We start from the raw sequence: 111,775 nt of genomic DNA, 5'->3' as shown, positions 1-111,775 counted from the left end.
CGGTGGTGCCGCGGCGGATCACGGTGACCGTGTCGGCGATCGCGCGCACCTCGTCGAGCTTGTGCGAGATGAAGATGAAGGTGAAGCCGTCCTTCTGCATGGCGCGGACGGTCTCGAACAGCGCGTCGACCTCCTGCGGCACGAGCACCGCGGTGGGCTCGTCGAGGATGATGATCCGCGCGCCGCGGTAGAGCACCTTGACGATCTCCACGCGCTGGCGGTCGGCGACGCCGAGCTCTTCCAGCAGCGCGTCCGGGCGGGCGCGCAGGCCGACGCGGCCGGCGAGTTCCGCCAGCTTCGCCCTCGCCGCGCGGCCGATGCCGTGCAGGTTCTCCGCGCCGAGGAAGACGTTCTCCCCGACGGTCAGGTTGTCGGCCAGCATGAAGTGCTGGTGGACCATCCCGATCCCGGTCTTGATGGCGTCCTGCGGGTTGCGCAGTTTCACCGGCTGACCGTTGATCGCGATGTCGCCCTCGTCCGGCTGCTGCATGCCGTAGAGGATCTTCATCAGGGTCGATTTGCCCGCGCCGTTCTCGCCGCAGACGGCGTGCACCTCGCCCTTGGTGACGGTGAGGTTGACGTCGGAGTTGGCCACGACACCGGGGAATCGCTTCGTGATCCCGGTCAGCTGCACGGCCGGTTCACCCCGGTCGGGGGCGTCGGTGACCTCGGCCTGGGGAGCGCTCATGAAAAAGCCATCCAGTTCTGGGGGTAAACAGGTGGGGGCTCGGAAGGGGTTACCCTCCCGAGCCCCGCTGCCAGACGAACCTTACTTCTGCGGCTTGTCCGAGACGGTGATCGCCCCGGAGACGATCTGCGCCTTGTAGCCGTCGAGGACGTCCTTGATGTCGTCGACCTTGCCGCCGGAGGTGGCGTAGCCGATGCCGTCGACCTTGAGGTCGAACCGCTTCGGCAGCGACGTCAGGTCGCCCTTCGCCAGCGCGCGCAGGTAGTCGAACACCGCCACGTCGACGCGCTTGAGCATCGAGGTGATGATGACGTCCTTCGACGCCTCGACCGTCTTCTGGTTGTACTGGTCGGAGTCGACGCCGATGGCCATGGCGTTGTTGGACTTGGCCGCCTCGAAAACGCCCTTACCGGAGGCACCGGCGGCGTGGTAGACGACGTCCGCGCCCTTGGCGATCTGGGCGGCGGCCTTCACGTTGCCCTTCGCCGGGTCCTGGAACCCGGAGAAGTCACCGGCCGGGGTGAGGTACTCGTCCTCGATCTTGGCCTTGCTCGACGCGGCCTTCACACCCTGCAGGAAGCCGGCCTCGAACTTCTGGATCAGCGGCGTGTTCACGCCACCGACGAAGCCCACGTGGCACTTCTTCGACTTGTAGGCGGCGGCGACACCGGCCAGGAACGAGCCCTGCTCCTCGGCGAACACCAGCGGGGTGACGTTCGGCGCCTTGACGGAGTCGTCGTCGACGATCGCGAACTGGGTGTTCGGGTACTTCGGCGCGATGGCGCCGACGGCCTTGGCGTAGGCGAAGCCGACCGCGATGACCGGGCTGAAGCCCTGCGAAGCGAGCTGGTCGAGACGCTGCGACTTCGCGGCCTCGTCCTCGGTCGCGGCGGCGGTGCTTTCGGTCACCGAGGTGACACCGAGCTCGCTCTTCGCCTTGTCGGTACCGGCGGCGGCGGAGTCGTTGAACGACGCGTCGCCACGGCCGCCGACGTCGAAGGCCAGCGCGACCTTGAGCTTGCTGCCGTCGACCTTCTCACCCGACTGCGCGGAGCTGCTCGACGCGGCCGGCGCGGCGGGCGGCTTCGGCGCCGTCACGCAGCTGGCGGACTGGTCCCCCGTGCTCGCGTTGTTGTTGTTCCCCGCACCCGAATCCTTCGCGCACCCGGCCAGTACCAGTGCACCGGCCATGGCGGCGGCGGCCAGCGCGGTTCCACGCATGCGACGCAACGTGTGTCTCCCTCCCCGCTGATCCAGCGGATGGTCCGAAGAAAGCGACCCGGCGACACTGCCGGGTTCGACCGAGGAACGGTACCTAACGGCCGCTTTGCTGCCATAGGAAAGGCACGCTACGTAACACAAACGTTTACTCATGAGTCGCGAGCGCGACGAACGGAGTACTCACGGTGATCGGAATGGAGTAATCGCAGGCAGTGCTCGGCCCCCGAGCCGCGTGACGCGCCCAAGATCGTCACGCACCGTTCAGACCCCTCCGGCGGGACCGCCCGCGCGTCCACAGTGGACGAACCGGTGAGTTACCGGCCCTCGTCACTCGATCGTGCGAGGGTCCCGATGTCTGGTCCATCACACAGAGGAACCCGGAGGTGAGCCCACCGTGAGGTGCGGGTCTAGCATCCTTTTCATCCACGCTCGATGACCATGATCTCGGCACCGTCGCCGGAGCCGTCCCCAGGTGGACGTCCCGGCGGCAGGCGCGGAAACCAGCGGTCAGCGGGCCCAAGCCATGACGTTGGAGGCCGTTCACCGATGTCCACCACGGCTAGCACCGCCACTGAGGCGGCCGCGAGCGATCGGGCGGGTGCCTCACGCCGGCAAGGGACGTTCTACCGGGGAGACCCCGGTATGTGGTCCTGGGTGCTGCACCGCATCACCGGCGTGCTGACATTCTTCTTCCTCTTCGTGCACGTGCTCGACACCGCGCTCGTGCGCGTGTCGCCCGACACGTACAACGAGGTCATCGAGACCTACAAGACCCCGCTGGTCAACCTCCTCGAGGTCGGCCTGGTCGGCGCGGTGCTGTTCCACGCGCTCAACGGCATCCGGGTCATGCTGGTCGACTTCTGGGAGAAGGGACCGAAGTTCCAGAAGCCGATGCTCTGGACCATCCTGGCCATCTGGGTCGTGGTGATGATTCCGGGCGCGTTCTTCATGATGAAGCGCACCGTCGAGACGCTCTTCGGGGGTAACTGACCATGGCATCCGAAGTCCTCACCCTCGACAAGCCGCGCTCGCCGAAGCGCCCCGCCGCCCGCCGCAGCAACTTCGAGCTCTACAGCTGGCTGTTCATGCGCATCTCGGGCCTCGCCCTGATCGTGCTGGTGCTCGGCCACCTGTTCATCATGAACATCCTCGACGGCGGCGTGCACCGCATCAACTGGGGCTTCGTCGCCGGCCGCTGGGCCTCGCCGTTCTGGCAGTTCTGGGACCTGTCGATGCTGTGGCTCGCCGAGATCCACGGCGGCAACGGCCTGCGGACGATCATCGACGACTACGCCCGCAAGGACAGCACCCGGTTCTGGCTGAAGATCGTGCTCTACGTCTCGATGGTGCTGATCCTCGCCGTCGGCACGATGGTGATCTTCACCTTCGATCCCGGCATCTCGGCCAACTGACGCCCCACCACACGTTCAAAGCGGAGTCCTCATGCAGTTCCACAAGTACGACGTGGTGATCGTCGGCGCCGGTGGCGCCGGCATGCGCGCGGCCATCGAATCCGGCCAGCGTGCCCGCACCGCGGTCCTCACCAAGCTCTACCCGACGCGTTCGCACACCGGCGCCGCGCAGGGCGGCATGTGCGCCGCGCTCGCGAACGTCGAAGAGGACAACTGGGAGTGGCACACCTTCGACACGATCAAGGGCGGCGACTACCTGGTCGACCAGGACGCCGCCGAGATCATGGCGAAGGAAGCCATCGACGCGGTCCTCGACCTCGAGAAGATGGGCCTGCCGTTCAACCGGACGCCCGAAGGCAAGATCGACCAGCGCCGCTTCGGCGGGCACACCCGTGACCACGGCAAGGCCGCGGTGCGCCGCGCCTGCTACGCCGCGGACCGCACCGGGCACATGATCCTGCAGACGCTGTATCAAAACTGCGTCAAGCACGGCACCGAGTTCTTCAACGAGTTCTACGTGCTCGACCTGGTGCTGACCCCGGACGAGAACGGCAACCCGGCCGCTTCCGGCGTCGTCGCCTACGAGCTGGCGACCGGCGAGCTGCACGTCTTCCAGGCGAAGTCGATCGTGTTCGCCACCGGCGGCGCGGGCAAGATCTTCAAGACGACGTCGAACGCGCACACCCTCACCGGTGACGGCCTCGGCATCATCTTCCGCAAGGGCCTGCCGCTGGAGGACATGGAGTTCTTCCAGTTCCACCCGACAGGTCTGGCCGGGCTCGGCATCCTCATCTCCGAGGCCGTGCGCGGCGAGGGCGGCATCCTCCGCAACGCCGACGGCGAGCGGTTCATGGAGCGCTACGCCCCCACCATCAAGGACCTCGCGCCGCGGGACATCGTCGCCCGGTCGATGGTGCAGGAAGTGCTGCAGGGCCGCGGTTGCGGGCCGAACAAGGACTACGTCGTCCTCGACGTCACGCACATCCCGGAAGAGACGCTGAACGCGAAACTCCCGGACATCATGGAGTTCTCGCGGACGTACCTGGGCGTCGACCCGGTCACCGAGCCGGTGCCGGTGTTCCCGACCTGCCACTACGTGATGGGCGGCATCCCGACCAACATCCACGGCGAGGCGTTGCGGGACAACGAAAACGTCATCCCCGGCCTGTACGCCGCGGGCGAGGTCGCGTGCGTGTCCGTGCACGGCTCGAACCGGCTCGGCACGAACTCGCTGCTCGACATCAACGTGTTCGGCCGTCGCGCCGGCATCGCGGCCGCCGAGTACGCGCTGGCGCACGAGCACATCGAGCTGCCGGAGAACCCGACCAAGGTGGTGGAAGACCAGCTCGCGCTGCTGCTTTCGGAGCACGGTGACGAGCGCGTCGCCGACATCCGCACCGAGCTGCAGCGGACGATGGACTCGCACGCTTCGGTGTACCGCACCGAGGACACGCTGAAGCAGGCGCTGACCGACGTGCAGGCGCTGAAGGAGCGGTACAGCCGGATCACCGTGTCGGACAAGGGGAAGCGGTACAACACCGACGTCCTCGAGGCCGTCGAGCTGGGCTTCCTGCTCGAACTCGCCGAGGTCCTCGTCGTCGGCGCCCTGGCGCGCAAGGAATCCCGCGGCGGGCACGCGCGCGAGGACTACCCGAACCGCGACGACACGAACTTCATGCGGCACACCATGGCCTACAAGGAGGGCGAAGGTCTCACCGCCGACGTCCGCCTGGACTACAAGCCGGTGACCTTCACCCGCTACGAACCGATGGAGCGGAAGTACTGATGACCACGGCAACCCCCGAGAAGTCGGAGGCCGTGTCCTCCGACCACACGCCGATCACCGTCACGCTGAAGATCCTCCGGTTCAACCCCGAGATCGACAACGAGCCGCACTGGGAGTCCTACGACGTCCCGGCGCAGCGCACCGACCGGCTGCTGAACCTGCTCTTCTACGTGAAGGACTACATCGACGGGACGTTCTCGTTCCGGCGCTCGTGCGCGCACGGCGTCTGTGGTTCCGACGCGATGCAGATCAACGGCATCAACCGGCTGGCGTGCAAGGTCCTGATGAAGGACCTGCTGTCGCAGGACGGCAAGAAGACGACGATCACCATCGCGCCGATCAAGGGCCTGACGACGCTCAAGGACCTTTACGTCGACATGGACCCGTTCTTCGAGGCGTACAAGGCCGTGAAGCCGTACCTGATCGCCTACGGGAACGAGCCCACGCGCGAGCGGATCCAGTCGCAGGCCGACCGCGACCGGTTCGACGACACGACCAAGTGCATCCTGTGCGCCTGCTGCACGTCCTCGTGCCCGGTGTACTGGAACGACGGCTCGTACTTCGGCCCGGCCGCGATCGTCAACGCGCACCGGTTCATCTTCGACTCGCGTGACGAAGGCGCCGAAGAGCGTCTCGACATCCTGAACGACTCCGAGGGTGTCTGGCGCTGCCGGACGACGTTCAACTGCACCGACGCCTGCCCGCGCGGTATCCAGGTGACGAAGGCGATTCAGGAAGTGAAGCGCGCTTTGCTCTTCAAGCGCGTCTGACGCTTCTGGACCAAGTACATGAAGGCCCCCTTCCTTGCGCCAGACGCAAGGAAGGGGGCCTTCATGTACTTGGAGCTGAGTTATCCACAACGGAACACTTATCCACAGGCCGGCGAATCGGCTCTGGCGACGCCGGCGTTCCTGCCGTCACGCTGATCACATGACCAAACGGGGGAGATGGGCCCAGCATCCCGAACTGCTGCAAGAACGAAGTCGCGACGGCGTGATCCGGGCTTCCGACCTGGAATGCCTCGAAATGAGCAGCCGGACGATCTACACCCGATGCCTGCCCGGCGGTCCATGGCAACGCCTGCTGCCGGGCATAATCCTGTTGCACAACAACGAGCCCACGAGCGAGCAGCTCGTTACCGCAGGGCTACTGCACGGCGGGGCGGACGCGGTTCTCACCGGAATCGAAGCCTGTCGGCGGCACGGACTGCGTCCGACGGCGATGCCACCGGACATGGGGCTGCATCTGCTGATCCCGCACGACCGGAAGATCCGTAGCACCGGCTTCGTGACGATGGAACGGACGATCCACTTGCCGACGCCGATCATCCGACACGGTTTTCCCTTGGCGCCGCTGATCCGGGCGACGACGGATACGGCGCGGCGGTTCGGGGACGCGGAGCAGGTCGAGGCGATCTTGATCGAAGCGGTCCAGAAAGGCGGATGCCATCCGAAGGCTCTGCTTCGCGAACTCGATCGCGGCTCTCTTCGTGGTAGCGCTGTACCTAGACGTCTGCTGACGAACTGGGTAGACCTTCGGTCCATGGCGGAATCGCGGGCCAGGATTCTCAGCCAGCGCATGCCGGTCCCGCCGAGCCACTGGAACGCGGCGATCCACGACCGGCGAGGACGCTACATCGGACGCCCCGATGCGTTGTGGGACGACGTCGGTCTCGTTTGGGAAATCGACTCCTTCGAGTTTCATTTCCGCAAGTCGGACTATGCGCGAACCGTCGAGCGCAACACACGGTATGCGGCGGCGGGCCTGGTCGTGGTGCAAACTCTGCCCTTCCGCCTGCGAGACGACCCCGATGGCGTCCTCGCCGACCTCACGGCCGCGCACGACGTAGCCTCGGCCAGGCCCCGACCCGATATCCACCTCTCAACAGCCGCCTGAAGTACATGAAGGCCCCCTTCCTTGCGCCTAGGTACAGGAAGGGGGCCATCATGTACTTCCTCGGACTGAGGAGCTACTCCAGGATGCGGGCAGCGGCGGCCGAGTCGGCAGTGCCGGGAAGCAGGTCGAAGGCCTCCGGATCGATGCGGTCCACAGCGCCCGTGCTCACATCCCGCAGCATGTTGTACAGCCCCGCCATCACCGCGCGCGTGAAGTGCTCCCGGTGCTGCTGCCCGAGCGTCTGCGTCTGCCCGCGCACTTCGAACAGCACCGTCCCCGTCCCGTTCAACGCGAACGAACACCGCGCCTGCCCCGGCAGATCACGATCCGCGCCATGCGGATACCGCGCCCCGACGAACCCACGCGACGTCATCCCGTTGAAGCCACTGATCGCCAGCTGCCGCGATTCGTCCTTTGTGTACACGTCGCGGTACTTCGCGTATTTCTGGCCGGGCTCGAAGAACTTGTCCGGCAGCGGCGGGTAGTCGATGCCGACGTCGAGGAGCCGGTTGCTGCCTTCCTGGCGGACGCACGCGCCTTGATGGTGCAGATCGACGTAGACGTCGGGCACCTTCCCGCGCCGGGCTGTCAGCTCCATGTACACAGACCGCAAAGCCCGCGCCTCGGGCGTGATGAACCAGCCCGGCTGATCCGGTGCGCCCGGGAAGTCCTCCGCGCGCGGGACGTAGTTCAGGTCCGGATTGAAGTCGCGGTTGACGTCGAACCCGGGCCGCTTCCGGTAGTCGTCGCCCTGGAGGACGTCGCTGAGATAGTTCCAGGCGGGCGGGCGGTCCTTCAGCTGGGGGAACTTCCGCTGCACCTCGGCCCACGAGAGGTCGTTGCCCCGCCGGTCGAGTTCGGCGCCGTCCGGGTTCAGTTTCGGCACCGCGACGAAGGTGATGGTCTTCCGCAGCCGCTCGGCGTCCCGCGACTCGGAGGTGCCCAGGTAGTCCAGGATCCGGAGCAGGGCGCCGGTGCCGGTCTTCTCGTTCCCGTGGATCTCACTGGAGACCACGAAGACCTTCGGGCCGGTCCCGACGGTCGCTTGATGGATCACCCGGCCGCGGTTGGACCGCCCGACCTCCTTGACCGCCACGCGCCCCTTGCTCACGCGCTCGAGCCTGCCGAGTTCCCGCACCATCTCGCGGTAGTCGGTGAACTCGTTGATGGGCAGCTCCCGCGGTTCCTCGCTGCAAGGCGCCACCGGAGCCGCCACCGCGGGCGTGCTGACCAGCGGGAGCATCGCCAGCCCGACCACCACGGGAACCAACCGACCGAACACCGACATCGTGAACTCCCCACTGTCGAAGGTGTTCACAACGTAGCGAGAACGCACCGATCGCGAATCCGGCGAAAGTGCCGAGACCCGGCGAACGCGTGATCGAGCTAGCCTGATGGGTCATCGGCTGGTCGATCCGAGGGGATCCCATGGAAACGACGACCGAACTGCGCAAGACCCTGTCCCGCCGGCTCCTGCCGCTGCTGTCGGACCTCGAAGACCTCGTATACCGCCACGGCTACCTCCGGGTGGTCGCCGGAGCCGTCGCCATGTTGGGCACCATCGGGTTGCTCGGCCAAGTCCTCGGGCTCGCCTGGTTGCGCACGATCTTCGCGACAGCGGCCGCTCTTCTGTTCTTGACCGCCGCACTCATTTCGTTCTCCGCGACCCGAAGGCTGCGAGATCGCTTGACTCAGACCGAGCAGCTCCTTCACTCCTACTTACCGGACTTACCCAAGACAGACCCAGTCGGCATTCGTCGCTGGAAGCAGGAAACGTCGATCGAGGAAAACGGCGACGCCTGGATACGTCGCGAGGTGACGATGGCTGAGGCCAAGGACCGCCACCTTCGATACCTCACCTTCACGACGACTTGTTACAGCCAAAACAAGCTCACGAATCGCGACAAGCGGAAAGTCACGTACGACTTCGTCCGCGCCACGGCTTCGGCACCAGGATCCGGAGTACGGGTTCCCACGACTTCAAGGTGGTCAGAGACGGAACGGGGCCATTCGAGCCTGACGATCTACGTTCACCTCGGCCGTACGGTGGAAGAAGGAGACGTGGTCACCGCTGAATGGCATTGGCCGAAACACTCGGCTGAACTCATGAAGGGAATCCGCCCCGAGGCGTTCGACACCTCCTTCACCACCACGGTCGCCGAGTTCGCTTTCCAGGTGAAATTCCGGAATCTCGAAGACGACACCGCATTGAAGGTGAAACCCCTGCCTACGACGCAAGTGGAACGTTCGCGCGATGGCCAGGACGCGATACTCCGGCTTTCGGGAACATCACCGCGGCGCGGCGACCGCTTCGGGTTCGTCGCCGACGTACGACGGCCCGCATGACCGGAGGCCGGCCCGAATCACCCGGGCCGGCCTCCGAAAAGCGGAAATCCTTTTACTTCACCGCGTCCAGGGCGTTGACGCGGCCGTGCCCGTAGTACGAGTTGTCCTTCGCCGGGCCTTCACAGACCGGCGCCGCGGTTCCGCAGGGAACCTCGTCCGCCTGGTGCTCCAGCAGCCAGGTCAGCAGCCGCGGCGGAGCGTGGCGGTAGCGGGAAGCCAGCAGCGCGGCGACACCGGCGGCGTGCGGGGACGCCATCGAGGTACCGCACTTGGCGCCGTAGCCGCCGTTGAAGATCGTCGACAGCGGGCAACCGACACCCTGGCCGGCGGGCGGCAGCTGGGCGCGGTCGCCACCGGGCGCGGTGACCGAAACGTCGTCGCCGTAGTTGCTGTACGACGACTTCGTGCCCGCGTAGCCGATGGCCGAGACGTTGACGACGCCGTCGATGGCCTTGGGCAGAATGCCGCAGCTCTCGTCGACCGGGTGCGGGCGGTTCGGGTCGGTGGTCTGCTCGTCCGGGTCGAAGCCGCTGTTGCCGGCGGCGGCGACGTTCAGCACGCCACGGCCCGTCGAGTAGGTCACCGCGCGGCGGACGGCCTCGAACGCGGCCGCGTCGCCCGGCTCCTTCGCGCAGTAGAACATGCCCGGGTCGATGTAGTAGCTGTTGTTCGTGACCGGGAAGCGGTGCTTCGCCGCCCACATGAACCCGCACACCGCGGCCTCGGGGAGGATCAGGCCGTCGTCGTTCACGACCTTCACCGACGCGAGCTTGACGCCGGGCGCGACACCCGTGAAGCCGCGCGACGCGTCCTTGCCCGCGATCGTGCCGGCGACGTGCGTGCCGTGGTCGGAGTTCGTGGGCGCCCAGGCGGCGGGCGTGGTGTCGGGCGCGCCGCTGTTGCAGCCTGCCGACACGTTCGGGTCGAGGGCCGCCTTCAGCGCGGGGTGGGTGGGCTCGATGCCCGAGTCCAGCACGCCGACGGTCACCGAGCTGCTGCCACCGGAGATCTTGTTCGCCTCGGGAGCCTGGATCGCCCGCATGTCCCACTGCTGGGCCGACAGGTCCTCTTCGACCGCGACGCTGGTGGTCTCTTCGTTCTCCTTGGTGTCGACCACGGCGGAGCGGGTCGCGCGGGCGGTGGCCGCCGGCGGGAACGCGACGTCACGGCCGCCCGAGTAGGCGCGGAAGACGCCGATCTTCGCCTGGAAGTCGGCGTTGCGCGAGGTCGCCACCGCGACCCCGATCTCCGGGTAGTACGCGACCTTCTCGCCGCACTTGGCGCGCAGCTCGCTGTCGACCTTGCGCTCCGGGGTACGCGGGTTGTAGAGCACCACGTAGTTGAACGGCGCGCTCGCGGTGTCGCACTGCGGCGCGGGCGCGGCGCTCGCCGACGGGGCCGCGAACACGCTTCCCGCCGCCGCCGCGACGAGCGCGGGGACGAGCAGGCGTCTGATCCGGGACATTCCACCTCCATGATTCGGTGGAGTGAACCTAAGCGAGCCGAAGGCGGGCCACCACCGTCAAAAGGACGACAAACCGGATCAGGCGTCAGCCTTTTCCGCGTCCCGTGACTTGGCGCCACGAAGCGTGCGCAGACCGATGACGCCGATGATGGTGCCGAGCACGAACGAGACCACCGTCAGCACCGCGTGCACGATGAAGTAGGCGGTGGGCGAGCCGTCCGCGGCCCAGGCGCGGTCACTGTCCCAGAGGTTCTTGGCGAACGTGATCCAGATGATCCACGACCAGACGCCGAAACCCAGCAGGAACATCGAAGTACCTCGCGAAATGCGCATGCCCCTGAGTATGCAGCGGGCCCGGCGACGCTACATTGCTCGGGTGCACAGCGCTATCTCCCGGTCGCTCCTGGTCCTCGTTTCCGGTGTGCTCGCCCTCGCGGTGACGCCGGTGGCCACAGCCGCCCCGAAGCCACCAGCCCAGGCGCAGCCGTGCGCGAACAAGACGACGCCTCCCCCGCCCATCGACACCTCCGAGAAGCCGCGTCCCGGTGAGGCCGCGCCGGCGCCGTTGCCGGTCCCACCGGTCCCGGTGGGCGGCGACCGGATGGCCGAATGCGGGCTCGTGCTCCCGAAGCGCGCGCTGAACCCGCCCGAGGGGAACACCTCCGCGTCGTGGGTGCTGCAGGATCTCGACAACGGCGACATCATCGCGGCGAAGGACCCGCACGCGCGCCAACGGCCGGCGTCGCTGATCAAGGTGCTGCTCGGGCTGGTCGTGGTCACCGAGCTCCCGCCGAACAAGAGCATCGTGCCGACCAAGGAGGACGCCGAGCAGGAGTGCACCTGCATGGGCATCGCCGCGGGCGGTCAGTACACAGTGGACCAGCTGTTGCACGGGCTGCTGATGCATTCGGGCAACGACGCGGCGCACGCGCTCTCCACTGTGCTCGGCGGGGTGGACGCGACCGTCGCGAAGATGAACGCGCTGGCCACCCGCATCGGCGCCACGGACACCCGGGCCGCGACGCCGTCCGGGCTCGACGGCCCCGGTATGTCGACCTCGGCCTACGACATGAGCCTGATCTTCCACTACGCGATGAAGAAGCCCGAATTCGCCAAGGTGGTCAAGACCAAGAGCTTCGAAATCCCGCCCACCGCGGGAAAGCCGCTCATCACGATCTACAACGACAACAAACTCCTCGGCAGCTACCCCGGGTTCACCGGCGGGAAGACCGGTTTCACCGACGACGCGCGCCACACCTACGCGGGCAGCGCGGTCCAGAACGGGCACCGGATCGGGGTCGTGATGCTGCGCGCCGAGCAGCGCCCGACGCGGGTCGTCGAGCAGGCGGCGAAACTCCTCGACTACGGCATCGCGCTGCGCGAGGCCAAGGCCGAATCGGTGGGGCGTATCGAATACCGGTCACCGGAGACCGCGAACGCGGACCCGGCCAACGCCACACCGAACGGGGACGGAGCGTCGAACAGCGGCGCCGCGGCCGCGGCCGAAGACCCGTTCGGCGTGACGGGCTGGATCATCACGCTGGTCGTGTTCCTGATCATCGTGGCGTCGTTCGTCGTCGGTCACCAGCGGAAAAAGGCCATGGCGGGCGAGTAGACCGCGGAAAACGAAATCGGCGGACAGCGACGGCGATTTCAAGTACTCATTTCCGAGGTGCCTTCTCCATACGGAGACACGCGTTCTTGTTCGTCCTACTCGGTTTCGGCCCGGTCGCGCCGACCTACACCGACCGTCGGTTCATCCTGCTGATGTGAGCCGAGGACTACCATCCGCACCAAGAAGGCCGCGCAGGCACAGGCGGCTCCGGTCACGCAGGAGCCCGGCCGGTAGGTCAGGACTTCCGGCGGCCGAACCAGCCCAACAGGGCACCGGTCGCGAAAGCCCCGCCGACGGCGCCGAGCCCCGGCCCCTGCTGCACGGTCACCCTCGGGTGGATCAGCACCGGGGCCGGCGGCTCGACGACCGTCTGCTGGTTCTCCTTCGCCGTCGCCGTCCAGGCGGTGACGAACAGCAGGAACCGCGACACGAGGTTCGCGAACACGAGCAGACCGATCACCGGGCCGAACAGCGTGAACGCCGGTGATTTCGTGACGCTGCCGAGGTAAACGGTCGCGGCCTGCTGGAGCACGATGAACCCGACGGCGGCGAAGATCGCGCCCTTGACCGCGCTGCGCAGCGCGACGTGCTCACGAGGCAGCCTCGCGATGACCCACAGGAACACCAGGGTGTTCGCGAGGAGGCCGAGCAGGATCGTCGCGACCTTCAGCAGGAACACGGCCCAGCCCTGGTTCTCGAGGCCGACCAGTTCGAGCAGGAACCGCCCGACGCCGCTGCCCGCCGCGGTGAGGCCGAACGAGACCACCAGCGCGAGGCCGAGCCCGACGAGGGACAGCAGATCCTTGATGGTGGTCGAAACCAGCGGAAGCTTCTGCTTTTCCTGCCCCCATTGGGCGGTCAGCGCGTCGCGCAGGTTCGACATCCAGCCGACGCCCGAGTAGAGGGCGAGCAGCAGACCGAACACCCCGATGCCACCACCGGATTTCAGCGCCGCGCCGATGATCTCGCCGACGAGACCCCGTAGCCCGTCCGGTACGGACTTCGTGATGCCGTCGACGAGCTGGTTCGTCACCGCGGTGTCGCCCTTGAGCACGATCCCGACGATCGCGAAGGCGACCATCAAGATCGGGATCACCGAAAGCACGCTGAAGTAGGTGATGGCGGCCGCGTAGTGGTTGCCGTAGCGCTCGGTGAAGGCGTCATTGGCCCGGATGAGGTGATCGAGCCAGCCGTACTTCCGCCTCAGACGCGGTAACAGCTTGTCCTCTTCCGGCTTCGCGCCGTCATCTTTCGCCACCTTGAAACGCTAACCACATGGCCGCGGCCGCGCAGCGCGAATCAGCCTGCCGGGGGAAGGAACCCGATGTTCTCGTAGACGTTCCGCAAGGTCACCGAAGCGACCTCCCTGGCCCGTTCCGCACCGAGCGCCAAGGCCTTGTCGAGTTCGGCGACGTCGTCCAGGTAGGACCGGACGCGCTCCTGCACCGGCGTGACCCACTCGACGAACGCCTCGCCGACGCCCTTCTTCAGGTCGCCGTAGCCCTTGCCCTCGTAGGCGTTCTGGAGTTCGGCGACCGGCTGGTCGGTCAGGGCGGACAGGATCGTCAGCAGGTTCGAGACGCCCGGCTTGTTCTCGGCGTCGAAGACGATCTCGCGGCCGGTGTCGGTGACCGCCGAACGCACCTTCTTCGCCGACTTCTTCGGGTCTTCGAGCAGCTCGATGAGGCCGTTGCCGGTCGACGAGGACTTGCTCATCTTCGCGGTCGGGTCCTGCAGGTCGTAGATCTTCGCAGTGTCCTTGACGATATGCGGCTCCGGCACGGTGAACGTCTTGCCGTAGCGGTTGTTGAACCGCTGCGCGAGGTTGCGCGTCAGCTCCAGGTGCTGCCGCTGGTCCTCGCCGACGGGGACCTCGTTCGCCTGGTACAGCAGGATGTCCGCGGCCTGCAGGACCGGGTACGTGAACAGGCCGACGCTGGCGCGATCCGTGCCCTGCTTCGCGGCCTTGTCCTTGAACTGCGTCATCCGGCTCGCCTCGCCGAACCCGGTCTGGCACTCCAGCACCCAGCTCAGCTGGGCGTGCTCGGGCACCTGGCTCTGGACGAACAGCGCGCTGCGGGCGGGGTCGACCCCGAGGGCCAGCAACTGCGCGGCCGAGCGGCGCGTGCGCTCGCGCAGCACCTTCGGGTCCTGCTCGACGGTGATCGCGTGCAGGTCGACGACCATGTAGAAGGTGTCGTGGGTGTCCTGCAGCCGCACCCACTGCCGCAGCGCACCCAGGTAGTTGCCCAGGTGGAACGAGTCGGCGGTCGGCTGGATCCCGGAGAGCACGCGCGGGCGCTTCTGTTCGTCGGACACGCCCGGATTCTGTCAGGCCACGCCGCGGCGGGTCATCCGGCCTCGGCCCGGCCGAACGGGCTAAACGGTTAAACGCCACATACTTCCGACGGTTCTGGGCGCGGTGTCCGATTCCTAGCGTTCATGGCACCGGATCTTCCGGCCACACCGAAGGAGAACCCAGATGAAGGCACGATCCCTGCTGATGGGCTTGGCCATGGCGGCTGCGGCCGTCTTCTCGCTTTCCGGCGTCGCGGCGGCGGCCGAGCCCACCGGAGGCGTCCAGCCGAACATCGTCGGCGGCGGCAACGCGACCCAGGTCTACTCGTTCATGGTGTCCCAGCAGTCGAGCTCCGGCAGCCACCAGTGTGGTGGCTCACTGATCAGCTCGACCTGGGTGGTCACCGCGGCGCACTGTGGCACGCCGTACCAGGTGCGGGTCGGCACCACGAACCGCACCAGCGGCGGTTCCGTCGCCCGCGTCGCCCAGCGCATCGCCCACCCGAGCGCCGACCTGGCGCTGCTGCGTCTCTCGACGGCGGTGTCGCAGGCGCCGGTCACGATCGCCGCTTCGTCCGGGGCCGTTGGCACCGCGACGCGGATCATCGGCTGGGGCCAGACCTGCCCCGTCCGCGGTGGTTGTGGCGCCCCGATCAACCTCCAGGAGCTGAACACCTCGATCGTCGCCGACACCCGGTGCAGCGGCATCAACGGCGCCAGCGAGATCTGCACCAACAACCCCAACGGCAACTCGGGCGCCTGCTACGGCGACTCGGGCGGCCCGCAGGTGAAGCAGGTCAGCGGTGTCTGGCAGCTGGTCGGCGCCACCAGCCGCGCCGGGAACAACAGCAGCACCTGCGCGACCGGGCCGTCGATCTACGTGGACGTCCCCTACTTCCGCAGCTGGATCCGCACCAACTCCGGCGTCTGACCCGGTCCCCGCGTCGCCCCACCGCCCCCGGGGGCGACGCGGGCCCAGCCGGTTCAGCAAGGAACCGTGCGGTAGTTCGAAGAGCCGCTCCAGCAGCGCGACCGCCTTCAGGGAGTCGCACCGCTCGGGGCGGCTTCTTCCTGTCCGCCAGTAGCTCAAGGTCGCGACACTGATCCGGACTCCCTGCTGGGCGAGCCGGTGCCGGATCCGGTCGAGCCCGAGGCCGCTTTCCGTGATCGCCCGGTCCAGGGCGCGGGGGAAGGGGTCACCGGGCCGGCTGCGACGCCGCGTCACCGTCATGGACCCGAGCGTGGCGATCAGCGGGCGGCGAAACAATCCGGGCGGGACTAGGTGTACCTACCCAAGAAATCCGCCGACCTGCGTTTCGCGGGCTAAACGCGATCCGCCGGGCCCAGGGCACCGACCTGCGTTTCGCGGGCTAAACGCGATCCGAAGCGGGGAAAAGCAGGTCAGGGGCGCTGCTGGCGAGTGAGGGCGTCGTCCGCGAGCACGGCCTCGGCCATCGCGGCCACATGCGGGGCGGCGGGCTGCGGCGGGGCGACGGGAGCGGGGGCGACGGCGGTCGCGCGGGCCTTCCGGCGCTGACGGAACACACCGAAGGCCATGCCGACGATGCCGAGCGCGACGGCGATCAGGCCGACCGGGCCCAGCAGGCCGAACGCCATCTCCGAACGTGACGCCGACTCCGCGGCCGACGCCGGAACGGCGCCCGCGACGAGCAACGCGACCGGGATCGCGATGACCGCCGCGGCCCGGGCCGCGGGCACGGACGATCGCATCAGGAGATGAACTGGGTTCCGCACCGGAGTGCCTCCCGTGACGTGACATTGCCGAACCGGAACGCTAACCCGAACGAGTGAGCATTTCCAGGTTGCTGGTCAAAAAACTACCGAGCGTGTCAAGACCTGTGGGTTCTGATCAACTCGGGGCCCGAGACTAGCCCCTCACAGGGGGGATGTTTCGAGCACCCCTCGCCTCAGAGTTGTCATACGGGGAATCGGTTTCTGACAAAACCGGACAGCGGTTAGGCCATTCGGTTGTCGCACGCGGCCGAACAGGCACGATCCGACTTTCCCCGGTTGGTTTCTTGTGCGCAATGGTCTATACCTGTTGGCCATACCCCTTAAAAGGTATAGACCAATATCTCCCTGCATGGTCCCCTCGTACGAAGGAGCCACCGATGTCTCTTCGACGTATTCTCGCGGCGGTCGCCGCCACCTTCGCCGCCACCACGGTCGCCGTCGTCGTCCCGACCCAGTCCGCCTCCGCCGCGGACTGCGTGGCGCCGTGGAACGCGAGCTCGGTCTACTGGGGCGGCAACACCGCCTCCCACAACGGGCACAACTGGTCCGCGAAGTGGTGGACGCAGAACGAAACCCCAGGTACGGCGCAGGTCTGGGCCGATCAAGGCGCCTGTGGCGGCGGGACGACCAACCCGCCGAACCCGTCCGGCTTCGTGGTCAGCGAGGCGCAGTTCAACCAGATGTTCCCGAGCCGGAACCCCTTCTACACCTACAACGGCCTGGTCACCGCCCTCAGCGCATACCCGGCCTTCGCGGGCACGGGCAGCGACACCGTGAAGAAGCAGGAAGCGGCAGCCTTCCTGGCGAACGTCAGCCACGAGACCGGCGGCCTGGTCCACATCGTCGAGCAGAACGAGGCGAACTACCCGCACTACTGCGACACGAGCCAGTCTTACGGCTGCCCCGCCGGCAACGCCGCGTACTACGGCCGCGGCCCGATCCAGCTCAGCTGGAACTTCAACTACAAGGCCGCCGGCGACGCGCTGGGCCTGCCGCTGCTGACCAACCCGTGGCTGGTGCAGAACGACGCGGCGGTCGCCTGGAAGACCGGCATCTGGTACTGGATGACCCAGAACGGTCCCGGCACGATGACCCCGCACAACGCGATGGTCAACAGCCGCGGCTTCGGCGAGACGATCCGCAGCATCAACGGGAGCATCGAGTGCAACGGCGGCAACCCCGCCCAGGTGCAGAGCCGCGTGAGCAAGTACCAGCAGTTCACGGGCATCCTCGGCGTCGACCCCGGAGGCAACCTGTACTGCTGATCCGCCCAGGGAGCTGAAGGGGCCCTTCGCCGCATGCCACGCGGCGAAGGGCCCCTTCAGTTTTCGTCGAGGGACGCCAGCAGCCGACGCAGCGAAGCGTCGAGGACGCCGAGATCCTCACCCAGCGGCAAAAGCAGCTTCGCGACGTTCGCCGTGTGCTCGGTCATCGCGGCGTCGACGACCTCGAAGCCGCGCTCGGTCAGCGTGACCCGGAAGCTGCGCCGGTCTTCGGGATCGAGCGCCCGCTCGACCAGCCCCGCCGACTCGAGCCTGTCGATCCGGCTGGTCATCCCGGCCCTGGACATCATCAGGGTCGCGGACAGCTCGGACGGGATCAGCGTGTACGGCTTCCCGGAGCGCCTGAGCGCCGCGAGCACGTCGAACTCCCCCTGCTTCAAGCCGTGTTTCGCGAAGACGGCCTCGACCATCGGCGTGGTCAGCATCGTGACGCGGCCGAGGCGGCCGGCGACCCCGATCGCGGTCAAGTCCAGTTCCGGTCGCTCGCGGTGCCAGGCATCGACGACGGCGTCGATCGCGTCCGCGCTTCGTTGATCACTCACGAGCGCAGTCTATTCGACGGGAGATAGTTTGACAGCGAACTATCAGCGGTGGAACTATCGTGTCCATGACACAGCGCATCGAAGCCCGCGAACCTGTCCTCGTCCGCGCCGCCGAAGCCGAGACCGTCGGCGCGGCCCCCACCCTCGTCACGCTGCTCGCCGACGTCTCGACCACAGGCGGAGTCATGAGCAGCGCGAGAACCCGGCTGGGCGTGGGCGCCAACGGCGCGGCGCCGCACTACCACACCGGCTCGTCCGAGATGTTCTTCATGCTCGGCGGAAAGCTGGAAGTCCTTGTGGGAGAAGAGATCGTGACCGTTTCCGAAGGCGACATGCTCGTCGTGCCGCCGCTGACCACACACGCGTTCCGGGCGGCCGTGGACTCGGCGGCGGACGTCCTGATCGTGTTCATCCCCGGCGTGGAACGGTTCGACTACTTCCGGCTACTGGAGAAGGTCGGGCACGGCGAGGCGACCGTCCAGGATCTCTTGGACAGCCAGGAAAAGTTCGACAACCACTTCGTCGAAAGTCCAGTGTGGACGGAGAGCGCGAAGTCCCGTCAGTAACCGCGCGGCGGGTATCCCGGCGGCGGATACTGCGGTGGGTACTGCTGTGGCGGATAGTGCTGCGGCGGGTGTCCCGGATATTGCGGCGGATACGGCGGCTGACCGTATTGCGGCGGGGGCGGGTACTGCGGCGGATACCCGGGGTTCTGCGGCGGGTACGGCTGTTGCGGATGGTAAGGCTGCGGCGGAGGCGGCGCGGCGGGCTGCCCACCGCCGCCGAGGTGGAACGGCAGCAGCGACACCAGTTGCGCGAGCCTCCCGAGCGTGGAGAGCACGTCGTCCGGTTTGGTCCGGCCGAAGGTCGGATTCTCGACGTAGACCAGTTCCGCGCCCACCAGCGACCAGGTGTGCAGTTTCGACGACCGCATCGTGGCGGCGACCTGCGGCGTGAGCACGCCGACCGCGACGTTCGGGTCGGTGTCGATCAGCTTGTACCAGCGGTTGAACTTCCGGTCCGCGGTGGCGGGCTCCGGGTACTGATCGACGTCCCAGGCGGACTCGATACTCGACACGATCTGGAAGTTCGGCATCGGCGCGGGCAGGGTGACGACCCAGACCGTGTCGATCGAGATCGTGTCGAGCTCGTTGACCTTCTTGTTGGTCCACCGCGTGTGCACGCTCGTGACCGTCGGGCGGCGGTGATAGTCGAAGACGCTGAAGCGAAGCCCGTTGTACGCGCCGCTCAGCGCGCCGAAGGCCATCCGCTTGTCGCCGCGCTGGTTGAACGGCAGGACCGTCCAGCGCTCCAGCAGGTTCGGCGCGTCCGGGCTGAACTCCCACCCGTACTGGCCGGACATCGCGTAGCGCTCGGCGTTGGTCGCCTCGACACGCCTGGCTTCGTTCGTCTCCATCGCAACCCCCGGATCTCCTGCGCGCAGGCTATCCGGAGTAGGTCGCCGTCACCGGCGCGTGGTCGGACCAGCGCTGGTCGTAGGCCTCGGCGCGCTCGACCACGACGGAGGTGCACCGCTCGGCCAGGCCGGGGGTGGCGATCTGGCAGTCGATGCGCCAGCCCGTGTCGTTGTCGAACGCCTTCCCGCGGTACGACCACCACGTGTACGGGCCGGGACCTTCCGGATCGAGCTTGCGCTGCACGTCGACGTAGCCTGCCTCGCTGAACACGCGGCCGAGCCATTCCCGCTCCTCCGGCAGGAAGCCCGAACTCTTCTGGTTCCCGCGCCAGTTCTTCAGGTCGATCTTGTCGTACGCGATGTTCCAGTCGCCCACGACGACGACCTCGCGGCCACCGGCCTCGGCCTTGGCGCGCAGGTCGACGAGATACGGCAGGAACGCCGCCATGAAGCGCTCCTTCTCGTCCTGGCGCGGTGTCCCGACGTCGCCGCTGGGCAGGTACAGGCTCGCGACGACGACGTTCGGCAGGTGGATCTCGGCGTAGCGGCCGCTGTCCTCGAATTCGGGCTCGCCGAAACCGATGCGAACCTCTTCCGGTTCCGCCCGGCTGAAGAGCATGACGCCGTTGCGCCCCTTTTGCACCGACGGCGCGTGCACCACGTGCCAGCCTTCGGGCGCGGCGGCACCGGCCGGGAGCTCCTTGAGCTCGGCCCGGACCTCCTGGCAGGCGACGACGTCCGCCTTCGTCGAGCCCAGCCACTCGACGAAGCCCTTTTTCGCGGCGGCACGGAGGCCGTTGACATTCACAGTGGAGACGGTCAGCACCCTTCGCACGCTACCCGGGGGGTCCGACAGAATCGGCACTGGGAGACTGCGCCCATGAGCGAGCTGACCGTGCTGGGCAGCTGCGGCGCCTGGCCCGAACCCGGCCGGGCCTGCGCCGGCTTCCTCCTGGTCCACGAGGGTTTCAAGGTGGTGCTCGACCTCGGCTACGGCGCCGCGTCACGGCTGTTCGAGTACTGCCCGGAAGGCCGGGTCGACGCGGTGGTGGTGACGCACGAGCATCCCGATCACTGCGCCGACGTGAGCGCGCTCGGCCGGGCCCGCGCCTACGGGCTGCCGGACGAGCCGCGGCTCCCGCTGCACTGCACGCCCGGCACGGTGCGACGGCTCGAAGCGATGGAGCCGCGCCCGCATCCGACGACGATCTTCGACGTGCGCGAACTCGGCCCGCCGCGCGAGGTCGGGCCGTTCCGGATGACGACGTTCCTGCTGCCGCACCACGTGCCGAACTACGGGGTGCGGCTGACCGCGCCCGGACTCACTGTCGCCTACACCGGCGACAGCGGGCCGAGCCCGATCCTCGCGGAGCTGGCGCGCGACGCCGACCTGCTCATCGCCGACGCCACGCTCCAGGGGCCCTCCCCCGACGAGACGCCACGCCTGGTGTCGACGGCGGGCGAGGCCGGGTACTGGGCCGAGCGCGGAGGTGCCCGGCGGTTGCTGCTCACCCACTTCTGGCCCGGCTCCGACCGCGAGATCTCGGTGGCCGAAGCGCGGCAGGAGTTCAGCGGGGAGGTCCTGGCGGCCGCGGAAGGCGCCCACCTGCGTTTCGCGGGCTAAACGCGATCCCGCAGGTCAACGCCCACGTCGCCTTTCGCGGGCTAAACGCGAAGCCGCAGGTCACGGGCCACATTTCGACCCTTCGACCGGGGGCGCGAACTCGGCCGAAACCCATTTGCCCTCGGCGATCTTGCGGAAGCCGTTCTCGACCACCGGCTGCGCGTCGATCTTCGCGTCCTTGACGTACTTGCCGACGATCTTCTGCCCACCGGGGGCGTCGCGCGCGTTGAGCACGTCCGCCGTCACCACGACCTGGCAACCGGTCGGGCTCGACGCGCTCGACTCCCTGTCCTGTCCCGAGATGGCGACGACGACGATCAGCGCCAGTCCACCGCCGATGAACAAGACCGGTTTCGAGATGGCCATGATGGTCACTCCTCGAACAAGGGAATCGTTTTCTGTCCGGTCCAGAGTGGCAGAAGCCGGGGCGGCCGCCCAGATCCCGGATCGCCTACCACCCGGAGGCGCCAACCCGGCCGGTCACGGGCTACCCACCGTCACAACGCGAAAAGGCCCCCTTCCGCGAGGGAAGGGGGCCTTCGAGCGCTTACGAGACTCAGCCCTGGGCGATCTTCTTGGCCAGGTTGGCGTCCAGCGTCGCGAGGAACTCCTCGGTGGTCTGGAACGGCTGGTCCTTGCTGATCAGCAGCGCGAGGTCCTTGGTCATCTTGCCGCTCTCGACGGTCTCGATGACGACCTGCTCCAGCTTGTTCGCGAAGCCGATCAGCTCCGGGTTCGAGTCCAGCTTGCCGCGGTGCTCGAGGCCGCGGGTCCACGCGAAGATGGACGCGATTGGGTTCGTCGAGGTCGGCTTGCCCTGCTGGTGCTGGCGGTAGTGCCGGGTCACCGTGCCGTGCGCGGCCTCGGCCTCGACGGTCTTGCCGTCCGGGGTGCGCAGCACCGAGGTCATCAGGCCCAGAGAGCCGAAGCCCTGCGCGACCGTGTCGGACTGCACGTCACCGTCGTAGTTCTTGCAGGCCCAGACGTAGCCGCCCTCCCACTTCATCGCCGCGGCGACCATGTCGTCGATCAGGCGGTGCTCGTAGGAGATGCCCTTGGCGTCGAAGTCGGCCTTGAACTCGGCCTGGTAGATCTCCTCGAACACGTCCTTGAACATGCCGTCGTAGGCCTTCAGGATGGTGTTCTTGGTCGACATGTAGACCGGGTACTCGCGGTCGAGGCCGTACTGCAGCGAGGCGCGCGCGAAGTCCTCGATGGACTTGCGGAAGTTGAACATCCCCATGGCGACGCCGCCGCCCTCGGGGTACTGCGCGACCTGGAACTCCATCGGCTCGGAGCCGTCGGCCGGGGTGTAGGTCATGGTCAGCGTGCCCGGGCCGGGGACCTTGAAGTTGGTCGCCTTGTACTGGTCACCGTGCGCGTGACGGCCGATGATGATCGGCTTGGTCCAGCCCGGTACCAGGCGCGGGATGTTCTGGATGACGATCGGCTCGCGGAAGATCACGCCGCCGAGGATGTTGCGGATCGTCCCGTTGGGCGAGAGCCACATCTTCTTCAGGCCGAACTCTTCGACGCGCGCCTCGTCCGGCGTGATCGTGGCGCACTTGACGCCGACGCCGTGCTTCTTGATCGCGTTGGCGGAGTCGACGGTGATCTGGTCGTCGGTGCGGTCCCGCTCCTCGATGCCCAGGTCGTAGTACTCCAGGTTCACGTCCAGGTACGGGTGGATCAGCCTGTCCTTGATGAACTGCCAAATGATGCGGGTCATCTCATCACCGTCGAGCTCGACGACGGTGCCCTGGACCTTGATCTTGGCCATGAGCAGCGGTGCTCCTTCCGCGGATCTTCGCGTTCTTCTTCAGTCTCTCCGGTAGCGGTACAAGCGTACTGCTTAACGGTCCTGGATGGTTCCAGTAGTGGTCGGTATCAAGTCTCCACGAGGCGGATGTGTCCGACGTCACCCGGTCGTACGACGGCCATCCGGCCCTCACGGGAACGGCGGCGACCGCGTCATCATCGAACCGAACCCGACAATCGGCACGTCGGCCACCGGAAAGGCGGACCTCATGACCACCGACCCCTACGCCGTGCCACCGCACGGGCAGCCGGCGACGCCGGAGCCTTACCTCCAGCCTAGGCAAAGCAGCCGGGCGGTGCCCCGGGTGATCAGTGGGCTCGGCGGTTTCCTGCTCACGCCGGTCGCGTTGAGCGTCACGATCTACGGCGGCTCGCGGCTGCAGCAGGGCTTCTCGCGTGCCTACAGCGTCGCCGAAGACCCGCTCGGCCTGATCCTGCTGATCGTCGGCAGCCTGCTTCTGCTCGGCGTCGCGTTCCTCGGGGCGCTGTCCGGGCTCGGGCCGGTGCTGGGCGGGCTGCTGTGGGGTGTGCTGCCCGGCCTCGCGTTCTTCTTGAGCCCTCACGACATCATGGGCCTCATCTACGACGTCGGGGCCAGGGAACTCGGCACCGGCCTGCTGACCTGGCTGGTGATGGGCGCGCTGGTGGCGGGCGGTTTCCTGTTGATCGGGGCGGGTCTGGTCGGCACCCTCTCGCGGCGTCGTTCAAATCGCGTTTAGCGGGCTAAACGCGCTCCGCGGAGATCAAAGTGAACCGAAGGGGGCCGGCGTCCGTAGTCCGGGGCAAGGGAGGTGACCCGCCCATGTCATCGCACCGGTACGTCGCGGAGTACGACGACGAGGACTACCAGGAGTACGGCGAATACGAGCAACCCGAAAACCCGCGAGACCCCCGGAGACCGTACGAGGACGTCGAGTCGTACGAACCGTACGAGCCGTTCGACGACGACCTTGGCGCCGAAGACCCGCGCGCCGGCCGAGGTGTGCGACGCGTCCTCAGCGGCGCCGGCGGCCTGATCCTGACGCCGGTCGCCCTCGGTCTGCTGGCCTGGGGCGGGCTGCGGCAGCAGATGCTCGTCCAGGCGACGCTCAGCACCCAGCGTGACGTCTTCAGCATCGGCCTGCTCGTGGGCGGCGGGATCCTCCTGCTCGCCGTCGGGCTGCTCGGCGCGCTCTCGGCGACCGGCCCGATCCTCGGCGGTCTCGTCTGGGGCGTCGCACCCGGCGTGGCCACCATCGCCGTCCCGGAGTGGGGTTTCCGGCTGGTGAAGCTGTTGCCGCAGAACGATGTCACCTACGGCGTCACGAGCTGGCTGTTCATCGGCGGCCTGCTCGCGACCGGTTTCCTCCTGATCGGCGCGGGCCTCGCGTCGAGACTCGCCCGGAGGCGCCGCTGAGCGGGCTGGGACCATCGGCGCATGGGTCTGTTCACCGTTCCCGAAGCCCGCGCCGAGCTCGCCCGGCTACGCCCGGTGCTCGACGAGCTCGTCCGTCTCCGCGCCGACGCGGCCGAGCTCGCCGCTTCCCTGCGCCCGGGCGGCCGGGAGACCTCGCTCGGCGGGATGCCGGAGTGGAAGGCCGCGCAGGCCCGGCTGGACGACCTGATGACCACCGTCCAGCGGACGGGTGCGGAGCTGAAGGGGTTCGCCCCGCTCCTGGTCGACTTCCCCGCCGAGCTCGACGGCGTCGACGTCCTGCTGTGCTGGCTCGAAGGCGACCCGGAGCTGTGCTGGTATCACCGCGTCGACCTGGGTTTCGCCGGGCGGCGCCGTCTCCCGGATAGGGTCTCGGTCGTGAGCGAGGAGATCGCGGCCGGGCTGTTCGACGGCATCGCCGCGCACTACGACGAAGACACCTTCCACGGCCTCGTCGCCGACGCGCTCGTCGACGGTCTCGGCAGCACCGCGCCCGAGCGTGTTCTCGACGTCGCGACCGGGACCGGGGTGGCCGCGTTCGCCGCGCTGCGCCTGGATCCGGGCGAAGTGCTGGCGATCGACATCTCGCCGGGCATGATCGCCCGGGCCGAGGCGAAGGCGGCGACCCACGATCCCGGCAAGCGCATCACCTGGCAGGTCGCCTCCGCGGTCCCGTCGCCGGTGGAGGACGAGGGCGCGGACGCGGTGCTGTGCGCGTCCTCGCTGCATTTCCTCGGCGCGGCCGCCCTGCGCGACTGGCTGCGTGCGCTGCGCCCGGGCGGACGGGTCGGTTTCAGCCTGCCGATCGCCTCGGCGTTCCGGCCGTCGGAGGCGTTCGCCGCGATCGTCCCCACCGACCTGAAGCTGCCGGAAACCGAGGACGACGCGGCGGAACTGGCCTCCGAAGCCGGCTTCACCGAGGTGACCGTGAAGCGGCTCGACGTCGAGTCCGACGATCGGGTCCGGTCGGTGTTCGTGGTGCACGCGACCAGGCCCTGAGGTCTACAGCGGCGCGAAGAACGGCACGCATTTCGGCGCGGGTGCGCCTTCCGGGTCGAGCGCCTTGAGGATCAGGCCCGTCACGTTCGGGTCGATCGCCTGGCTGAGGTGCCCGGAAACGTCCACGCCACACCGGTCCTGCAACACGATGTCGGTCGTGCCAGGCTCGCCGAGCACGCCGCTGGTGTACGGCGTGACCACGCGATCGTGCCGGCTCACGATGCTCGTGTACGTCGGCCCGGGCACGCTCACCCCACCGCGGGCGAGGTCGTCGAGGAACGCCGATGGCGCGAGGTATTCGCGGCACGCCCCGCAGACGCCGTCGGCGAGCAGGTCGATCCCTGGCAGCGAAAGCACGGCCTTCGCCAGCTCGGAGAACCCGTTGAGCGACGTGCCCTTGAAGTTCGAGCCGAAGCCGACGAAATGCTTCACCTTCTCCGCGCCTCCCTCGAATTTGAGGTAGTACGCGGGCATCGTCGTCCCCTCGGAATGCCCGACGATGTCGACCTTGTCCGCGCCGGTGCTCGTGCGCACGCGGTCGACGAACGCGCCGAGTTCGGCCGCGCTCTTCCGCATCGAGGCGAGCCCGCCGAACAACTGTCCACCCAGGACGGTGGAGCCGTAGGTCAGCGAATAGACGCAGTAGCCGGCGTCCTTGAGCTTCGGCGCGTGGTAGAACCAGTTGGTCGTCGCGTTGCCGCCGAGGCCGTGCACCAGCACCACCGGCTCGGGATGGCTCGCGCTCGGCTCGCACGACCAGTCGTTCCAACCGCTCGACGGCGCCGCGCTCGCCACCGCCGGGACGGCGATCGTGAACGTCAAGGCCGCGACAAGCGTGGTGAGGATCCGAGCCCGCATCCCTGCCTCCGGTTACTCGTCAGTATGTGATGCGAGTCATCATGCGTCACAAATCGACGAGCGGAACCGGGAGAACGACCAGACTTACACGCCGCCTCTTGTGACAGATCACAAGGGCAGTACCACGCGCCTCTCGATCGGGCTGGACATGACGATCGACGTCGTCGTGGCACCCAATGCGGACAGGTCCTCCAGCAGTTCTTCCAGGTGGCTCGTGTCCCGCACGGCGATCTTCAGGATCCAGCAGTCCTCCCCGACCACATGGTGCAGTTCGAGGATTTCGGGGCGGTCCATGATCTTCCGCGTGCGCGGATGCCGGACGGTGAACCCGCTGTGCGGCGCCATCCGCACGAACGCCCGCAGCCCGAGACCGATCCCGGACGGCGAAACGAGCGCCGCGTAGCCGGTGATCGTGCCGTCGGCTTCGAGGCGTTTGACGCGTTCGCCGACGGCGGCGGGGCTCAGCGAGACACGGCGCCCGAGTTCGCTCAAGGTGATGCGGCCTTCCTCCTGGAGGAGTTCGAGAAGTCGCCGATCGATCACGTCCAGTGAGCTTTCAGCGGATCCCCGATTCGACCGAGGTTCTTTCAGCGATATAGCCGTTTCGCCCATGTTTTCCCCTTCAAACACCTGGATCGCCACCGTAACACTGGTGCCCATGAAGAAAGTGCTCGTTCTCGGTGGAAGCCGGTACTTCGGCCGCGGGGTGGTCGAGCGGCTACGCGATGCCGGGATGGACGTCACCGTCCTGAACCGCGGCTCCACCCCCGCGCCGTCCGGCGTCGCGCAGCTGATCGCCGACCGCGACGACGAAGCCGGGCTCAAGGCCGCGCTGGGTTCCCGTTCGTTCGACGTCGTGCTCGACCAGGTCTGCTACACGCCGGTCCAGGCGGAGATCGCGCGCCGTGTCCTGCGCGCGGACCGCTACGTCATGACATCCACGATCGAGGTCTACGACCAGGTCCGGACCGAGACGCCGATGACCGAATCGCTGGTCGCTCCGGCGACCGTCGATCTACGGCTTTCCGAGTACGACTACGGCGATGGCAAGCGGCAGGCCGAGACGGTCTTCGCCGCGGGAGACACACCGTTCGTCTCGGTACGCGTCGCGCACGTCCTCGGTGGCGAAGACTTCACCGGGCGGCTGCGGCATTACGTCGAACGGCTGGACGCCGGGGACGCCGTGGACATCCACGCGGATCCACGACCCTCGACGTTCATCCATGCGCGTGAGATCGCGGACTTCCTGACCTGGGCCACGCTCGCGGACTTCACCGGTCCGGTCAACGCGGGTTCGCACGGCGAACTGTCGGTGCTCGAGCTCGCCGCCGCGATCAGCGCGGAGCCGGGGTTCCGGGTCGTCGAGCAGGACGCCTCGCCGTTCTCCTTCGACCGCTACGCCGTCCTGGACACTTCGCGCTCAACCGGCCTCGGCTTCTCCTTCTCCACCACCACCGACTGGCTCGGCGAAGCCGTCGAAGAACTCAGAAAGGCTTGACCCGCATGCGTTATCGCAGCATCGGAGACGTCGAAGTGAGCGCGATCGGCCTCGGCGCGATGCCGCTGTCGATCGAAGGCCGGCCGGATCGCGACCGCGCGATCGCCACCATCCACGCCGCGCTCGACGCCGGGGTCACGCTCATCGACACGGCCGACTCCTACCACTGGCACGCGGACGAAATCGGCCACAACGAGGAGCTGATCGCCGCCGCACTGTCAGTCCACAGTGGAGCGGACGCGGTGCTCGTGGCGACCAAGGGCGGCCGTGGCCGCCCCGGTGACGGCTCGTGGACCGTCACCGGGACTCCCGCGCATCTCAAGGCCGCCTGCGAGGGTTCGCTGAACCGGCTCGGCGTCGACGCGATCGGGCTCTACCAGCTGCACAAGCCCGACGAGAACGTGCCGTGGGCGGAGTCCGTCGGCGCGATCAAGGAACTGGCCGACGAAGGCAAGATCCGGCTCGCCGGGATCTCCAACGTGTCCCGGGCGCAGATCCTCGAAGCACGGGAGATCCTCGGCGAGACACTGGTTTCGGTGCAGAACGAGCACGCGCCCGCGCAGCTGGTGCACGAACCGGAGCTGGCACTGTGCACCGAACTCGGGCTCGCGTATCTGCCGTGGGGCCCGCTCCGCGGGATCGGCGCGGAATTCCGTGCCGTGGCGGAGGAACGCGGCGTCAGCGCCCAGCGGGTGTGCCTGGCGTGGCTGCTCGCGAAGTCACCGTCGATGATCGCGATCCCCGGCTCGACGAGGCCCGTCACCATCCGCGATTCGGCGGCCGCGGCCGATCTCGTGCTCACCGCCGAAGAGCTGGCCCGCCTGCCGTGATCAGGCGCCGGCCACCAGCGCCACGCCCAGGCCGATCATCGTCGCGGCGACCAGGCCGTCCAGCACCCGCCACGACGACGGTTTGCGGAAGAACCCGCTGAGCAGCCGCGCGCCGAAACCGAGCGCGAGGAACCAGAGCACGCTGGCCGACACGGCACCGACGCCGAACGCCCATCGGTCGCTGCCGTGCCCGGCCGCGATCGCGCCGAGCAGGAGGAGGGTGTCGAGGTAGACGTGCGGGTTCAGCCACGTGATCGCCAGCGTGGTCAGCACGATGCGGCGCAGCGATCCGCCGGTCTCCGGGCCGCCGGTCTCCAGCGCGGCCGGTTTGAACGCGCGGCGGGCCGCGAGAGCGCCGTAGCAAAGCAGGAAGGCGCCGCCGATCAGGGCGACGACGGTCAGCGCTTCGGGTGACGTCCCCACCAGCGCGCCGACCCCGCCGACGCCGAGGCTGACCAGGATGGCGTCCGAGAAGATGCAGATCAGCACCACCACGAGCACCGCCTCGCGACGGATGCCCTGGCGCAGCACGAACGCGTTCTGGGCGCCGATCGCGACGATGAGGGCCATGGTGGCGCCGAATCCGGCGCCCAGACTGAACAGAACGTCTCCCATACGGACCAGGCTAGGAAGCCGATCGTCAACAGTACAGCTAAAGATTCTTACGTAAGATTAGCGTTCGTGATGACTGATCTGCCGCTCGACCTGGTCCGCACGCTGCTCGTGGTCGCCGACGAAGGCACGTTCGACGCGGCGGCGTCGGCGCTGCACGTGACGCCGTCGGCGATCAGCCAGCGCGTCAAGGCGCTCGAACAGCGCACCGGCCTTGTCCTGCTGATCCGCACGAAACCGGTGCGGCTGACCGAATCCGGGCAGGCGGTGGTGCGGTTCGGCCGTCAGATGGCCCTGCTGGAGGCCGACACCCGGGCCGAACTCGGCCTGACCGCCGGCGACGAACCGGTCCGGCTGCCGATCGCGGTGAACGCGGATTCGCTGGCGACCTGGTTCCTGCCCGCCCTCACGCGGGTGCAGCCCGAGCAGAAGATCTGCTTCGAACTGCATCGCGAGGACCAGGACCACACCACGACCCTGCTGCGGGAGGGCCTGGTGATGGCCGCCGTGACGTCGTCACCCGATCCGGTCGCGGGGTGTTCGGTGCACCGGCTCGGGCACATGCGCTACCTGGCCGTCGTGAGCCCGGCGCTCGGCACGGACCTCGACCTCGCCGAAGCACCCGTCGTCGTCTTCGACCGCCGTGACGACCTTCAGGACCGCTTCGCGCGTGAGCGCGGCACGATCGCGAGCTCGCTGCGGCACTACGTCCCGTCGTCCGAAGGGTTCTTCGACGCCGTCGCGGCCGGCATGGGCTGGGGCATGGTGCCGCTCGCGCAGATCGGCGACCGCCTGCGCGACGGCACCTTCGCCTGCCTCGACCCGGATCACCCGATCGACGTACCGCTGTTCTGGCAGCAGTGGAAACTCGACTCCCCCGCGCTGGCGGCGGTGTCGGACGCCGTCACGACCGCGGCGGCGGACCTGTTGGTGGATCCGCACGGATGAGGACGCGCGCTCCGGCCCGGTCGTGAGATCCTGGGCGCAGGACGCGCGTATCGCGGGTAACCGCCGCGCCACCACTGATCCGGGAAGATGATGTCATGCCGAACGAGCTCCGACTGACCGGCGACGCCGACGCCGACAAGCTGCTCAACGACGATCCGTTCGCCCTGGTGACCGGGCTCCTCCTTGATCAGCAGTACCCCATGGAACACGCCTTCCGGGGACCGAAGAAGATCGCCGACCGGATGGACGGCTTCGACATCCACAAAATCGCCGAAGCCGACACCGAGACGTTCGTCGAACTCTGCGTCACCCCACCCGCCATCCACCGCTACGGCGGCTCCATGGCCCGGCGCGTCCAGACCCTTGCCCGGCACGTCATCGAGCACTACGACGGCGACACCACCGCGATCTGGACGGCAGGCCGCCCCAAACCCAACGGCGAAGAGGTCCTCAAACGCCTCAAAGCACTCCCCGGCTACGGCGAGCAGAAGGCCAAGATCCTCCTCGCGCTCCTCGGCAAACAACTGGGCGTCCAGCCCAAAGGCTGGCGTGCCCTCGCCGGCGCCTACGGCGACCGCGGCTCCCGCCGTTCCATCGCCGACGTCACCAGCCCCGAGACGCTCGCCCAGGTCCGCGCCTTCAAGAAAGCGGCCAAAGAGGCCTCCCGGGCGAGCGCCGAATAAGCACGGATCAAGACGGACGTTTGACGGATTGCTTGTGCCGGAAGATGTCCTTCGGGTCCCATTTGGCCTTGACCTGTTGCAGGCGTGCGTAATTGGACTTGTAGTACAGGTCGTGCCAGGGAACCTTGGAAGAGTTGTACGCGGGGTCCGACAGGTCGGTGTCGGGGTAGTTGACGTAGCAGCCGTCGGTGCGGTCGTTGGGGACGGGCACGCCCCCGGTGGCGCCGTAGAGCTCGGCGTAGAACTTGCGGACCCACGCCAGGTTCTTGGCGTCGTCGCCGGGAGCGGCCCAGAAGGTCTGGCAAAGCGCCTGGAACGCCGAACTCCGGTGTGAGGCGGCGGTCGCGGCCTGGTCCACGGCGTTCACCTTCCCGCCGTACGGAAGCAACAGCAGCATCGCGTTCGGGTTGTCGATCGTGGTGCTCGTGAGGTGCTTGTAGACGACCGCCACGTCCGCGTCGGTGAACGCCTTGCGGTGGTAGGCCGACTTGTGGTCGGCGCGTAGCGTCGGATTCGTCAGCATGGGCGAATTGGTCGCCAGCAGCCGAACCGACTGGAACCAGGGCAGCCGCTGGGCATTGACCAGCTGTGGCATCGCGCTGTATTCGCCCACGTTTCCGCTCAGCGGAAGCATCGTCGCCGACACGCCGTCGCGAATCTCGGTCACGAAATCCTGCAGCAACTGCTCCGCGTTCGGAACGTCGCCGTCGACCTGGACGAACATGCCCACGTTGCCGTTGGACTTGTGATTGAGGGCGAGCGAAGCCGACAATGCCGTACCCGGCGAATCCGGTGCGCTGTTGCGCTCGTGCCATCCGGTGAAGTTCTTCAGCAGCCTGGCGAATTTCGCCTCGGTGAGTTCCGCCCAGGAGAACGACATTCCGTTGACCAGGACGGTCGACGGCGGCTTGGGAAGCGCGTTCGCCGGATCGGCACCGCTCACGCCGGGCGAGCGCAGCCAATAGCGGGTGATCACGCCGAAGTTCCCGCCGCCGCCACCGGTATGCGCCCACCACAGATCACGGTGGGGATCGGCGGGCTCGCGGGTCGCCACGACACTGCGCGCCTTGCCCGTTTGATCGACCACGACGACCTCGACGGCGTACAGATGATCGACGGTGAGCCCGAGGCGCCGGGACAGTGGACCATCGCCGCCGCCGCAGATGTGGCCGCCCGCGCCCACCGAGTAGCACCGTCCACCGGGGAGGGTCACGCCCCAGCCCTTGTACAGGGTGGCGTACAGATTCAGCAGCCGCGCACCGGGTTCGACGGCGAAGGCCTTCATGTTCGGGTCGTAGGAGACCGAGTCCATTTCGGACATGTCGATCACCGTGCGCACGTCGGGATTGCTGACGAAGTCCTCGTAGCAGTGGCCGCCGCTGCGCACGGCGATCCGCCTGCCCGACGTGACCGCCGCTTGGACGGCGTCGACGACCTGCTGGGTCGAACCGACCAGCTGGAAACAGTCGGGAGAACCCACCCAGCGCTGATTGTTGCCGGTGATCAATTCCCCGTAACGAGGGTCGCCCGGCTTGACGGTGAAGGGACCGAACGCGTCGGTCGTACGATCGGTCGCGTTCGCGGTCCCGGAGCCGAGGAACGGGAGCGCGGCGGCGCCGACGGCCAACCCGGCGCTCGCGCTGAGAAATGCCCGCCTGCCCTTTCCACGCGCGGCATCGGCGATTCTTTCTTCCATTGTTTTCCCCACTGAAGTCATGTCGAATACGCGCTGGAGATCCAGGGGCAGAACAAAGACGACGGACGTCGTCATCGAGACGAGCCGTCGGAGAATATGCGCCTTTGCCCCCAACAACACCCCATCCTCGGCGGGCCCCCGTGCCACCAAGTGAGCGCGAGCCTACCAGAGCACTGCGACGATTGGGTGCGCATTCGGAGTAGCCCGTAACAGGTGTCACGGGCAACGCACATGAGTAACGACTGGGCTACTATCGGAGGTGGCCTATGGGGGGTGTCCATGCGGTGAGTTCACGGCGTCCAGCCGGTATACCCGGAGCGGTTTCACGGAGTGAGACGCGCGGGGGCCGTCCATTATCGTTTCATCGACGGCTCCGTCAGGTCGCCCATTGTCTGCTGCGTCGATCCACGCCGTCTGGAATTCATCGCGAGTACACCAAACGACAATGTCCGACCCTTCAGGGGGAACTGTGCCACCAACCAACCGAGATGTTCTCGAGCCGGCGCAAGTAGAACCGAAACCGCAGGTCCGCGCCGACCAGGTGCTGATCTCGCGCCTTGGCCTGCGTATTCCGCCCAGCCTCACCTATGGCGACTGGGAACGAGCGGGACTGCAGCTTTCCCGGATCTTCGATTCATCGGCCTGGTGCCTTGGCGACTGGCTGGTCTGCGGTCAGGAGAACTACGCCGATCGCTATGTCCGGGCGATCGACGCCGCGGGCCTCGACTATCAGACCCTGCGTAACTATGCCTGGGTCACGCGCCGTTTCCAACTGGAGAGACGCCGTGAACTGCTGAGTTTCCAGCATCACGCCGAGGTCGCCGCACTCGACACCAGGGAACAGGATCATTGGCTGGACCGTGCCGAGAAAGAAAGATGGTCGCGCAACGAGCTACGCCGCAGGCTGCGGGGGATCAAAGCGAACAAGAAGACCGGCGCGGAACCGGCCTCGGTGGTGCCGAGGCTCGCCGTTGCCAGGGAACGCGTCGAGCGCTGGCGAGCCGCCGCACAACAGGCGGATGATCATCTGGAGAACTGGATGGTCCTGATACTCGACCGGGCGGCAGAGGATATATTGAGTACGAAATCGACGCGATGACGGTAAATGCCTGTCGGCGACGCGGAGACGCTCACCGAAAGGGATATTACACGTGAACGCGGTTTTCACAGAGCCCGATCGACGGCCGGAGGTTCGTCCCGCTGGCGGGACGAACCTCCGGGGCGGTCGCCTGTTCGGGCCAATGCGGGATTCGATCCAGCACGACTATTGCCGCTGAAGCGGTGGAGGACACCTCTCATGACGACGAAGAAAACACGTGTCGCTGTAGTGACCGGAGCCGGAAGGGGGATCGGCCTCGCGATCGTTCGCGCGCTGGTCGAAGACGGATACACCGTCGTCGCGGGCAGCCGCACCGTCACCGCCGGATTGAAGGAATTGACCGCGGACGCGCTCGAGGCCGATCTCGGCCATCCCGACGAGCCCGCCCGCGTCGTACGGCACGCTCTCGACCAGCATGGCGGAATCGATCTGCTGGTCAACAATGTCGCGGGCACGTCGACGCCGCCCGGCGGATTTCTCCAGCTCGACGACGAGGCGTTCCTGCACACCTTCAATGTGACGTTCATGTCGAATGTCCGTGCGACGCGGGCCGCGCTGCCGAGCCTTCTCGAGCGCCGCGGCGCGGTGATCAACATCAGTTCGGTCAACGCGAAACTGCCCCAGCCGCGGCTGGTCGCGCAATCCGCGGTCAAGGCCGCGGTGTCGAATCTCGGCAAGGCACTCGCCGAGGAGTTCGGCGGACAGGGTCTGCGGGTGAACACCATTTCACCCGGCCCGGTGTGGACCGATCTGTGGACTTCACCCGGCGGTCCCGGCGAAATGATCGCCAAACGAGCCGGTGCCACGCTGGACACCTTCAAGGATCAGCTGCCCGCCACCGTCGGCACCTCGACCGGCGAGTTCGCCGACCCGGAGGAGATCGCGGCGCTCGTGGTGTTCCTCGCCTCCGGCAAGGTGGCCAACATGAGCGGTGCGGATCTGGTGATCGACGGCGGAATGATGAAGACCGTCTGAGCCGATCGACCGAAAAGCCCCTTTCGCCGAAGCGAAAGGGGCTTTTCCGCATTCTGTGGTGTGCGGGGCTTCAACGCCCCGCGGGGGATTTCTCCGCCTGCGCCGTCGAGACTTCCGCGGCGCGGGGCCGTCCCACGAACAGCGCGGACGCCACCAACCCGATCAGCAGGACCAACGCCGGCAGGTACATGGACTGGCTGAGCGCGCTGCTCAGCTTGTGCAGCACCGTTTCGCGCAGTTGGGGTGGCAGGTCGCGCACACTGGTGCCGTCACCGGTTTCGCCGATCGGACCGGCGGGAAGTCCCTGTGCCGCGATGCGCGTCGACAGCAGCGCGCTGATGGCGGCCGAGCCGAGCGTGAATCCCATTTGGCGGGTGGTCAGGAAAACTCCGGAGCCTGCTCCCGCCTGATGCATGGACAGGTTCCGGATCGCGTTGGCCGCGAGCGGCGCCCAGACGAAGGCGTTCGCGATACCGGCGATCGCGCCGAGGACGACGAACAGCGCCAGGGACGAACCCGGCGTCATGACCCAGGTGTAGCCGAACAAGGTCCCGGCGAACAAGGCGAAACCGATGGTCGGGATCATCCGCGGCGGCAGCCGATCGGCGATCTTGCCGACGAAGGGCGCGAGCACGCCGGTGAGGATCGCCATCGGCGCGAAGACCATCGCCGACTTCGTCGGTGACAGGTCACGCACCTGCTGCAGATAGAAGTAGGCGATCACGAACAGGCCGTTCACCGCCGAGGCCATCGATGTGACGGCCACATTGGACAGTGAGAAGTTGCGGTCCTTGAACAGGCTCAGCGGGACCAGCGGTTCCCGCGTGTTGCGGGATTGGTTGACGACGAACAGGATCAGCACGGCGACCCCGGCGACGATCAGCGCCCAGATGACGAGGTCCCAGTTCCTGGCGTTGCCCTCCTGGATACCGAACACCAGCAGGAACATGCCGATCGCGGACAGCGCCATCCCGGTGATGTCGAATTTGTGCTCCCGGGTCTCCAGCGCGGGCACCAGCCAGACCGCCAGTACGAAGGCGAGGATGCCGATGGGCACGTTCACGTAGAAGATCCATTGCCAGCCCTGCCAGTCCACCAGCACGCCGCCCACGATCGGGCCGACCAGCGCCGCCAGCCCGGCCGCGCCACCCCAGAGCCCCATGGCCGCGCCGCGCTTGTCCGGTGGGAAGGTCCGGGTGATGACGGCCATGGTCTGCGGCGTCATCAGGGCCGCGCCCAGTCCCTGCACGACGCGCGCCGCGATCAGCATGTCGATACTGGTGGACGCTCCGCACCAGAGCGAGGCCCCGGTGAACACCACCAAGCCGAGCAGGTAGACGTTCTTGGGGCCGAAGCGGTCGCCGAGCCGTCCGGTGATCAGCAGCGGCACCGCGTAGGCCAGCAGGTACGCGCTGGTGGCCCAGATCGCCTGGGAGATGTCGGCGTGCAGATCCGCCATGATCGCCGGGTTGGCCACCGCGACGATGCTCATGTCCAGCAGGAGCAGGAAGAAACCGACGATGACCGCGTAGAGCGCGGGCCACGGGTTGGATTTCGAGGACATGGCTTCCGTTCTGGTCGTCTCCGCTGTACATGAAGGCCCCCTTCCTGTACCTAGGCGCAAGGAAGGGGTCCTTCATGTACTTCCGCTGGAGCCTTCAGCTCGCGCGCAGCGGCAGGAACACCGCACCGATAGGTACGAATCAGAGGGTTCGCGCTCATTGACCGTCCTTTATGGATGGACTTGACCGGCTTCTGCTGTGGTGGGCCTGATCGGCCCAGTCTCGACTGAACAACCGCGTCATCGCATGCGAAGAAAGTCCCTTCACCCCAGGTGTTCCGGCCTGCGGCGCTTCTCGTTTCCCATGACTGAACGGACGACACGCGTGATCGGGTAGACGACACGCGTGACTGAACGGACGACACGGGCGCGACCGGGTTGCACGGCGAGTCGTCCCCCTGGACACGCGTGTCGTCCATCCCGTCACGCGTGTCGTCCCGCTGATCACGCGACATCGCCACCCATGCACGCCAAGACACCCTCCCCCGAGAACCCGAGACGCCAGCCCAGGGCTCTGGACCTCAGACGCGGCCGGCGCGAAGACCTTCTTCGCGGGCGAGCTCGCGCCCCTTGGCCAGCACCTGCTGGACGAGATGGGCGATCGTCGTGCGGCCGAGCCGTTCTTCCATGGCTTGTTCGGCTTCCCGGAACTCCGCGTCGAGCAGCGCGCGCATATGGCGGCCGACATCGCACGTCGTACTGGGCGGATGGGCATGGCGGGTCAGGATCGGCCCCTGCTCGACCGCGGTGTACGCGTCGTAGAGCGTGATCTCCCCCGGCGGACGCGCCAGCGTCCAACCGCCGCCACGTCCCTCCGTCGACCGCACCAGCCCGGCGTCGCGGAGGCTGCCGAGAATGCGCCGGACCAGCACCGGATTGCTCGCCAGACTGTCCGCGATCTCCGCGGAGGTCAGCGAATCGTCCCAGCGCGCCAGCATCGTCAGCGCGTGAATGGCCGCCGCGCTCCTGCTGCTGAGAGCCACCCGTCCCCCCTTCGAAACTGCAACCAGCATAGTTCCAGTTGAGGCGGGCGTCAAACGACCGGCGACTGCCGGATTCGTCGCCGATAGCGGGCGGGCCGCATTTGTCCCGCTGGCGAGACGGCGGGGAACCGCGGATCTACTCAGGTGCCCGGTGTTCTGATAGATTCGGTGATCGAATCCGCCGCGAAAATTCAGCGGTGTCTGGCGAGTGAATTCGCCGCTCATGCCCAGCGATTAAGTAATGGTCGAACGCCGCCGATCAAGCGATCGAATTCCGGCGAACTCGGCTCATTGGGGGAGGCTCTGGTGCGGAGTGATCTACCGGTGATTTCGGCCGAATCGGCTTTGCAACAGCCGGAATGGCCCGATCACCAGCATGTGCGAATGGTGAGAGAGATACTCGCCGATCGGCCGCCGCTGGTGTACGCGGACGACGTCCACAAGCTGGGTTCTCACCTGTCGAGGGTCGCGGCAGGGGGACTCCTGGTCGTGCAGACGGGCGACTGTGCCGAGGATCCGGCGGAATGCACGCCGGGGTACGTGGCCCGCAAGATCGCCTTGCTGGACATGTTGGCCGGGGCGTTGAAGATGGCCACCGGCAAACCCGTACTGCGAGTGGGGCGGATCGCGGGCCAGTTCGCCAAGCCGCGGTCCCGGCCCGCCGAGCGGGTCGGCGGCGTCGACCTGCCCGTCTATCGCGGGCACCTGGTCAACAGCCCGGAGCCGGATCCCGTGCTTCGCAGGCCGGATCCGGAGCGCCTGCTCGAGTGCTACGACGCGGCGAACGCGGCGATGGAGTACCTGCGCCTGCGCAACGGCGAACGGCCGGAGGCGTCGGTCTGGACCAGCCACGAGGCTTTGCTGCTCGACTACGAGCTGCCGATGCTGCGCCGGACCGAGGCAGGCCGATGGCTCCTCACCTCGACGCATTGGCCATGGATCGGCAACCGCACCAACCAGCCGGACGGTGCCCACGCCGCCCTGCTGGCCACGATCGACAACCCGATCGCCTGCAAGGTGGGGCCGGATATGACGCCGGACGCGCTGGTCGCGCTCTGCGAGCGCCTCGACCCCTTCCGCGTCCCCGGCAGGCTCACCCTCATCTCCCGCATGGGCGCCGGGAAGGCGGCCGAGCGCCTGCCACCACTGGTCGCCGCGGTCCGCGAGGCCGGCCATCGGGCAGGCTGGCTCACCGATCCCATGCACGGCAACACCGTGAGCGGCCCGGACGGGCTGAAGACCCGGTTCGTGGAAACCGTCGTACGGGAGATCCTCGAATTCAGGAGTGCGGTGTCCGAAGGACGGGGAGTGGCCGCCGGGCTGCATTTGGAGACCACTCCCGACGAGGTCACCGAATGTGTCGCCGACGAGTCGATGATCGGCCATGTCGGCGACAAATACACCAGTTTCTGTGATCCGAGGCTCAACCCGAAACAGGCCATCGAAGTGGTTTCCGCCTGGCGCCGGTAGCACCAGGGCTGATTCGGATCCGTATTCCTTTCCTGTCGTCGTATCAGCAGAATCGAGGACTTTGTAATGGGCGGGACAGAGTGGGCGCACTACGTCGAGACGTCGATCGAGGTGGCGGGCGATCCGCTGGAGGTGTCGGCAAGGCTGGCCGAGGCGGGCCCGCACGGCGAATTCGTCATCTACGAGAAGGACGGGCAGTGGTCCTATGCGGGCGGAGTGCTCGCCGAGGTGACGCTCGACCGGGACGGGGCCCGGCTCGGCGGCGTGCGGACCGCGCGACTGCCCTGGAGTGATCGGCCGTTGCGTCAGGTCAAGGAACTGCTCGGGATGGTGCCCGTCCGGGGCTGGCGGGCTTACGGTGCCGCGACGTTCGAGCTGTCCTACGCCAAGGACGGCGACCTGAAGCATGTGGACGACCGGCCCCTGCTGCATCTCGTGGTGCCCAAGAGCGAGGTGCGCATCGGCTCCGGCCGGGCGTGGGTGCGCTCCACCGACCCCGACACCCTCGCCGTCCTCGTCGACCTGCTCGGCCGCCCCGCCGAAGGCCGTGAGAGCGACGCCGTTCCGCTGGACGTCAGGCAGACCGGCCGCGACGAGTACCGCGCCGCGGTCGCGGGCGCCGTGCAGGACATCGCCGACGCACGGCTGCAGAAGGTGATCCTGTCCAGGCTCGTACAGGTGGACGAGGACATCGACCTGGTCGGCACCTATGTGCTCGGCCGCCGCCGGAACACCCCGGCCCGGTCCTTCCTCATCCGGCTGGGCGGCCTGGAAGCCGCCGGGTTCAGCCCGGAGATCGTGGTCAGCGTGACCGAGGACGGCACGGTCGTCAGCCAGCCGCTGGCCGGTACCAGGGCGCTCACCGCGGATGCCGCGACCAACGACCGGCTGCGCGGGGAACTGCTGTCGGACGAGAAGGAGATCTACGAGCACGCGATCTCGGTGAAGGTCGGCAACGACGAACTGCTCACCGTCTGCGAACCGGACTCGGTGGGTGTCCGCAACCTGATGACGCTGGAAGAACGAGGCAGTGTCCAGCACATCGCCTCCCGGGTGACCGGCAAGCTCTCCGCCGGTCACGACGCTTGGGACGCCTTCTCCGCCGTCTTTCCCGCGGTGACCGCGTCCGGGGTGTCGAAAGAGGCCGCTTACGAGGCCATTCGCCGCTATGAGACCGAACGTCGCGGCCTGTACAGCGGCGCCGTGCTGACCGTGGACGAGTCAGGAGCGATGGACGCCGCGCTGGTGCTGCGGACCGTCTACCGCCAGGACGGCCGGACCTGGCTGAGGGCCGGTGCGGGCATCGTCGGCCGGTCGCAGCCGGACCGGGAGTTCGAGGAGACCTGCGAGAAGCTCGACAGCGTCGCGCGTTTCCTGGTCGCCGCCGAAATCAAGGCGGAGGTGCCCGCGTGAGGACGGAGGACGTCTACCTTTCCGGGATCGGCAGCGTCCTGCCGGACCGGGTGAGCACCGAATCCGCGGTGACGCGAGGCTGGTACGACGAGGCGGACCGCGAGGCGTCGGGGATCCTGTCGGTCACGGTCGCCGGGTCGACGCCCGCGCCGGACATGGCGGTCGAGGCCGCGAACGTGGCGATCCGGCGTTCCGGCCGGGCCGCGGACGATTTCGGTGTCCTGTTCCACAGCCACGCCCATCACCAGGGCCCGGACGCCTGGTCGCCCGCGCACTACATCCTGAACAACACCCTGGACCGGCCGATCCCGGCGATCGAGGTCAAACAGGGCTGCCTCGGCGGGCTGGCCGCGCTCGAACTCGCCGCGACCCGGTTGCTGGCCAATCCGAGCCACCCGTCCGCGCTCGTGACCGCAGCGGACAACTTCTCCATCCCGCTGGTGGACCGCTGGCGCACCTCCTCGGCGTTCGTGCTCGCCGACTCCGCCGCGGCGGTGGCCCTGTCCCGCGGCGGCGGATTCGCCCGGCTGCTGGCGATCGGTTCGGTGTCCGACGCCCGGATGGAGGCGCTCGACCGCGGCGGCGACCCGCTGTTCCCGCCGGGGGTGACCGTCGGGGAGCCGTTGGACTTCACCAAGCGGCGGGAGTACATGCGCGAGCAATGGGCGCAGGGGGTCACCCCGCCCATCGGCTACTTCGGCGACAAGATCGTCGCCGTCACCGAGTCGGTGCTCAAGGAAGCAGAGGTCACCTTCGACGAGATCGCGAGGGTCGCGCATCCCGGTTTCGGCTGGGAATCGCTGGAAACGATGTTCCTCGATCCGCTGGGGATCGACGCCGAACGCGGGATCTGGGACTACATCAGGAAAGTCGGGCACGCCGGGGTGACCGAGGTGTTCCTCGGCCTCGAACATCTGTGGACCTCCGGACAGGTCGGTCCCGGTGACCGCGTGCTCCTGGTGTCCTCGGGAGCGGGCGCCTCCATGGGCGCCGCCGTCGTCGAAATCCTCACCGCCCCTCAGCCAGCGACGGAGAACTGACGTGTTGGAAGGATGCACCCCCTGGCCCGCCGATCCGGCGCGGCGCTACCGGGAAGCCCTGCTGTGGCGGGGCGAGACACTCGGCACCCTGCTCCGGACGGCCGCCGCCGAGTACGGCGACGCCACCGCGCTGGTGCACGGCGACCGCCGGATCACCTACGCCGAACTCGACCGCTGGGCGGATCGGATGGCGGCGGGCTTCGCCAGGTACGGCATCTCCCCCGGCGACCGGGTCGTGGTCCAGCTGCCCAATGTGCCGGAGTTCGTCGCGGTGTGTTTCGCCCTGTTCCGGCTCGGCGCCAAACCGGTGTTCGCGCTGACCGCGCACCGCTCGCAGGAGATCGGGCATCTGTGCCGGATCACCGGCGCGGTGGCGTATGTGCTGCCCGGGGTGCACCGCGGGTTCGACCACCGGGTGCTGGCCAAGGAGGTCCGCTCGGGAGCACCCTCGCTCCGGCTGTTGTTCAGCCTCAGCGGCAAGGGCGGCGATGTCATCGATCTGTCCACGGTGGACGCGGAACCGGTCGAGCTCCCCGGGCAGGATCCGTCGGACGCGGCGTTCTTCCTGCTCTCCGGCGGGACGACGGCCTTGCCGAAGGTCATCCCGCGCACCCACGACGATTACGCCTACCAGATCCGCGCCACGTCCGCGGTGCTCGGGATGTCCACTTCGGACGTCTACCTCGCGGTCCTGCCGCTGGAGTTCAATTTCACCTGGGGCTGCCCCGGAGTGCTCGGCACGCTGGTCTCCGGCGGCACGGTGGTGCTCGCCGACGACCCGACGGCCGACGACTGTTTCGCCCTGATCTCACGCGAGCGGGTCACCGTGACCTCGGTGGTGCCGAGCATCGCCCAGCTGTGGCTGGAGGCGGCGGAGTGGTCCGAGGCGGACCTGTCGAGCCTGCGGGTGGTCCAGATCGGCGGTGCCAAACTGCAGCGGTCGGTCGCCGAGCGGATCACCCCGGTCCTCGGCTGCGAGCTCCAGCAGGTCTTCGGCATGGCCGAAGGACTGCTCACCCTCACCAGGCTCGGCGACGCGCCAGAGGTGTTACTGGGTACCCAGGGCAGGCCACTGTCCGAAGAGGACGAAATCCGGATCGTCGGCCCGGACGACCGCGATGTCGCCGACGGCGAGATCGGCGAACTGCTCACCCGCGGCCCCTACACCTTGCGGGGCTACTACCGCGCGCCCGAGCACAACGCGATCGCGTTCACCGAGGACGGCTTCTACCGCAGCGGGGATCTCGCCCGGCTGACCGCCGACGGTGATCTGGTCATCGAAGGCCGGATCAAGGACGTGATCATCCGGGGCGGCGACAAGATCTCCGCGGCCGAGGTGGAAGGGCACCTGCTCGGTTATCCGGGAGTGCTCCGCGCGGCGGTGGTCGGCGTGCCGGACGACCTCCTCGGGGAACGGACCTGCGCCTATCTCGTGGTGGCAGGCGAACGCCCGTCATTGCCCGACCTCAAGCGGGCCCTGCACGACTGCGGGCTGGCCGGCTACAAGCTTCCCGACCGGGTCGAGTTCGTCGACGAACTCCCGGTCACCCCCTTGGGCAAGGTCGACAAGGTGGCGCTGGTGCGGCTCGCCGAGCGATCCCGTCTGTCGGTAACGAACCGGAAAGGCTGACATGGACACCGATTCCCCGTCGAGTACGCAACCACCCGGCGAGCAGGAACTGCGCGAACTCCTGGCCCCGTTGCTGGACACCCGGCCCGAGGACGTTCCCGGCGACGCCAATCTGATCCTGCAGGGCCTGACTTCGATCGACATGATGCGGCTGGTCGGTCGCTGGCGCCGGGCGAAGGTGCCGGTCGTCTTCGAAGAGCTGGCTTCCGCTCCCACGCTGAACGGCTGGCTCGCCCACTTCGACGGACTGCGGAAATGAGCCGCGGCATGGTGGTCGCCGACCTCGACCAGGCGTCGGTGGTCCACGGCGTGCACGGCGCGGACGGCGCCTCCGAATGGAAGGCGTTCGCCCGCCGCCATGACCTGTTCGGCTCGTGGGAAGCGGTCGAATGGGCCGCGCTGCCGCCCGGCGGGATCAGCGGCGAACACGTGCACACCCGGACCGAAGAACTCTATTTCATCATCTCCGGCACGGGGACCATGCTCCTCGACGGTCAGGAGCACCCGGTGCGGGGCGGTGACCTGATCCTGAACGGCATCGGCACCCGGCACGGCCTGATCAACTCGGGCGAAGACCGGCTGACCTGGCTGGTCGTCGAAGTGGTCGGCCCGCTTATGGCCGCCGTTTATTCCGAACACCAGAAACTGACCGAAAACGGGGGAAATCGATGAGCAACGCCGTGGTGATCAATCTTCGTGAAGTACGGGAAATCGACGCGCGTGTCTTCTTGAGCGGGCCGCTCGGCCGGATCCGGCTGCCGCAGTTCGAGCCCGGCCAGCAGGAGACGCTGATCGCCGAGGACCAGGAGCACACCCTGTTCATCGTGCGCGGCAACGGAACCGCGGTGACCGGATCGACGACGGTGCCGCTGCGCGCCGGCGTCGCCCTGACCCTGCCGCTGGGCAGCAGTGTCACGGTGGAAGCGGGCGACGAAGGCCTGGAACTGTTCATCGCCAGCCTCACCACACCGCAGACCGCCGGGGCGGCACGGTGATCGTCACCAACGCCGAGGGACTGAGCCGGAGCCAGGACGGCGGCGCCTGGCGCTGTCTAGCCCGGCGCGGGATGTTGCACAGCGAATGCGAGGCCTTCGACTATCTCCGCCTGACGCCGGGCGGGACGCGGGACGGACGCGGCCGGGAAGGGGTCGACGCGGTCTGGTTCGTGCTCAGCGGTGAAGGGGAATTCAGGCCGGGTACCGAGGATTCCATCCCGCTGCACCCTGGCGACCTGGTGCTCTGGTCGGGCGGAACGCGCGGGTCGCTGCACAACCCGTCCACCGGTCACCTCGAACTGCTTTCCTTCGCGGTGCTGCCCACCGCGGTGACCGACCGGCTCCCCGCCCGGATCCCGGTGGCGCCCGCGCCGTTGACCGGAGCCGACCATGGCTGACCGGCTGACCGTCACGACGCTGGACGAGCTGTCCGAGGTCTACGAAATGCACGGCGGCGAGAAGGTCGCCCGGTGGAAATGCCTTGCCAGGCGGAACAATCTGTTCGGGGCATGGGAAGCGGTGGAGTGTTCCTTCCTGCCCGCGGGCGGGGCCAGCGGCGTGCACCTGCACAGCCGGACCGAGCAATTCGACTACGTGGTCTCCGGCAGCGGTGTGATGACGATCGACGGCGTCGACCATCCGGTCACCGCCGGCGATCTGCTCACCACCTGCCTCGGCACCCGGCACGGTATCCGCAATGTCGGTGACGAAGACCTGATCTGGCTGGTCATCGAGGTTTCCGGCCCGGGAATGGTGCCGGAGGTACCCGCACAGGACACCAGCGGCGACCGCGCCGAGGTGATCAAGCTCCGCGAGGTCCGCGATGTCGACGCGCTGGACTATCTGTCCGGGCCGCTTCGCCGGGCCCGGCTGATCGAACTCGCTCCAGGGCAGGCCGAGACCTTGGTGGCCGACGAGCAGGAGCACGTGCTTTTCACGCTCGGCGGCACCGGATCCGCGAAATCCGGGTCCACCACCGTCCCGTTGCGCTACGGGGTATCGGTCGGGGTGCCGTTCCGCGGTTCCGTCACCGTCGAGGGTGGGCCGGACGGACTGGAGTTCTTCGTGGTCAGCCTGGTCGTCCCGGCTGACGCGGGAGGTGCGGAATGATCGTCTCCGACTCCGGCGACGGACTCACCCGGACCCTCGACGGCGACGCCGGGGAAGCGGTGTGGCGGTGCCTCGGGCGCCGCGGGATGTTGTTCAGTGAATGCGAATCCTTCGATTTCGTCCGCCTCGCACCCGGCGCGGTCCTCGACGGACGTGGCCGGAGTGACATCGAAGAAGCCTGGTTCGTGCTTCGCGGCGAGGCCGAGTTCGTCGAGGACGGCCAAGACCCGCTGCGCGCCCGCGAAGGCGAACTGGTCTTCTGCGCGCACGCGTCGGCCGGTCATTGGCGGAACGTCGGCGACTCCCCGCTGGAAATGCTGTTCCTGGCGTTGATGCCCGCTTCGGTGAGCCTGCGGTTGCCGACCCGGACCCCGTCCGACTGACCAGGGAAAGGAGAGTCCCATGAGTCACCAGCGAATCGAGGTCGACGTTCTCGTCGTCGGTTCCGGGCCGGTGGGCGCGACCTTCGCGCGCACGCTCGTCGAAGGCGGACGCAGCGTCATGATGGTGGACGCCGGTCCGCAGCTCTCCAGCCGTCCTGGCGAGCACCTGAAGAACCACTTCGCCTATCAGCACAGCCACGAGCGCTTCGGCGGTCTGGTCAGCGGGCATCTGCACCCGCTGTCGGTTCCGGCCGCCGAGCCTGCCGACCCCGGCCGGTTGATCAGCCTGGACGCGGGCGTCGCCACGTATGCGGTCGGCGGGATGGCCACCCATTGGACCGGGGTGACCCCACGGCACCACCCGGCGGTCGAACTGTCCGACGCCTTCACCGCCGCCGAGTGGAACCGGCTCTACGACGACGCCGAGGCACTGCTTCGCACCGGAACCGACCTGACCGCGGACGCCGTCTCGCATCGGATCGTCCTGAACGCGCTCGCGTCGGAGTACCGCGAGCTGCCCGAGGCGTACGGGGTCCGGCATCTGCCGATGGCGGCGCGGCGCCGTGCCGACAACCCGCGGCTCGTGCGCTGGACCGGGACGGACACCGTTCTCGGCCCGCTCGCGGACGGCGGGCGGGACGATTTCGTGCTGCGCGAACAGCATCTGTGCCGCCGTCTCGTACCGTCGGCGGACGGTGGGCGGATCGAGTACGCCGAGATCGAGGACCACCGCGACTGGCGGACGCTGCGGGTCGTGGCGGAAACGTACGTCCTCGCCGGTGGCGCCGTGCTCACCCCACAGTTGTTGTACGCCTCCGGTATCCGCCCGCCGGCGCTCGGCCGCTACCTCACCGAACAGCCGGTCGCCTTCTGCCAGGTCGTGCTCGGCGACGACCTGGTCGCTCGCGTGGCGGCCGATGAGCGCTTCACCGACCGGGTCGCCGCCCACCGGGCGAGCCGTCCCGCCGATCCCCTGCCCATCCCGGTGGACGACGCCGATCCGAACGTCTGGATCCCGGTGTCGGCGGACCGTCCGTGGCACTGCCAGATCCATCGCGACCTGCCCTACGCCGATCTGGTGCCGAACCGGGAAATCGACAAGCGGCTGGTGGTCGACCTGCGCTGGTTCGGGCTCGTCGACCCGCGCCCGGAGAACCGGGTGCGGTTCTCCGACACCGAACAGGATGTCTTCGGCCTGCCGCGACCGGGCTTCGAATTCTCGCTCGGCGAACGGGATCGCGAACGGCAGCATCGGATGATGGCGGACCTCCGGCGGGCCGCGGCCGCGCTCGGGTCGTACCTGCCGGGGTCGGAACCACGGTTCATCGTTCCCACGCTTCCGTTGCACATCGCGGGAACCACCCGGATGGGCACCGACGCGGACACCAGCGTGGTCGACCCCGGTTCGCGGGTCTGGGGCGTCGAAAACCTCTATCTCGGCGGAAACGGCCTCATCCCGACCCCCAACGCGAGCAACCCGACCCTGACCAGCGTCGCGATGGCGTTGCGGGCGGCGCGCGGAATTCTCGGCACTGAACATCCATCCTCGGCGGAAAGGCGCGCAGATGAGCGGCCCGGGCTACTTGTTCCTCGGTGACGAAGAGAAGGCGTTGGTCACTCGCGCGCTGGACACCTGGCAGCTGAACAGGTACCGGTTCGACGAGGACGCCGAACCGTCCATGGTGTTCACGCTCGAACGCGAATTCGAGCAGCGGACCGGCGCCGCCCACTGCTTGGCGGTGAACAGCTGCACCTCCGCGCTGCTCACCGCGCTCGCGGCCCTGGGCGTCGGCCCCGGCGACGAGGTGATCGTCCCCGGCTACACGTTCATCGCGTCCATCGCCGCCATCGTCCACCGCGGCGCGGTCCCGGTGCTCGCCGAGATCGACGAATCGCTGACCCTCGACCCCGAAGACGTGGCGCGCCGGATCACCCCCGCGACCAAGGCCATTCTCGCGGTGCACATGCTGGGAGCGCCCGCCGCGCTGGACGAGCTGCGCCGGATCGCGGACGACCACGGCCTGTTCCTGATCGAGGACGCCGCCCAGGCCACCGGCGGACGGTACCGGGGCCGCGCACTCGGCACCGTCGGCGACGCCGGCGCCTTTTCCCTCAACCTCTTCAAGATCATCACCAGCGGTGACGGCGGGCTTCTCACGATCGCGGACGACGCCGCCTACGAACGTGCTTTCGCCTTCCACGACCACGGGTTCAAACCGATGCGCCACGGCATCGCCGACGCCGACTCGCTGTTCGGGCTGAACCTGCGGATGCACGAGCTGAGCGGCGCCGTCGCGCTCGGCCAGCTGCGCAAGATCGATCTCATCCTGGAAACCCTGCGCAAGCAGAAGACCGCGCTCGCCGAGGCGATCGGTGAGCTGCCCGGCGTCGAGCGGAGGCGGCTCAACGATCCGGACGGCGAATGCCATTCCTTCTTCGTCCTGCGGTTCGAAACCGTCGAGACGGCGCGGGCGGTGGCCGCCAAGCTCGGCACCTCCACGCTCATCGATTCCGGCCGTCACTACTACGGGAACATGCCCCAGCTGATCAGCCGTCGCATGCCCACCGCGTCGGAACATCCTTTCGGCTGCCAGGCCCATCCCACCGAGGTCCGGTACGAGCCGCACATGCTGCCGCGTACCGACGACATCCTCGGCCGGTCGATCACGCTGTCCGTCGGCGTGGTCGACGGCTATCTCGGCGCCGGATTCGGCATCACCCCGCTCTCGACGGCCGACGAGATCGAGGCCGTCGCCACCGCAGTCAAATCAGCCGTCAACGAAGTGGTCGCGAGGACGTGAACATGCAACCGGTCGAATCGAAACCGGTGGAGACGGGTTCGCCCGCCCACCACTGGCGGGTCGAGGCCCAGCTCCCCGTCGACTACGAAGTCCGGCTGACCACCGGCGTACTCGACCCGTCCAACCCGGCGTTGCTCGACGCGGGCACCCTCGTCCGCGCCGAACGGCTTCGGCGGTTCGTCGTGGTCGACGCCGAGGTCTACGCCATCTACGGCGACAACGTGCGCAAATACCTGGAACACCACAACGTCGAATACAGCCTCTGCGTCCTGCCCGTCTCGGAGGAGACCAAGACGATGGAGTCGGTGTTCACCGTGGTGAACGACCTCGACTCGTTCGGTATCTCCCGCCGGAACGAGCCGATCATCGCCATCGGTGGCGGCGTCGTGCTCGACATCGTCGGCCTGGTCGGCAGCCTGTACCGGCGCGGGACCCCGTACGTCCGGGTCCCCACTTCACTGATCGGGCTGGTCGACGCCGGCGTCGGCATCAAGACCGGCGTGAACCACGGCGACCACAAGAACCGTCTCGGCTCGTACTTCGCGCCGACGGTGGCGTTGCTGGACCGCGATTTTCTGGCCACAGTGGACGGTCGGCACATCAGCAACGGCCTCGCCGAGATCCTCAAGATCGCGCTGATCAAGGACGCGAGGTTGTTCCAGCTCCTGGAGGACCACGCCGAGTTGCTCCTCGCCGAACGGCTCACCGGCCAGACGCAGACCGGCGACCTCGTCGCCGGCGAGGTGTTCAGCCGGGCGGTGGGCGGCATGCTGGAGGAGCTGCAGCCGAACCTGTGGGAGAAGCAGCTGGAGCGGGTGGTCGACTACGGTCACTCGTTCAGTCCCACACTGGAGATGCGGGCGCTTCCCGCGTTGCTGCACGGCGAGGCCGTGACCATCGACATGGCGCTGACCACGGTGCTCGCCGAGGCCCGCGGCCTGGTGTCCACAGTGGACCGCGAGCGGATCTTCCGGCTCATGCGTCGGCTGCGCCTGCCCGTCTGGCATCCGTTGATGGAGGCCGAACTGCTGGAACACGCGCTACGGGAGACGGTCCGGCACCGGGACGGGCTGCAACGGATGCCGATCCCGGTCGGGATCGGTGCGGCCTGTTTCCTCAACGATCTCACCGCCGCCGAACTCGCCCATGCGGCGGAGAACCTTCGTACGCTGCACGAGACGGGGGCGGACGAGGTGATCGTCACCGACGTCGGCGGCCGGTCCGACGCCGACGGGAACCGCCTGATCGACCGGGGCGGGCTGAGCAGCACCTGGCAGGCGATCCATTGGGCTTCGCTGCCACCCGGCGGCCTCCGGGTGGAGGACACGCGGACCGGGACCGACAAGTTCTGTTTCGTGCTGTCGGGCGAAGGTGCGCTGCGGGTCGACGAGGTCTCGCACGACTTGCGTCCCGGCGACCTGATCGCCACCAGAGCCGGTGCGGTGCACCGTTTCGCGAATCAGGGCACGGAACACCTGAACTGGCTGATGATCGAAGTGCCCGGCGGCGTGGCATGACCCGGCGGGGCATCCCCGGGGCCACGGCGGTGCACCATGTCGCCTACACCGTCCCGGATCTGGAGCAGGCGGTCGAGTTCTTCGTCGAGGTCGTCGGCGCGGAGCTGATCTACACCGAGGGCCCGGTGCAGGACCGGGAAGGCGACTGGATGACCCGCAAACTCGCCGTGGACGCCTCAGCCGTCGCCAGGGTCGCCATGCTCCGGATGGGGCCGGTGACCAACCTGGAGCTCTTCGAGTACACCGCGCCGGATCAGCGCCGCGAGCTTCCCCGCAACAGCGACTGGGGCGGTCACCACCTGGCGATCCACGTCACGGACGTCGACGCCGCCGCGGCCTATCTGCGGACCCAACCGGGTGTCCGTGTCCTCGGCGACCCGGAAACGATCACCGACGGGCCGATCGCGGGAGACCGGTGGGTGTACTTCCTGACGCCGTGGGGGATGCAGATGGAATTGATCGACATCCCCGCGGGCGCGCCGTTCGAACAGGAGACCGCCGCGCGCCCGTACCAGTCCGACCGGCCATGGGCCAACCGCTAAGGAGCAGCATGACCGAACCATCCGCGCTCGTTCCCGCCGGCCACGGGCCGACCACCTGGTTCGACGGCAACGTCTACACCGTGAAGGCGAGCGCCGAGAGCACCAACGGCGCCATGTCCGTCCTGGAGTCCTCGATCCTGCCGGGAAGCGGTCCGCCGCTGCACGTCCACACGCAGGAGGACGAGGCGTTCTACGTCCTGTCCGGCCAGCTGAGTTTCACCGTCGGCGACGAGCAGTTCCTCGGCAAGGCGGGGGATTTCGTGCTCGTCCCCCGCGGCGTCCCGCACTGCTTCAAGAACATCAGCGCCCACGTCGCGCACACGATCTTCGTCTACACCCCCGCCGGGTTCGAAAAGTTCTTCCAGGAGGCGGGTGATCCGGCCGTGCCGGGCATGCCGGTCCCGAAGTGGGGGCCCGCGGAGTTCGAACGGGCGGCGGAGATCGCCGCCCGGCACGGCTGGGAGGGGCCGAGGACGGAGCAGGAGGCCGGCCGGTAGCTACTTCTTCGCGGCTCCCGGCCACGGTCCCGGCGTCTCGGCGGGCAGTTCGGCCTGCTCGACCTCGGTGCGGAACAGCCGGAAGCCGCGCGCCTGGTAGTTCTTGAGCGCGGCCGGGCCGTCGGTGGTGCACGTGTGGACCGTGACGCGGCGCGCCGGCGCTTTGCCCGGCCAGCGCTCCGCGAGCGTCCACGCCTCCCACAGCGCGACGGTCAGCAGATGCCCTCCGAGGCCCTTGCCGACGAAGGACGACATCAGGCCGAAGTACGCGAGTTCCACTTCGCCCTCGACAGTGCCGTCGAGCTCGAAGTACCCGCACGGCGTCCCCTGCGCGTACGCCACCCAGGTCTCGACGCCCGGCCTGTCCAGCCACTCGATCCACTGATCCCACGACCAGCCGAGCCGGTCGATCCAGAACCAGTCGCCGCCGACGGCGGTGTAGAGGTAGCGATTCAGCTCCGGGCTGACCAGCTCGGCGCGGGTGACCGTCACCGGGACGGCAGGCGGCTTCGCCGCGCTCAGGTCGTCCGGTGAGGTCTGTTCGAGGTGCCAGGTGGTGATCTCCATGCGGGGATCATTTCAGCCAGACCCGCAGCGGCCCCAGCGCCGTGTAGCCGTCGCGGAGAGCGGCGTCGAGATCTTCGCCGCGTTCGTAGCCGGTGATCGGCAAGCCGGGGAAGCTCGCCGCGACGGCCGAGGTCGCGCCGCGCCAGGCCTCGTCCAGATCGCCTTGAGTGTACAAATTGGACAGTCCGGCGAAGCTGCCGTCACGATTGGCCGTCACACCGGCGACGCCGTTCGACCACACGGCGACGGACGGATCGTCGAACCGGTCGTCGACCCGGGCCCAGCCCGGTTCGAGCGGCACGTCGGCCATCCGCGCGATCCACGTCGCCTCGAAGAGCACCTCGAAACCTTCGCGCGCGAGATCCAGGCAGGCGAAGCTGTCCTTCACCGCGCAGCCCGGTGAGGTGTCGATCCCGTCCAGTACCTCCGCGGCCGTCGCGTCGGGAGCCAGAGTCACCGCGTCGGGATACAGCGGCGGCGTCCGGATCGGCGACTTCCAGACGCGGGTGGTGAAGGTGCCCGTCCGGCAGACCACATCGCACCAGCGGGCGTTGACGCGCGCGGCGTCGGCTACACCCGCGCGAACCACAGCACGTCCGGTTCTCCTTGCGGCACCGGGATCTTCAGCTCCCGAACCTCGCCGAACCGCGCCCGCAGCCGTTTCGCGAACGACGGCACCGACTCGGCACTCCACACCGCGAGCACGCCGCCCGGCCGCAACCGCGCGGTGAGCATGTCGAGACCGGCGTCGGAATACAGCTTCGCGTTGCCGTCGGTGACCGTCCACTCAGGACCGTTGTCGATGTCGAGACACAGCGCGTCGAACCGCTCTTCCGTACGGCGCAACCATTTCACCAGATCGGCCTCGACCACGGTGACCCGTTCGTCGGACAGGGCGTCGTCGTGGACGTCCTTGAGCGGGCCCACGCGGTTCCAGCCGATCACGGCGGGCTCGCGCTCGACGACCACGACCTCGCCGACACCGGGGTGGTCCAGCGCGGCGCGCAGCGAATAGCCGACCCCGAGGCCGCCGATCAGCATCCGCGCCTTGCCCGGCACCAGATCCGCGGCCACCGAGACGAGCAACCGTTCGGATTCACCGTTACGGGTGTCCATCAGGAAGACGCCGTTGGCGATGACCTCGAAATCATCGCCCGCCCTGCGGAGCACCAATTCGCCGCTCTTCCCGGCCACCTTGTCGAGTACGTCGGTCATCCGGGCAGCCTATCGGCGACGGTCACAGCAAGCCCGCCAATTTGTACAGCACCAGACTGCCCGCGACGGCGACGTTGAGGCTCGCGCCGGTGCCCACCATCGGGATTTCGACGACGGTGTCGAGAAGGTCGAGCGCTTCCGGCGGAATCCCCTGCTGCTCATGGCCGAGTACGGCGATCGTCCGCCCCCGCGCGGGCGGGAGATCGGCGAGGCGCACGGCCTCGTCGGCGAGTTCGACGCCGACGATCGCCGTGCCCGCCGCCTTCTCCCGCGTCAGCCAGCCGGGTGGATCGTGCACCCAGTGCACACAAGCCGGACGCCGCAACGTGTTCCCGCGGCGCAGCGCCTCCGGCACCCAGGGAAACCTCGGTACGGCAAGGCAAGCACCCACGGCGTCGCAGGTCCGCAGCAGGGTGCCGAGGTTCGCGCCGTGCAGCGGCCACAGCGGTGCCGCGACGAGATGCCCCCAGCAGGAATGGGATTTCCTTCTTCTGGCCGCACGCAGCTCCGAAGGCGTGCGGACCCGGATCGACGGGCTCACCGGACGTGAGGCGTCGCGCCTCCAAGGATTTCGAGGATCATGCCGACACTGTAGCGGGATCAGTCCGACGCTCCTAACCTTGAAACGTCGGAGGTGGTTCTCATGCAGGCGACCGTCGGAGACGAGATCCACGTGCACGGACGCACGGTGGGCTCGGCCGAACAACGCGGCGAGATCCTCGAGGTACGCGGCGAACACGGTGCCCCGCCGTATCTCGTCCGGTTCGCGGACGGACACGAAGGGCTGGTCTTCCCCGGCCCCGACTGCGAAGTCCAGACGCGCGCCGAGTAGTCGTCACTCGGCCATGGCGGGCTGCTTCACGCGGCTCCGCCAGCCCGCCACGACCACGGCCGCGCCGAGCGCGGTCAGCACCGCCGCGATCTCAGGCAGCAGGAGCGGCCCGCCGCCGCTGAGCACCGCTCCCCCGACCAGGCCGGAGAGGCCGACGCCGAGGTAGATCGCGGACGCGTTGAGCGAGAGCACGAGCCCGGCGTTCTGCTTGGACAGCTCGATCAGCCGGTGCTGGATCGGCGGGTTGACCGACCAGGTGGCCAGCCCCCAGAGGAAGAGGACGACGGCCGCGCCCGCGACGGTGGTCGCCACCAGCGGCAGCATCGCGAGCACCACGGTGATCCCGCCGAACACGATCAGCAGCGGTCCCCTGGCGCCCCAGCGGTCGGTGGCGCGGCCGCCGAGGACGTTGCCGAGCGCGCCGCCCGCGCCGTAGACGAACAGCAGCAGGCTGACCGTCGTGCCGTGGATACCCGCGGTGGCCGACAGGACCGGCGAGATGAAGGTGTAGACGGAGAACGCGGCGAGGCAGCCGAGCACGGTCGCGCCGAGCATGGCGAGCACACGCGGATCCTTGGCGACGGTGAACCGTTCGGCCAGCCGGACCGGGGGCGGCGCCGGGACGGCGGGCAAGACCAGCCGGACGGCGAAGGCGCCGAGGAGCGAGAAGGCCGCGACGAGCGCGAAGACGGCCTGGTAGCCGACGCTCTGCGAAAGGACACTGCCGAGCGGGACGCCCAGGATCGTCGCGACGGTGAGCCCGCCGAAGACGAGCGCGACCGCGCGGCCCCGGCGTTCCGGCGAGGTGAGCTCGGCGGCGACGGCGCTCGCGGCCGGGGTGAAGACCGCGGCGCCGATCGCGGTGACGACCCGCGCTAGCAGCAGGGTCACGTAGCCGGGCGCGAGGGCGGCGAGTGCGTTGCCGATGGCGGTGACGACGAGCGCGGCGACCAGGAGCGTGCGGCGTTCCCAACGGCCGGTGACCGCGGCGAACAGGGGCGAGCCGACCGCGTACGCGATGGCGAAGGCGGTGACCAGCTGGGCGGCGGCCGTCTCGGAGACGGCGAGCTCGCCGGTCAGCGCCGGCAGCAGCCCGGCGACGACGTAGCCGCTGGTCCCGACCGCGAAGGTGCCGAGCGCCAGCACCGCGGTCCTGGGTGGTGCGAAAGTCATGACTCCCCAGCTCCAGACCCCACAGATCGCGTTTAGCCCGCTAAACGCAGGTCGGCGCCGGATCGCGGTTAGCCCGCGAAAGGCGACACGGGGTCGTTGTTCGATGGTTGTCGTAGTTCGATGGTGACCGTACTACGGATACGCGAGAAGTTCGAGGGGCGTCGTACTATGGACGGATGGCCGCGACGCAGCAGTACGTCTATCCCGATCGGGACGAGATCCGGATCGAGGCGGTCCTCGCCGCGCTCGCGGACCCGGTCCGGCTCGACATGGTCCGCCAGCTGGCCGACGCCGGATCCGAGATCTCGTGCAGCGGTTTCGACGTCGCCGTGACCAAGTCCACACTCACCCATCACCTGCGCACCCTGCGCGAAGCGGGCATCATCATGGGCCGCCAGCAGGGCACCGCCCGCTACAACTCGTTGCGCCGCAACGATCTCGACGAGCTCTTCCCGGGACTGCTCCAGGGCGTGCTCGCCGCCCGCCGCTGAGGGTGGTCAGCCTCACCCGAAACCGGGATGACAAACGCCCCCTCGATCCGTTGAACTGGACGCAGGACAGCTCGTCGACGCTGGGGCCGCACGCGCTGTCTTCTTTTGTGTCCGAGACCTAAATCGATTCAGCTCCCCACCCGCGACGCTGGGCGAGTAATCGTTTACTCACGTATGACCCCCGGAAGGAGAGCCGTGCCCGTCGCGCTGCTCGCGCTCGCCATCGGTGCCTTCGGCATCGGGACCACCGAATTCGTCATGATGGGCGTGCTGCCCGAAGCCGCCGCCGACTTCGGCGTGTCGATCCCGTCCGCCGGTTACCTCATCTCCGGCTACGCCCTGGGCGTCGTGGTCGGCGCACCGCTGCTCACCGCCGCCGCCGTCCGGCTGCCACGCAAGACGATGCTGCTGGCGATGATGGGACTGTTCACGCTCGGCAACACCCTCTTCGCGCTTTCGCCGAACCAGGAGTTCGGCGTCGCGTTCCGCTTCCTCGCCGGTCTGCCGCACGGCGCGTTCTTCGGCGCCGGCGCGGTGGTCGCGTCCAGCCTGGCCAAGCCGGGCGAACGCGCGAAGGCCGTCTCGATGATGTTCCTGGGCCTGACCCTCGCCAACGTCGTCGGCGTGCCGCTGGGGACGCTCCTCGGCCAGAAGGTCGGCTGGCGCGCGACCTTCGGCGTCGTCGCCGTGATCGGCCTGATCGCCATGGCCGCGATCGCGAAACTGGTCCCCCACCAGGGCAAACCGGCCGAGCCGTCGCTGCGCGGCGAACTCGGCGCCTTCCGCCGTCCGCAGGTGTGGCTCGCCCTCGCGATCGTCACCTTCGGCCTCGGCGGCGTGTTCGCCTGCCTCTCCTACATCGCGCCGATGCTGACCGACGTCACCGGCTACTCGCCGTCGAACGTCACCCTGCTGCTCTCGCTGGCCGGGGTCGGCATGACGATCGGCAACATCCTCGGCGGCAGGCTCGCCGACAAAGCGCTGATGCCGAGCCTCTACGTCTCGCTGTTCGGCCTGGCCACGGTGCTGGCGATCTTCACCTTCACCGCGAACGGCAAGGTCGGCGCGGCGGTGACGATCTTCTTCGTCGGCCTCGCCGGGTTCATGATCGGCCCGATGATGCAGGCCCGGATCATGGAGAAGGCGGGCGGGACGCCGTCGCTGGTCTCCGCGGCCGTGCAGTCGGCGTTCAACATCGCGAACTCGATCGGCGCCTACCTGGGCGGACTGGTGATCGCGGGCGGCTTCGGCCTGGTCGCGCCGAACTGGGTCGGTGCGTCGCTGGCCGTCCTGGGGCTCTCGCTGGCCGTCGTGTCCGGCGGCATGGACCGCCGCGAAGCACGCCTGGCCCCCGCGATGGCGTCCTGACCTCTTAGGACAGGGGCCCGCCGGTGATCGTGAACGCGATGAAGAGGATCAACACCGACAGCGCGCCGTAGGTCAGGACGTCGACCGGCTTGCCCCTGATCGCCAGCAACCCGGCCTTCGCTTCGGGCAGCACCGCCCGGAGCAGGCCGGCGAGCAGCAACGCGCCGCCGATCAGCGCGGCCCCCTGCCGCCAGTGGTACTGGCCGATCCGCAGGGCGGCGACCGCCACCACCAGCATCACCAGCAGAAACGGCAGGTGATGGAGCAGTGCCCCACGGTCACGCCGCTGTCCGGCCACCGCCATCAGTCCTCGTCCTTCGGGGTCTCGCCGGCAAATCGGTTCACCCCGTCAGTATCCCGGGTGAGTGATCGGGCAGCAGGTCAGGGCGACTTCCGAGGGAGTCAATAGCGGCAAAACCCACATGCGGGGTGCACAGGAGCGCGGATACGGTCAAAATGTGACCGTGGCACAACCGACGACTCAGTTGAACGCGACCGAGCAGGACACCCTGGTCAAACAGATCGGCCTCGCCCTGCTGCGGGCCGCTCCGCGTGATTGGCGGAAGGTGACCGCCGAGTACCGAGCCGTCGGCAGGTACCACGAGATGACCGGCGAGATCATCACCGAGGACGGCACCTCGCACGAGTGGGTCGCGACGCACGACATCGCGACGCTGTTCGGCAGGCTCCGTGCCGGGATGTACCGCGACGGCCGCGGCACCTGGTTCAACGCCCGTTACCAGCTCGACCACCCGTCCAGCTACAACCTCGAATACAACCGCGACGAGCCGCAGTGGCGCCTCGCGCCGCCTCCGCAGGCGCTCTCCGACGAACTGCGCATGTTCCCCCGCTCCGAGGAGAACGTGCCCGAATGGCTGATCCGGCGCATGTCCGGCCTCGGCCCCGAGCAGCCCGGACCGCATTTCCGCATCGCCCGCATCTTCGACACCATCGGCCCGGCCGGGCGTCCGGTGATCAACCGGCCCGACCTGGAGATCGAGGAGCAGGACAGGCTGCTCGAATACCTCGACCACGCGCCGCTGGTGGTCACCGAGCGCGGCTACGACATCGACAGGCTCGCGCAGACTCCCGAGGCCACCGTCCCGGTCGCCTTCCACAGCGACGGCCAGTGGATCTGGCCCGCCGCCGTCAACTTCTACCTGCGCGAGTACGGCGTCTCGCCGGAGCTCGACCTGATCGACCACGTCCGGCAGAACGACTTCACGCTGCCCGAGGTCGACGCCCCGACGCTGCAGGCCGCGGCGGGGTACCTCACCCGGGGGAATCAGCCCCCGCAGCAGCGCCCCGGCCCCGGTGGCCCGGGTGGACCCAACGGCGTGCCCGCGGGCCCGCCTCCGCAGGGCCCGCCGCAGAACGGCCCGGCGCCGTCACAGCAGGCCGGCCCCGGCGCTCCGGGTCAGCCCGGTCCCGGTGGCCCGGGGCCGAACCAGCCCCCCGCTCAGCCGCCCGTCCCGCCGCCGCACCAGCAGGGCCCGGATCCGGCCGTGGCGGCCGCCGCGACCGCGGCACCGGTCGCCGCGGCGGCGGCCGTCCCCTCCGCCGAGTCGGCCGTCCCTGACCAGGCCGAGCAGGCCCAGCGGTACGAGGACGACTACGACACCCAGGACTACCAGGCACAGGACTTCCACGAGGCCGCCGCCGAGCAGCAGTACGAAGAGGGCTACGAAGACCCGTACGCGTCCGAACAGGACACGTACGCGGACGAGGCCCGGCAGGACACCGAGCCCGAGCCGGAACCGCGGATCTCCGACCCGGAGGCGACCACGTACGCGCGGGCTCCGCAGGCCGACGCCTACGAGCAGCCTCCTCACGAGGAGGAGCAGGACGCGTACGCCCGGCAGGAGGAAGAGCAGCCGTACGCGCCTCCGGAGGAGGAGACGACCACCGGCTACACCCCGGTCGAGCAGGCCGACGCCGGTCCTGAGCTGCCTCTCCTGACGCACGACGCGGAGCCGAACGTGGCGCCGCCGCCGTCGGATTCCGAGGTCACGCAGGTCGACGCCCCACCGCAGGAGCGGGGGACCTTTGCTACCACCCCCGTGCCGCAGCCGGAGCCCGAGCCGCGACGCGAGGAAGCGCAGCCGCGCCGAGCCGAGCACCCCGTGCCGGTGCTGAACGAGCTGCAGGCGAGGTTCGACGACCTCGACGTGCCCGAAGACGTCTACCGCATCGGCGCCCCCGCCGAGCACGGCTGGAGCGTCGAGCAGGTCGACGGTGGCGGCTGGCGGGTCGGCTGGTACGACGGGAAGCTGACCAATCCGGCGGTGTTCGGCGACGCCGAGGACGCGGCCGCGTTCATGCTCGGCAAGGTCCTGCTGAACCCGAACGGCGCCCCGCCTCCCGAGGAGCCGCCCGCCGCCGAAGAGCCGCCTGTCGAGGAGCCCGCTCCGGCGCCTCCCGTGCTGGCGACGCTGTCCCCCGAGATCGCGACCGGTTCGCATCCGGTGCCGCCCCGGGAGTCGATCCCGGCGCAGGAACAGACCGCGTTCACGACGGCCGAGGAGCTGCTCGGGGACGATTTGGACGACGAGCCCGCCCCCGCTCCGGTCCCGCCCGCGCCCCCGTCGCGGCCGAACCCGGTGCTGGCGAGCCCGCCGCCCGCGCCGCCGCGGCGTGAGCCGCCGGTGACGCCGCCGCCTCCGCCGCCGATGCGGCGCGAGGAACCGGCCCGTCCGCCGGTCGCGGCGAACGCCGGGGCTCCCGACGCCAAGCAGAACTGGCCGATCTCGCCGCTCAACGGCGAGCCGCCGCTGACGCTGTTCCGCGGCAAGGAGCTGCGTGAGCTGCCCGCCGGTAGCGAACTGGACCGTTTCGGCGGCCCGAACGGCAACCTGACCTACGCGGCCGGGACGCCGTTCGAGGAGCGCTCGCTCGTGCCGGAATGGGTGAACCGGCCGTACCACGTGTACCGCGTGCAGCGTCCGCTCGAAGCCCTCGCCGGTGTCGCGATCCCGTGGTTCAACCAGCCGGGTGGCGGGTCGGCGTACCTGCTGCCCGCGTCCATCGAGGAGTTGCTCGCCGAGGGCGACCTCATCGAGCTGGACCCGGGCGAACCGCCGATCGACTAGCTCCCTCAAGCGCTATGAAAGGTCCTTTCCTCGCAAATTTTGCGAGGAAAGGACCTTTCATTGCACGCGGGGTCAGTGGATGACGAGGCCGTGCGCGGCGGCGTAGGCGATCGCGGTCTCGGTGTCCACGTGGACACCGGAGAGGTTCGCCTGCACCAGCCCGTTGGCGTCGAGCCGCGCGCCGCGCAGGTCCGCGCCCTCGAGTTTCGCGCCCGCCAGCCGGGCACCGGTGAGATCCGCGCCACGCAGATCGGCACCGGTCAGGTCCGCGTCCAGCAGGTTCGCCTCACGCAGTCGCAGGCCACCAAGGTCCACTTTGGACAAACGGGCCTTGCTGAGCGAGACGAGCGAAAGATCGCATTCGGTGAAGGCGATCTTCTGGAATCGGCAGTCCACAAAGGACGATCCGAGCATCGAGCAGGAGCTCCACCGCGTGCCGGCAAGTACGGTGCGGTCGAAGGTGCACGAGCGGAACGCCGATGCCTCGTGGCGCGAGCCGTCGAAGTCCGTCTTGGTGAAGTCGCACTGGTCGAAGGTGCAGCCTTGGGTGCGCAGCCCGCGCAGGTCGGCTTCGGTGAAATCACAGCCGACGAAACTGCGTTTTTCCCACCATTGCTGGGAAAGGACGGCTTCTCGGTAGTCCTCGGCAGTCTCGATCACCCGTCCAGGATCGCATACCCGCTCAACCCCAGGTGATCCTGCCGAACATCGCGCGCAGCTTCGCCGCCCGTGCCTGCGAAGACGCCGCGATCCAGCCGATCCGGCCGAGCAGATGGGCACGGAAGTCCGGATGCCCGCCCCGGTTCTGCGCTTCCGGGCCGGTTCGGACGCAGTTGTGGAGCAGGGCACGCAGTGCGTCGTAGTCGGCACGCGTCGCGGCGGGCGCGCTGTTGACCACCAGGCCCGCGACCCGTTGCCGCTGGTGCGCGCCGGCGATCGACGTCTTGTCGTCCCGGAGCCGGAAGCCCTCGTCGGTCACGATCCGCCGGACACCGGGCAGCAACCGGTGCAGTGGCAGGGAATCCCCGGAGAACGCCAGATCGTCGGCGTACCGCGTGTACGTCGCGCCCAGCACGCGTGCGAGCCCGTCGAGCCGGCGGTCCAGATGATGCGTGACCGCGTTCGCGACCGAGGGCGAGGACGGCGCGCCCTGCGGCAGATGCGTGGCCGCCAGGTTGCTCAACAGCCGCGTTCGCGCCGGGTCCCGCCGTCCGCCGGGCACGGTGGCGAGGACATCGGGCGGAACGGCCGTGGTGAGCACGCCCGCCAGCGCCTCCGCCACCGCGGGCGGGTAGCCGGCGAGGGCGAGCAACGCCGAGATCCGGCGCGCGGACACCGCCGGGAAGAACCCTTCGAGGTCCATCCTGACCACGGTCTCCCGGCCTGCGTGCGGCGCGGCGCACGACAGCGGCGAACGCCCGCGCCGGAACCCGTACGCGGCCTCGTGCACCGGCAGCGCGTCGACGACGTGCCGCACGATCCGGCGCTGTAGTTCGGGGAGCCGCGGTTTCGGCCGCTCGATGAGCCGCACGCCGCCCGAAGCGGTCGGGATCCACCGGTAGGTGTAGTGCCGGACCGGCTCGGCGGCGCGCCTGTTCCAGCCCTTCGCGTCGGCGAACCACGAGAGTTCGCCGGGCGTCAGGTCGAGCGCGGCGGCGCACTCGTCGACGGTCGTCCAGCGAGCCACCTGGAACCGCCAAACCGGCGGCAGGGGTTCGAGGAGCGACGCGGAGGTGACTCTTTCTCCTGTCATCCGCGCGGACTCGCACGCGGAGCATGCCGCGCTCGCGCGGGGCGCCTTGTTTCGCTGACTTCGTACTCCCCGGGGTTGCCCCGGAGTGGGTGGCGATCCACCGGCTCACCTCCGCGTCGCTGTCACCACCCTACCGATTTCAGCGGCTGGGGATGATCTTCGAGCCGGAGACGTACCGCATGGCCTCGATGAACTTCGGATCGTTCATCCGTCGCTCCATCTCCGGGTAGTCGAGATCGACCAGCCGGGTCTGGATCCACCACAGGTTGCCGAACGGGTCCCGGACCCGGCCGACACGGTCGCCGAAGAAGAGTTCGGTCTGCCTCGTCACTTCTTCGGCGCCCGCCTCGACCGCCCGGCGCTGCGTCTCCACGCTGTCCTCGACGTAGAGCCTCAGGTAAGCCGGAGTGTCGACCCAGTCGTCCTTCGCGTCGAACAACATGACGACCGAGTCGCCGATCCGGACCTCCGCGTGCCCGATCTTCCCGCCCTCGACGTACACCGGTTCACCGATCGGCTCGGCGTCGAAGACGCGCTTGAGGAAGTCGATCACGCCCGCGGTGTCACGCGAGATGATCCACGGGGTGACCGAGTGGTAGCCGTCGGGAATCGGGTTGCTCATCGGAGTTCTCCTCGTCGTCGTAAGCGATGAGAAGAACGCTAGAACCCGTATAGGACAGATCGTGTCCTAATGCGCCTTCAGCAGGAAAGGCGGCTGCGACTCCTGCCACTCCGGCATGTCCAGCGAGTTGAGCACCTCGACGATCCGCTTCTCTTCGTAGCGGAAATGCGTCTCCATGATCGCCGTGAGGCCGTCCAGTTCCCGTTGGACGTCAAGGATCTCGTCCTGACTCGACCCGGGGCCGACCCCGGCGACCAGCTCTTCGAGCCGTTCGATGATCCCGGTCATCACCCCGTGGTCGTGCGCGAGCTCTTCGAGCGAAGGGCGCAATTCGGGGAATTTGTCCGCCAGCACAAGGAAAGCGCCACCGTCCTCGCCGGTGTGATGCCTCGTGAGTGCCGAGCAGAAGGTGAGGCAATGCGCCCTGAGATCGCGTAACCGCTCGGCACGCCCCTCAGCGACCGACCCGAGGTCGTCGTGCAGCAAGGCCAGCTCTTTACGCAGCCAGTTGTGAACCTGAACGAGTTGATTTCCGAACGCCGTCAACCGGCCGTTCGTCCGAGAAGGGGTTTCCATGATTTCCCATGGTCCGGCGCCTCCATGCCCGCGACGGTCTCTTTGCCGGGTGCACTGCGACGCTGGCGCAACTTCAGCACACCCCCCGAGTGATCGTCAAGAGGGTTCAGCGGAAGTCACGGGACTTGGCGGTGATCCGCAACGGCAGATGCCGGATCTGTTCGGCGAGGACGTTCACCACCTCACCGGTGCGCTCGACCACGCCTCGGATCAGCAGCGCGGGACTGCCGCGGGCGACCCGGTGATAGCGCTGCCACACGCCCATCGTGCAGATGACGTTGATCATCCCCGTTTCGTCTTCGAGGTTCATGAAGGTGACACCGCCCGCGGTCGCCGGCCGCTGGCGATGGGTCACGGCGCCCCCGGTCAGCACCTCGGCGCCGTGCGGGATCTCGCGCAGGCCCGCCGCGGTGACGACACCGAGTTCGTCGAGGTGTTCCCGGATGAACTGGGTCGGGAAGCTGTCCGGTGACACCCCGGTGGCCCAGACGTCCGCGGCCGCGATGTCGATTTCGTCCATCCCCGGCAGCATCGGCGCTTTGGCCCCGGTGATCAGCCCCGGCAGCTTCTCCAGGCTTTCGTCGGCGACCGCGCCCGCCGCCCAGAGCGCGCTCCGCCTGCTCTCGCCGAAACAACCGAACGCTCCGGCCGCGGCCAGCGCCTCGACCTGCGGTTTGGTCAGCCGTACCCGCCGGGCGACCTCCGCCAGATCCGCGAACTGGCCGTCGCGGTCCCGCTCCTCGACGATCTTCCGCGCCAGATTCTCGCCGATCATCCGCACGGTGGACAGACCGCCGCGTACGGCGAGCAGTTCTCCCCCGTCCGGCAAGGGTTCCAGCGTCGCGTGCGGAAGGCTCGCGTTGATGTCCGGGCCGAGCACCCGCACTCCGTGCCGCCGCGCGTCGGCGACCAGCGACTGCGGTGAGTAGAACCCCATCGGTTGCGCACGCAGCAACCCCGCCAGGAACGCGTCCGGGTGGTAGTACTTGAAGTACGAACTCGCGAACACCAGCAGGGCGAAACTCAGCGCGTGGCTCTCCGGGAAGCCGAAATTCGCGAAAGCCTTGAGCTTGCCGAAGATCTTCTCCGCCAGCTCCCCGTCGACGTCGTTCCTCGCGGCACCTTCGAGAAAACGTCGTTTGAGCCTTTCCATCCGGTGTTCGGAACGTTTGGCACCCATGGCGTGGCGCAGCTGATCCGCCTCCGCCGGGGTGAAATCGGCGATATCGAGGGCGATCTGCATCATCTGTTCCTGGAACAACGGGACGCCGAGCGTCTTCCCCAGCGCGTTGGCCAGCTTCGGATGGTCGAAATCCCATTTCTCCTGGCCGTTCTTGCGCCGGATGTAGGGATGCACCGAACCACCCTGGATCGGGCCGGGCCGGATGAGCGCGACCTCGACCGCCAGATCGTAGAACTTCTTGGGGCGCAAGCGGGGCAGCGTGGCCAGCTGCGCGCGGCTCTCCACCTGGAAGACGCCGATCGCGTCGGCACGGCAGAGCATTTCGTAGATGTTCTGATCCTTGAGATCCAATTCGGAGATGTCGACCTCTTCCCCTTTGTGGTCACGAACCAGATCGATCATATAGTGCAGGGCCGACAACATTCCGAGCCCGAGCAGGTCGAATTTGACCAGTCCGGCGGCGGCGCAGTCGTCCTTCTCCCACTGCACGACACTGCGATTCTCCATACGGGCCCATTCGATCGGGACCACCTCGCTCACCGGCTGTTCGCAGATCACCATGCCGCCGGAATGGATGCCCAGATGCCGGGGGAAGTCTTCGAGCGCGCAAGCCAGCTCCACGACCTCTTCCGGGATGTCGTGATCGTGGTCCTTCTCCGTGGCCCGCAACGCACCCCAGCGGTCGATCTGCTTGCTCCACGCATCCTGCTGGCCGGGCGAGTACCCCAGCGCCCGCGCCGCGTCCCGGACCGCGGACCGCGCCCGGTAGGTGATCACGTTCGCCACCTGCGCGGTGTTCAGCCGCCCGTATTTCCGGTAGACGTACTGGATCGCCTCCTCGCGGCGATCGGATTCGATGTCGAGGTCGATGTCCGGGTAGCCGTCGCGTTCCGGGGCGAGGAACCGTTCGAAGAGCAGGCCGTAGCGCACGGCGTCGACCTTGGTGATGCCGAGCGCGTAACAGACCGCCGAGTTCGCGGCCGATCCCCGGCCCTGACAGAGGATGTCGCTCTCCCGGCAGAACCGCACGATGTCCCAGACGATCAGGAAGTAGCCGGGGAAACCCAGTTCTTCGATGATGTCCAGTTCGTGCTCGATCAGCTTCCGGGCCTTCTCGCGGTACTCGGCGTCTTTGTTCTTCTCGTGCTCCTTCGCGCCCTCGTAAGTGAGTTCCCGGAGGTAGGACGCTTCGGTGTGTCCCTCCGGTACCTCGAACGGCGGCAGCTTCGGTTCGATGTGGTGGAGTTCGAACGCACACTCCCGCCCGAGCAGCGCCGCCCGCTGCACCGCGCCCGGATACCGCGCGAAGATCTCGGCCATCTCCTCCCCCGACCGCAGGAACGCCGTCCCCGCGGCGGGCAGCCAGCCCTCCATGTCCTCCAGCCCCCGCCGGGCGCGAATGGCACTGAGCGCGTCGGCGAGTGGCGCCCGCTCCGGCCGGGCGTAGTGCGCGGCCGTGGTCGCCACCGTCGGCAGGCCGAACTCGTCGGCCATCTCGCTCAGCAGGTCGTTGTGCGTGCTGTCCAAGGGAAGGCTGTGGTCGATGAGTTCGACATAGACGTTTTCCCGGCCGAAGCAGTCGATGAGTTCCTTCAACCGCACGACGGCCGCAGCAGGGCCTTCGGTGACGAGTGCCTTGCGCACCGCGCCCTTGCGGCAGCCGGTGAGCACGACGCACTTCCCGCGCACCTCTTCGGCGACCGCGCGCAGATCGTAGACCGGCCTGCCCTTCTCCGCCCTTTCCTTGGGGGACAACGACCGCCGGTCGAAGCCGTGCAGCTGACCGGCGGTGATCGCCCGGTTCAGGCTCAGATAACCGTCCTTTTGCTTGGCCAGCAGGAGCAGATGCTCGCCCTCGGGATCGGCGAACCCGTTCTGCGGGCCGGACAACCCGAAACTGAGCTCCGTGCCGAAAACGGTGTGCACGCCCAGTTCCCTCGCCGCTTCGGCGAAACGCACCACGCCGTACATGCCGTCGTGATCGGTGAGCGCGATCGCGTCCAGGCCCAGCCGCGCGGCTTCCTCCACCAGTTCCTCGGGATGGCTCGCGCCGTCGAGGAAGCTGAAGTTCGAATGGCAGTGCAGTTCGGCGTACGGCACCCGGCGCGCGGTGGCGCCGTCGTCGTCACCGATCAGCCCGGCCAGATCCGCGGGCCGCTGGTAGCCCTGCCGCTTGGCGCTCCACGCGGGGCTGTCACCGCCGTCGCCGGGCGGTGACACCTCGCCCGCGAGCTCGCGGGCGAGGTCCTTCCACGGCCGCGGAGGATTGTTCCAGCCCATCGGTCACCGGTTCTCGGTCGAGCTTCTCGGCGCGGGGACGAACACTTCCGCGCGCGGAACGCACGCCGCCCAGGCCGTTTCCAGTTCCGCACGTTGCACCGGGATGGCCGGCTCCTCCAGCCATCGCCGCACCAGCCGCGTGTACTCCTCGTCCATGTTCAGTCGTACTTCCCTTCCAGTGTCCACATCGGATTCTTGTGATGCTCGAAGCGGAGCAACACCGCTTCCTCGGCGTCCTGCCCGTCGGCCAGCAGCACCTGCAACCGCATCCGCGTCCCCGACCGGGCATGGCCCGCGCCGGCCCGGACACCGACGAACCACGGCCCCGCCCAAGCGAGAACCTCGCGCGGCTCACCGCCCTCGAAGCTCACGAAACACGGCGCGGCGGTGACCCGGCGCCGCGCGGTGATCTCCACGACGCGCCCGCTTTCGTCCAGCACCTGGGCGGGCACCGGCCGGACGAACACCGTCGCCGGGGAAGGCGACGGGAGCCTCCCGGCCCAGTTCGCGTCCGCCTGCGCCGTCTTCTCCCGCCTGTCACCCCACGGAACCAGCCGGGCCCGCTCGGCGGGGCCGTGGCCGCCGTCGAGCACCGCGGTGAAGACGCTCTCCGGGCCTAGCAATCCCTGCACCCGCACCAGGGCGCGACCGGCGCGCTCGCCGGACAGGTCCTCGTCCTCGGTGGACGGCCGCAGCACCCCCGCCGCACCCGCCTGCCACAACCCGAGCTGCAGCGACCGGCCTTCGACCGTCTCCTCCGGCTCCAGCCGCAGCCGTACGACCCCGGAATGGGGGCGATCTTTGGCTTTCAGCCAGCCTTCGAACTGCCAGCGCACCCTGTCCGCGACGCCGAGCGGCGTCAGCGGTTCGGCGCAACGCCACACCCGGCCGAGCTGCTCGCCGGTCTCGGTGGTGGCGTAGATGCCGAGCCGGGTGCAGGCCAGCCCGTACGCGGCGAGCCCGGCATGGAAGCGTTCGCCGAGCCCTTTCGCCACGAACGCGGCGGCGTCGACCCGGTCGATCGGCGGATCGAACGCCTTCGCGAGCGAGAGTTCCGGTGGCGGACGGCGGCGCGACGGCGGACGTTCGGACCGTCCTCGTGCCAACCGATGCGCGAGCACCCCCTCCATTCCGAACCTCGCGGAGACATCACTTTCACCGAGCGCCGCGAAGGCACCCAGCGTCTGCAGACCGAGCTGCTTGAGCAAGGTGACCAGCTCGGCGCGGCCCGCCTCGGGCTGGTCGAGTTCGCGGATGGGCAGCGGGGCCAGGAATTCCGCCGTCCCACCGGGTTCGACCAGCGTCGAACGGCGGGCGGCGAGCGTCGCGGCGAACAGGCCGTCGGCCACGCCGACCTGGCTCTCCACTCCCGCCGCCACCGACACCTCGTCCACCAGTCTTTCGAGGAGGCCGTGCTCACCGCCGAAGTAACCGGCCGCGCCGTCGACCGGGACGGCGACGATCCCCGGGCGGACCACCTCGACCCCGACGGCCAGCTCTTCCACCGCCCGTGCGACGGATTCGAAGAGCCGGGCGTCGCGACCTTCGTCCTCCCCGAAGACCGCCAGTTCCGGACAACAGGACTGAGCCTCGCGCCGCCGCATCCCGCGGCGGACGCCATATCCCCTGGCCACCGCGGTGCAGGCGACCACGCGGTTCGCCGAGAAGACCGCGGCCGGGCGGCCGACGGGTTCGCCCGCGACGGCCGCGGCGGCGACCGCGGGCCAGTCCGGGCACCACAGGACGAGCATGCGCACCGGCGGGTTCATGCCGTGCCCCACTTGGTCGTGGGGAACTCGGCCCGCTCGACCTCACCCTCGCCGGGAAAGCGCAGCAAGGCCGACATCGGCCGGGCGGCCGCACCCCGGCCGCCCGCCCGCACTTCCACCTCACGAGCGCGCAGATAACCCGCACCGCCGCCGGTGAAACCCGTCCAGCGCGAACGACGACAGCTCAGCTCGACTTCCGCACCGGGCCAGGAACCCAGCGAAAGCAGCACCGAACCACGGTTGCGCGCGCGGGCGGACAGCCTTCTCGCCACGTCGGGCCGGGCGAGCCCCGGGCCGACGACCACGAGATCGAAACCGTCCAGCAAGGCCGCGGTCACCGCCGGGAACTCGGCACCGGGACGGGGGACCAGCGCCAGCCTGCCCACCTCGACCCCGAGTTCCGCGGCGGCGACCACCCCGAGCGTGGGCAGGCCGACCGCGACCGCCCACGCACCGCCGGCGGTCGCGGCGGCCAGCAGGGTGAGCATCAGTGACGTGGACCCCAGCACCGAAACGGTGCTCCCGCGCCGGAGCCCCGCGGCGGGCAGCAGACCGGACAACGCCGGGGACACCGGGAGCACCCTTCCCGTCGTCCTCGCGTGTTCGGCCGCGGAAGCCACGCCACTGGCCGTGCTCACTCCTGGCAAAGCCGCCAGCCTCGCCAACGGCAAGGCCCGTGCCTCGACCACCTCCGCTGTCACCGGACCTCGCCTCCCCACGACACCTAGACCGTCCTTTGTGGACGGCACCGGCGTGCCACGGGGAAGGCGGCACTTCGAACGCTTGTTCGATGACTCCAGTAGACCGGGTGGCGCAGCGGTTGTCAAGCGAGCCGGAACGATCACCGGACCTGTCACGTCCGAGACCGGGGGTCTTCCCGTCAGGAAAGGAAAACCGCAGTGGACGACGCTTGGCCCGAGACGGTGAACGGCTGGGAACTCGCCAGGGAAGGCCATATCGAGAACTACCGCAAACGCCTGGCCAACCGGGTCACGGTCACCGCGATGTGGGAGAACGGGACCGGGCGGGGCCGGGTGGACGCCCGCACCGAGCCGCTGGGCGGCGGCCGGACACTGACCAGCAGCCGCAAGGACTTCCGGGACAAGGACGCGTTCTGGACCGCCGCGACCTGCGTGCTGGAGATGGCCGCGAACCTGCCGTCGCTGGACTGGCACACGAGCCCTGCGCCCACGGCGCTGGCCGGGACCGTGGCGGGCATGGTCGAGGCGGAGCCCGGCACCAGCGGTTACCCGGAGGCCGAACTGACGTTCACGTTGACCGACGGGCAGACCGTGACGCTGTGCATGACCGACGAACAGGCCTTCGACCTGAGCAACAGCATCTCGCGGCTCGATCACCACGTCTGGTCCGAAGAACGCGAAGACGACGAAGAAGATGAAGACGACTACGACCTCGATCAGGTCGAACCCGTAATCGTTGAAGAAGTGCCTGACGTCAGCGAAGTCCAGTCCGGTCCGGACAGCGGGCACGACCTGGTCATGGTTCTGGAGGAGCGGTTCGGCGTCACCGAGGACGACCTGCTGGCGCACGTCGACTGGTCCGCGCTCATCGTGGTGGGTGAACCGGCGGTGAGTTCCCTCATCGAACGAGGTGGCGAACTGACCGACGCGGTCGCGCCGCGGTGGTATCCGGTCGTGGCGGACCGGCCCGGTGAACGCTGGGTCGTCCTGAAGCGCACCGGCCTGCGCTACCACGGCGAATGAAGCCTCGTGAGCGGCAAGGACGGTCAGAACCGTCCTTGCCGCTCACGAGAGCCGGCCGACCTCAGACGGCACGGGGAAGCGGATCCGGGTGATACCGCCGGAAAGCGGGTGCGGCGGTCCCCGGCTCAGCGTGCAGCCAGTCGTAGAGGAAGCGGAACTCCGGGCCGAACCGGTTCGCCTCGGCGTTCAAGCGTTCCGGTGACGTCGAAGGCCAGCGACCGGTTTCGACGCGGTCCCGCAGCACGCGCAACGCCGTCAGTTCTTCCGCGGCGGTGTGCTGGCAGTGCCCGCCCCGATTCACGAACAGCTGCCGGATCCGGCCGGGATCGACGCGGTCGCCGTAGGTCCGCTCGTGTTCGGGGGCGACGCCGTCCCCGATCGGATGCAGCGTGACGACGGGCTGACGGCCGCGCCCCGTCGGTGTCCCGACGCGGCCGAGCCATCGGGCGGCGGCCTTGTCGGCCTCGACCCGGGGCGCGGTCGCGAGCCGCGCCAAGTCGGCGTCGAGGTCCAGGCCTGCGTCACGGTAGGCCTGGTTCACGAGGCCGCGTTCACTGGACCGGGCGAGCAGGCCGCGGTAATCCACTCCGGTGTTCCCGGTCGGATTCCCGCCGGCCTGCGTCTCCAGATCGGCCCGGTGCGCACCCCAGGCCAGCTGGTCGTAGACCGCCTGGACGAACTTCGTCTGCTGACGGATCTGCTCGGCGACATCGGCGGAACGGGGATGATGCGCCGTCGACCAGCCGGGGACGTCGGCGAACGCGTTGGCGAGAGCGAGCCGCGCCCGTCCATCGGGTGATTCCAGCGCCTTCGCGATCACCTGATGGGCTTTCGCGAGATTCGCCCCCGGGTCGGCGATGCGGACGATCTCCAGCTCGGGCGCCAGCAGCGTCCGGACCGTGAACCCCAGATCGAGCGACTGGCCGAACAACGCGGAACCACCCGCGACGGGACCGCACATCGCCAGCGCGCCGTCGATCCGGTGCGGGAGCCGCTCGGACAGCAGGACCGCGTTGAGCCCACCGCCGGAAGCTCCCCAGGTGAGCACCTGCTCCGGGCGGCCGACGTTGTGGTCGAACCAGGACAGCAGTGCCGTCTGATCGTGAACGGCTTCGCGGGCCGAGAAGCCGTTCGGCTTGCTGTAGAGCGACGCGGCCAACGCGTACCCGTCGCCGAGGAGAACGGGTTTCGCCTCCGCCCGGTTGGCGAGCTCGATCTCCTCGGGAACGTAGCCCGGCGGATAGATCCCGTGGTTGTACAGCAACAACTTGCCGTTCCAGTTCGACGGCACCTCGACCCGGTACCGGGCACCGTCGATCGTTCCGGTGTGCACGTGGACGTCGTCCGTGCCGATGGCGGGCGCACCGGTGACGATCAGCGCGGCGGCCAGGATTCCTGTCAGTGTCATGGCGGAAATGCTGGCAGCGCGGGGCGTCGCGGGAATCCGTCGAGACGCGGCTTCTCGCCTACGCTTCTCGGCGTACGAGCGCTTCCGCCAGCTCGACGACGATCCCCTCCGGGCCGCGGACGTAGCAGAGCCGGTAGCTGTCCTCGTAGCGCACCAGCTCGCCGACGAGCGTGGCGCCGTGCGGCCGCAACCGCTCGAGGGTCGCGTCGATGTCCTCCACCGAGAACACGAAGTGACTGATACCGGGCGTGTTCATCGGCGCGTGCGGATCACCTTCCGGCCCTTCCGGCGTGTGGTACTTGATCAGCTCCACTCCGCCGTGGCCATCCGGCGGCCGCAGCACGGCGATATCCGTCCGGACCCCTTTCAACCCGGTGATGCGATCGACCGTGTCGCCTTCGAGCGACGCCTCGCCTTCCAATTCGAGACCGAGCGCGAGGAAGAACGCCTTGGCCGCTTCGAGATCGTGGACGACGGCACCGATGTGTTCCAGCTTCATGATCGCTCCTTTCAGGCGCTCTGACGGCGGATGAGCTCTTCGACGGCGGTGGGCAGTGTTTCCTCGAAGTCGATGAGCTTGACCCAGGTCGGGGTCATCACGATGCGGACCATGCTCTCGTAGAGCGATTTCACCTTCTCTTCCCATTCGGCCCGCTGCTCCGGCGTCATCTCGTAGGTGCCGTTCCACTGCATGTACTCGTCGGGGATGCCGTCGACGTGGTCCAGCTCGACGGTGCCGCGCAGGAGCAGGACCTTCGGCGGGTGCGATTCGGTGTCGATCGTCAGCGCGACGGCCGGGTTGCGGCGCAGCGAGTGCAGCTTCGGCGCGTTCGTCGAGGTGCACATGACGATCTCCTTGCCGTTCCAGTGGATGCTGATCGGGATCGCCCGCGGCGTGCCGTCGGACGCGGTGTAGGCCAGCCGGGCCATGTCACGGGCCAGGAGCTCCTGGCTGTACGGGCGGTTCAGGATCTCGTCGATCGTGCTCTGCCGCATGTCTCTCTCCTCGGGTTCGCCGTCTTCGCGGACACCCCGGGGACGCCGCTGTCCGCCGCACTTCGACATCCCGAAATGTGACCTGCGTCACTTCACCTATAGGCCTGGTCTCGGAACTCGGCGTGAACCAACGGCCCGCCCCTTGGCTCCGCACCGCCCGCCTGTGGGCCCGGCCCGACGGACCGGAGGTCCGTCAGAGAGACTGAGGGCCAGTACCCGCCCTCTCGACCTGGAGCCTTTTATGCCGCAAGGGACCGTCCGTTGGTTCGACGCCGAACGGGGTTTCGGCTTCCTCGCGCCCGAGGACGGCTCGCCGGACGTGTTCGTGCACGCCTCCGAGATCGTCGGGGACGGCGGCGCGAAGATGCTCCGCGAGGGTCAGGCCGTCGTGTTCGAGGTCGGCGAGAACGACCGCGGGCCCCAGGCGCTGCGCGTTCGCGTCACCGCCGATGCGGCCACCGGCAGCGCCGTGGGCCTGCTCGGCACCGTCAACTGGTACGAGCCGGGCAAGGGGTACGGCTTCGCGTCGCCGGACGGCGGCGGCGCCGACATCTTCGTGCACAGCTCCGCCATCGTGACCGGCGGCGTGGTCACCGAGGGGCAGCGGGTGGCCTTCCTGATCGTCGAAGGCGAGCGCGGACCGCAGGCCGGGCACGTGATCCCGCTGGGAGCAGGGGCCGGCTCACCCGCCGCGGCCGGTATCGCGGACGGTGCCGACGGCACGGTGGCCTGGTACGACGAGGACAAGGGCTTCGGTTTCATCAACCCCGACTCCGGCGCAGGGGACGTCTTCGTTCACGCCCGGGCCCTGGCCGAGGGGCTGACGTGGCTCGCGGAGGGCGACCGCGTCGCCTACGAGGTGACCAGTGGAGACAAGGGCCCGCAGGCCCGCGACGTGCACCTGGTCCGGGGCACCGAGCCCCAGACGGCGCCGCAGCGGTCGGCGCCTGCCGCGGCCGCGGGGCCGGCTGCGCGGGACGTGCCCGTACGAGGCGGCGAGGGCGTCGTCGCGCGCTACGACGCCGACCGCGGCTTCGGCTTCATCACCCCGGACGCAGGCGGCGACGATCTCTTCGCCCACGTGTCCGTGATCATGGGATCGGAGCCGCTGCAGAAGGGTGACCGGGTCCGGTACACGGTGCGTCAGAGCGACCGGGGCCCGCAGGCCGACCGCATCGAACGCCTCTGAGGAGGCGGCCCCACCGAAGGCTGATCACTTCCCGGCGGTAGTCGTAGCGAGCTAAATGCGATCCGGTTGTCGAAAGCGCCCCTGGCCAGGCGTCGCTCTCATGAAGACACAAGAGAGAGGACAGTCATGGCGAAGGAATCCGAGGTCCGCTTCGAGGGCTTCATGCCCACCACCCCCGCCGACACCTGGGCCGCGATCACCACCGCCAGCGGCGGCTGGCTCTGGCCGATCCAGTACGAACCCCACGACGGCGGCGCCGAGTCCGGCCTCACCCCCAACGGCGGCATGGTGACCGTCTGGAAGCCGTCGCGGCGCTTCGTCACGTACGCGGAAGACGAGACCGGCTGGTTCAACACGCTCGAATACGTCCTCGAACCGAAAGACGGAGGCACGTACCTGCGCTACGAGCACACCACCGTCCTCGACGACTGGGACGTCGAATACGACGCGTGCGAGCAGCACACGGCGTTCTACCACCACTCGCTGGGCGAGTACCTGACGCACTTCAACCGGCGTCAGGCGAAGTACTTCAAGGCCGACGCGCCCGACGCGTCGAAGGCTCCGGAGGCGTTCGAGACCGTGAAGGCGGCTCTAGGCGCGAAGGCCGTAGGCGACCGAGTGCATCTCGAAGTCGCCGACGTCGAAGGTGTCGTCGACTACCTGACGCCGGCCTTCATCGGCGTCCGGACCGAAGACGCGCTGTACCGCTTCTACGGCCGGAACGTCTGGGGCTGGCCTGTGGGCATCGGGCACCACCTGTTCGCCGAAGACGCCGACGCGGACAAAGCCGCGAAGGCGTGGACAACCTGGTTGAACGGCCTGTACGCCTAGCGGGGCAGGTTCTTCACGAGTTCGGCGCCCACGGATTTCGCCACTTCAGCGGACTCCGCGGGCGGGATCGGCGAGTTCGTGAAGAACCCTTTGTCCCAGCCCTTGTAGGTGACGAGGACGACGTACACGCCCTGGATGACCCGCAGCTCGGCGCCGCTGAAGGCGCTGTCGGTGTCGAGGGAGACGAGGACCGCCTTCTCCCCGATGCCCTGCACCTGCTGCTGGCGCTCGGACGGCGCGGCCGATCCGGTGGACGACTCGGCCGCGCGCTTCTCGGCGTCCGGGCCCTCGTGGCGGTACACCATGACCTGGAGGGCGCGGTCGTGGACGTTGTCGCTCTCCGGCGGCAGCCAGGAACAGCCCTGCTGCTTGGTGACGATCTCGCCCGCTTTGATCTCGTTGTCGCGGACGCCCTGGAAGCTGGTGGTGAACGTCTTGTTCAGCAGCTCCGGGGAGACTGCGCACTCGGCGGGCGGCTGCTGCGACACTGGCGCCTTGCCGACCGAGGAGTAGTACTCCGACCCGAAGATGGCGCCGGGGATGCCCAGCCCGAGAAGGACCACGACGCCCACGATCACGCCGACGATCAGCCCGGTCTTTTTCTTCTTGGGCGGCTGCCCGTAGCCGGGCGGGCCATAGCCGGGCGGCGGACCGTATCCGGGACCGGCGGGCTGGCCGTAACCCGGCTGCTGTCCGTAGCCCGGCTGCCCTCCCTGCCCAGGCGGCGGGCCGTAACCCGGCCCCTGGCCGTACCCCTGCGGCGGCTGGTGCACCGATCCTCCCCTGGCGACTCACTTACGTCCGCGTCGCGTTTAGCCCGCTAAAGGCGACACGCGCCCGGACCTGCGTTTCGCGGGCTAATCGCGATCCGGGGCCAGCATGGCACGAACCCCAGGACCCGGGCACCGGGAACGCCCGCGAACCCCCACGGATCGCGATTAGGGGGCTAAACGCAGGTCCGCGCACGGATCGCGTTTAGCCCGCTAAACGCAGGTCGGGTCAGTGGGCGAAGTGCCGCGTGCCGGTGAGGTACAGGGTGACCCCGGCGGCCTCGGCGGCGGCGATGACCTCGGCGTCGCGGATCGAGCCGCCCGGCTGGACGACGGCGCGGACGCCGGCCTCCAGCAGGACCTCGAGCCCGTCCGGGAACGGGAAGAAGGCGTCCGAAGCGGCGACGGAGCCCTTCGCCCGATCCCCGGCCCGCGAGACCGCGAGACGCGAAGAGTCGACCCGGTTGACCTGGCCCATGCCGACGCCGACGGTCGCGCCGTCGTTCGCCAGCAGGATCGCGTTCGACTTCACCGCGCGCAGCGAACGCCACGCGAACTCGAGGTCGGCCAGCGTCCGCTCGTCGGCGGGCGCGCCGGTCGCCAAGGTCCAGTTCGCCGGGTCGTCGCCCTCGGCGGCGATCGTGTCGACGGTCTGCACCAGCATGCCGCCCGAGATCGGCCGGAACTCGATCGGATCCGGCGACGTGATCGCGGGCAGCTTCAGCAGCCGCACGTTCTTCTTGCGCTGCAGGATCTCGAGCGCCTCGGCGTCGAAGTCCGGCGCCAGGACGACCTCGGTGAACACCTCGGAGATCTGCTCGGCGGCCTCACGGCTCACCGGCCGGTTGGTCGCGATCACCCCGCCGTAGGCCGAAACCGGGTCGCACGCGTGCGCCTTCCGGTGCGCCTCGGCGATGTCCTCGCCGACCGCGATCCCGCACGGGTTGGCGTGCTTGATGATCGCGACGGCCGGGGCGTCGAAGTCGTAGGCGGCGCGGCGCGCGGCGTCGGTGTCGACGTAGTTGTTGTACGACATGGCCTTGCCGTGCAGCTGTTCCGCGTGCGCGAGGCCGGGCCGCCAGTGCTTGTACAGCGCGGCCTTCTGGTGCGGGTTCTCGCCGTAGCGCAGCACGTCGCCGCGCTCCCACGAAGCGCCGGTGAAGTCCGGGAAGCCGGAGTCGTCCGCGGGCGCGTAGACGTTGGCGAACCACGCGGCGACGGCGGTGTCGTACGCCGCCGTGTGCGCGTAGGCCTGCGCGGCGAGCCGCTTGCGGTCGGCCAGTTCGAAACCGCCCGCCGCGACGCGCTCCAGCACCCACTCGTAGCGGGACGGGTCGACCACGACGGCGACGCTGTTGTGGTTCTTCGCCGCGGCACGCACCATCGCCGGACCGCCGATGTCGATGTTCTCGACACAGTCCTCCGGGCTCGCACCCGAGGCGACGGTCTGCGTGAACGGGTACAGGTTGACCACGAGCAGGTCGAACGGCGCGATGTCGAGCTGCTTGAGCTGCTCGACGTGCTCCGGGCGGTCACGGTCGGCCAGCAGACCGGCGTGCACGCGCGGGTGGAGCGTCTTGACCCGGCCGTCGAGGGACTCGGGGAACCCGGTGACCTCTTCGACGGGCGTCACCGGCACCCCGGCGTTCGCGATGACCTTCGCCGTGCCGCCGGTCGACACGATCTCGACACCCGCCGCGTGCAGCCCGGTGGCGAGTTCGAGCAGGCCGGCCTTGTCCGAGACGCCGATCAGCGCGCGCCGGACGGGACGCTGTCCCTGTGCGGTACTCACGAAAACCTCACCTTTCGTCCCTCGACCGAGCACCCGCTCCGGCCGAGTTTCTCGATCGTTTCCACCAGGAGCCTGCGTTCCACGGCCTTGATCCGCTCGTGCAGGACGTTCTCGTCGTCGTCGGGCTCCACGATCACCGGCTCCTGCGCGATGATCGGCCCGGTGTCGACCCCGGCGTCGACGAAATGGACCGTCGACCCGGTGACCTTGACGGCCATCGCCAGCGCGTCGGCCACGGCGTGCGCGCCGGGGAACGACGGCAGCAGGGCCGGATGCGTGTTGATCACGCGGCCGGGGAACCGCGCGAGGAATTCGGCGCCGAGGATCTTCATGAACCCCGCGGAGACGACCAGGTCCGGCTGGTAGGCGGCGACGGCTTCGGTGATCGCCTTGTCCCACGCCGCGCGGTCCGGATGGTCGGCCATCCGGACGGTGAACGACGGCACGCCGGCGCGTTCGGCCCTGGTCAGCGCCGCGACCCCGGTGCGGTCCGCCCCGACGGCGACCACCTTCGCCGGGAAGTTCGGCTTTTCGACGGCGTCGAGCACGGCTTGCAGCAGCGTGCCGGAACCGGACGCGAGGACGACGAGCTTCACCGGAGTGGGCAGGTCCAACCGACTAGCCAGAACGGGCTCCTTGCCACGGCGGTACGCACTCGGGCGTACGGCGCTTCACCTGGTCGCGACAACCCTAACGGTCGTCGCCGGGGGCGCTTTCGTCGCCGGACCCGTCGGTGGACTCGGTCACAGCGTCATCATCGGCACCGTCGACGACATCGTCCTGCTCGGGCTCGGTTTCGGGCTCCGATTCCGCCGGGACCTCGTCGGTTTCCTCGCCCAGCTCCGCGGCGAGTTCCGCTTCGGCCTCTTCGTCGAGCGCCGCGTCTTCGAGTGCTTCCGCCTCGGGTTCCTCAGCCGGTTCTTCCTCGACTTCGGCGATCTCTTCGACGTCGGGTTCACCCGGCGACGCGGGGGCCTCGTGCGGTCCGGCGAAGAACGCGACGAACCCGCCGGGGACGACGATCCAGCAGAAGGCGATCACGGACGCGACGCCGACCGGCACGCTGACCGGGTCGAACGGCCCGTCGCCGAGCCTGCCGCCGGAGACGGTCCCGAGGATGACGCAGCCGAAGGCGACCAGCGCGCCCGCGACGGCGACCGCCCGCATCCGCAGCATCGGATCCTCGTCGATCGCGCGGATCCGCCAGCCGACCAGCGCACCGACCAGCGCGGGCAGGAGCAGCAACGCGGGCCACCAGACGGCGTGGTGCGACGGGATCCCCGCCAGCACCGGCACCCCGGGCACCTGTCCTTCCTGGTAGCCGAACATGCCGACGGTCAGCGAGCCGACCGAGAAACCGGGCCCGGTGGTGAACGACAGCGCGGCGACGACCGCGTTCGGCAGGTAGGCCACGGAGAGCACGAACAGGCCGAAGCTCGCACCGAAGCCCGGCTCGAACAGACTGTCCACAGTGGACCACGACAGCGCGGTGGCCGCGGTGAACACCACGGCGCCGCAGGCGATGAGCGCGGCGAGGCCGAGTGCGCCCGCCCGCAGGCCGTGGACGGCCACCGGGTCGAACCGGTCCCGGACCACGGCCGGAAGCCCGCAGACCTTGGCGACTCCGGCGACGGCGGCGAGCCCCGCGAGGAGGCCCGGCACGCAGAAAGCGGTCAGCGGGTTCACGTCGATCGGCGACCCACCGGTCGCCAGGGCGATCAGCACGCCGAACAGCGCGTGCGCCCCGGCGATCACCGTCACCACCGGGACGGCGTCGGCGGGGGTCCGGCCGCCGACGCGGCGGGCGGCGCGCGCGGCCGCCCTCGCCACGAGCCAGCCGACGGCGAGCGTCGGCAGCAGCGGCAGCACGCCGAGTGGATGACCGCCGAGGTCGAGTTCCACCTGCCACGAGGCGAGCCAGCCGGGGCCGGCGGCGAGCAGGGCACCGGTGGCGGAGAACCGGGTCCGGTCGGCGGCGAACGAGACCACCGCGAGCACGGCCGCGATGGCGGTAAAGGAGAAGAGCAGGGGCGCGCAGGCGGCGGCGAGCAACACACGAACCCGCTTCGCCCTGGAGACCTCCAGCTCGGGGACGAGGTCGCTCACCGGCTCTTCGCCCGGCGGGCGTTCGTCGCGGGTGAGCAGCTTCATGAACCGCACCATGACATCCGGACTGGGCCGTCCGGGTGAGGCACGCCGCCGCCGGTCGGGGCACGTGGCCCAACCCACCCGGTCGGGTACCCCGGAAAAGAAAAGCACCCGCTGTGACACGGAGAGTCACAGCGGGTGCTTTCGCGTTCGGCAGGTCAGCTCTGCTGGCCGAAACCGCCGGGCGGCGTGCCCGGGTTCTGACCCGACTCCGACGACGAGGACGGCGGCTGCTGGAAGAACTGGCCCTGCTGCGGCGCGTACGTCGTGGCCTGCTGGCCCGGCGGCTGCGTCACGGGCGGCTGGAATCCGCCCGGCTGCGAAAACGGACCGGACTGCTCGCCCGGTTGCTGCCCCTGCTGGCCCGCGCCGGGGAACGGCTGGACCTGCGTGGCGGCCGGGCCCTGCTGACCCTGCTGGCCGAACGGACCCTGCGGGCCCTGCTGCGGGAACTGCTGGCTGTACGGGGCCTGCGGCGCCTGCTGCTGCGGCTTCGCGGCGGGCAGCTTGATGACGTCGTGTTCGAAGAGCAGCGCGGCGACCGCGACCAGCATCTGCAGGATGCCGAGGATCAGCACCACGGTGAGGATGCCCGGGACCGAGACGTCCTCACGGCCGCTCCCGTAGCCGATGACCAGGTCCAGCGCGCCGAAGGCGCCGATGACGCTGAACAACGCGGCGAACGGCAGCGTCTTCGGGCCACGCGGCAGCGCGTGCAGGGCCGCGAGCAGACCGCTGACCAGGAGGAAGACCGAGATCTGTCCGGCGGCATCGGCCTCGTCGGAGAAACCGATGAAGAACTGCACCAGGCCGAGGACGGTGACGGCGAGCGCGAGCAGCAACGCCAGGTTCAGCGGGGCGGCCGGTGACGGCGCCTGCTGCTGCGGGAAGGCCCCCGAGGCGGGGTTGGGGTGTTGCTGGCCGCCACCCTGCTGGGGGTAGCCGGGCCCACCGCTGGGATAGGACATCCGAATGCTCTCCTGTCGTTCGACCGGCACCCCGGGGCGCGCGGGACTCCCGGGACAAACGAGGCGGCTGTGATGCTCGAACGCTAGCGCACACGCGGACACCCCACGCCTCGGGCTCTGAGACGTCTGTACACCCGATCAGGTTCCCGGCGGAACCCCTTCCCGACCGTCGGATCGCGTTTAGCCCGCGAACCGCAGGTCGACCGCGGACGTGCGTTTCGCGGGCTAAACGCGATCCGGGGCGAAAAGAGGCGGGCCGGGCACCAGGTGGTGCCCGGCCCGCCGGGGAAAGCTCAGTCTCCGAAGGATCAGAGGCTGTTGTACAGCTCGCGCGCCAGGACGGCGGTCTCGCTCGGGGTCTTCCCGACCTTGACGCCGGCGGCCTCGAGGGCCTCCTTCTTCGCGGCGGCCGTGCCGGAGGAGCCGGAGACGATGGCGCCGGCGTGGCCCATGGTCTTGCCCTCGGGCGCGGTGAAGCCGGCGACGTAGCCGACGACCGGCTTCGTCACGTTGTCCTTGATGTAGGCCGCGGCGCGCTCTTCGGCGTCGCCGCCGATCTCGCCGATCATCACGATGACCTTGGTCTCGGGGTCGGCCTCGAACGCCTCGAGGGCGTCGATGTGCGTCGTGCCGATGACCGGGTCGCCGCCGATGCCGACACCGGTCGAGAAACCGATGTCACGCAGCTCGTACATCATCTGGTAGGTCAGCGTGCCCGACTTCGACACGAGGCCGATCGGGCCCGCGCCGGTGATGTCGGCCGGGATGATGCCGGCGTTCGACTTGCCGGGGCTGATCACGCCGGGGCAGTTCGGCCCGATGATGCGGGTCTTGTTGCCGGTCGCGACGGCGTGCGCCCAGAAGTAGGCGGAGTCGTGCACCGGGATGCCCTCGGTGATCACCACGGCGAGCGGGATCTCGGCGTCGATCGCCTCGATGACCGCGTCCTTGGCGAACTTCGGCGGCACGAAGATGACCGAAACGTCGGCGCCGGTCTCCTTGATGGCCTCCTCGACCGTGCCGAACACGGTGAGGTCCTTGCCCTCGATGGAGACGGTCTGACCGGCCTTGCGGGCGTTGACGCCACCCACGATGTTCGTGCCGGACTTCAGCATCTTGGTCGCGTGCTTCATGCCCTCGGAGCCGGTGAGCCCCTGGACGATGACCTTGCTGTTCTCGTTGATGAAGATCGACATCTCACGCACCTGCCGCGGCGAGCTCGGCGGCCTTGTCGGCCGCGTTGTCCATTGTGTCCACCACGGTGACCAGCGGGTGGTTCGCGTCGGCAAGGATCTGACGTCCCTCGACGACGTTGTTGCCGTCCAGCCGCACGACGAGCGGCTTGGTGGCCTCGTCGCCCAGGATCTTCAGCGCCTCGACGATGCCGTTCGCGACCGCGTCGCAAGCGGTGATGCCACCGAAGACGTTGACGAAGACGCTCTTCACGTCGGTGTCGTTGAGGATGACGTCCAGACCGGCCGCCATGACCTCGGCCGAAGCGCCGCCGCCGATGTCGAGGAAGTTGGCGGGCTTGACGCCGCCGTGCTTCTCGCCCGCGTAGGCCACGACGTCCAGCGTGGACATCACGAGGCCCGCGCCGTTGCCGATGATGCCGACCTCGCCGTCGAGCTTGACGTAGTTGAGGTCCTTGGCCTTGGCCTTCGCCTCGAGCGGGTTCTCCGCGTCCTTGTCGACCAGGGCCTCGTGGCTCGGCTGACGGAACGAGGCGTTCTCGTCGAGGGTGACCTTGCCGTCGAGGGCGATGATCTTGTCCTGCGGGTCACGGACCAGCGGGTTGACCTCGACCAGGGTCGCGTCCTCGGAGACGAAGGTCTCCCAGAGCTTCACGACGACGTCGGCGGCCTCGTCGACGACCTTCTCCGGGAACTTGCCCGCGGTCAGGATCTCGACGGCCTTCGCCTTGTCGACACCGGCGATCGCGTCGACCGGGATCTTCGCGAGCGCTTCGGGGCGCTCGACGGCCAGCTGCTCGATCTCCACGCCACCTTCGGCCGAAGCCATCGCGAGGAAGGTGCGGTTCGCACGGTCCAGCAGGAAGGAGAAGTAGTACTCCTCGGCGATGTCCGAGGCTTCGGCCACCAGCACGCGACGCGTGATGTGGCCCTTGATGTCGAGACCGAGGATCGCCTCGGCCTTTTCCGCGGCCTCGTCCGGCGTCTGGGCCAGCTTGACGCCGCCGGCCTTGCCGCGGCCGCCGGTCTTGACCTGCGCCTTGATGACGACCTGGTTGCCGATCTTCTCGGCGGTGGCCTTGGCTTCTTCGGGGGTGTTTGCCACGGCACCCGGCAGAACCGGTACTCCGTGGGCGGCGAAGAGATCCCTCGCCTGGTACTCGTAGAGGTCCACTACTCCAGTCTCCTGACGACACGCCACTGTGGTGGTCCGTTGCCGGACCGCGCTGTCGGACCAGTCGAGGTTAGCGACCTGCGCAGAAGCAGGGGACTCCGCACCTGGTGAAGTCGGTCACCGTACGCGGTCAGACGGTGTTTCCACGGTGTGAGACCGCACACCGGAGACCCAGTTCGCCGCGTCTTCCTGGCTTTCGAAGGCGTTGTCGAACCCGCTCGGCCCGTTACCGACCGCGAAGAGCAGAACGCCCGGGAGTGTTTCAGCGAGCCCTTCCGGTTCGCTCGCGCCACGCAGGATCCCGAGGATGTCCGGATCCTCCTGTTCGACCGTCCTGACGAGTTGTTCGACGGTGTCGAGACGTCCGGCGTAGACGACCTCGACGCCTTCGTCGCGCAGCGACCTGCCGAGCGCGACCGCCGAACCTTCCTCGACACCGAACTCGGCCAGCACGACCCGAAGAAGATGACGGGTCATCCGGCCCGCCGTGAACCCGCGACGGCCATGCCGGCCGCGACGAGGGTGACGACGGCGCCGCCCAGCGCGAGCCAGAACCCCACCCCTGCCGACGAGCCCTCGTACTCCGCGCCGACGAGCGGCAGTTCCGCCGCGCGCAGGCCGAGCACCAGCGCGGCCCCGGCCAGTGCGGACGCCGCGGCGACCGGGCGGGAACGCGGGACGAGCGCGTACAGACCGAGAACGACGGCCAGCGCGCTGAGCAGGCCCCACGACGCCGCGCCGAAGTTCGACCACAGTCCCGGGGCGGTGTAGCCGGGCGCGCCGAACACCGGGGTGCCGAACGCGGCGATCGCCAGCACCGCGGCAGCGACGACCGGGGTGAGCACGGTCCCGCTCACGCGCGTTTCGTCGGTCTCTTCATCGGAGTCGTCGCGTTCCACGACGCCGGTGATCACCGCGGCGAGCGCGGCGAGCGCGGCCAGCACGAGCGCGATGAACGTCCAGGTGACCCCGGCGCCCGCCGAGTAGCCGACCTTGTCCGGCAACGGCACCGGCAGGTCGACCCCGAACAGCGCCGGGTCGACGGCCTTGTCCTCGGTCACGGACAAGGCCGCGCTCAGCACCGCCGCGCCCGCGAGGACGACGCCCGCCCACGTGGCCGCGACGACTCCCCTGGCGAACGCCGAGAGCCGCGGCACGAAGACGAACAGCGCGGGCACGGCGAGCACGACGGCGGCGCCGAGCAGCAGCCAGCGCACGGGGGTCTCGGGGGCCGGCGTCGGACCGTTGGCCTTCAGCACCGGGGCCAGCGCGCCCGCGGCCGCGGCACCGGCGGCCAGCAACGCCAGGCCTCCGGTGGCGAGCCGCCACCAGAACAGCCCGGGCAGCCTGGCTTCGCCGGCCAGGTCACCGGTGACGGTCTCGTCCGCTTCCGCGACGTCGAACCGCGTGAAGGCCAGCCCGACCAGCGCCAGACCGGCGATGGTCACCACCACCGAACCCGGCGCGACCGAAAGCCGGTCCACGACCAGTCCCGCGACCACCGGCGGGACACCGACCGCGAGCGCCGCCAGCCCCGCGCCCGCGAAGCCGCCCTTGCCGACCCCGGCCGAGGGCGAGCTCACGGCCACGAGCACTGTCAGCGGAAGCAAGGCCGCGAGCAGCAGATACCCGGCCATCGCGACCGTCGGGCCCTCGAAGGCGTTCTTGGCCAGGAGGTACGCGTTGCCCGAACCGAACGGCGCGAGCAGCAGACCGACCCCGCCCGCCACACCGAGCACGGGCCCGAGCAACCGCCAGCGGCGCCGTCCGTCGAGTTCACCCGCCAGTTCCGCCTCGTCGCGGGCGGCCCCGGCGGCGAAGGCCCCGGCCGCGAGGGTGAGCAGGTGCCCCGCCACCAGCGGCCACAGTCCCGGCCCGGCCTGCGGCATCGCGAGCAGCCTGTCGGCCAGGAACAGCTCCGGACGCGCGGCCAGGGAGCCGTCCGCGAGCAGCTGCAGATCCAGCAGCAGCCGCCCGGGCGCGAGCGCGGTGAGCCCGAGCACCAGGCCCGCCGTAAGCCCGGAGCGCCCGGAGACCAGTGCGTAGAGCACGGCCGCCGCGGGCGCCAAGGCCAGCACGACCAGCAAGGGAGCGGCGGTGAACCCGGCCGAACCACCCCGGACGACGGGCATCAGCGCGCCGGCGGCCAGCGCGACCGCACCGGCCGCCACCAGCCCCGCCGACAGCACGAGCGCTCGCGGGCGGGCGCCCGGTTCGCTCCGGAGAAGTTCGGCGGAAGCGGTCCCGGGGACGGCTTGCCCGGTGGATTCGTCACCAGGGTGCCGTGAGCGCGAAGTCATCGACGGCGACGCTAGCAAGCCGAGTCCGGCCGGGCCCGGCAGCAGGGGAACCAGCGTGACCGAAGGCCTCCCTCGCCGTGACTGGCTCGGCCTAGTCCGGGTAAGGACCCTTCAACACCGTCGGGCAACCGGTTATTTCCCTCGTTCGCCCCCTTCCCGGCCGCTCGGTACCCCCGAACGGCCCCTCGAACCTGTAACGCAAGTCACACGGTTGTGAGTAAACCTGGTTTAACTTTGGGTAATCCTCACTGGACAACGGCCAGATCTCCGTCGCCCGATCGGCCGAGAGCGCCGTCAGATCTTGCTCACCGGGGTGCCGCTTCGTTACTGTCCCGGGGTCCCCATTACAGTCAGATCACGAATGAGAGCACCGAACGAACCACCCCCGAGGTCGTTCACCGGGATCCCCCGCCCGGGCTCTTGATCCGACTCCCCGAACTATGGAAGGCCCCGTCTTGGCTTCACACCGCTCCCCCGGCGGCCAAGCTCCTTCCCCGGCGCTCGAGAACGCACTCGATGGTGCGGTCGTTCGCGTCCGGGGCTCGCACCGCCTGTCGCCCCCGTCCTCGGCCCTTCGCGGCCGTGTCGTGGTCGCAGCCGTCGCTGCCGGCGCCTTCGCGGCCGCCGCTGCCGGGCAGACCCTGAAGTCCGTTTCGGAATCCTCCGACGCCGCCGTCACCCCGCTGGCCAGCACCCAGGACGCGAGCGCCTCGTTCGCCCTCGGTGGTGGAGCCGGTGGTGGCGCCCCCGAACTGCTGCCGACGAGCCAGTCGACGAACGCCTCCGCCGAGGCCCAGAAGCTCTCGGACAACAACAGCATCACCCAGGCCCGCGTGAAGCGTGAGGCCGAAGCGGCCCGCAAGGCCGAAGAAGAGGCCAAGCGCCCCAAGACCTGCATGCCGACCAAGGGCACCTTCACCTCGGGCTTCGGTGCCCGGTGGGGCACGAGCCACCTCGGCATCGACCTCGCGGCCCCGATCGGCACGCCGATCGTCGCTGCCTCCGACGGCACGGTCATCGAAGCGGGCCCCGCCAGCGGTTTCGGCCTCTGGGTCAAGGTCCAGCTCGCCGACGGCACCGTCCACGTCTACGGCCACATGAACTCGTTCTCCGTCCGCGAAGGCCAGAAGGTCAAGTGCGGCGAGGAGATCGCCGAGGTCGGCAACCGCGGCCAGAGCACCGGCCCGCACCTGCACTTCGAGGTGTGGCAGAACGGCACGAAGAAGATCGACCCGCGCCCGTGGCTCGCCGCCCGTGGCGTGAGCGTCGGCTGATCGAGCCTCGCTCTTCCCCGCATCACCTTTCCTCACCACACCGGTGATCCCGTCTGTGACGAGGGCGCGCCGGGCAATGACGCTCAGGCGCGCCTTCACGACCTCCGCTTCCCCCTTCGAGGGCATCACGAAGCGTCGTAGGTCCTCCGGCTCGAAGCCCAGGTGATTTTCCGGGCTCTCAAAGCCCTCAGGCGACGCCGTCCGGCAGCTTCCGGACGAAGTACCCCACGGCGATCTGCCAGACCGTGCAGAGACCGGCCGGGCGCCGTTCGATCGGCCGCCATCCGGCGAAAAGTCTCCGGGAACGTGTGCGGTACCCGGCTGGCCGCGGCCCGAACAGCCATCGCCGCGCGTGCCCGCATACGACACACCGTCCGGCCCCGTCCGGTTCGTGTGCCCGCAGTAACGCGCGCCAGGCCGCGACCAGCCTGAGCACTTCCGGCGGTTCCGGACCCCGATCCGGTCCCGCCCCTTTTTCAACACCCCGCAAGTACTCGAGTACCCCACTCGAGAGAATCTGAAACAGCACCCCGTCCACACCGTGCGCCCCCTCCTCGGTTCGGGGCGCACCGGCTTGTCCAGCATACCCCAGAGCATCGAACTCGTGTTCGATGACACAGGTATACGGGAAGGGTCCGACAGTTTTCGGTCGCGCGGGGAAAACCGCAGGTCAGGGCTAGAGTTTGACCATCGGGACGCTGCCGATCAGCATCAGGCGGACCTTGCCGGCGGCACCGAAATCGATCGTCGCCGTGGCACGCGGGCCCGCGCCGTCGCAGGCGACGACCGTCCCGAGCCCGTACTTGTCGTGGCTGACCCTGTCGCCGACGTCGAGCTTGAGCGCGACGGTGTCCTTCCAGCCCTTGCCGAACGGACTCGTGCTCGCCGCCCGCGACGACGCGCCGCCGCCACCGCCCCGGCTGCCCCAGGTCGTCGCGGCCCGCGGCGATCCGCCCGACGAACCGAAACCACCGGAGGAAGAGGAAGGCGCGAGCCTGCGCCAATCCACCAGATCGGCGGGAAGCTCGTCGAGGAACCGCGAAGCCGGGTTCATCTGCGGCTGGCCCCAGGCCGAGCGCACCATCGAACGGGAGACGTACAGCCGCTTCCTCGCCCTCGTGATCGCGACATAGGCGAGCCGGCGTTCCTCGGCCAGCTCCGTCGGGTCACCGAGCGCGCGCATATGCGGGAAGATCCCGTCTTCCCAGCCCGTTCCGAAGACGACCGGGTACTCCAGGCCCTTCGCGGTGTGCACGGTCATCAACGTGACCACGCCCGCGTCGTGCCCGTCGCCGTCATCGCCGCCGTCGGGCGACGGGACCGAATCCGCGTCGGCCACCAGCGAAACCCGCTCCAGGAACGCGGGCAGCGAGCCCGGCTCCGGCACACCCGGGTCCGCCTCCGGCAGCTCGCCGTCCGGACCGGCGACCTCGGCGGTGAATTCGGTGAACTCCCGCGCGACGGTGACGAGTTCCGTCAGGTTCTCCACCCGTGACGCGTCCTGCGGGTCGTCGGACTCCTCGAGTTCCGCGCGGTAACCCGTGCGTTCAAGGACGGCTTCGAGGATGTCGGCGACTTCGGCGCCGCTCTCCACGACCTCGCCGAGCTCGTCCATCAACTCGACGAAACCGGTGATCGCCTTGGCGGAACGCGGGTTCAGCAGCGGCACTTCACCGCTGACGGCACCGCGCAGCGCCTGAGCGAAAGAGATGCGCTCACGCTCGGCGTACGTCGCGATGACGGCTTCGGCGCGATCCCCGATGCCGCGTTTGGGGACGTTGAGGATGCGGCGCAGGCTGACCGTGTCCTCCGGGTTCGCCAGCACCCTCAGGTACGCGAGCATGTCGCGGACCTCGCGCCGCTCGTAGAACCGCACCCCGCCGACGACCTTGTACGGCAGGCCGAGGCGGATGAAGATCTCTTCGAAGACACGGGACTGGTTGTTGGTGCGGTAGAAGACGGCGACGTCGGAGTAGTCCGCTTCGCCCTTGTCCGCCAGCGCGTCGATCTCGCCTGCGACGAACGCCGCCTCGTCGTGCTCGTTGTCCGCGACGTAGCCGACGATCTTCTCGCCGTCGCCGGAATCGGTCCACAGCCGCTTCGCGCGCCTGTTCGGGTTTCGCGCGATGACCGCGTTCGCCGCGTTCAGGATCGTCTGGGTCGAGCGGTAGTTCTGCTCCAGCAACACGGTCCGCGCGTTCGGGAAGTCGCGCTCGAATTCCTCGATGTTGCGGATCGTCGCCCCGCGGAAGGCGTAGATCGACTGGTCCGCGTCACCGACGACGCACAGCTCGGCGGGCTCGATCCCCGCCTCGTTCGCCTCGGTGCCGACCAGTTCGCGGACCAGCGTGTACTGCGCGTGGTTCGTGTCCTGGTACTCGTCGACGAGCACGTGCCGGAAGCGCCGCCGGTAGTACTCGGCGACGTCCGGGAAGGTCTGCAGGAGTTCGACCGTCCGCATGATGAGGTCGTCGAAGTCGAACGCGTTGGCCTGGTTCAGCCGCCGTTGGTACTCGACGTACACCTCGGCCACGCGGCGTTCGAGGTCGTTGCCCGCGTCGGCGACCGCCGTCTCCGGATCGATCAGTTCGTTCTTGAGGTTCGAGATGTGCACGGCCAGCGTGCGCGCCGCGTACCGCTTCGGGTCGATGTCGAGATCGCGGGCGACGAGGGTGATGAGCCGCTTCGTGTCGTCCGAGTCGTAGATGGAGAAACTCGACGACATCTCCAGCGTTTTGGCCTCACGGCGCAGGATCCGCACGCACATCGAGTGGAACGTCGACACCCACATGGCGTTCGCGCGGCGGCCGACGAGGTCGCTCACCCGCTCCCGCATCTCCGCGGCCGCCTTGTTGGTGAACGTGATCGCCATGATCTGGCCGGGGTGGACGTCCCGTTCGGCCAGCAGGTACGCGATCCGGCGGGTCAGCACCCGGGTCTTGCCCGAACCCGCGCCCGCGACGACCAGCAGCGGCGAGCCCGCGTGGGTCACGGCTTCGCGCTGTGCCGGGTTCAGGTCGTCGAGCAGATCCGAGTGCCGGGGCTTGGCCGGACCGTCCGCTGGGAGATCGAAGAGGGTGTTCATCGCCGGTCCACGCTACAGCGCCGGGCGTAGGCGGTGTTGCCGCCTGCCGTCCGACGCGCGGACGGTGTTCGCGGCGGAGGATCGGATGCCATGGACACCAACGGAATTCCCTCCAGGCTCAGGGCAGCCGACGCCGACCGCGAGCAGGTCGCCACCCGCATCCAGGCCGCCGGCGGTGAAGGCCGTCTCACTCTCGAAGAGGTGGAAGACCGGCTGAGCGCTGTGTATTCCGCCAAATACACGGACGACCTCGCCGCGCTCACCTCGGATCTGCCGAAACCCGCCTCGAAGCGGCGCCCGGTCGTCTTCGCGCATCCGGCGGTGCGGATCCACCTCGCGATCGCCGTCGTGCTTTCGGTGCTGTCGATCCTCCGTTGGGTTTCTTCCGGAGTGCCGTTCTTCTGGCCGGCGATGCCGATGTTCTGGCTGGCCATGAGCGTCTTCGTGCATGTCCGTGTCCGCGGAGCGCGGCGCCGCTTCAAGCCGGAGGACGGCATCGCTGTGGCATAATGACCGGCATGCGGCACCACGCGACGCGATTTTTTTACGGGACCCGGACTCCGGCTCCCGTGATCGCATAGTGCCGCCAATGCCATCACCCGAAGCCCCGGAGTCCACGGACCCCGGGGCTTTACGCTGTTCCGGGGGCCAGCAGGGAATCCGGACCGAAGAAAGGTCCCGATGAACACCACAGAGAAGCCGGACGCCGAAGAACCCATCGCCACGGCCGAGGAGATCGGCGAGCTCCGCAAGGAGATCGACTTCCTCGACGGCGAGATCCTGCGGCTGGTCAAACGCCGCGTCGAAGTCTCCAAGACGATCGGTGCGGCCAGGATGGCCGCGGGCGGCACGAGGATCGTCTACAACCGCGAGATGGACGTGCTCGCGCGCTACCGCGAACTCGGGCCGGAGGGCCGGCAGCTGGCGATGGCGCTGCTCAACCTGGGGCGGGGCAGGCTGGGGCGGTAGGTGGTAGCAAAGGTCCCTTGCTCCCCCACGACGCACCCGGATCGCGTTTAGCCCGCTAAACGCGGTCCGGCCACGTCACGATCCTGCGGCGTGAGGCGGAACTCAGGGTGTTCCCCGAGCCACGACGGCTCGGGACCAGGCAAACTGGACACATGATTAACCTCATCGCCGTGATCATCGCGATCGCCGGTGTCCTCGCGGCATTGGGCCATGTCGGTTATCTCGCCATGCTGAACAACGCGGCGGGTAAGCGCGCCGGCGGCACTCCCGTCGCCCAGTACGTCAAGACGCGTTGGCCGATCGCAGCGGGTACCACCGCGGCTTCGCTTTTCGCCTGGCTGCTCACGAGTGGGGGAACGACGCTCGACGTCATCGCGATTCTGCTTGCAGCGGGTAGCGGGATCACCGCCACGAAAGCCCTGCAATCAACCCAGCAGAAGTACCGCAGCGGCAACTGAGCGACCCCACCAGCGCCGATAGCACAGCGTTACGTCACCGAGGCCCGTTCGGCCGCGCCCGACCGAGTGAAACATCTGCAACTTGCAGAGTGGGTGAAGACTTGCGGGTGTCGAACTTTTAGTGTGGACCTCGTGAGGACCCTTGCGTCTGGGTCGGGCGATGCCCGTATGGCGCGCGGGGGCGATGGCCCCGCGCGCCCCGAGTCGTATGCGCGTGCATTTGCTCACGAGACTGCCCGGGAGTCTGCAAGCGAGGGATCCCGTGAAACCGCTGCTCCGTTCGGCTTAACCGGTGTCACATCGCCGTCAGGGCGGGCCTGTGAGGGGGTCGCTCGGACATGAACGGCTGGGCGGAACACCAGGGACGCAACGGCACCACACAGACAGGTCGCCACCGGGCGGGCGGCACCGAGAGCTGGACCCCACCCGTGCCGCCGAGGCGGCAGCGCCCGACCGGGCACGGGCATCACGCGCACCGCGAGTTCGCCCCGCCTTCCACCGGCTCCCTTCCCTTGCCGCCACCGCGGAACAGGAGGGCGCCGAGCCCCGGCTACGCCCCATCGAGCGGCCTGCTGCCGCTCCCCCAGCCCGCTCGCGAGGTTCCCGTGGAGCGCCCAGCCCGCGTCGAGGTCTCGTTGACCGAACCAGTCATGACGCCCGTCGAGGAGCGGCGTGCGAAGGCCGCCCAGCGCACGAAGGTGACGCTGACCGCCCCCTCCCCCCGTCGTCCCGAGCCCGCGGAGATCGACGACAGCGACGTCCGTGTCTACGTCGCCCCGCCCGTCGACGGCCTGAGTACCTTCGACCTCGGCTCGGTGCCCGCCTCGGTGACCCCGCCCAAGACCTGGCGCAAGGCCGCCTGGTTCGCGGCGGCGGCGTCCGCGCTGGTCGTGGTCGGCCTGCTCTTCGCCGGTTCGTTCCTGGTCGGCAAACCCCTCCCGGAGCAGCAGAGCCAGGGCGGCTGGCCCGGATACCGCGGCGGAAGCCCGCTGACCCAGGACGGTCTCGCCGGCAATCCGGCCACCCCGCCCCAGGGTGGCGCGGCGGGCAATCCGTCCGAATCCGAGACCGACTCCTCCACAAAAGACGACCGGAGTTCCAGCAACTCCGGCACCTCGTCGGACAGTGCCGACACCGGCACCGGCTCGTCGCGGCCCGACTCGGGCGCACCGGCCACGTCCGGATCCGCGCCGTCGTCGAGCGACCGGCCGCAGAAACCGCCGGTCGTGCCCGCCGACCGCACCACCACGACGGCCGCTTGGTACGCGTCGCAGCCGGACGCGCAGGCGATGGGCGACAACACCGAGATCTTCCTCAACTCCGTCACCACCGACCCCCAAGAGGCGTCCTCGGTGACCTCCGGCAGCCTGGGCGAAGAAGGCGCTCAGGGCCTCCGGGAGCGCTACGCCGACGTCGCCTACTTCGAGGTGAAGAAGGTCAGCATCGACCAGCGCCGCGGCGTCACGGTCAACACCGTCGAAGTCACTCACAAAGACGGCACGAAGACCATGGAGCAGCGCACGTTCACCTTCGGTGACGACGAAAAGATCATCGACGACGGCATGTAGGCGACCGCGCACGTGCAAGTGTCCTGTTCCTCTGCACGTGCGGTGCGTTGAGCGGTCATCCCTGGTCCGGGTGGGTGACCTATGCTGCCGTTCGTCGTATCGCGACGGCATTCCGGCGATAGAGCCTGGCCGTGCACCGTCCGCACAGGGTTACCTGACGACTGCAGGGTCCGCACCGTTCAGAAGACGGCCGCGCGGACCAAAGGCACCGGCCGAACGGCCCAGTGCCTGCCCCGGACCAGAGCGAGGAATTTCGTGCTTGATCGACAGCGCATACGGCGTGAGGACGCCGTACGTGTCGAGGACGTCATCCCGGAAGAGATCCTGAACGACACCCGCGTCGACCGCGAGTATCTCGAGCAGGTCTTCCGCGAGCCGCAGAAGTTCGTACCCGCGCGCACCCGTGAAGAGCCCGCGCCCCGGCCCGAGCCCGAAGAGGACGAGCCGGAGAGCCGCGCCGCCCGGCGGGCCAAACTGGCCGGGCTGGTCGCCGCCGGACTGCTGGTCGCGGGCGCCGTCGTCACCGCGGGCGTGCTCGCGGGCACCCAGCGGGAAGGCACGGTGCCGGGCGCCGCCGCACCCGAGACGATGAGCGGAGCCGCCGCGCTCGGCGGGCTCGCCGTCCCGGACTCCACGGAGCCGCAGCGGAAGCAGGAGACGCCGACGACCTCGGGCACCAGCTCGAAGGCCCAGCCGTCTTCGGGCACCGGTTCGGGCTCGCTCCCCCGGCAGAGTTCCTCGGCCGGCAGCACGAGTTCTCAGCCGGCCACCAAACCGGCCGCGGTCAGCACGGTCGAGGACAAGATCGAGGCGGTCCGGACGTTCTACCGGACCGTCGACGCCGATCCCTACGGCGCGATGTCGCTGATCACGCCGGTGCTGGCCGAGTCCGAAGCCGGCAGGCTGATCGAGGCCTGGAGCTCGATGGACGCCATCCAGATCCAGGACATCCGCGAACAGGCCGACGGCACCATCCTCGCCGTGGTGACCATGCGCAACCCGGACGGCGGCCTGCTCCGGGTCACCCAGGTACTGGAATTCGCCGACGAGACGACCGGCCTGATCACCGACGCGCGGCTGCTGTCCGCGCAGCACATGTGACGGACACCCCGCGTGTAACAGCCCTCCACCCAGGGCGATCAGAGTGTGCCGCGTGTGTGTGCGCAGAGTGAGCGCCTAGCCTTGTCACGAGTCGGTCTCGGAAAAGCCGGCACACAGACCACTACATGTGCATACGCTCCAACGCTGTGGCGTGCTGAAGGCCGCACCGCGTGCGCGGACGACTCCGCGACGTGAAGACGGAGCCCAAAGGGAGGTCGCGTGAGCGACGAGGGTCGCCTGGTCGCCGGTCGATATCGCATCGCCGGGCGGATCGGCACGGGCGCGATGGGGGCCGTGTGGCAAGCGCACGACGAGGTACTCGGCCGCACGGTGGCGATCAAACAGTTGCTGCTGCAACCGGGGCTTGAGGCTCACGACGCCGAAGACGCCCGCCAGCGCACGATGCGTGAAGGACGGATCGCCGCGCGACTGCACCACCCGAACGCCATCTCGGTGTTCGACGTCGTCACCGACGACAACGGCCAGCCCTGCCTGATCATGGAGTACCTGAACTCCACGAGCCTCGCCCAGGTGCTGCAGGAGGAGCGGACGCTGCCGCCGACCGAGGTCGCGCGGATCGGCGCGCAGGTCGCGGCGGCGCTGACCGAGGCGCACGCGGTCGGCATCGTGCACCGCGACATCAAGCCCGGCAACATCCTGCTGGCGCCCAACGGCACCGTGAAGATCACCGACTTCGGCATCTCGCGGGCCAAGGACGACGTCACGGTCACGAAGACCGGGATGATCGCCGGAACCCCCGCCTACCTGGCGCCCGAGGTGGCCATCGGCGGCGACCCCGGCCCGGAGTCGGACGTCTTCTCGCTCGGCTCGACGCTCTACGCGGCTTGCGAAGGCCAGCCGCCGTTCGGCCTCAGCGAGAACACGCTGAGCCTCCTGCACGCCGTCGCGGCCGGGCAGATCATCCCGCCGCGTCAGTCCGGCCCGCTCGCCAGCGTGCTGGCCGTGCTGCTGCACCCGGAGGTGCGGCACCGGCCCACCGCCGAAGAGTGCGAAGAGCTTCTCGCCGCCGTCGCGCGGGGTGAAACGCCGCTGGGCGGTCCCGCCGACGAGACCGTGCTCGCCGCGCCGATCGCGGGCGCGCTCGCCGGTGGCGGCGTGACCCAGGCGCTCGACAGCGAGGCCGCAGGCCATTCGGGTTCGCTCCTCGACGATCAGGCCGCGGCCGGTTCGTACTACGACGACGAGGACGACTACCACCAGCCGCCCGCGTCGGGATACCCGGAAGACGACTACGACGGGTACGACAACTACGACGAGACGGCGTTGCTGTCCGAACGCGGCCACCCCGGCGGCGGCCCCGCGCCCACGCGCGCCGTCCCGATCCCCGCGGGCGGCTACGACGACGATCCCTACGACGACGATTACGACGACCCGCCCCCGCCGCCGCCCACCCGCGCGCAGACCAGCCCGGTGGACGAGGACGACGAGAAGCCGGGTGCGTGGAAGAAGCCCGCGATCATCGGCGGTGTCGTGGTCGTGGCGCTGGCCGCGCTGGGCTTCTGGCTGCTGAGCCCGAACAACCCGGAGACGCCCGCTCAGGTGGGGAACTCGTCGACGAAGCCGACTCCTTCGGCGACGTCTTCCGCTCCGGAGACGACGGAAACGCCGACGGAGACGGAGTCGGCCGAGCCGCCCAAGGAGACGACTTCGTCGAAGAAGACGTCGAGCAAGGCGAGCCAGACGGACGAGCCGGATCGGCCGACCAGTTCGAAGAGTTCCGCCAAGCCACCGTCGAAGACGACGAGCTCCTCCGAAGAACCTCCTCCGAGCTCGTCAGCGAACCCGACAACGACCCCCACCCCAGCCGGAACGTGATCCATTGAGTTCTGAAGGTTCCATCGTCGGCGGCCGATACCGCCTCGACCAGCCCATCGGGCGTGGCCGGGCGGGCATCGTGTGGCTGGCTTTCGACACCCGTCTGCTGCGCACGGTCGCGATGAAGCGCATGTATCTGCCCGTCGGCCTGCCGCCGGACCGGGCGGAGCAGGCCAAGGCCGTCGTCGTCCAAGAGGGCAAGGACGCGGCCAAGTTCGAGCACGCCACCGCCATCAAGGTGTACGACGTGCTGCCCGACGGGCCGGACGTGTGGCTGGTGATGGAGTACATCCCGTCCCGCGGGATGGCGGCCTTCCTCGCCGAACACGGCAGGCTGACCGCGGAACAGGCGGCCGGGCTGGGCATCGTGCTCGGCCGCGCGCTGGCCGCGATGCACGAGGCCGGGGTGGTGCACCGGACGGTCGAGCCGGGCACGGTCCTGCTGGCCGACGACGGCGGCGTGAAGCTCACCGACATCGGCATCACCGGTGGCGGCCCGAGTCCGGCGTACCGCGCGCCCGAGGTGGCCCGCGGCGAACCGGCGACTTCGGCGTCCGACGTGTTCTCGCTGGGCGCGACCCTGTACACGGCCGTCGAGGGGGTGCCGCCGTTCGGTGAGGACGGCGAGTCCTCGGAACGGCCGCCGCAGACCGCCGGGCCGCTGGCCGGCGCGTTGCGCAAGATGCTGCGGGCGGAGCCGGACGCGCGGCCGACGATGGCCGACACCGTCCGCTCGCTGAACGCGATCACGGAAGGGCGGCAGACGGCGTTCATCCCGCCGACCGCCCCCGCGATGCCGACGGTCCCGGCTTCGATGCCGATCCCGACGCATCAGCCGTCACAGCAGCCGGTTCCGCAGTTCCCCCAGCACCAGCCGCAGCAGTATCAGCCGCCGCAACCGCAGTACGCGCCGCCGACGCAGCAGTACGCTCCCGCTCCCGCCGCGCCGGCGGCCGCGAAGTCGCCGGACACTCGGAAGCTGCTGATCACGGTCGGCGCCGTCGTGGCGGCGATCCTGATCGGCGTGCTGTTCGCGGAGCTGTTCCTGATTTAGAGCCGCTCGCGGACCAGCGTCGCCAGTTCGACGGGGCGGCTGAGGTACGGGCTGTGGCTCGCGCGCCAGGTCACCGTCGTGTCGCACCGGGCCGCGAAGTGGACGACCATTTCCGGGACGAGCGCCCGGTCTTCGGTGCAGGTGACGTACGTGGTCGGGGTGTCCTTCCACGCCGAGCCTTCCGGCGACTCGTCGAAGATCGTGACGGGTTCCGGGCGCAGCAACTCCGTGGCGCGCTCGGCGACGGCGTCCGTGCAGTCGGCGTACATGGCCTCGCGGACGGCGGCGAGGTCGAGATGGGTCCAGCCTTCCTCGTCGAAGATCAAGGGCAGCTGCTGGGGTTCGCGGCCGGTTTCCTCTCTGGTCCGCTCGATCCAGTACTGCGCGGTTTCACCCGGCTCGCTGACGATCGCGGCCAGGTAGATCAGGTGTGCGGTCCCCTGGAGCCCGCTGGCGGTCAGGCCGCCGAAGGAATGCGCGAGCACCACCGGCGGCTCGGCCGCCTTGTCGACGATTTCCTGGACGGTCCGGGTGGTTTCGGCGATCGGGCGGCCGCCGAGGTCGGGGACGGTGACCTCGATGCCGTCCCGGCGAAGGCGTTCGACGAGGTCGTCGAAATGGGCGGGCTGGTGCCATGAGCCGTGCAGGACGATCAGGGGACGCACGGAAGTCCTTTCGCTGGCGGGAATATGGCTTCCCTGCCAGGTTGTCGACCGCTCGCGCGGCTGTTCAAGCTCAGCCGGTTTTCGTGCCCACTCGGCCATTCCCGCTTGCCTGTCCGGCCCCTTCGCGGATCGCGCCGAGGAATCGCCGCACCGCGGGATGTTCCCTGGCGTGCGCGGCGACGGCCGCGTGGATGGACCGCACCGGATCCGGACGGCGGACCTTGCGGATGGCGACGCCGGGGTGCGGGGCGCCGAGGCCGAGCTCCGGGATCAGCGCGACACCGAGCCCGGCGGCCACGAACCCTTGTGCCGTCTGGTAATCCTCGGATTCGACGACGTGGTTCGGGGCGAAACCGGCCGCGCCGCAGGCGTCGAGCAGGATGTCGCGGCAGGCGCCGGGGAGACCGTCGACGCCGACCCAAGGATCCTCCGCGAGCTCGGCGAGATCGAGCACGCGTTTGCGGGCGAGCCGGTGGTTCTTCGGCAGGATCGCGCGGTACGGGTCGTCGAGGAGGTGGATGTACTCGACGCCCTTGATCCGGGGAGAGCTGCTGGGGAGCACGATCATCGCGACGTCGGCCTCGCCCGACTCGATCTCGGGCATCGAATCGTCGGGCTCGACCAGTTTCAGGTCGAGGCGGACACCAGGGAAGTCCCGGCGCAGCGCTGCGACGGCCAAGGGCACCAGCGACGCGCCCGCGGTGGCGAAATAGCGGATCGCGAGCCTGCCCGTGCGGCCTTCCTTGAGTTCGGTGAGCGCGGCTTCGGCCTTGGCGAGCTGCGTGCTCAGCGTTTCCGCGTGTTCGGACAGCAGCGAACCGGCGGGCGTCGGGCGCACGCCGCGGCCGACGCGTTCGAGCAGTTCGACGCCGGCTTCCCTTTCCAGGGTGGACAATTGCTGGCTGATCGCGGAGGGTGTGTAGCCGAGGTTCCTGGCGGCGGCGGTGATCGAACCGCTGCTGATCACGGCTCGGAGGACCTGCATGCGGCGGACGTCCAGCATGCTCCGATCGTACAGTTCTTCTTAAGGCTCCCTGCAGTTATTTTCGCTTGTCCTTACGCGTCGGCCCGGCAAAGCTGGGCCAGGCACTTAAGGAGGACTGGGGTGGGCGAGACGAAGACCCTGCTGCGGATCGGCGCGCTGGCGCTCATGTGGGGATCGAGTTTCTTCTGGATCAAGCTGGGGCTCGGCGCGTTCACGCCGGTGCAGCTGGTGCTGGCGCGGGTGGCGCTCGGCGCGGCGGTGCTGATCGGGCTCTGCTATCTCGGCCGGGACAGGCTGCCGTCGGGACGGCGGATCTGGGGACACCTGGCCGTCGCGGCGTTCTTCCACAACGCGCTGCCGTTCCTGCTGTTCGCGTGGGGTGAGCTGACCGTCGATTCGGGGATCACCGGCGTGCTGAACTCGACGACGCCGCTGTGGGTGTTGCTGGCCGCTCCGATGATGGGCGCGCGGACGAAGATGACCGCGGTGCGGGTCACCGGGCTGGTCGCCGGGCTCGCCGGGATCCTGCTGATCTTCGCGCCGTGGGAGGCCTCCGGCCTGCTCAGCTGGGGCGCGCTGGCGTGCCTCGCGGCGGCCGCGAGCTACGGCTTCGCGTTCGTCTACGAGGGCAAGTACCTCACCGGCACCGGTGACTCGCCGATGTCGCTGGCCGGCGGGCAGATGCTGCTGGCGACCGGGTTCCTGCTGCTCGCGATGCCGATGGGCGGCTTCGAACCGGTGCACCTGAGCACCGGCGCGGTCGTCGCGGTGGTGATCCTGGGCATCGGGTCGACCGGGATCGCGTTCGCGCTGAACTACCAGCTCCTCGCGAGCGAGGGTGCCGTGGCGGCGTCGATCGTCGGCTACCTGCTGCCGGTGGTCTCGGTGCTGCTCGGCGCGGTGTTCCTTGCCGAGCCGCTGAACCTGCGGGTGATCGCGGGGATGGTCGTCGTGCTGGGCGGGGTCGCGCTGACCCGGCTCCGCCCGAGGGAGCAAGGGACCTTTGCTACCACTCCGCAGGTCGAGCGCCCTTTGGCCGCCGTCGACAAGGTCGCGCCATGACGGACACGACGACGCTGTGGCGCCCCACCGGACCCGTCGAGCTCGACCTCGTTCGCGAGTCGGGCTGGCGCGAGTGGCCGCCGAGACTGCCGGAGCAGCCCATCTTCTACCCGGTGCTGAACGAGGACTACGCGATCAAGATCGCCCGTGACTGGAACGTGCGCCACAGCGGCGCGGGCTTCGTGACACGGTTCGAGGTCGAGACGTCGTTCGTCGAGCGGTACCCCGTCCAGCAGGCGGGCGGGAAGACGATCCTGGAGCTCTGGGTCCCGGCCGAAGACCTCGCCGAGTTCAACACGCACATCGTGGGGAAGATCGAGGTCACCCACGAATTCCGCTGACCTGCGTTTCGCGGGCTAATCGCGACGCGGTGGGGCCTGGGGGCTCGCCGGATCGCGTTTAGCCCGCGAAACGCAGGTCAGGGCGTCAGGGTCGCGAGGATGAGCAGGGCGGCGAGGACGATCTCGACCCAGAAGTAGAGCCAGCTCGGGTAGAACCGCTCGGGCCGTTCCGCGAACCGCGCGACCAGCCTTCCGAAGGCCATCCCGGCGAGCGCGACGGCCACCGCGATCGCGACACCCCGCTGGATCCCGCCGACGTCGAAAGCCGCGAACCCGAGCAGCACCGCGACAGCCACCCCGAAGCCGCCGTAGACGGCCCGCACTTCGGTCCGCGCCGTCGCCGACTCCAGCGAGATGCCGAACGGCCGGATCAGCCGCTTCGGCGCGGCGAGCCCGAGCAGGCCCATGCCCAGGAAGAACACGGCCACCAGGCCGAGGAGAACAGGCGCCACCTAGACGAGACGCCGGTCGGAAGCCCAGCGCGAAAGCTCGTACCGGTTCGACAGCTGCGTCTTCCGCAGGACGCTCGACACATGGGTCTCGACGGTCTTCACCGAGATGAACAGCTCCGACGCGATCTCCTTGTACGCGTACCCGCGCGCGAGCAGCCGCAGCACGTCGCGTTCCCGCGGGGTCAGCAGGTCGAGATCCGGGTCGCTGATCGGCGCGGAACCCGGCCGGTCGGCGAACGCGTCGAGCACGAACCCGGCCAGCCGCGGCGAGAACACCGCGTCCCCGTCCGAGACCCGCACGACGGCGCGCACGAGCTCCTTCGACGAGATCGTCTTCGTGACATACCCCCGCGCCCCCGCGCGGATCACGGCGATCACGTCCTCCGCGGCGTCGGAGACCGACAGCGCGAGGAACACGACGTCCGGCAGTTCCGGCCGGACCCGGCGCAGCACCTCGGCGCCGCCACCGTCCGGCATGTGCACGTCGAGCAGCACGACCTGCGGTTTGGTCCGGGCGATACCCGCGACCGCCTCGGCGACCGAGCCCGCCTCACCGACCACGCGGACGTCGTCGGTGATCGAGTCCAATTCGGTGCGCACACCCGCCCGGAAGAGCGCGTGGTCATCGACGAGGAAGACCTTGACCGGCTCCCGCGTCTGCTGGTTCTCCGTCACGATGCTCCCTCGCTCGCCCTGTCCCGTGAGCATAGCGACCTCACGCCGCACCCTTCCCCGCCTTGACCGGCATCTCCAGCTGGACCTCGGTTCCTTCACCCGGCGCGGTACGCAGTTTCAGCTTCCCGCCGTGCCGTTCCATCCGCCCCCGGATGGAATCGGCGAGGCCGTGCCGGTCGCTCGGCACGACGTCGGGGTCGAACCCCTTGCCCCGGTCGCGCACGAACACGGTGACCGCTGTCGGCTCGACCTCGGCGTACACGCTGACCTCGTCGACGCCCGCGTGCTTGGCGGCGTTCACGATCGCTTCGCGCGCCGCCTGGACCAGCGCGGTCAGCGGCTCGTTCAACGTCGCCTCCCCCACGACGACCTGCTGCACCGAGATCGCGAACGCGTCTTCGACCTCGCCGCACGCGGCCGCGAGCACTTCGGACAGCTGACCGCTGACGGCCTCTTCCTCGGTCTTCTTGCTCTTGCCGTACCCCGACGGCCCGTACAACCAGCCACGCAGCTCGCGTTCCTGACCGCGCGCGAGCCTGGCGACCTCGCGCGGCGATTCCGCCTGTTTCTGGATCAGCGCGAGGGTCTGGAGGACCGAGTCGTGCAGATGCGCGGCGATCTCGGCGCGTTCGTCGGTGCGGATGCGGGCGGTGCGCTCGTCGGACAGGTCGCGGACCAGGCGCAGCCAGAACGGGACGGTCAGCACGGCGACGCCGAACAGCGTCGCGATCACGGCGACCAGCGCGAATTTGACCTGGTCGATGCTGCCGCTCTCCAGGACGACGACGCCGATGCCGGTCATCACCAGCGCGACACCGGCGACCAGGCGGATCGCGGCCGACCAGCCCCCGCCGCCGAGGAACGCCGTGGCGACTCCACCCTTGGCGCTGATACGCCAACGCCGCCGCTGCGATTCGTCGGCCTCGCGCCAGACGACGGCCGCACCGATCATCGCCAGCGCCAGCGGGATGGCGACCCAGCCGCTGATCAGACCGGTCAGCGTGCCACTGGCGACGGCGAGGCCGACACCCAGCGCGATGAGCCCGAAGGCCTGCTGCTTCTCCTTCGGCGCGGACTTCTCCGGCTCGGCCTCGCCGGATCGCTGCTGGACGAACACCCAGAGCAGGCCGTAGGCGAGCAGGCCAACGCCGTTCAGGGCGGCCAGCAACGCGAACGCGATCCGGACCCAGAGCACCTTGACGCCGAGGTGGTCGGCGAGGCCGCCGGCGACGCCCGCGATGGCGCGGCCGGAACGGCGGCGATACATCTTGGGCGGCTCGAACGGTGCCGGGGACAGGCTGCCGGGAACGGGCACCGGAGTGCGCTCGATGATCGTCGGCTTCACCTGTCCGGCGAGGTCGTTGGGGGCGGATTCCTGCACGTTCTCCATGGTCACACGGAGTGGGATACTGATCCATCGGGGAAACCCCTGACTCTTCCCGCTGGGGGAAACCTCAGGGGAGTTCCCGGATGTGGCGAGGGCCGGCCGGGGCGCATTCTTTGTGGCATGAGTGGGAGTGAGACACAGGTTCCGAAGCGCGGCCCCGCGGCCGGCTTCGAGGAGACCGTCAAGGATTTCTGGCGGAGCAGGCCGGTCCGGCCGGTACACGGCCGCAAGTTCGCCGGCGTCGCCGCGGGCATCGGCTACCGGTACGGCATCGACCCGACCGTGGTCCGTGTCGCGCTGGTCGCCGCGACGGTGTTCGGCGGGTTCGGCGTCTTCGTCTATCTGCTGGGCTGGCTGTTCCTGCCGCAGGAAGGCGACCGCGTTTCCGCGTTCGAGGGCCTGATCGGCCGGGGTCGCGCGTCGAGTTCGCCGGCGTTCGCGGTGCTGCTGCTGATCCTGCTGTTCCCCGGTCTCACCTGGACCTTGAGCGGCGGCTGGATGACCGACGGCACCGGGCTGATCGGTTTCGCGCTGATGGCCGTCGCGCTGTACCTGCTGCACCGCAACCGCGGCCAGTTCAACCGGCCGTCGATGCCCACCCCGGCTCAGCCCGCCGCCGCGTTCTCGATGGCGTCGGCGTCGGCCGCCTCCGCTTCGACGGCGACCGAGGGTGGCTGGGACCCGCTCGCGGCCGACCCGTCCGCTTGGGATCTGCCGAACGCCTCGCCGTCCGGCGGCATGCCGCCGCAGACCCCTCCGCCGCCGCCCGCGCCGCCGATGCCCCGTCGCCGCAAGTCGAAGATCGGCGCCGCGACCTTCGGGATCGCCGTGCTGGTCGGCGGAGTCGGCACCGTCCTCGGCCTGGACGGTGAGCCGTGGTTCACCATGCAGCACGTCGTCGGACTCACCCTGGCCGTGGTCGGTATCGGGCTGGTGGCCGGTTCGTTCGTGCGAGGCGGTCGCGGCCTGATCGGGCTCGCGGTGCCGCTGGCGATCGTCGGGATGGCGCTGACCACGGTGCCGTTCGAGAACTTCTCGGTCAAAGGCGGCGTCGGCGACCTGACGGCGACACCCGTCCAGGTGTCCGAGGTGCTGCCGGAGTACCACCGCTCGGCGGGGAACATCGACGTCGACCTGACCAAGCTGCCGGCGGGCGCTTCGGTGACCACGAAGGTCTCCAACGGTGCGGGCAACTCGACGGTGCTCGTGCCGGCGGGAGCCGAAGTGAAGGTCTCGTGCGAGACGGGCGCCGGGGACATCGACTGCCTCGGCCAGTCCCGCTCGGGGGTGGGCGAGGAAGTCATCGACTTCACCTCGCCGGGGTCCAACGGGCAGAAGATCACTGTGAAGGTCGAGAACGGTGTCGGGAACGTGGAGGTGCGTCGTGGCTGAGTACGACTACGACAACTACGACAGCACGCAGACCCAGGCGGCTCAGCCGGCGAAGCGCGGGGTGGACGTCATCACCCTGATCGTCGGGATCGCGACGCTGCTGGTGTCGGGTTACGTCCTCTCGGACGGCTCCACGTGGCTCCCTCAGTTCGACTTCCGGTGGATCATGGCGGGCGGGGCGATCTTCGTCGGCGTCCTGCTTCTCGCCGCTTCGCTGCGCAAGAGCCGCCGCTAGCGGCGCCGCTGACGCTCCACCCCACTCCGAAGGCCCCGGCCCCTCGCCGGGGCCTTCGCCTTGCTCCGCCCCCTCCCGCGCCGACCTGCGTTTCGCGGGCTAAACGCGATCCGGCGTCGCCACCGTGCCCACCCCCGCCGACCTGCGTTTCGCCCCCTAATCGCGATCCGGGGCCGCGGCGGGTGCCCCAGGCCCCAGAACGCAGTTCGCGGGCTAAACGCGATCCGGTCGCCTGGGTGCCCCCAGGACGGACAGATCGCGATTAGCCCGCGAAACGCAGGTCGGGACGGGAGCGGTCACTCCCACTCGATGGTGCCCGGCGGCTTGGACGTGACGTCCAGGACCACCCGGTTCACCTCGGCGACCTCGTTGGTGATGCGGGTCGAGATCCGCTCCAGGACCTCGTACGGCAACCGCGTCCAGTCCGCGGTCATCGCGTCCTCGGACGACACCGGCCGCAGCACGATCGGGTGCCCGTAGGTCCGCCCGTCGCCCTGGACACCGACGCTGCGGACGTCGGCCAGCAGCACCACCGGGCACTGCCAGATCTCGCCGTCGAGCCCGGCCGCGGTGAGCTCTTCGCGCGCGATGGCGTCCGCCGCGCGCAACGTCTCGAGCCGCTCGGCGTCGACGGCGCCGATGATCCGGATGCCGAGCCCCGGGCCGGGGAACGGCTGCCGCTGCACGATCGTCTCCGGCAGCCCGAGCTCCAGCCCGACGCGCCGCACCTCGTCCTTGAACAGCAGTCGCAGCGGCTCGACGAGCTCGAACTGCAGGTCGTCGGGCAGCCCGCCGACGTTGTGGTGGCTCTTGATGTTCGCCGCGCCCTCGCCGCCGCCGGACTCGACGACGTCCGGGTACAGCGTGCCCTGGACCAGGAACTTGTAGTCGCCCTCGGCCTTGAGGTCGCGCTCGGCCTGCTCGAACACGCGGATGAACTCGCGGCCGATGATCTTGCGCTTCTCCTCGGGGTCGGTGACCCCGGCCAGCGCGTCGAGGAACCGGTCGCGCGCGTCGACGGTCACCAGGTTGACCCCGGTCGCGGCGACGAAATCGCGTTCGACCTGGGTGCGCTCGCCCGAGCGCAGCAGACCGTGGTCGACGAACACGCAGGTCAGCCGGTCACCGATGGCCCGCTGGACCAGCGCGGCGGCCACGGCGGAGTCGACGCCGCCGGACAGCCCGCAGATCGCCCGGCCGTCGCCGACCTGCTCGGCGATGCGCTTGACCTGGTCGTCGACGATGGACGACGTCGTCCACTGCGGCTTGATGCCCGCGATGTCGTGCAGGAAGCGGCGGAGCACCTCCTGGCCGTGCGGCGAGTGGTGCACCTCGGGGTGGTACTGGACGCCGGCGAAGCGGCGCTCGACGTCTTCGAACCCGGCGACGGCGGCGCCGTCACTCGAAGCGGTCACGGTGGCGCCCTCGGGGGCCTTGGTGACGCTGTCGTTGTGGCTCATCCACGCGGGCTGGTTGCTCGGGAGACCGGCGTGCAGGACGCCACCTTCACCGGCGACGCGGACCTCGGTGCGGCCGAACTCGCGGATCCCGGTCGGCTCGACGGTGCCGCCGAGGGCCTGCGCGAGCACCTGGTGGCCGTAGCAGATGCCGAGGATCGGCACGCCCGCGTCGACCAGCCCGGGGGCGAGGGCGGGCGCGTTCTCCGCGTACACGCTGGAAGGACCACCGGAAAGGATGATCGCGGAAGGGTCCTTGGCGAGGATGTCCTCGGCGGTGGCGGTGTGCGGGACGACCTCGGAATAGACCTGCGCCTCACGCACGCGGCGCGCGATCAGTTGCGCGTACTGCGCCCCGAAGTCCACGACGAGTACCGGACCGGTGGGACTGGGCACCTGAAACCTCCAGATCAGAGCAGTACGCTTCCCCACCATCGTCCCAGGTGGGCCCGGTCACCCCGCCGCCAACCCCCTCACGATTCAGGACAGCGGATGACCGCGAGGCGGCCTAGCGTCCGGGGACATGGGCATCGACTGGAGCAAGGAACTCTCCGAACAGCTCGACTGGCACTGGACGAACCACCTGCGCCCTCGGCTGGAGACCCTCACCGACGACGAATACCTCTGGGAACCCGTCGAGGACTGCTGGACGGTGAGGCCGGGTGAAAACGGCGACGTCACTATCGACTGGGCGTATCCGGAGCCGTCCCCGCCGCCGGTGACGACGATCGCCTGGCGCCTCGCGCACATCATCGTCGGCGTCTTCGGGATGCGGACCGCGTCGCACTTCGGCGGCCCGCCCGTCGACTATCAGACCTTCCCCTACGCAGCCTCCGCCAAAGAAGCGCTGGAGCAGCTCGACGACGCCTACGCGCGCTGGCGTGACGGCGTCCGCGCCCTCACCGCCGAAGGCCTCGAACGCCCCTGCGGCGAGGCTGAGGGCCCGTACGCGGAGTACCCCTTCGCGGCCCTCGTCCTGCATATCAACCGGGAGGCCATCCACCACAGCGCCGAAATCCTCCTGCTGCGCGACCTCCACCGATCGCGTTTAGCGGGCTAAACGCGACGCGCCCATACTGGGGGCCAGCCGAGGAAAGGACCCGTCGTGCGAGCGACTCTCATCTACGGCGCCGGTGACGTGCGCGTCGAGACCGTCCCGGACCCGAAGCTGAGCGAACCGACCGACGCCCTCCTCCGCGTCGTCCGCTCCTGCATCTGCGGCAGCGACCTCTGGCCGTACGGCAGCATGCCCGCACGCGACCGCGGCGTCCGGATCGGACACGAGTTCCTCGGCCTCGTCGAGGCCGTCGGCTCCGACGTCACCACGCTCAAGCCGGGAGACCTGGCCGTCGCGCCCTTCGTCTACTCCGACAACACGTGCCAGTTCTGCCGCGAAGGCCTCCACACCTCCTGTCTGCACGGCGGCAACTGGGGCGCGAAGGGCGTCGACGCCGGTCAGGGCGAGGCCGTCCGCGTCCCGCAGGCCGACGGCACGCTGGTGAAACTGCCGCACACCGAGGACGACGACCTGCTCGCCTCGTTCCTCACGCTCTCCGATGTGTTCGCGACCGGCCACCACGCGGCGGTCAAGGCGGGCGTGAACGAGCGCACCACCGTCACCGTCATCGGTGACGGCGCCGTCGGTCTCTCCGCAGTGCTCGCGGCGAAACGCCTCGGCGCCGAGCGCATCATCCTGATGGGCCGCCACCGGACCCGCACGGACCTGGGCCGTGAGTTCGGCGCGACAGACGTCGTAGCCGAGCGCGGCGACGAAGGCATCGAGAAGGTGCGAGAGCTGACACGCGGCGAAGGCACGCACACCGTCCTCGAATGCGTCGGCACGAAGCCCGCCTTCGAGATGGGGGTCGGTGCTGTCCGCCCCGGCGGCACGGTGAGCCGCGTCGGCGTGCCGCAGTACGCCGAGGGCCCGATCGGCCCCGCGCTCTTCCGCCGCAACATCACCGTCACCGGCGGCGTCGCCCCGGCCCGCCACTACATCCCCGAACTGCTCGAAGACGTCGTCGAGGGCAAGTACCAGCCCGGCAAGGTCTTCGACCGGACCATCGGGCTCGAAGAGGTCCCCGACGGCTACCGTGCGATGGCCGACCGCGAGGCGCTCAAGGTGCTCGTCAAACCCTGACTGGAATACCTTGTCACCCATGGACATGATCACCCCGGAGCCGCGCCCCGCCTGGATCGCCGGACGCCCCGAGCAGGGCGCTTCGACGCTCACCGTGCACCACCCCTTCGACGGAAGCGAAGTCGCCACCGTCGCGGTGCCCGGCCCTGATCAGGTCGAGCGAGCGGTGAGCGCGGCGGCGAGTGTCGCGAAGGAGTTCCGGCGTTCCTCGGCGCACAGCCGCGCCGCGGCGCTCGACCACGTTTCGCGGGTCATCGCGGGCCGGGCCGAGGAGATCGCCGAGGTCATCACCGCCGAGAACGGCAAGCCGCTCAAATGGGCCGAGGCCGAGGTGCGGCGCGCGGTGTCGGTGTTCCGGATCGCCGCCGAGGAGGCCCGCCGGTTCAGCGGTGATCTGCAGCGGCTGGACACCGACCCGGCGGGCGAAGGCAGGCTGGCGCTCACCCGCCGTGTCCCCCGCGGCCCGGTGCTGGGGATCGCGCCGTTCAACTTCCCGCTGAACCTGGTGGCGCACAAGGTCGCGCCGTCGCTCGCGGTCGGCGCGCCGATCATCGTCAAACCCGCCCCTCGGACGCCGCTCGCCGCGCTGATCCTCGGTGAGATCCTGGCCGAGACCGACCTGCCGGAGGGCGCGTTCTCGGTGCTGCCGCTCGGCAACGAGGAGACGTCGGCGCTGGTCGCGGATCCCCGGCTGCCGGTCGTGTCGTTCACCGGTTCGGGTCCGGTCGGCTGGTCGATCGCGGACGCCGCGCCGCGCAAGCACGTCGTGCTCGAACTCGGCGGCAACGCGGCCGCCGTCGTGCTCCGCGACTGGCCGGATCCCGAGGGCGCGGCGGAGCGGATCGCGACCTTCGGCAACTACCAGGCCGGGCAGTCCTGTATCGCCGTGCAACGCGTCATCGTCGAACGCGAGGTCGCCGAAGAGTTCGTGCCCGCCTTGGTGGAAGCCGTGAAGGCCCAGCGCACCGGCGACCCGTACGACAAGAACACCGACGTGGGCCCGGTCGTCGACGAGGCCGCCGCGGAGCGGATCGTGGCCTGGATCGACGAAGCCGTCGCCGCGGGCGCGAAGATCCTCACCGGTGGCAAGCGTGACGGAGCCACGGTGGAGCCGACCGTGCTCACCGACGTCCCACCGTCCACAAAGGCCTGGGCGGAGGAGATCTTCGGCCCGGTACTCGCGGTGTCCATTGTGGATGGTGTCGACGAGGCTTTCGCGTCGGTCAACGAATCCGCCTACGGCTTGCAGGCCGGCGTGTTCACCCGCGACGTCCATCTCGCCTTCTACGCCTCGACGGAACTCGAAGTCGGCGGCGTGATCATCGGCGACGTCCCGTCCTACCGAGCGGACCAGATGCCGTACGGCGGCGTCAAGGGATCGGGCGTCGGCAGGGAAGGCGTTCTCGCCGCGATGAACGACCTCACCGAGGAACGGGTCACCGTCTTCACCGGCATCGACCTCTAATCCGGGGTGACAGCCTGCGCGAAACCGAAGACCTTGTCCGGGTCGTAGGTTTTGGCCACCTGCTTGAGGCGGGTGGCATTGCCGCCGTAGTACGCCGTCATCCAGTCGGGCAGGGCGGGGTCGATGTAGTTGACGTAGCCCCCGCCCAGCCCGAGCCCCGTCACCACTTCCGCGACGGAACCCGTTGCCGCGGAACGGTTACGCGTGTCCGCCTGACTGTAGATCTGCACACTGCCGATCGCCTTCCGGTGCCAGAACGCGGTGGCGTCCGGTGCGACGTCGGCGACGGCGCCGCCGAGACCGTCGACCAGGAGATCCATTCCGCGCCTGCCCTTGAGCACGGACGTCAGCTTCGCGGGATCGGCCGGTTCTTCGAGTATTCGCGATGAGGCCACAAAGGACTGTCGGCTTTCGCTGCCGGAGAAGTACTTCATCGCACCGAGATAGTCGAGCTGCTTCACCGAACGCGTCGCACCGGGGAATCCGTCCAGCAGCTTGCCCAAGGAGGCGGAATCGCCGACGTAGCAACCAGCGATGCGCGCGCCGACCGGCGATCCCCCGGACAGCACGACGTTCGCCCACAACTCCGGCGGCGCTTCGGGAAGCCACTGCTGCCACTCGGCGAGCACGTCGTTCGCGCTCCCGGCCGGGAATCGCAGGGAGAACACCGAAACGGCCGAAGGCGCCGGGTCGGTGCGAAAGGTGAACGAAGTGACGATCCCGAAGTTGCCGCCTCCCCCGCCGCGCAACGCCCAGAACAGCTCGGGTTCGGAATCCGCCGATGCCGTCCGGAGTTTCCCGTCCGCCGTGACGACTCGCGCGGACACCAGGTGATCACAGGTGAGACCGTATTTCCGGGCGAGGACACCGATTCCGCCGCCGAGCGTCAGCCCGGCGATCCCGACGCTGGGGCAGGAACCCGCGGGAAGGCAACGTCCCGCGGCGCCGAGCGTCGCGTAGACGTCCTTCAGCTTCGCACCCGCGCCGATCACGACCTGTTCACCTTGGACGTCCACTGAGGACATTCCGCCGAGGTCGATCATCAGGCCACCGTCGGGAACCGAGTAGCCGGCGTAACTGTGGCCACCACTACGAGCGGCGATCGGAACCCGCCGTGCAGCTGCGGAAACCGCTTCCTGCACGTCCTCGGGTTTGACGCATTTCGCGATCGCGGCGGGCTTGAGCCCGTCGAAAGCCGGATTGAACACGCGTTTGGCGTTGTCGTAACCGGAATCCCCCGGCAGGAGAAGGGAGATCTTGTTCCGCAGCGCGGCCCAGTCCGGCGGACCGGACGGCGGCGTGACACCGGTGCTCGGCGGCAGCGACGTGCCGGGCGCGGAACTGGGCGCCTGCGCGGGAGGCGCGGCCGAGCACGCCGTCGCGGCCGCTCCGGCCACGGTCGCACCGGCGAGTTTGAGGAACGCCCTTCTCTCCATGCCCGTTAGACGCGTAGCGGACGGGCAGGTTGCGACGCTACGCCCGAAGGTGTGCGCTCACCGGCACGACCAGCGGTGTGCCGGACACCGGATCCTCCATGACCTTCGCCGACAGGCCGAAGATCTCGTCGAGGAGCGGTTCGGTGAGGACCTCCGCGGGTGGGCCCTGCGCGACGATCCGGCCGTCGCGCATCGCGACCAGCTTGTCCGCGTACCTGGCGGCGAGGTTCAGATCGTGCAGCACCATCACCACGGTGGTTCCGCGTTCCTTGTGCAGCCGGTACACCAGGTCCAGCACGTCGATCTGGTGCGCGAGGTCGAGGTAGGTGATGGGCTCGTCGAGCAGGAGCAGCCCGGTCTCCTGGGCCAACGTCATCGAGATCCACGCCCGTTGCCGCTGCCCGCCGGAAAGCTGGTCCACGACCCGGCCCGCGTACTCGTCCATCCCGGTCAGCCGCAGCGCCCGCTCGATCGCCTCGTCGTCGGAGGACGACCACTGCCGGTACCAGCTCTGGTGCGGATGCCGTCCGCGCCGGACCAGGTCGGAGACGGTCAGCCCTTCGGGAGCGGACGGCGTCTGCGGCAACAGGCCGATGATCTTGGCGACCTCACGGGTCGGCAGCTTGTCGATCCGCTCTCCGTCCAGCAGGACCGCGCCCTGGCGTGGCTTGAGCAACCTCGCCAGCGCACGCAGCAAAGTGGACTTTCCGCAGCCGTTGGGGCCGATGATCGCGGTGACGGTCCCGTCGAGGACGTCGAGGTCGAGCCCGGTCACGACGGGCGTTTCGCCGTAACCGAGTTCCAGTTCCCGGGCACGCAGTCTGGCGTTCACGCGCGCTCCTCCTTACGGCTGCGGATGAACAGGAAGATCAGATACGGCGCACCGAGGATCGCCGTCAGCACACCGACCGGGAGCCCCGACAGGACCGGTGTCACGCGCACCACGAAGTCCGCGCCGACGGTCAGCAGCGCACCGAGGAGCATCGATCCGAACAGTGGCGGCTGCGCCGAGCGGACCAGCCTCAAGGCGATCTGCGGGGTGGCCAGCGCGACGAAGGTGATGGGCCCGGCGGCCGCGGTGGCGACGGCGGCCAGTGCCGCGGCGAGCAGCAGCAGGGAACCCCGCGCCGCGTCGACCCGGATGCCGAGACCGCGCGCGGTGTCGTCGCCGAACTGCAGCCCGCCGATGGTGTGCCCGGCGATCAGCGTGACGGGCGCGAGCACGGCCAGCGCGAGCAGGACCGGGCCGACCGATTCCCAGCCGACGTCGGCGAGGCTGCCCACGATCCACGTCGTCGCGCGCGCGGCGTTGTCGACGTCTCCGACGGTCAGCAGCCAGTACACGAGGTTGTAGCCGACGGCGGACAGCGCGATACCGATCAGGACGAGGCGGTAGCCGTCGATCCCGCGCCGCCACGAAAGCGCGTACAGCAGGATTCCCGCGATCACGCCGCCCGCCAGCCCGGCGAGCGGGACGCCCAGCGTGCTCGCCAGGCCGCTGACCTGGCCGCCCGTGCCGCCGGCCACGATCACGCCGACCGCGCCGACACCCGCGCCCCAGGTGATCCCGAGGATGTCCGGGCTGGCCAGCGGATTCCGGGCGATCGTCTGGAACAGCGCACCCGAGAGGCCGAGCGCGGCGCCGACGCCGATCGCGGTCAGCGTGCGCGGCATCCGCAGGTCGAAGATGATCCCGCGTTCCCGCGTGGTGCCACCGCCGAACAGCGTATTCAAGACGTCGCCGAGGCCGATGTGGGAGGTGCCGATGCCGATGTTCAGCGCCGCGACCAATACCAGCGCGATCGCCGCGAGGGTCGCGACGGCGAGTGTCCTCGGCCGGACCGTCCAGGCCGCCGGGCCGAACGAGATCACCTTGGGAGCGGTCATATCCGTGCCAGGCCCTTCTTGCGGACGAGGTGGACGAACACCGGCACGCCGAGCACCGCCAGCATGATGCCGACCTCCAGGCTGTCCGAGGCGACGACGCGGCCGAGGAGATCGGCGGCGAGCAGCAGGATCGCGCCGAGCACCGCCGAGAACGGCACCAGCCAGCGGTAGTCGGGTCCGCTGATCGCCCGCGCGAAATGCGGGACGAGCAGGCCCAGGAACGCGATCGGCCCGCAGGCGGCGACGGCGGCGCCGGTCAGCAGTGTGATCGCGGCGACCCCGAGCAATCGCGTCCGGCCGACCCGCCGGCCGAGCGCGACGGCGACGTCGTCACCGAGCGCGAGGGTGTTCATGCCAGGGGTGTTGATCACCGCGAGGAGCAGGCCCGCGGCAACGAACGGGGCGATCTGGCCGATCATCGCGGGGTCCCGGCCCGCGATCGAACCCACGTGCCAGAAGCGGTACGTCTCCATCCCCCTGTCGTCGCCGAGGACGATCGCGGAGATGACGCCGTTGAGCAGGGCGCTCACCGCGGCTCCCGCCAGCGCGAGCGTCACCGGTGTGGCGCCGCGGCCGCCGACGGCGCCGAGCAGGAACACGACGGCGCTCGCGACGAGAGCGCCCGCGAAGCCGAACCAGATGAACGCGTAGAGGTCGTCGATGCCCAGCACGACGACGGCGAGCACCACCGCGAACGCCGCGCCCTGGGTGACACCGAGC

114 protein-coding genes (2 of these 114 cut by a window edge) are annotated in these 111,775 nt (G+C 69.0%); 57 read left to right on the top strand and 57 right to left on the bottom strand.

Features of this window, described 5'->3' with window-relative positions; all coding sequences use genetic code 11:
• Both AMK34_RS28535 and AMK34_RS28530 read right to left on the bottom strand, forming a co-directional pair.
• Positions 1–688, bottom strand: the 5' end (the start) of a protein-coding gene (locus AMK34_RS28535; RefSeq protein ID WP_073847419.1) for an ABC transporter ATP-binding protein. 893 nt of this gene lie to the left of the window's left edge; only the first 688 of its 1,581 coding nucleotides appear in the window; it begins with the start codon at positions 686–688; its stop codon lies beyond the left edge, outside the window.
• A gap of 81 nt (positions 689–769) precedes the next feature.
• A complete protein-coding gene (locus AMK34_RS28530; protein ID WP_038519437.1) occupies positions 770–1,909 on the bottom strand; it encodes a BMP family lipoprotein in 1,140 nt (379 codons plus the stop codon).
• Between the two features lie 546 nt (positions 1,910–2,455).
• On the opposite strand from AMK34_RS28530, the gene sdhC reads away from it, so the two are divergent.
• The 5 genes from sdhC (at position 2,456) to AMK34_RS28505 (ending at position 7,003) form a co-directional block, all read left to right on the top strand.
• Positions 2,456–2,899 (top strand): succinate dehydrogenase, cytochrome b556 subunit, encoded by a 444-nt coding sequence (gene sdhC / locus AMK34_RS28525; RefSeq protein WP_073847418.1) that lies wholly within the window; start codon positions 2,456–2,458, stop codon positions 2,897–2,899.
• Between the two features lie 2 nt (positions 2,900–2,901).
• A complete protein-coding gene (locus AMK34_RS28520) occupies positions 2,902–3,321 on the top strand; it encodes a succinate dehydrogenase hydrophobic membrane anchor subunit (protein WP_007032045.1) in 420 nt (139 codons plus the stop codon).
• A 31-nt stretch (positions 3,322–3,352) separates the two neighbouring features.
• The gene (gene sdhA / locus AMK34_RS28515; RefSeq protein WP_038519440.1) at positions 3,353–5,107 is read left to right on the top strand and encodes a succinate dehydrogenase flavoprotein subunit; all 1,755 of its coding nucleotides are present in this window, start codon (positions 3,353–3,355) and stop codon (positions 5,105–5,107) included.
• On the top strand, positions 5,107–5,877 hold the full coding sequence (locus tag AMK34_RS28510) for a succinate dehydrogenase iron-sulfur subunit (protein ID WP_038519442.1): 771 nt from the start codon (positions 5,107–5,109) through the stop codon (positions 5,875–5,877). The genes sdhA and AMK34_RS28510 overlap by 1 nt, the downstream gene beginning before the upstream one ends.
• A gap of 160 nt (positions 5,878–6,037) precedes the next feature.
• Positions 6,038–7,003: a hypothetical protein gene (locus AMK34_RS28505; protein ID WP_083650024.1), complete on the top strand. Its 966-nt coding sequence runs from the start codon at positions 6,038–6,040 to the stop codon at positions 7,001–7,003.
• A gap of 73 nt (positions 7,004–7,076) precedes the next feature.
• Here AMK34_RS28505 and AMK34_RS28500 read toward each other — a convergent pair whose 3' ends face one another.
• Positions 7,077–8,291, bottom strand: a complete 1,215-nt coding sequence (locus AMK34_RS28500) for a M14 family zinc carboxypeptidase (protein ID WP_241832885.1) — start codon at positions 8,289–8,291, stop codon at positions 7,077–7,079.
• A 140-nt stretch (positions 8,292–8,431) separates the two neighbouring features.
• Between AMK34_RS28500 and AMK34_RS28495 the strand changes: the two genes are divergently transcribed.
• A complete protein-coding gene (locus AMK34_RS28495) occupies positions 8,432–9,349 on the top strand; it encodes a hypothetical protein (protein WP_073847416.1) in 918 nt (305 codons plus the stop codon).
• A 52-nt stretch (positions 9,350–9,401) separates the two neighbouring features.
• Here the strand turns inward: AMK34_RS28495 and AMK34_RS28490 are convergent, their stop codons facing one another.
• The gene (locus AMK34_RS28490; RefSeq protein ID WP_038519448.1) at positions 9,402–10,814 is read right to left on the bottom strand and encodes a S8 family peptidase; all 1,413 of its coding nucleotides are present in this window, start codon (positions 10,812–10,814) and stop codon (positions 9,402–9,404) included.
• Positions 10,815–10,892: 78 nt separating this feature from the next.
• Complete coding sequence (locus AMK34_RS28485) at positions 10,893–11,147, bottom strand: SCO4848 family membrane protein (RefSeq protein WP_125732324.1); 255 nt, start codon at positions 11,145–11,147, stop codon at positions 10,893–10,895.
• 43 nt (positions 11,148–11,190) lie between these two features.
• Here AMK34_RS28485 and AMK34_RS28480 point away from each other — a divergent pair, with 43 nt between their 5' ends.
• Positions 11,191–12,429: a D-alanyl-D-alanine carboxypeptidase family protein gene (locus AMK34_RS28480; RefSeq protein WP_073847415.1), complete on the top strand. Its 1,239-nt coding sequence runs from the start codon at positions 11,191–11,193 to the stop codon at positions 12,427–12,429.
• 235 nt (positions 12,430–12,664) lie between these two features.
• Here AMK34_RS28480 and AMK34_RS28475 read toward each other — a convergent pair whose 3' ends face one another.
• Together AMK34_RS28475 and trpS are read right to left on the bottom strand one after the other, a co-directional pair.
• The gene (locus AMK34_RS28475) at positions 12,665–13,687 is read right to left on the bottom strand and encodes a YhjD/YihY/BrkB family envelope integrity protein (RefSeq protein WP_038519453.1); all 1,023 of its coding nucleotides are present in this window, start codon (positions 13,685–13,687) and stop codon (positions 12,665–12,667) included.
• 41 nt (positions 13,688–13,728) lie between these two features.
• Entirely contained in the window at positions 13,729–14,748 is a 1,020-nt protein-coding gene (trpS, locus tag AMK34_RS28470; protein WP_038519455.1) for a tryptophan--tRNA ligase, read from the bottom strand.
• A 163-nt stretch (positions 14,749–14,911) separates the two neighbouring features.
• Here trpS and AMK34_RS28465 point away from each other — a divergent pair, with 163 nt between their 5' ends.
• A complete protein-coding gene (locus tag AMK34_RS28465) occupies positions 14,912–15,658 on the top strand; it encodes a S1 family peptidase (RefSeq protein ID WP_073847414.1) in 747 nt (248 codons plus the stop codon).
• A gap of 470 nt (positions 15,659–16,128) precedes the next feature.
• Here AMK34_RS28465 and AMK34_RS28460 read toward each other — a convergent pair whose 3' ends face one another.
• Positions 16,129–16,458 (bottom strand): hypothetical protein, encoded by a 330-nt coding sequence (locus AMK34_RS28460; RefSeq protein ID WP_073847413.1) that lies wholly within the window; start codon positions 16,456–16,458, stop codon positions 16,129–16,131.
• A gap of 401 nt (positions 16,459–16,859) precedes the next feature.
• On the opposite strand from AMK34_RS28460, the gene AMK34_RS28455 reads away from it, so the two are divergent.
• Positions 16,860–17,747, top strand: coding sequence for a glycoside hydrolase family 19 protein (locus AMK34_RS28455; RefSeq protein WP_073847412.1), 888 nt, complete (start codon positions 16,860–16,862; stop codon positions 17,745–17,747).
• A gap of 56 nt (positions 17,748–17,803) precedes the next feature.
• On the opposite strand, the gene AMK34_RS28450 is transcribed toward AMK34_RS28455, so the two are convergent.
• Positions 17,804–18,307, bottom strand: coding sequence for a MarR family winged helix-turn-helix transcriptional regulator (locus tag AMK34_RS28450; protein WP_073847411.1), 504 nt, complete (start codon positions 18,305–18,307; stop codon positions 17,804–17,806).
• Between the two features lie 65 nt (positions 18,308–18,372).
• Between AMK34_RS28450 and AMK34_RS28445 the strand changes: the two genes are divergently transcribed.
• Entirely contained in the window at positions 18,373–18,873 is a 501-nt protein-coding gene (locus AMK34_RS28445; protein WP_073847410.1) for a cupin domain-containing protein, read from the top strand.
• Here AMK34_RS28445 and AMK34_RS43050 read toward each other — a convergent pair.
• Together AMK34_RS43050 and AMK34_RS28435 are read right to left on the bottom strand one after the other, a co-directional pair.
• A complete protein-coding gene (locus tag AMK34_RS43050) occupies positions 18,867–19,724 on the bottom strand; it encodes a hypothetical protein (protein ID WP_073847409.1) in 858 nt (285 codons plus the stop codon). The two genes, AMK34_RS28445 and AMK34_RS43050, sit on opposite strands and share 7 nt — an antisense overlap.
• Positions 19,725–19,752: 28 nt before the next feature.
• Complete coding sequence (locus tag AMK34_RS28435) at positions 19,753–20,559, bottom strand: exodeoxyribonuclease III (protein WP_143202621.1); 807 nt, start codon at positions 20,557–20,559, stop codon at positions 19,753–19,755.
• 45 nt (positions 20,560–20,604) lie between these two features.
• On the opposite strand from AMK34_RS28435, the gene AMK34_RS28430 reads away from it, so the two are divergent.
• Positions 20,605–21,348, top strand: coding sequence for an MBL fold metallo-hydrolase (locus tag AMK34_RS28430; RefSeq protein WP_073847407.1), 744 nt, complete (start codon positions 20,605–20,607; stop codon positions 21,346–21,348).
• A gap of 60 nt (positions 21,349–21,408) precedes the next feature.
• On the opposite strand, the gene AMK34_RS28425 is transcribed toward AMK34_RS28430, so the two are convergent.
• Both AMK34_RS28425 and AMK34_RS28420 read right to left on the bottom strand, forming a co-directional pair.
• Positions 21,409–21,714: a hypothetical protein gene (locus tag AMK34_RS28425; RefSeq protein WP_083650038.1), complete on the bottom strand. Its 306-nt coding sequence runs from the start codon at positions 21,712–21,714 to the stop codon at positions 21,409–21,411.
• A 190-nt stretch (positions 21,715–21,904) separates the two neighbouring features.
• Positions 21,905–23,128 (bottom strand): NADP-dependent isocitrate dehydrogenase, encoded by a 1,224-nt coding sequence (locus AMK34_RS28420; protein ID WP_038519480.1) that lies wholly within the window; start codon positions 23,126–23,128, stop codon positions 21,905–21,907.
• Between the two features lie 247 nt (positions 23,129–23,375).
• Here AMK34_RS28420 and AMK34_RS28415 point away from each other — a divergent pair, with 247 nt between their 5' ends.
• The 3 genes from AMK34_RS28415 (at position 23,376) to AMK34_RS28405 (ending at position 25,579) form a co-directional block, all read left to right on the top strand.
• The gene (locus tag AMK34_RS28415) at positions 23,376–23,885 is read left to right on the top strand and encodes a hypothetical protein (protein WP_228694722.1); all 510 of its coding nucleotides are present in this window, start codon (positions 23,376–23,378) and stop codon (positions 23,883–23,885) included.
• An 83-nt stretch (positions 23,886–23,968) separates the two neighbouring features.
• Positions 23,969–24,562: a hypothetical protein gene (locus AMK34_RS28410; RefSeq protein WP_073847406.1), complete on the top strand. Its 594-nt coding sequence runs from the start codon at positions 23,969–23,971 to the stop codon at positions 24,560–24,562.
• 21 nt (positions 24,563–24,583) lie between these two features.
• Entirely contained in the window at positions 24,584–25,579 is a 996-nt protein-coding gene (locus AMK34_RS28405; RefSeq protein WP_073847405.1) for a DUF2203 family protein, read from the top strand.
• Positions 25,580–25,582: 3 nt separating this feature from the next.
• Here the strand turns inward: AMK34_RS28405 and AMK34_RS28400 are convergent, their stop codons facing one another.
• Both AMK34_RS28400 and AMK34_RS28395 read right to left on the bottom strand, forming a co-directional pair.
• Positions 25,583–26,437 carry an esterase/lipase family protein gene (locus tag AMK34_RS28400; protein ID WP_073847404.1) on the bottom strand — a complete coding sequence of 285 codons (855 nt, stop codon included), beginning with the start codon at positions 26,435–26,437 and terminating at the stop codon, positions 25,583–25,585.
• Positions 26,438–26,545: 108 nt separating this feature from the next.
• Positions 26,546–26,980, bottom strand: a complete 435-nt coding sequence (locus AMK34_RS28395) for an Lrp/AsnC family transcriptional regulator (RefSeq protein WP_198941760.1) — start codon at positions 26,978–26,980, stop codon at positions 26,546–26,548.
• Positions 26,981–27,095: 115 nt separating this feature from the next.
• On the opposite strand from AMK34_RS28395, the gene AMK34_RS28390 reads away from it, so the two are divergent.
• Together AMK34_RS28390 and AMK34_RS28385 are read left to right on the top strand one after the other, a co-directional pair.
• On the top strand, positions 27,096–27,935 hold the full coding sequence (locus AMK34_RS28390; protein ID WP_073847402.1) for an NAD-dependent epimerase/dehydratase family protein: 840 nt from the start codon (positions 27,096–27,098) through the stop codon (positions 27,933–27,935).
• Positions 27,936–27,940: 5 nt separating this feature from the next.
• On the top strand, positions 27,941–28,765 hold the full coding sequence (locus AMK34_RS28385; RefSeq protein WP_073847401.1) for an aldo/keto reductase: 825 nt from the start codon (positions 27,941–27,943) through the stop codon (positions 28,763–28,765).
• On the opposite strand, the gene AMK34_RS28380 is transcribed toward AMK34_RS28385, so the two are convergent.
• Positions 28,766–29,380: a LysE/ArgO family amino acid transporter gene (locus tag AMK34_RS28380; protein WP_037332475.1), complete on the bottom strand. Its 615-nt coding sequence runs from the start codon at positions 29,378–29,380 to the stop codon at positions 28,766–28,768.
• 66 nt (positions 29,381–29,446) lie between these two features.
• Between AMK34_RS28380 and AMK34_RS28375 the strand changes: the two genes are divergently transcribed.
• Both AMK34_RS28375 and AMK34_RS28370 read left to right on the top strand, forming a co-directional pair.
• A complete protein-coding gene (locus AMK34_RS28375) occupies positions 29,447–30,325 on the top strand; it encodes a LysR family transcriptional regulator ArgP (protein WP_073847400.1) in 879 nt (292 codons plus the stop codon).
• 95 nt (positions 30,326–30,420) lie between these two features.
• A complete protein-coding gene (locus AMK34_RS28370; protein WP_038519499.1) occupies positions 30,421–31,008 on the top strand; it encodes an HhH-GPD-type base excision DNA repair protein in 588 nt (195 codons plus the stop codon).
• A 7-nt stretch (positions 31,009–31,015) separates the two neighbouring features.
• Here the strand turns inward: AMK34_RS28370 and AMK34_RS28365 are convergent, their stop codons facing one another.
• Positions 31,016–32,704 (bottom strand): FAD-binding oxidoreductase, encoded by a 1,689-nt coding sequence (locus AMK34_RS28365; RefSeq protein WP_073847399.1) that lies wholly within the window; start codon positions 32,702–32,704, stop codon positions 31,016–31,018.
• A gap of 469 nt (positions 32,705–33,173) precedes the next feature.
• On the opposite strand from AMK34_RS28365, the gene AMK34_RS28360 reads away from it, so the two are divergent.
• A complete protein-coding gene (locus AMK34_RS28360) occupies positions 33,174–33,803 on the top strand; it encodes an LmbU family transcriptional regulator (RefSeq protein ID WP_241832884.1) in 630 nt (209 codons plus the stop codon).
• A 198-nt stretch (positions 33,804–34,001) separates the two neighbouring features.
• Positions 34,002–34,778, top strand: a complete 777-nt coding sequence (locus AMK34_RS28355; protein ID WP_073847397.1) for an SDR family NAD(P)-dependent oxidoreductase — start codon at positions 34,002–34,004, stop codon at positions 34,776–34,778.
• Positions 34,779–34,848: 70 nt separating this feature from the next.
• Here the strand turns inward: AMK34_RS28355 and AMK34_RS28350 are convergent, their stop codons facing one another.
• Entirely contained in the window at positions 34,849–36,342 is a 1,494-nt protein-coding gene (locus tag AMK34_RS28350) for a DHA2 family efflux MFS transporter permease subunit (RefSeq protein WP_073847396.1), read from the bottom strand.
• A gap of 518 nt (positions 36,343–36,860) precedes the next feature.
• Positions 36,861–37,322, bottom strand: coding sequence for an Rrf2 family transcriptional regulator (locus AMK34_RS28345; RefSeq protein ID WP_228694726.1), 462 nt, complete (start codon positions 37,320–37,322; stop codon positions 36,861–36,863).
• A gap of 306 nt (positions 37,323–37,628) precedes the next feature.
• Between AMK34_RS28345 and AMK34_RS28340 the strand changes: the two genes are divergently transcribed.
• The 15 genes from AMK34_RS28340 to AMK34_RS28270 all read left to right on the top strand — a co-directional run bounded on the left by AMK34_RS28340 (position 37,629) and on the right by AMK34_RS28270 (position 50,720).
• Complete coding sequence (locus tag AMK34_RS28340; RefSeq protein ID WP_338020566.1) at positions 37,629–38,792, top strand: 3-deoxy-7-phosphoheptulonate synthase; 1,164 nt, start codon at positions 37,629–37,631, stop codon at positions 38,790–38,792.
• 66 nt (positions 38,793–38,858) lie between these two features.
• Entirely contained in the window at positions 38,859–40,205 is a 1,347-nt protein-coding gene (locus tag AMK34_RS28335) for a salicylate synthase (protein ID WP_073847393.1), read from the top strand.
• Positions 40,202–41,245: a ketoacyl-ACP synthase III family protein gene (locus AMK34_RS28330; RefSeq protein ID WP_073847392.1), complete on the top strand. Its 1,044-nt coding sequence runs from the start codon at positions 40,202–40,204 to the stop codon at positions 41,243–41,245. The genes AMK34_RS28335 and AMK34_RS28330 overlap by 4 nt, the downstream gene beginning before the upstream one ends.
• 1 nt (position 41,246) lies before the next feature.
• Entirely contained in the window at positions 41,247–42,875 is a 1,629-nt protein-coding gene (locus AMK34_RS28325) for a (2,3-dihydroxybenzoyl)adenylate synthase (protein ID WP_073847391.1), read from the top strand.
• A gap of 1 nt (position 42,876) precedes the next feature.
• Positions 42,877–43,134: a phosphopantetheine-binding protein gene (locus AMK34_RS28320; protein WP_007032082.1), complete on the top strand. Its 258-nt coding sequence runs from the start codon at positions 42,877–42,879 to the stop codon at positions 43,132–43,134.
• Positions 43,131–43,547 (top strand): cupin domain-containing protein, encoded by a 417-nt coding sequence (locus tag AMK34_RS43290; protein ID WP_083650021.1) that lies wholly within the window; start codon positions 43,131–43,133, stop codon positions 43,545–43,547. Before AMK34_RS28320 ends, AMK34_RS43290 begins: the two co-directional genes overlap by 4 nt.
• A complete protein-coding gene (locus AMK34_RS43285) occupies positions 43,544–43,870 on the top strand; it encodes a hypothetical protein (protein WP_038519521.1) in 327 nt (108 codons plus the stop codon). The genes AMK34_RS43290 and AMK34_RS43285 overlap by 4 nt, the downstream gene beginning before the upstream one ends.
• The gene (locus tag AMK34_RS28305; protein ID WP_073847389.1) at positions 43,867–44,268 is read left to right on the top strand and encodes a cupin domain-containing protein; all 402 of its coding nucleotides are present in this window, start codon (positions 43,867–43,869) and stop codon (positions 44,266–44,268) included. Before AMK34_RS43285 ends, AMK34_RS28305 begins: the two co-directional genes overlap by 4 nt.
• Positions 44,261–44,980, top strand: a complete 720-nt coding sequence (locus AMK34_RS28300; RefSeq protein ID WP_073847388.1) for a cupin domain-containing protein — start codon at positions 44,261–44,263, stop codon at positions 44,978–44,980. Before AMK34_RS28305 ends, AMK34_RS28300 begins: the two co-directional genes overlap by 8 nt.
• Complete coding sequence (locus tag AMK34_RS28295; RefSeq protein WP_073847387.1) at positions 44,977–45,363, top strand: cupin domain-containing protein; 387 nt, start codon at positions 44,977–44,979, stop codon at positions 45,361–45,363. Before AMK34_RS28300 ends, AMK34_RS28295 begins: the two co-directional genes overlap by 4 nt.
• 19 nt (positions 45,364–45,382) lie before the next feature.
• Entirely contained in the window at positions 45,383–46,960 is a 1,578-nt protein-coding gene (locus AMK34_RS28290) for a GMC oxidoreductase (RefSeq protein WP_073847386.1), read from the top strand.
• Positions 46,929–48,164, top strand: a complete 1,236-nt coding sequence (locus AMK34_RS28285) for a DegT/DnrJ/EryC1/StrS family aminotransferase (protein WP_073847385.1) — start codon at positions 46,929–46,931, stop codon at positions 48,162–48,164. Before AMK34_RS28290 ends, AMK34_RS28285 begins: the two co-directional genes overlap by 32 nt.
• Positions 48,165–48,166: 2 nt before the next feature.
• The gene (locus AMK34_RS28280; protein WP_241832882.1) at positions 48,167–49,681 is read left to right on the top strand and encodes an iron-containing alcohol dehydrogenase; all 1,515 of its coding nucleotides are present in this window, start codon (positions 48,167–48,169) and stop codon (positions 49,679–49,681) included.
• On the top strand, positions 49,678–50,223 hold the full coding sequence (locus AMK34_RS28275; protein WP_073847383.1) for a VOC family protein: 546 nt from the start codon (positions 49,678–49,680) through the stop codon (positions 50,221–50,223). Before AMK34_RS28280 ends, AMK34_RS28275 begins: the two co-directional genes overlap by 4 nt.
• Before the next feature lie 8 nt (positions 50,224–50,231).
• Positions 50,232–50,720, top strand: a complete 489-nt coding sequence (locus AMK34_RS28270; RefSeq protein ID WP_038519542.1) for a quercetin 2,3-dioxygenase — start codon at positions 50,232–50,234, stop codon at positions 50,718–50,720.
• Here AMK34_RS28270 and AMK34_RS28265 read toward each other — a convergent pair whose 3' ends face one another.
• From AMK34_RS28265 to AMK34_RS28250, 4 genes are read right to left on the bottom strand one after another with little or no spacing between them, the layout of a single operon-like run.
• The gene (locus AMK34_RS28265) at positions 50,721–51,287 is read right to left on the bottom strand and encodes a GNAT family N-acetyltransferase (protein WP_073847382.1); all 567 of its coding nucleotides are present in this window, start codon (positions 51,285–51,287) and stop codon (positions 50,721–50,723) included.
• A 7-nt stretch (positions 51,288–51,294) separates the two neighbouring features.
• Complete coding sequence (locus tag AMK34_RS28260) at positions 51,295–51,876, bottom strand: hypothetical protein (protein WP_073847381.1); 582 nt, start codon at positions 51,874–51,876, stop codon at positions 51,295–51,297.
• Positions 51,858–52,502, bottom strand: coding sequence for a spermidine synthase (locus tag AMK34_RS28255; protein ID WP_073847380.1), 645 nt, complete (start codon positions 52,500–52,502; stop codon positions 51,858–51,860). The genes AMK34_RS28260 and AMK34_RS28255 overlap by 19 nt, the downstream gene beginning before the upstream one ends.
• 22 nt (positions 52,503–52,524) lie before the next feature.
• A complete protein-coding gene (locus AMK34_RS28250; protein ID WP_228694728.1) occupies positions 52,525–53,043 on the bottom strand; it encodes a TrmH family RNA methyltransferase in 519 nt (172 codons plus the stop codon).
• Between the two features lie 102 nt (positions 53,044–53,145).
• Between AMK34_RS28250 and AMK34_RS28245 the strand changes: the two genes are divergently transcribed.
• Positions 53,146–53,334, top strand: coding sequence for a DUF1918 domain-containing protein (locus tag AMK34_RS28245; protein WP_037332488.1), 189 nt, complete (start codon positions 53,146–53,148; stop codon positions 53,332–53,334).
• Between the two features lie 3 nt (positions 53,335–53,337).
• On the opposite strand, the gene AMK34_RS28240 is transcribed toward AMK34_RS28245, so the two are convergent.
• On the bottom strand, positions 53,338–54,507 hold the full coding sequence (locus AMK34_RS28240; protein WP_063271933.1) for an MFS transporter: 1,170 nt from the start codon (positions 54,505–54,507) through the stop codon (positions 53,338–53,340).
• 176 nt (positions 54,508–54,683) lie between these two features.
• On the opposite strand from AMK34_RS28240, the gene AMK34_RS28235 reads away from it, so the two are divergent.
• Both AMK34_RS28235 and AMK34_RS28230 read left to right on the top strand, forming a co-directional pair.
• Positions 54,684–54,998: an ArsR/SmtB family transcription factor gene (locus tag AMK34_RS28235; RefSeq protein ID WP_038519555.1), complete on the top strand. Its 315-nt coding sequence runs from the start codon at positions 54,684–54,686 to the stop codon at positions 54,996–54,998.
• 195 nt (positions 54,999–55,193) lie between these two features.
• A complete protein-coding gene (locus AMK34_RS28230; RefSeq protein ID WP_038519557.1) occupies positions 55,194–56,366 on the top strand; it encodes an MFS transporter in 1,173 nt (390 codons plus the stop codon).
• Between the two features lie 4 nt (positions 56,367–56,370).
• Here AMK34_RS28230 and AMK34_RS28225 read toward each other — a convergent pair whose 3' ends face one another.
• The gene (locus AMK34_RS28225; RefSeq protein WP_034304513.1) at positions 56,371–56,670 is read right to left on the bottom strand and encodes a DUF3017 domain-containing protein; all 300 of its coding nucleotides are present in this window, start codon (positions 56,668–56,670) and stop codon (positions 56,371–56,373) included.
• A gap of 118 nt (positions 56,671–56,788) precedes the next feature.
• Between AMK34_RS28225 and AMK34_RS28220 the strand changes: the two genes are divergently transcribed.
• Positions 56,789–59,455 carry a glycohydrolase toxin TNT-related protein gene (locus tag AMK34_RS28220; RefSeq protein WP_443111215.1) on the top strand — a complete coding sequence of 889 codons (2,667 nt, stop codon included), beginning with the start codon at positions 56,789–56,791 and terminating at the stop codon, positions 59,453–59,455.
• Between the two features lie 72 nt (positions 59,456–59,527).
• On the opposite strand, the gene AMK34_RS28215 is transcribed toward AMK34_RS28220, so the two are convergent.
• The 8 genes from AMK34_RS28215 to AMK34_RS28185 form a co-directional block, all read right to left on the bottom strand.
• Complete coding sequence (locus tag AMK34_RS28215; RefSeq protein ID WP_073847378.1) at positions 59,528–60,115, bottom strand: pentapeptide repeat-containing protein; 588 nt, start codon at positions 60,113–60,115, stop codon at positions 59,528–59,530.
• A gap of 22 nt (positions 60,116–60,137) precedes the next feature.
• Positions 60,138–61,208, bottom strand: coding sequence for a reverse transcriptase family protein (locus tag AMK34_RS28210; RefSeq protein ID WP_073847377.1), 1,071 nt, complete (start codon positions 61,206–61,208; stop codon positions 60,138–60,140).
• A 139-nt stretch (positions 61,209–61,347) separates the two neighbouring features.
• Entirely contained in the window at positions 61,348–61,830 is a 483-nt protein-coding gene (locus tag AMK34_RS28205) for a VOC family protein (RefSeq protein WP_038519570.1), read from the bottom strand.
• A gap of 66 nt (positions 61,831–61,896) precedes the next feature.
• Complete coding sequence (locus AMK34_RS28200) at positions 61,897–62,406, bottom strand: hemerythrin domain-containing protein (protein WP_073847376.1); 510 nt, start codon at positions 62,404–62,406, stop codon at positions 61,897–61,899.
• Positions 62,407–62,512: 106 nt separating this feature from the next.
• Entirely contained in the window at positions 62,513–65,869 is a 3,357-nt protein-coding gene (locus AMK34_RS28195) for an error-prone DNA polymerase (protein ID WP_073847375.1), read from the bottom strand.
• 3 nt (positions 65,870–65,872) lie between these two features.
• A complete protein-coding gene (locus AMK34_RS43280; RefSeq protein ID WP_167551727.1) occupies positions 65,873–66,025 on the bottom strand; it encodes a hypothetical protein in 153 nt (50 codons plus the stop codon).
• A 2-nt stretch (positions 66,026–66,027) separates the two neighbouring features.
• Entirely contained in the window at positions 66,028–67,638 is a 1,611-nt protein-coding gene (locus AMK34_RS28190) for a DNA polymerase Y family protein (protein WP_241832881.1), read from the bottom strand.
• Positions 67,635–68,309 (bottom strand): hypothetical protein, encoded by a 675-nt coding sequence (locus AMK34_RS28185; RefSeq protein ID WP_198941774.1) that lies wholly within the window; start codon positions 68,307–68,309, stop codon positions 67,635–67,637. The genes AMK34_RS28190 and AMK34_RS28185 overlap by 4 nt, the downstream gene beginning before the upstream one ends.
• Positions 68,310–68,537: 228 nt before the next feature.
• Here AMK34_RS28185 and AMK34_RS28180 point away from each other — a divergent pair, with 228 nt between their 5' ends.
• Positions 68,538–69,362: a hypothetical protein gene (locus AMK34_RS28180; RefSeq protein ID WP_038519576.1), complete on the top strand. Its 825-nt coding sequence runs from the start codon at positions 68,538–68,540 to the stop codon at positions 69,360–69,362.
• A gap of 61 nt (positions 69,363–69,423) precedes the next feature.
• On the opposite strand, the gene AMK34_RS28175 is transcribed toward AMK34_RS28180, so the two are convergent.
• The 3 genes from AMK34_RS28175 to AMK34_RS28165 are packed head-to-tail and all read right to left on the bottom strand — an operon-like array spanning position 69,424 to position 71,766.
• Positions 69,424–70,770 (bottom strand): hypothetical protein, encoded by a 1,347-nt coding sequence (locus tag AMK34_RS28175; RefSeq protein ID WP_073847373.1) that lies wholly within the window; start codon positions 70,768–70,770, stop codon positions 69,424–69,426.
• 58 nt (positions 70,771–70,828) lie between these two features.
• A complete protein-coding gene (locus tag AMK34_RS28170; RefSeq protein ID WP_073847372.1) occupies positions 70,829–71,269 on the bottom strand; it encodes a VOC family protein in 441 nt (146 codons plus the stop codon).
• A gap of 11 nt (positions 71,270–71,280) precedes the next feature.
• On the bottom strand, positions 71,281–71,766 hold the full coding sequence (locus AMK34_RS28165) for a pyridoxamine 5'-phosphate oxidase family protein (protein WP_073847371.1): 486 nt from the start codon (positions 71,764–71,766) through the stop codon (positions 71,281–71,283).
• A 241-nt stretch (positions 71,767–72,007) separates the two neighbouring features.
• Between AMK34_RS28165 and AMK34_RS43785 the strand changes: the two genes are divergently transcribed.
• Both AMK34_RS43785 and AMK34_RS28155 read left to right on the top strand, forming a co-directional pair.
• Entirely contained in the window at positions 72,008–72,955 is a 948-nt protein-coding gene (locus tag AMK34_RS43785; RefSeq protein ID WP_073847370.1) for a cold-shock protein, read from the top strand.
• Between the two features lie 126 nt (positions 72,956–73,081).
• Positions 73,082–73,786: a hypothetical protein gene (locus AMK34_RS28155; RefSeq protein ID WP_073847369.1), complete on the top strand. Its 705-nt coding sequence runs from the start codon at positions 73,082–73,084 to the stop codon at positions 73,784–73,786.
• On the opposite strand, the gene AMK34_RS28150 is transcribed toward AMK34_RS28155, so the two are convergent.
• From AMK34_RS28150 to AMK34_RS28110, 9 genes are all read right to left on the bottom strand, one after another.
• Positions 73,783–74,559, bottom strand: a complete 777-nt coding sequence (locus AMK34_RS28150; RefSeq protein ID WP_038519591.1) for a hypothetical protein — start codon at positions 74,557–74,559, stop codon at positions 73,783–73,785. The genes AMK34_RS28155 and AMK34_RS28150 overlap by 4 nt on opposite strands.
• Positions 74,560–74,785: 226 nt before the next feature.
• Positions 74,786–76,348, bottom strand: coding sequence for a bifunctional phosphoribosylaminoimidazolecarboxamide formyltransferase/IMP cyclohydrolase (gene purH, locus AMK34_RS28145; RefSeq protein WP_016331202.1), 1,563 nt, complete (start codon positions 76,346–76,348; stop codon positions 74,786–74,788).
• Positions 76,345–76,962, bottom strand: coding sequence for a phosphoribosylglycinamide formyltransferase (purN, locus tag AMK34_RS28140; RefSeq protein WP_037332511.1), 618 nt, complete (start codon positions 76,960–76,962; stop codon positions 76,345–76,347). Before purN ends, purH begins: the two co-directional genes overlap by 4 nt.
• Before the next feature lie 76 nt (positions 76,963–77,038).
• Complete coding sequence (locus AMK34_RS28135) at positions 77,039–78,511, bottom strand: cell division protein PerM (protein WP_073847368.1); 1,473 nt, start codon at positions 78,509–78,511, stop codon at positions 77,039–77,041.
• Between the two features lie 143 nt (positions 78,512–78,654).
• The gene (locus tag AMK34_RS28130; protein WP_038519602.1) at positions 78,655–79,464 is read right to left on the bottom strand and encodes a DUF5336 domain-containing protein; all 810 of its coding nucleotides are present in this window, start codon (positions 79,462–79,464) and stop codon (positions 78,655–78,657) included.
• A gap of 308 nt (positions 79,465–79,772) precedes the next feature.
• Positions 79,773–80,660 carry a succinate--CoA ligase subunit alpha gene (gene sucD, locus AMK34_RS28125; RefSeq protein ID WP_005165134.1) on the bottom strand — a complete coding sequence of 296 codons (888 nt, stop codon included), beginning with the start codon at positions 80,658–80,660 and terminating at the stop codon, positions 79,773–79,775.
• 1 nt (position 80,661) lies between these two features.
• Positions 80,662–81,831, bottom strand: a complete 1,170-nt coding sequence (gene sucC, locus AMK34_RS28120; protein ID WP_073847367.1) for an ADP-forming succinate--CoA ligase subunit beta — start codon at positions 81,829–81,831, stop codon at positions 80,662–80,664.
• A 117-nt stretch (positions 81,832–81,948) separates the two neighbouring features.
• On the bottom strand, positions 81,949–82,308 hold the full coding sequence (locus AMK34_RS28115; RefSeq protein WP_073847366.1) for a hypothetical protein: 360 nt from the start codon (positions 82,306–82,308) through the stop codon (positions 81,949–81,951).
• Complete coding sequence (locus AMK34_RS28110) at positions 82,305–84,131, bottom strand: hypothetical protein (protein WP_073847365.1); 1,827 nt, start codon at positions 84,129–84,131, stop codon at positions 82,305–82,307. The genes AMK34_RS28115 and AMK34_RS28110 overlap by 4 nt, the downstream gene beginning before the upstream one ends.
• 587 nt (positions 84,132–84,718) lie before the next feature.
• On the opposite strand from AMK34_RS28110, the gene AMK34_RS28105 reads away from it, so the two are divergent.
• A complete protein-coding gene (locus tag AMK34_RS28105) occupies positions 84,719–85,405 on the top strand; it encodes a M23 family metallopeptidase (protein WP_038519612.1) in 687 nt (228 codons plus the stop codon).
• A gap of 187 nt (positions 85,406–85,592) precedes the next feature.
• Here AMK34_RS28105 and AMK34_RS28100 read toward each other — a convergent pair whose 3' ends face one another.
• Positions 85,593–85,841, bottom strand: coding sequence for a hypothetical protein (locus tag AMK34_RS28100; RefSeq protein ID WP_038519615.1), 249 nt, complete (start codon positions 85,839–85,841; stop codon positions 85,593–85,595).
• Between the two features lie 240 nt (positions 85,842–86,081).
• Positions 86,082–88,490, bottom strand: a complete 2,409-nt coding sequence (gene pcrA, locus AMK34_RS28095; protein ID WP_038519618.1) for a DNA helicase PcrA — start codon at positions 88,488–88,490, stop codon at positions 86,082–86,084.
• A 90-nt stretch (positions 88,491–88,580) separates the two neighbouring features.
• Between pcrA and AMK34_RS28090 the strand changes: the two genes are divergently transcribed.
• From AMK34_RS28090 to AMK34_RS28060, 7 genes are all read left to right on the top strand, one after another.
• Positions 88,581–89,000, top strand: a complete 420-nt coding sequence (locus AMK34_RS28090) for a DUF1707 SHOCT-like domain-containing protein (protein ID WP_073847364.1) — start codon at positions 88,581–88,583, stop codon at positions 88,998–89,000.
• A 171-nt stretch (positions 89,001–89,171) separates the two neighbouring features.
• On the top strand, positions 89,172–89,459 hold the full coding sequence (locus AMK34_RS28085) for a chorismate mutase (protein ID WP_038519624.1): 288 nt from the start codon (positions 89,172–89,174) through the stop codon (positions 89,457–89,459).
• A 152-nt stretch (positions 89,460–89,611) separates the two neighbouring features.
• Complete coding sequence (locus AMK34_RS28080; RefSeq protein ID WP_038519627.1) at positions 89,612–89,917, top strand: hypothetical protein; 306 nt, start codon at positions 89,612–89,614, stop codon at positions 89,915–89,917.
• 338 nt (positions 89,918–90,255) lie between these two features.
• Entirely contained in the window at positions 90,256–91,485 is a 1,230-nt protein-coding gene (locus AMK34_RS28075) for a hypothetical protein (protein WP_241832880.1), read from the top strand.
• Positions 91,486–91,740: 255 nt separating this feature from the next.
• Positions 91,741–92,586, top strand: coding sequence for a hypothetical protein (locus AMK34_RS28070; protein ID WP_073847362.1), 846 nt, complete (start codon positions 91,741–91,743; stop codon positions 92,584–92,586).
• Positions 92,587–92,805: 219 nt separating this feature from the next.
• A complete protein-coding gene (locus tag AMK34_RS28065) occupies positions 92,806–94,422 on the top strand; it encodes a serine/threonine-protein kinase (RefSeq protein ID WP_073847361.1) in 1,617 nt (538 codons plus the stop codon).
• Positions 94,423–94,426: 4 nt separating this feature from the next.
• A complete protein-coding gene (locus AMK34_RS28060; RefSeq protein WP_073847360.1) occupies positions 94,427–95,476 on the top strand; it encodes a serine/threonine-protein kinase in 1,050 nt (349 codons plus the stop codon).
• Here AMK34_RS28060 and AMK34_RS28055 read toward each other — a convergent pair.
• The gene (locus tag AMK34_RS28055) at positions 95,473–96,141 is read right to left on the bottom strand and encodes an alpha/beta hydrolase (RefSeq protein ID WP_073847359.1); all 669 of its coding nucleotides are present in this window, start codon (positions 96,139–96,141) and stop codon (positions 95,473–95,475) included. The two genes, AMK34_RS28060 and AMK34_RS28055, sit on opposite strands and share 4 nt — an antisense overlap.
• A gap of 70 nt (positions 96,142–96,211) precedes the next feature.
• On the bottom strand, positions 96,212–97,144 hold the full coding sequence (locus tag AMK34_RS28050; RefSeq protein WP_038519645.1) for a LysR family transcriptional regulator: 933 nt from the start codon (positions 97,142–97,144) through the stop codon (positions 96,212–96,214).
• 102 nt (positions 97,145–97,246) lie between these two features.
• On the opposite strand from AMK34_RS28050, the gene AMK34_RS28045 reads away from it, so the two are divergent.
• A complete protein-coding gene (locus tag AMK34_RS28045) occupies positions 97,247–98,188 on the top strand; it encodes a DMT family transporter (RefSeq protein WP_073847358.1) in 942 nt (313 codons plus the stop codon).
• Entirely contained in the window at positions 98,185–98,529 is a 345-nt protein-coding gene (locus AMK34_RS28040) for a hypothetical protein (protein WP_016331182.1), read from the top strand. The genes AMK34_RS28045 and AMK34_RS28040 overlap by 4 nt, the downstream gene beginning before the upstream one ends.
• A 77-nt stretch (positions 98,530–98,606) precedes the next feature.
• Here the strand turns inward: AMK34_RS28040 and AMK34_RS28035 are convergent, their stop codons facing one another.
• The 3 genes from AMK34_RS28035 to AMK34_RS28025 are packed head-to-tail and all read right to left on the bottom strand — an operon-like array spanning position 98,607 to position 101,052.
• Complete coding sequence (locus tag AMK34_RS28035) at positions 98,607–98,981, bottom strand: DUF4345 domain-containing protein (protein WP_073847357.1); 375 nt, start codon at positions 98,979–98,981, stop codon at positions 98,607–98,609.
• Entirely contained in the window at positions 98,982–99,689 is a 708-nt protein-coding gene (locus AMK34_RS28030; RefSeq protein ID WP_085939730.1) for a response regulator, read from the bottom strand.
• 7 nt (positions 99,690–99,696) lie between these two features.
• Positions 99,697–101,052, bottom strand: a complete 1,356-nt coding sequence (locus AMK34_RS28025; RefSeq protein WP_038519655.1) for an ATP-binding protein — start codon at positions 101,050–101,052, stop codon at positions 99,697–99,699.
• Between the two features lie 111 nt (positions 101,053–101,163).
• Here AMK34_RS28025 and AMK34_RS28020 point away from each other — a divergent pair, with 111 nt between their 5' ends.
• Together AMK34_RS28020 and AMK34_RS28015 are read left to right on the top strand one after the other, a co-directional pair.
• The gene (locus AMK34_RS28020; RefSeq protein WP_073847356.1) at positions 101,164–102,435 is read left to right on the top strand and encodes a PspC domain-containing protein; all 1,272 of its coding nucleotides are present in this window, start codon (positions 101,164–101,166) and stop codon (positions 102,433–102,435) included.
• Positions 102,428–102,670 carry a hypothetical protein gene (locus AMK34_RS28015; RefSeq protein ID WP_038519661.1) on the top strand — a complete coding sequence of 81 codons (243 nt, stop codon included), beginning with the start codon at positions 102,428–102,430 and terminating at the stop codon, positions 102,668–102,670. The genes AMK34_RS28020 and AMK34_RS28015 overlap by 8 nt, the downstream gene beginning before the upstream one ends.
• A 296-nt stretch (positions 102,671–102,966) precedes the next feature.
• Here the strand turns inward: AMK34_RS28015 and guaA are convergent, their stop codons facing one another.
• Positions 102,967–104,523, bottom strand: coding sequence for a glutamine-hydrolyzing GMP synthase (gene guaA / locus AMK34_RS28010; RefSeq protein ID WP_038519664.1), 1,557 nt, complete (start codon positions 104,521–104,523; stop codon positions 102,967–102,969).
• Positions 104,524–104,650: 127 nt separating this feature from the next.
• Here guaA and AMK34_RS28005 point away from each other — a divergent pair, with 127 nt between their 5' ends.
• The 3 genes from AMK34_RS28005 to AMK34_RS27995 are packed head-to-tail and all read left to right on the top strand — an operon-like array spanning position 104,651 to position 107,732.
• On the top strand, positions 104,651–105,187 hold the full coding sequence (locus AMK34_RS28005; protein ID WP_073847355.1) for a DinB family protein: 537 nt from the start codon (positions 104,651–104,653) through the stop codon (positions 105,185–105,187).
• A 45-nt stretch (positions 105,188–105,232) separates the two neighbouring features.
• Positions 105,233–106,267 (top strand): zinc-dependent alcohol dehydrogenase family protein, encoded by a 1,035-nt coding sequence (locus AMK34_RS28000; RefSeq protein ID WP_073847354.1) that lies wholly within the window; start codon positions 105,233–105,235, stop codon positions 106,265–106,267.
• A 19-nt stretch (positions 106,268–106,286) separates the two neighbouring features.
• On the top strand, positions 106,287–107,732 hold the full coding sequence (locus AMK34_RS27995; protein ID WP_073847353.1) for an aldehyde dehydrogenase family protein: 1,446 nt from the start codon (positions 106,287–106,289) through the stop codon (positions 107,730–107,732).
• On the opposite strand, the gene AMK34_RS27990 is transcribed toward AMK34_RS27995, so the two are convergent.
• The 4 genes in view from AMK34_RS27990 to AMK34_RS27975 are tightly spaced (at most 37 nt apart) and all read right to left on the bottom strand, a layout consistent with a single transcriptional unit that may run on beyond the window.
• Positions 107,729–109,168 (bottom strand): FAD-dependent oxidoreductase, encoded by a 1,440-nt coding sequence (locus AMK34_RS27990; protein WP_073847352.1) that lies wholly within the window; start codon positions 109,166–109,168, stop codon positions 107,729–107,731. The genes AMK34_RS27995 and AMK34_RS27990 overlap by 4 nt on opposite strands.
• A gap of 37 nt (positions 109,169–109,205) precedes the next feature.
• Positions 109,206–110,000, bottom strand: a complete 795-nt coding sequence (locus tag AMK34_RS27985; protein ID WP_038519676.1) for an ABC transporter ATP-binding protein — start codon at positions 109,998–110,000, stop codon at positions 109,206–109,208.
• Positions 109,997–111,055 carry a FecCD family ABC transporter permease gene (locus AMK34_RS27980; RefSeq protein ID WP_073847351.1) on the bottom strand — a complete coding sequence of 353 codons (1,059 nt, stop codon included), beginning with the start codon at positions 111,053–111,055 and terminating at the stop codon, positions 109,997–109,999. The genes AMK34_RS27985 and AMK34_RS27980 overlap by 4 nt, the downstream gene beginning before the upstream one ends.
• Positions 111,052–111,775, bottom strand: partial view of a FecCD family ABC transporter permease gene (locus AMK34_RS27975; protein ID WP_051972690.1) — the 3' portion only. It continues 284 nt past the right edge of the window; the window shows 724 of its 1,008 coding nt (coding positions 285–1,008); the start codon falls outside the window, past its right edge — the gene reads right to left on this strand; it ends in the stop codon at positions 111,052–111,054. Before AMK34_RS27975 ends, AMK34_RS27980 begins: the two co-directional genes overlap by 4 nt.

It is taken from the genome of Amycolatopsis sp. CB00013, from assembly GCF_001905755.1.
GTDB classification, from domain to species: domain Bacteria; phylum Actinomycetota; class Actinomycetes; order Mycobacteriales; family Pseudonocardiaceae; genus Amycolatopsis; species Amycolatopsis japonica.
Note: the sequence above shows the minus strand (reverse complement) of the source record. Positions and strands in the feature narration are given on the sequence as shown.

Excerpts from the sequence above, each read along its gene's own strand:
- AMK34_RS28200 (WP_073847376.1), bottom strand. The coding sequence starts at position 62,406 with ATGGAAACCCCTTCTCGGACGAACGGCCGGTTGACGGCGTTCGGAAAT.
- AMK34_RS28390 (WP_073847402.1), top strand. The coding sequence starts at position 27,096 with ATGAAGAAAGTGCTCGTTCTCGGTGGAAGCCGGTACTTCGGCCGCGGG.
- sdhC (WP_073847418.1), top strand. The coding sequence starts at position 2,456 with ATGTCCACCACGGCTAGCACCGCCACTGAGGCGGCCGCGAGCGATCGG.
- AMK34_RS28445 (WP_073847410.1), top strand. The coding sequence starts at position 18,373 with ATGACACAGCGCATCGAAGCCCGCGAACCTGTCCTCGTCCGCGCCGCC.
- AMK34_RS28510 (WP_038519442.1), top strand. The coding sequence starts at position 5,107 with ATGACCACGGCAACCCCCGAGAAGTCGGAGGCCGTGTCCTCCGACCAC.
- AMK34_RS28405 (WP_073847405.1), top strand. The coding sequence starts at position 24,584 with ATGGGTCTGTTCACCGTTCCCGAAGCCCGCGCCGAGCTCGCCCGGCTA.
- AMK34_RS28130 (WP_038519602.1), bottom strand. The coding sequence starts at position 79,464 with ATGTCCTATCCCAGCGGTGGGCCCGGCTACCCCCAGCAGGGTGGCGGC.
- AMK34_RS28320 (WP_007032082.1), top strand. The coding sequence starts at position 42,877 with ATGGACACCGATTCCCCGTCGAGTACGCAACCACCCGGCGAGCAGGAA.
- AMK34_RS43280 (WP_167551727.1), bottom strand. The coding sequence starts at position 66,025 with ATGGACGAGGAGTACACGCGGCTGGTGCGGCGATGGCTGGAGGAGCCG.
- AMK34_RS27980 (WP_073847351.1), bottom strand. The coding sequence starts at position 111,055 with ATGACCGCTCCCAAGGTGATCTCGTTCGGCCCGGCGGCCTGGACGGTC.
- AMK34_RS28175 (WP_073847373.1), bottom strand. The coding sequence starts at position 70,770 with ATGACACTGACAGGAATCCTGGCCGCCGCGCTGATCGTCACCGGTGCG.
- AMK34_RS28530 (WP_038519437.1), bottom strand. The coding sequence starts at position 1,909 with ATGCGTGGAACCGCGCTGGCCGCCGCCGCCATGGCCGGTGCACTGGTA.
- AMK34_RS28275 (WP_073847383.1), top strand. The coding sequence starts at position 49,678 with ATGACCCGGCGGGGCATCCCCGGGGCCACGGCGGTGCACCATGTCGCC.
- AMK34_RS28005 (WP_073847355.1), top strand. The coding sequence starts at position 104,651 with ATGGGCATCGACTGGAGCAAGGAACTCTCCGAACAGCTCGACTGGCAC.
- AMK34_RS28280 (WP_241832882.1), top strand. The coding sequence starts at position 48,167 with ATGCAACCGGTCGAATCGAAACCGGTGGAGACGGGTTCGCCCGCCCAC.
- AMK34_RS28235 (WP_038519555.1), top strand. The coding sequence starts at position 54,684 with ATGGCCGCGACGCAGCAGTACGTCTATCCCGATCGGGACGAGATCCGG.
- AMK34_RS28370 (WP_038519499.1), top strand. The coding sequence starts at position 30,421 with ATGCCGAACGAGCTCCGACTGACCGGCGACGCCGACGCCGACAAGCTG.
- AMK34_RS28285 (WP_073847385.1), top strand. The coding sequence starts at position 46,929 with ATGAGCGGCCCGGGCTACTTGTTCCTCGGTGACGAAGAGAAGGCGTTG.
- AMK34_RS28385 (WP_073847401.1), top strand. The coding sequence starts at position 27,941 with ATGCGTTATCGCAGCATCGGAGACGTCGAAGTGAGCGCGATCGGCCTC.
- AMK34_RS28225 (WP_034304513.1), bottom strand. The coding sequence starts at position 56,670 with ATGGCGGTGGCCGGACAGCGGCGTGACCGTGGGGCACTGCTCCATCAC.
- AMK34_RS28170 (WP_073847372.1), bottom strand. The coding sequence starts at position 71,269 with ATGAAGCTGGAACACATCGGTGCCGTCGTCCACGATCTCGAAGCGGCC.
- AMK34_RS28195 (WP_073847375.1), bottom strand. The coding sequence starts at position 65,869 with ATGGGCTGGAACAATCCTCCGCGGCCGTGGAAGGACCTCGCCCGCGAG.
- AMK34_RS28505 (WP_083650024.1), top strand. The coding sequence starts at position 6,038 with ATGACCAAACGGGGGAGATGGGCCCAGCATCCCGAACTGCTGCAAGAA.
- AMK34_RS28455 (WP_073847412.1), top strand. The coding sequence starts at position 16,860 with ATGTCTCTTCGACGTATTCTCGCGGCGGTCGCCGCCACCTTCGCCGCC.
- AMK34_RS28270 (WP_038519542.1), top strand. The coding sequence starts at position 50,232 with ATGACCGAACCATCCGCGCTCGTTCCCGCCGGCCACGGGCCGACCACC.
- AMK34_RS28155 (WP_073847369.1), top strand. The coding sequence starts at position 73,082 with ATGGCGAAGGAATCCGAGGTCCGCTTCGAGGGCTTCATGCCCACCACC.
- AMK34_RS28350 (WP_073847396.1), bottom strand. The coding sequence starts at position 36,342 with ATGTCCTCGAAATCCAACCCGTGGCCCGCGCTCTACGCGGTCATCGTC.
- AMK34_RS28290 (WP_073847386.1), top strand. The coding sequence starts at position 45,383 with ATGAGTCACCAGCGAATCGAGGTCGACGTTCTCGTCGTCGGTTCCGGG.
- AMK34_RS28400 (WP_073847404.1), bottom strand. The coding sequence starts at position 26,437 with ATGCGGGCTCGGATCCTCACCACGCTTGTCGCGGCCTTGACGTTCACG.
- AMK34_RS28300 (WP_073847388.1), top strand. The coding sequence starts at position 44,261 with ATGGCTGACCGGCTGACCGTCACGACGCTGGACGAGCTGTCCGAGGTC.
- AMK34_RS43785 (WP_073847370.1), top strand. The coding sequence starts at position 72,008 with ATGCCGCAAGGGACCGTCCGTTGGTTCGACGCCGAACGGGGTTTCGGC.
- AMK34_RS28335 (WP_073847393.1), top strand. The coding sequence starts at position 38,859 with ATGGGCGGGACAGAGTGGGCGCACTACGTCGAGACGTCGATCGAGGTG.
- AMK34_RS28090 (WP_073847364.1), top strand. The coding sequence starts at position 88,581 with ATGGACACCAACGGAATTCCCTCCAGGCTCAGGGCAGCCGACGCCGAC.
- AMK34_RS27995 (WP_073847353.1), top strand. The coding sequence starts at position 106,287 with ATGGACATGATCACCCCGGAGCCGCGCCCCGCCTGGATCGCCGGACGC.
- sdhA (WP_038519440.1), top strand. The coding sequence starts at position 3,353 with ATGCAGTTCCACAAGTACGACGTGGTGATCGTCGGCGCCGGTGGCGCC.
- AMK34_RS28365 (WP_073847399.1), bottom strand. The coding sequence starts at position 32,704 with ATGGAAGAAAGAATCGCCGATGCCGCGCGTGGAAAGGGCAGGCGGGCA.
- AMK34_RS28295 (WP_073847387.1), top strand. The coding sequence starts at position 44,977 with ATGATCGTCTCCGACTCCGGCGACGGACTCACCCGGACCCTCGACGGC.
- AMK34_RS28380 (WP_037332475.1), bottom strand. The coding sequence starts at position 29,380 with ATGGGAGACGTTCTGTTCAGTCTGGGCGCCGGATTCGGCGCCACCATG.
- AMK34_RS28355 (WP_073847397.1), top strand. The coding sequence starts at position 34,002 with ATGACGACGAAGAAAACACGTGTCGCTGTAGTGACCGGAGCCGGAAGG.
- AMK34_RS28080 (WP_038519627.1), top strand. The coding sequence starts at position 89,612 with ATGATTAACCTCATCGCCGTGATCATCGCGATCGCCGGTGTCCTCGCG.
- AMK34_RS28030 (WP_085939730.1), bottom strand. The coding sequence starts at position 99,689 with ATGCTCACGGGACAGGGCGAGCGAGGGAGCATCGTGACGGAGAACCAG.
- pcrA (WP_038519618.1), bottom strand. The coding sequence starts at position 88,490 with ATGAACACCCTCTTCGATCTCCCAGCGGACGGTCCGGCCAAGCCCCGG.
- AMK34_RS28420 (WP_038519480.1), bottom strand. The coding sequence starts at position 23,128 with ATGGCCAAGATCAAGGTCCAGGGCACCGTCGTCGAGCTCGACGGTGAT.
- AMK34_RS28075 (WP_241832880.1), top strand. The coding sequence starts at position 90,256 with ATGAACGGCTGGGCGGAACACCAGGGACGCAACGGCACCACACAGACA.
- AMK34_RS28020 (WP_073847356.1), top strand. The coding sequence starts at position 101,164 with ATGAGTGGGAGTGAGACACAGGTTCCGAAGCGCGGCCCCGCGGCCGGC.
- AMK34_RS28255 (WP_073847380.1), bottom strand. The coding sequence starts at position 52,502 with ATGACCGACGTACTCGACAAGGTGGCCGGGAAGAGCGGCGAATTGGTG.
- AMK34_RS28430 (WP_073847407.1), top strand. The coding sequence starts at position 20,605 with ATGAGCGAGCTGACCGTGCTGGGCAGCTGCGGCGCCTGGCCCGAACCC.
- AMK34_RS28465 (WP_073847414.1), top strand. The coding sequence starts at position 14,912 with ATGAAGGCACGATCCCTGCTGATGGGCTTGGCCATGGCGGCTGCGGCC.
- AMK34_RS43285 (WP_038519521.1), top strand. The coding sequence starts at position 43,544 with ATGAGCAACGCCGTGGTGATCAATCTTCGTGAAGTACGGGAAATCGAC.
- AMK34_RS28410 (WP_073847406.1), top strand. The coding sequence starts at position 23,969 with ATGTCATCGCACCGGTACGTCGCGGAGTACGACGACGAGGACTACCAG.
- AMK34_RS28085 (WP_038519624.1), top strand. The coding sequence starts at position 89,172 with ATGAACACCACAGAGAAGCCGGACGCCGAAGAACCCATCGCCACGGCC.
- sucD (WP_005165134.1), bottom strand. The coding sequence starts at position 80,660 with ATGTCGATCTTCATCAACGAGAACAGCAAGGTCATCGTCCAGGGGCTC.
- AMK34_RS28485 (WP_125732324.1), bottom strand. The coding sequence starts at position 11,147 with ATGCGCATTTCGCGAGGTACTTCGATGTTCCTGCTGGGTTTCGGCGTC.
- AMK34_RS28245 (WP_037332488.1), top strand. The coding sequence starts at position 53,146 with ATGCAGGCGACCGTCGGAGACGAGATCCACGTGCACGGACGCACGGTG.
- AMK34_RS28425 (WP_083650038.1), bottom strand. The coding sequence starts at position 21,714 with ATGGCCATCTCGAAACCGGTCTTGTTCATCGGCGGTGGACTGGCGCTG.
- AMK34_RS28210 (WP_073847377.1), bottom strand. The coding sequence starts at position 61,208 with ATGACAGGAGAAAGAGTCACCTCCGCGTCGCTCCTCGAACCCCTGCCG.
- AMK34_RS28190 (WP_241832881.1), bottom strand. The coding sequence starts at position 67,638 with ATGAACCCGCCGGTGCGCATGCTCGTCCTGTGGTGCCCGGACTGGCCC.
- AMK34_RS28220 (WP_443111215.1), top strand. The coding sequence starts at position 56,789 with ATGCGGGGTGCACAGGAGCGCGGATACGGTCAAAATGTGACCGTGGCA.
- AMK34_RS28500 (WP_241832885.1), bottom strand. The coding sequence starts at position 8,291 with ATGTCGGTGTTCGGTCGGTTGGTTCCCGTGGTGGTCGGGCTGGCGATG.
- AMK34_RS28040 (WP_016331182.1), top strand. The coding sequence starts at position 98,185 with ATGACGGACACGACGACGCTGTGGCGCCCCACCGGACCCGTCGAGCTC.
- AMK34_RS28520 (WP_007032045.1), top strand. The coding sequence starts at position 2,902 with ATGGCATCCGAAGTCCTCACCCTCGACAAGCCGCGCTCGCCGAAGCGC.
- AMK34_RS27990 (WP_073847352.1), bottom strand. The coding sequence starts at position 109,168 with ATGGAGAGAAGGGCGTTCCTCAAACTCGCCGGTGCGACCGTGGCCGGA.
- AMK34_RS43050 (WP_073847409.1), bottom strand. The coding sequence starts at position 19,724 with ATGGAGACGAACGAAGCCAGGCGTGTCGAGGCGACCAACGCCGAGCGC.
- AMK34_RS28050 (WP_038519645.1), bottom strand. The coding sequence starts at position 97,144 with ATGCTGGACGTCCGCCGCATGCAGGTCCTCCGAGCCGTGATCAGCAGC.
- AMK34_RS28460 (WP_073847413.1), bottom strand. The coding sequence starts at position 16,458 with ATGCGATCGTCCGTGCCCGCGGCCCGGGCCGCGGCGGTCATCGCGATC.
- AMK34_RS28110 (WP_073847365.1), bottom strand. The coding sequence starts at position 84,131 with ATGACTTCGCGCTCACGGCACCCTGGTGACGAATCCACCGGGCAAGCC.
- AMK34_RS28495 (WP_073847416.1), top strand. The coding sequence starts at position 8,432 with ATGGAAACGACGACCGAACTGCGCAAGACCCTGTCCCGCCGGCTCCTG.
- AMK34_RS28135 (WP_073847368.1), bottom strand. The coding sequence starts at position 78,511 with ATGGTGCGGTTCATGAAGCTGCTCACCCGCGACGAACGCCCGCCGGGC.
- AMK34_RS28265 (WP_073847382.1), bottom strand. The coding sequence starts at position 51,287 with ATGGAGATCACCACCTGGCACCTCGAACAGACCTCACCGGACGACCTG.
- AMK34_RS43290 (WP_083650021.1), top strand. The coding sequence starts at position 43,131 with ATGAGCCGCGGCATGGTGGTCGCCGACCTCGACCAGGCGTCGGTGGTC.
- AMK34_RS28115 (WP_073847366.1), bottom strand. The coding sequence starts at position 82,308 with ATGACCCGTCATCTTCTTCGGGTCGTGCTGGCCGAGTTCGGTGTCGAG.
- AMK34_RS28205 (WP_038519570.1), bottom strand. The coding sequence starts at position 61,830 with ATGAGCAACCCGATTCCCGACGGCTACCACTCGGTCACCCCGTGGATC.
- AMK34_RS28490 (WP_038519448.1), bottom strand. The coding sequence starts at position 10,814 with ATGTCCCGGATCAGACGCCTGCTCGTCCCCGCGCTCGTCGCGGCGGCG.
- AMK34_RS28165 (WP_073847371.1), bottom strand. The coding sequence starts at position 71,766 with ATGCGGCAGAGCACGATCGACGAGATCCTGAACCGCCCGTACAGCCAG.
- AMK34_RS28415 (WP_228694722.1), top strand. The coding sequence starts at position 23,376 with ATGACCACCGACCCCTACGCCGTGCCACCGCACGGGCAGCCGGCGACG.
- AMK34_RS28240 (WP_063271933.1), bottom strand. The coding sequence starts at position 54,507 with ATGACTTTCGCACCACCCAGGACCGCGGTGCTGGCGCTCGGCACCTTC.